Source organism: Nocardia tengchongensis (assembly GCF_054781395.1).
On record NZ_BAAGUM010000016.1, the window covers coordinates 1 to 112,950 of the forward strand.

106 protein-coding genes, 1 tRNA gene, 1 other RNA gene and 3 pseudogenes (1 of these 111 only partly in view) are annotated in these 112,950 nt (G+C 67.3%); 43 read left to right on the forward strand and 68 right to left on the reverse strand.

From position 1 onward, the window contains the following. Positions 1-108: 108 nt before the first annotated feature. Together ACYVKL_RS30410 and ACYVKL_RS30415 are read right to left on the reverse strand one after the other, a co-directional pair. On the reverse strand, positions 109-450 hold the full coding sequence (locus ACYVKL_RS30410) for a hypothetical protein (RefSeq protein WP_379173182.1): 342 nt from the start codon (positions 448-450) through the stop codon (positions 109-111). Between the two features lie 294 nt (positions 451-744). Continuing rightward, positions 745-966: a hypothetical protein gene (locus ACYVKL_RS30415; protein WP_379173185.1), complete on the reverse strand. Its 222-nt coding sequence runs from the start codon at positions 964-966 to the stop codon at positions 745-747. A 285-nt stretch (positions 967-1,251) separates the two neighbouring features. Here ACYVKL_RS30415 and ACYVKL_RS30420 point away from each other — a divergent pair, with 285 nt between their 5' ends. Beyond that, complete coding sequence (locus ACYVKL_RS30420; RefSeq protein ID WP_460773514.1) at positions 1,252-2,544, forward strand: pentapeptide repeat-containing protein; 1,293 nt, start codon at positions 1,252-1,254, stop codon at positions 2,542-2,544. Between the two features lie 151 nt (positions 2,545-2,695). On the opposite strand, the gene ACYVKL_RS30425 is transcribed toward ACYVKL_RS30420, so the two are convergent. Next, a complete protein-coding gene (locus tag ACYVKL_RS30425; protein WP_379173192.1) occupies positions 2,696-2,914 on the reverse strand; it encodes a hypothetical protein in 219 nt (72 codons plus the stop codon). Positions 2,915-2,922: 8 nt separating this feature from the next. Between ACYVKL_RS30425 and ACYVKL_RS30430 the strand changes: the two genes are divergently transcribed. The 3 genes from ACYVKL_RS30430 (at position 2,923) to ACYVKL_RS30440 (ending at position 4,104) form a co-directional block, all read left to right on the forward strand. Then, positions 2,923-3,330 (forward strand): hypothetical protein, encoded by a 408-nt coding sequence (locus ACYVKL_RS30430; RefSeq protein WP_379173194.1) that lies wholly within the window; start codon positions 2,923-2,925, stop codon positions 3,328-3,330. Positions 3,331-3,336: 6 nt separating this feature from the next. Further along, entirely contained in the window at positions 3,337-3,732 is a 396-nt protein-coding gene (locus ACYVKL_RS30435; protein ID WP_379173196.1) for a hypothetical protein, read from the forward strand. Positions 3,733-3,879: 147 nt separating this feature from the next. Further along, positions 3,880-4,104: a hypothetical protein gene (locus ACYVKL_RS30440; protein WP_379173198.1), complete on the forward strand. Its 225-nt coding sequence runs from the start codon at positions 3,880-3,882 to the stop codon at positions 4,102-4,104. 62 nt (positions 4,105-4,166) lie between these two features. Here ACYVKL_RS30440 and ACYVKL_RS30445 read toward each other — a convergent pair whose 3' ends face one another. The 6 genes and pseudogenes from ACYVKL_RS30445 to ACYVKL_RS30470 all read right to left on the reverse strand — a co-directional run bounded on the left by ACYVKL_RS30445 (position 4,167) and on the right by ACYVKL_RS30470 (position 8,036). Further along, a complete protein-coding gene (locus tag ACYVKL_RS30445) occupies positions 4,167-4,793 on the reverse strand; it encodes a site-specific integrase (protein ID WP_379173200.1) in 627 nt (208 codons plus the stop codon). 348 nt (positions 4,794-5,141) lie between these two features. Further along, positions 5,142-5,600: a hypothetical protein gene (locus tag ACYVKL_RS30450; RefSeq protein WP_379173201.1), complete on the reverse strand. Its 459-nt coding sequence runs from the start codon at positions 5,598-5,600 to the stop codon at positions 5,142-5,144. A gap of 252 nt (positions 5,601-5,852) precedes the next feature. Beyond that, on the reverse strand, positions 5,853-6,413 hold the full coding sequence (locus ACYVKL_RS30455; RefSeq protein WP_379173203.1) for an SMI1/KNR4 family protein: 561 nt from the start codon (positions 6,411-6,413) through the stop codon (positions 5,853-5,855). Between the two features lie 90 nt (positions 6,414-6,503). Then, on the reverse strand, positions 6,504-6,683 hold the full coding sequence (locus tag ACYVKL_RS30460; RefSeq protein WP_379173205.1) for a hypothetical protein: 180 nt from the start codon (positions 6,681-6,683) through the stop codon (positions 6,504-6,506). Between the two features lie 349 nt (positions 6,684-7,032). After that, a pseudogene (locus tag ACYVKL_RS30465) lies at positions 7,033-7,253 on the reverse strand (IS1380 family transposase); the annotation flags it as partial. A gap of 168 nt (positions 7,254-7,421) precedes the next feature. Beyond that, complete coding sequence (locus ACYVKL_RS30470; protein ID WP_379173432.1) at positions 7,422-8,036, reverse strand: MspA family porin; 615 nt, start codon at positions 8,034-8,036, stop codon at positions 7,422-7,424. 651 nt (positions 8,037-8,687) lie between these two features. Here ACYVKL_RS30470 and ACYVKL_RS30475 point away from each other — a divergent pair. Beyond that, positions 8,688-9,926 (forward strand): COG4705 family protein, encoded by a 1,239-nt coding sequence (locus ACYVKL_RS30475; RefSeq protein ID WP_379173207.1) that lies wholly within the window; start codon positions 8,688-8,690, stop codon positions 9,924-9,926. Between the two features lie 257 nt (positions 9,927-10,183). Here ACYVKL_RS30475 and ACYVKL_RS30480 read toward each other — a convergent pair whose 3' ends face one another. Both ACYVKL_RS30480 and ACYVKL_RS30485 read right to left on the reverse strand, forming a co-directional pair. Beyond that, complete coding sequence (locus ACYVKL_RS30480) at positions 10,184-10,405, reverse strand: hypothetical protein (protein WP_379173185.1); 222 nt, start codon at positions 10,403-10,405, stop codon at positions 10,184-10,186. A gap of 606 nt (positions 10,406-11,011) precedes the next feature. Beyond that, the gene (locus ACYVKL_RS30485; RefSeq protein WP_379173209.1) at positions 11,012-12,013 is read right to left on the reverse strand and encodes a hypothetical protein; all 1,002 of its coding nucleotides are present in this window, start codon (positions 12,011-12,013) and stop codon (positions 11,012-11,014) included. A 125-nt stretch (positions 12,014-12,138) separates the two neighbouring features. Here ACYVKL_RS30485 and ACYVKL_RS30490 point away from each other — a divergent pair, with 125 nt between their 5' ends. From ACYVKL_RS30490 to ACYVKL_RS30500, 3 genes are all read left to right on the forward strand, one after another. Next, complete coding sequence (locus tag ACYVKL_RS30490) at positions 12,139-12,438, forward strand: PadR family transcriptional regulator (protein WP_379173211.1); 300 nt, start codon at positions 12,139-12,141, stop codon at positions 12,436-12,438. Further along, positions 12,435-13,208 (forward strand): hypothetical protein, encoded by a 774-nt coding sequence (locus ACYVKL_RS30495; RefSeq protein WP_379173213.1) that lies wholly within the window; start codon positions 12,435-12,437, stop codon positions 13,206-13,208. The genes ACYVKL_RS30490 and ACYVKL_RS30495 overlap by 4 nt, the downstream gene beginning before the upstream one ends. Positions 13,209-13,472: 264 nt before the next feature. Then, positions 13,473-13,631: a hypothetical protein gene (locus tag ACYVKL_RS30500; RefSeq protein ID WP_460773522.1), complete on the forward strand. Its 159-nt coding sequence runs from the start codon at positions 13,473-13,475 to the stop codon at positions 13,629-13,631. Positions 13,632-13,658: 27 nt separating this feature from the next. On the opposite strand, the gene ACYVKL_RS30505 is transcribed toward ACYVKL_RS30500, so the two are convergent. Genes ACYVKL_RS30505 through ACYVKL_RS30535 form a run of 7 tightly spaced genes read right to left on the reverse strand, consistent with a single transcriptional unit; the run spans position 13,659 to position 23,058 of the window. Then, positions 13,659-14,501 (reverse strand): SDR family oxidoreductase, encoded by an 843-nt coding sequence (locus ACYVKL_RS30505; RefSeq protein ID WP_379173216.1) that lies wholly within the window; start codon positions 14,499-14,501, stop codon positions 13,659-13,661. Continuing rightward, a complete protein-coding gene (locus ACYVKL_RS30510; RefSeq protein ID WP_379173218.1) occupies positions 14,498-15,643 on the reverse strand; it encodes an acyl-CoA dehydrogenase family protein in 1,146 nt (381 codons plus the stop codon). Before ACYVKL_RS30510 ends, ACYVKL_RS30505 begins: the two co-directional genes overlap by 4 nt. A gap of 7 nt (positions 15,644-15,650) precedes the next feature. Then, positions 15,651-17,516, reverse strand: a complete 1,866-nt coding sequence (locus ACYVKL_RS30515; RefSeq protein WP_379173220.1) for an acyclic terpene utilization AtuA family protein — start codon at positions 17,514-17,516, stop codon at positions 15,651-15,653. Next, positions 17,513-18,661 (reverse strand): acyl-CoA dehydrogenase family protein, encoded by a 1,149-nt coding sequence (locus ACYVKL_RS30520; protein WP_379173222.1) that lies wholly within the window; start codon positions 18,659-18,661, stop codon positions 17,513-17,515. The genes ACYVKL_RS30515 and ACYVKL_RS30520 overlap by 4 nt, the downstream gene beginning before the upstream one ends. After that, positions 18,658-20,598: an acetyl/propionyl/methylcrotonyl-CoA carboxylase subunit alpha gene (locus ACYVKL_RS30525; protein ID WP_379173224.1), complete on the reverse strand. Its 1,941-nt coding sequence runs from the start codon at positions 20,596-20,598 to the stop codon at positions 18,658-18,660. The genes ACYVKL_RS30520 and ACYVKL_RS30525 overlap by 4 nt, the downstream gene beginning before the upstream one ends. Beyond that, a complete protein-coding gene (locus tag ACYVKL_RS30530) occupies positions 20,595-21,407 on the reverse strand; it encodes an enoyl-CoA hydratase/isomerase family protein (RefSeq protein WP_379173226.1) in 813 nt (270 codons plus the stop codon). Before ACYVKL_RS30530 ends, ACYVKL_RS30525 begins: the two co-directional genes overlap by 4 nt. Before the next feature lies 1 nt (position 21,408). After that, positions 21,409-23,058, reverse strand: a complete 1,650-nt coding sequence (locus tag ACYVKL_RS30535) for an acyl-CoA carboxylase subunit beta (protein WP_379173228.1) — start codon at positions 23,056-23,058, stop codon at positions 21,409-21,411. A gap of 172 nt (positions 23,059-23,230) precedes the next feature. On the opposite strand from ACYVKL_RS30535, the gene ACYVKL_RS30540 reads away from it, so the two are divergent. After that, positions 23,231-23,899: a TetR/AcrR family transcriptional regulator gene (locus ACYVKL_RS30540; RefSeq protein WP_379173231.1), complete on the forward strand. Its 669-nt coding sequence runs from the start codon at positions 23,231-23,233 to the stop codon at positions 23,897-23,899. Between the two features lie 230 nt (positions 23,900-24,129). Here ACYVKL_RS30540 and ACYVKL_RS30545 read toward each other — a convergent pair whose 3' ends face one another. From ACYVKL_RS30545 to ACYVKL_RS30555, 3 genes and pseudogenes are all read right to left on the reverse strand, one after another. Continuing rightward, positions 24,130-24,252 (reverse strand): hypothetical protein, encoded by a 123-nt coding sequence (locus ACYVKL_RS30545; protein ID WP_379173233.1) that lies wholly within the window; start codon positions 24,250-24,252, stop codon positions 24,130-24,132. Between the two features lie 68 nt (positions 24,253-24,320). Then, positions 24,321-24,419 (reverse strand): annotated as a pseudogene (locus ACYVKL_RS30550) (alpha/beta fold hydrolase); the annotation flags it as partial. Between the two features lie 351 nt (positions 24,420-24,770). Beyond that, positions 24,771-25,736, reverse strand: coding sequence for a hypothetical protein (locus ACYVKL_RS30555; protein WP_379173234.1), 966 nt, complete (start codon positions 25,734-25,736; stop codon positions 24,771-24,773). A gap of 1,309 nt (positions 25,737-27,045) precedes the next feature. Here ACYVKL_RS30555 and ACYVKL_RS30560 point away from each other — a divergent pair. The 3 genes from ACYVKL_RS30560 to ACYVKL_RS30570 all read left to right on the forward strand — a co-directional run bounded on the left by ACYVKL_RS30560 (position 27,046) and on the right by ACYVKL_RS30570 (position 28,761). After that, complete coding sequence (locus ACYVKL_RS30560; protein WP_379173236.1) at positions 27,046-27,786, forward strand: hypothetical protein; 741 nt, start codon at positions 27,046-27,048, stop codon at positions 27,784-27,786. A gap of 12 nt (positions 27,787-27,798) precedes the next feature. Then, positions 27,799-27,896 (forward strand) — tRNA-Val (locus tag ACYVKL_RS30565). 259 nt (positions 27,897-28,155) lie between these two features. Beyond that, entirely contained in the window at positions 28,156-28,761 is a 606-nt protein-coding gene (locus tag ACYVKL_RS30570; protein WP_379173238.1) for a TetR/AcrR family transcriptional regulator, read from the forward strand. Between the two features lie 43 nt (positions 28,762-28,804). Here ACYVKL_RS30570 and ACYVKL_RS30575 read toward each other — a convergent pair whose 3' ends face one another. The 6 genes from ACYVKL_RS30575 to ACYVKL_RS30600 all read right to left on the reverse strand — a co-directional run bounded on the left by ACYVKL_RS30575 (position 28,805) and on the right by ACYVKL_RS30600 (position 34,375). Next, complete coding sequence (locus ACYVKL_RS30575) at positions 28,805-29,443, reverse strand: DUF3159 domain-containing protein (RefSeq protein ID WP_379173240.1); 639 nt, start codon at positions 29,441-29,443, stop codon at positions 28,805-28,807. Then, the gene (locus tag ACYVKL_RS30580) at positions 29,440-30,912 is read right to left on the reverse strand and encodes a sulfatase family protein (protein ID WP_379173242.1); all 1,473 of its coding nucleotides are present in this window, start codon (positions 30,910-30,912) and stop codon (positions 29,440-29,442) included. The genes ACYVKL_RS30575 and ACYVKL_RS30580 overlap by 4 nt, the downstream gene beginning before the upstream one ends. After that, a complete protein-coding gene (locus tag ACYVKL_RS30585) occupies positions 30,909-31,874 on the reverse strand; it encodes a formylglycine-generating enzyme family protein (protein WP_460773575.1) in 966 nt (321 codons plus the stop codon). Before ACYVKL_RS30585 ends, ACYVKL_RS30580 begins: the two co-directional genes overlap by 4 nt. A gap of 79 nt (positions 31,875-31,953) precedes the next feature. Next, a complete protein-coding gene (locus ACYVKL_RS30590) occupies positions 31,954-32,265 on the reverse strand; it encodes a DUF202 domain-containing protein (protein WP_379173246.1) in 312 nt (103 codons plus the stop codon). Continuing rightward, positions 32,262-32,579, reverse strand: coding sequence for a YidH family protein (locus ACYVKL_RS30595; RefSeq protein ID WP_460773578.1), 318 nt, complete (start codon positions 32,577-32,579; stop codon positions 32,262-32,264). The genes ACYVKL_RS30590 and ACYVKL_RS30595 overlap by 4 nt, the downstream gene beginning before the upstream one ends. 179 nt (positions 32,580-32,758) lie before the next feature. After that, the gene (locus tag ACYVKL_RS30600; RefSeq protein ID WP_379173249.1) at positions 32,759-34,375 is read right to left on the reverse strand and encodes an MFS transporter; all 1,617 of its coding nucleotides are present in this window, start codon (positions 34,373-34,375) and stop codon (positions 32,759-32,761) included. A 253-nt stretch (positions 34,376-34,628) separates the two neighbouring features. On the opposite strand from ACYVKL_RS30600, the gene ACYVKL_RS30605 reads away from it, so the two are divergent. Together ACYVKL_RS30605 and ACYVKL_RS30610 are read left to right on the forward strand one after the other, a co-directional pair. Further along, a complete protein-coding gene (locus ACYVKL_RS30605) occupies positions 34,629-35,372 on the forward strand; it encodes a DUF8020 domain-containing protein (RefSeq protein WP_379173251.1) in 744 nt (247 codons plus the stop codon). Beyond that, complete coding sequence (locus ACYVKL_RS30610) at positions 35,369-36,151, forward strand: DUF8020 domain-containing protein (RefSeq protein WP_379173253.1); 783 nt, start codon at positions 35,369-35,371, stop codon at positions 36,149-36,151. The genes ACYVKL_RS30605 and ACYVKL_RS30610 overlap by 4 nt, the downstream gene beginning before the upstream one ends. A 5-nt stretch (positions 36,152-36,156) precedes the next feature. Here ACYVKL_RS30610 and ACYVKL_RS30615 read toward each other — a convergent pair whose 3' ends face one another. Both ACYVKL_RS30615 and ACYVKL_RS30620 read right to left on the reverse strand, forming a co-directional pair. Continuing rightward, positions 36,157-36,990, reverse strand: a complete 834-nt coding sequence (locus tag ACYVKL_RS30615) for an IclR family transcriptional regulator (protein ID WP_379173255.1) — start codon at positions 36,988-36,990, stop codon at positions 36,157-36,159. Continuing rightward, complete coding sequence (locus tag ACYVKL_RS30620) at positions 36,987-38,246, reverse strand: acyl-CoA dehydrogenase family protein (RefSeq protein WP_379173257.1); 1,260 nt, start codon at positions 38,244-38,246, stop codon at positions 36,987-36,989. Before ACYVKL_RS30620 ends, ACYVKL_RS30615 begins: the two co-directional genes overlap by 4 nt. Positions 38,247-38,338: 92 nt before the next feature. Between ACYVKL_RS30620 and ACYVKL_RS30625 the strand changes: the two genes are divergently transcribed. Then, entirely contained in the window at positions 38,339-39,628 is a 1,290-nt protein-coding gene (locus ACYVKL_RS30625; RefSeq protein WP_379173259.1) for an MBL fold metallo-hydrolase, read from the forward strand. 83 nt (positions 39,629-39,711) lie between these two features. Here the strand turns inward: ACYVKL_RS30625 and ACYVKL_RS30630 are convergent, their stop codons facing one another. Together ACYVKL_RS30630 and ACYVKL_RS30635 are read right to left on the reverse strand one after the other, a co-directional pair. Beyond that, a complete protein-coding gene (locus ACYVKL_RS30630) occupies positions 39,712-40,395 on the reverse strand; it encodes a DUF3159 domain-containing protein (protein WP_379173261.1) in 684 nt (227 codons plus the stop codon). Beyond that, on the reverse strand, positions 40,392-41,354 hold the full coding sequence (locus tag ACYVKL_RS30635) for a TauD/TfdA dioxygenase family protein (protein WP_379173263.1): 963 nt from the start codon (positions 41,352-41,354) through the stop codon (positions 40,392-40,394). The genes ACYVKL_RS30630 and ACYVKL_RS30635 overlap by 4 nt, the downstream gene beginning before the upstream one ends. An 80-nt stretch (positions 41,355-41,434) precedes the next feature. On the opposite strand from ACYVKL_RS30635, the gene ACYVKL_RS30640 reads away from it, so the two are divergent. Beyond that, positions 41,435-42,010 carry a TetR/AcrR family transcriptional regulator gene (locus ACYVKL_RS30640; protein ID WP_379173265.1) on the forward strand — a complete coding sequence of 192 codons (576 nt, stop codon included), beginning with the start codon at positions 41,435-41,437 and terminating at the stop codon, positions 42,008-42,010. Between the two features lie 409 nt (positions 42,011-42,419). Here ACYVKL_RS30640 and ACYVKL_RS30645 read toward each other — a convergent pair whose 3' ends face one another. Continuing rightward, positions 42,420-43,499, reverse strand: a complete 1,080-nt coding sequence (locus tag ACYVKL_RS30645; RefSeq protein ID WP_379173267.1) for a CaiB/BaiF CoA transferase family protein — start codon at positions 43,497-43,499, stop codon at positions 42,420-42,422. Between the two features lie 816 nt (positions 43,500-44,315). On the opposite strand from ACYVKL_RS30645, the gene ACYVKL_RS30650 reads away from it, so the two are divergent. Both ACYVKL_RS30650 and ACYVKL_RS30655 read left to right on the forward strand, forming a co-directional pair. Further along, complete coding sequence (locus tag ACYVKL_RS30650; RefSeq protein WP_379173269.1) at positions 44,316-44,951, forward strand: HAD family acid phosphatase; 636 nt, start codon at positions 44,316-44,318, stop codon at positions 44,949-44,951. Positions 44,952-45,244: 293 nt separating this feature from the next. Then, positions 45,245-46,840, forward strand: a complete 1,596-nt coding sequence (locus ACYVKL_RS30655; RefSeq protein WP_379173271.1) for an alkaline phosphatase D family protein — start codon at positions 45,245-45,247, stop codon at positions 46,838-46,840. A gap of 585 nt (positions 46,841-47,425) precedes the next feature. On the opposite strand, the pseudogene ACYVKL_RS30660 reads toward ACYVKL_RS30655, so the two are convergent. From ACYVKL_RS30660 to ACYVKL_RS30685, 6 genes and pseudogenes are all read right to left on the reverse strand, one after another. Next, positions 47,426-47,587: pseudogene (locus ACYVKL_RS30660) on the reverse strand (tyrosine-type recombinase/integrase); the annotation flags it as partial. A gap of 1,023 nt (positions 47,588-48,610) precedes the next feature. Beyond that, positions 48,611-50,053, reverse strand: a complete 1,443-nt coding sequence (locus tag ACYVKL_RS30665) for an FGGY family carbohydrate kinase (RefSeq protein WP_379173273.1) — start codon at positions 50,051-50,053, stop codon at positions 48,611-48,613. Between the two features lie 4 nt (positions 50,054-50,057). Continuing rightward, positions 50,058-51,239, reverse strand: coding sequence for a xylose isomerase (gene xylA / locus ACYVKL_RS30670; RefSeq protein WP_379173275.1), 1,182 nt, complete (start codon positions 51,237-51,239; stop codon positions 50,058-50,060). A 49-nt stretch (positions 51,240-51,288) separates the two neighbouring features. Continuing rightward, positions 51,289-52,779: a family 43 glycosylhydrolase gene (locus ACYVKL_RS30675; RefSeq protein ID WP_379173277.1), complete on the reverse strand. Its 1,491-nt coding sequence runs from the start codon at positions 52,777-52,779 to the stop codon at positions 51,289-51,291. A 355-nt stretch (positions 52,780-53,134) separates the two neighbouring features. Further along, on the reverse strand, positions 53,135-54,007 hold the full coding sequence (locus ACYVKL_RS30680; RefSeq protein WP_379173280.1) for an SDR family NAD(P)-dependent oxidoreductase: 873 nt from the start codon (positions 54,005-54,007) through the stop codon (positions 53,135-53,137). 344 nt (positions 54,008-54,351) lie between these two features. Next, positions 54,352-55,653, reverse strand: a complete 1,302-nt coding sequence (locus ACYVKL_RS30685) for a trypsin-like peptidase domain-containing protein (RefSeq protein WP_379173282.1) — start codon at positions 55,651-55,653, stop codon at positions 54,352-54,354. 458 nt (positions 55,654-56,111) lie between these two features. Between ACYVKL_RS30685 and ACYVKL_RS30690 the strand changes: the two genes are divergently transcribed. Continuing rightward, on the forward strand, positions 56,112-56,345 hold the full coding sequence (locus ACYVKL_RS30690; RefSeq protein WP_379173284.1) for a hypothetical protein: 234 nt from the start codon (positions 56,112-56,114) through the stop codon (positions 56,343-56,345). A gap of 460 nt (positions 56,346-56,805) precedes the next feature. On the opposite strand, the gene ACYVKL_RS30695 is transcribed toward ACYVKL_RS30690, so the two are convergent. The 4 genes from ACYVKL_RS30695 to ACYVKL_RS30710 form a co-directional block, all read right to left on the reverse strand. Further along, complete coding sequence (locus ACYVKL_RS30695; RefSeq protein WP_379173287.1) at positions 56,806-57,465, reverse strand: NUDIX domain-containing protein; 660 nt, start codon at positions 57,463-57,465, stop codon at positions 56,806-56,808. After that, positions 57,462-58,346, reverse strand: coding sequence for an SDR family oxidoreductase (locus ACYVKL_RS30700; protein ID WP_379173289.1), 885 nt, complete (start codon positions 58,344-58,346; stop codon positions 57,462-57,464). The genes ACYVKL_RS30695 and ACYVKL_RS30700 overlap by 4 nt, the downstream gene beginning before the upstream one ends. Then, positions 58,343-58,639: a hypothetical protein gene (locus ACYVKL_RS30705; RefSeq protein ID WP_379173291.1), complete on the reverse strand. Its 297-nt coding sequence runs from the start codon at positions 58,637-58,639 to the stop codon at positions 58,343-58,345. Before ACYVKL_RS30705 ends, ACYVKL_RS30700 begins: the two co-directional genes overlap by 4 nt. A 175-nt stretch (positions 58,640-58,814) precedes the next feature. After that, entirely contained in the window at positions 58,815-59,336 is a 522-nt protein-coding gene (locus tag ACYVKL_RS30710) for a MarR family winged helix-turn-helix transcriptional regulator (protein ID WP_379173294.1), read from the reverse strand. 128 nt (positions 59,337-59,464) lie between these two features. Here ACYVKL_RS30710 and ACYVKL_RS30715 point away from each other — a divergent pair, with 128 nt between their 5' ends. Further along, positions 59,465-61,507 (forward strand): M3 family metallopeptidase, encoded by a 2,043-nt coding sequence (locus ACYVKL_RS30715; protein WP_379173296.1) that lies wholly within the window; start codon positions 59,465-59,467, stop codon positions 61,505-61,507. An 81-nt stretch (positions 61,508-61,588) separates the two neighbouring features. Here the strand turns inward: ACYVKL_RS30715 and ACYVKL_RS30720 are convergent, their stop codons facing one another. Together ACYVKL_RS30720 and ACYVKL_RS30725 are read right to left on the reverse strand one after the other, a co-directional pair. Then, positions 61,589-61,996: an alpha/beta hydrolase family protein gene (locus ACYVKL_RS30720; protein WP_379173298.1), complete on the reverse strand. Its 408-nt coding sequence runs from the start codon at positions 61,994-61,996 to the stop codon at positions 61,589-61,591. A gap of 528 nt (positions 61,997-62,524) precedes the next feature. Beyond that, the gene (locus ACYVKL_RS30725) at positions 62,525-63,298 is read right to left on the reverse strand and encodes a GTP-binding protein (RefSeq protein WP_379173300.1); all 774 of its coding nucleotides are present in this window, start codon (positions 63,296-63,298) and stop codon (positions 62,525-62,527) included. Positions 63,299-63,402: 104 nt separating this feature from the next. Between ACYVKL_RS30725 and ACYVKL_RS30730 the strand changes: the two genes are divergently transcribed. The 5 genes from ACYVKL_RS30730 to ACYVKL_RS30750 all read left to right on the forward strand — a co-directional run bounded on the left by ACYVKL_RS30730 (position 63,403) and on the right by ACYVKL_RS30750 (position 69,326). After that, entirely contained in the window at positions 63,403-63,849 is a 447-nt protein-coding gene (locus ACYVKL_RS30730; protein WP_449879534.1) for a Zn-ribbon domain-containing OB-fold protein, read from the forward strand. Next, entirely contained in the window at positions 63,842-65,041 is a 1,200-nt protein-coding gene (locus ACYVKL_RS30735; protein WP_379173302.1) for a lipid-transfer protein, read from the forward strand. The genes ACYVKL_RS30730 and ACYVKL_RS30735 overlap by 8 nt, the downstream gene beginning before the upstream one ends. Before the next feature lie 375 nt (positions 65,042-65,416). After that, positions 65,417-67,096, forward strand: a complete 1,680-nt coding sequence (locus tag ACYVKL_RS30740; RefSeq protein WP_379173304.1) for an alkaline phosphatase family protein — start codon at positions 65,417-65,419, stop codon at positions 67,094-67,096. A 324-nt stretch (positions 67,097-67,420) separates the two neighbouring features. Beyond that, positions 67,421-67,681 carry a hypothetical protein gene (locus tag ACYVKL_RS30745; RefSeq protein WP_213560243.1) on the forward strand — a complete coding sequence of 87 codons (261 nt, stop codon included), beginning with the start codon at positions 67,421-67,423 and terminating at the stop codon, positions 67,679-67,681. Positions 67,682-67,862: 181 nt separating this feature from the next. Continuing rightward, positions 67,863-69,326 carry a glyceraldehyde-3-phosphate dehydrogenase gene (locus ACYVKL_RS30750; RefSeq protein WP_379173306.1) on the forward strand — a complete coding sequence of 488 codons (1,464 nt, stop codon included), beginning with the start codon at positions 67,863-67,865 and terminating at the stop codon, positions 69,324-69,326. Positions 69,327-69,392: 66 nt separating this feature from the next. Here the strand turns inward: ACYVKL_RS30750 and ACYVKL_RS30755 are convergent, their stop codons facing one another. The 3 genes from ACYVKL_RS30755 to ACYVKL_RS30765 form a co-directional block, all read right to left on the reverse strand. Then, positions 69,393-70,139 carry a hypothetical protein gene (locus tag ACYVKL_RS30755; RefSeq protein ID WP_379173308.1) on the reverse strand — a complete coding sequence of 249 codons (747 nt, stop codon included), beginning with the start codon at positions 70,137-70,139 and terminating at the stop codon, positions 69,393-69,395. A 180-nt stretch (positions 70,140-70,319) separates the two neighbouring features. Continuing rightward, positions 70,320-71,060, reverse strand: coding sequence for a hypothetical protein (locus tag ACYVKL_RS30760; protein WP_379173310.1), 741 nt, complete (start codon positions 71,058-71,060; stop codon positions 70,320-70,322). Between the two features lie 184 nt (positions 71,061-71,244). Beyond that, positions 71,245-72,165 carry a cutinase family protein gene (locus ACYVKL_RS30765; RefSeq protein WP_379173312.1) on the reverse strand — a complete coding sequence of 307 codons (921 nt, stop codon included), beginning with the start codon at positions 72,163-72,165 and terminating at the stop codon, positions 71,245-71,247. A gap of 240 nt (positions 72,166-72,405) precedes the next feature. On the opposite strand from ACYVKL_RS30765, the gene ACYVKL_RS30770 reads away from it, so the two are divergent. Continuing rightward, the gene (locus ACYVKL_RS30770) at positions 72,406-73,362 is read left to right on the forward strand and encodes an MmyB family transcriptional regulator (RefSeq protein ID WP_379173314.1); all 957 of its coding nucleotides are present in this window, start codon (positions 72,406-72,408) and stop codon (positions 73,360-73,362) included. Here the strand turns inward: ACYVKL_RS30770 and ACYVKL_RS30775 are convergent. Further along, on the reverse strand, positions 73,355-73,840 hold the full coding sequence (locus ACYVKL_RS30775; protein ID WP_379173316.1) for a nitroreductase family deazaflavin-dependent oxidoreductase: 486 nt from the start codon (positions 73,838-73,840) through the stop codon (positions 73,355-73,357). The genes ACYVKL_RS30770 and ACYVKL_RS30775 overlap by 8 nt on opposite strands. Before the next feature lie 56 nt (positions 73,841-73,896). Between ACYVKL_RS30775 and ACYVKL_RS30780 the strand changes: the two genes are divergently transcribed. Continuing rightward, positions 73,897-74,487, forward strand: a complete 591-nt coding sequence (locus tag ACYVKL_RS30780; protein WP_379173318.1) for a TetR/AcrR family transcriptional regulator — start codon at positions 73,897-73,899, stop codon at positions 74,485-74,487. Positions 74,488-74,874: 387 nt separating this feature from the next. Here the strand turns inward: ACYVKL_RS30780 and ACYVKL_RS30785 are convergent, their stop codons facing one another. Beyond that, a complete protein-coding gene (locus tag ACYVKL_RS30785; RefSeq protein ID WP_379173320.1) occupies positions 74,875-75,606 on the reverse strand; it encodes a DUF7873 family protein in 732 nt (243 codons plus the stop codon). A 408-nt stretch (positions 75,607-76,014) separates the two neighbouring features. On the opposite strand from ACYVKL_RS30785, the gene gndA reads away from it, so the two are divergent. After that, entirely contained in the window at positions 76,015-77,457 is a 1,443-nt protein-coding gene (gndA, locus tag ACYVKL_RS30790; RefSeq protein ID WP_379173322.1) for an NADP-dependent phosphogluconate dehydrogenase, read from the forward strand. 226 nt (positions 77,458-77,683) lie between these two features. On the opposite strand, the gene ACYVKL_RS30795 is transcribed toward gndA, so the two are convergent. The 6 genes from ACYVKL_RS30795 to ACYVKL_RS30820 form a co-directional block, all read right to left on the reverse strand. Continuing rightward, complete coding sequence (locus ACYVKL_RS30795) at positions 77,684-78,466, reverse strand: helix-turn-helix domain-containing protein (protein WP_379173324.1); 783 nt, start codon at positions 78,464-78,466, stop codon at positions 77,684-77,686. A gap of 435 nt (positions 78,467-78,901) precedes the next feature. After that, on the reverse strand, positions 78,902-79,618 hold the full coding sequence (locus tag ACYVKL_RS30800) for a SanA/YdcF family protein (RefSeq protein WP_379173326.1): 717 nt from the start codon (positions 79,616-79,618) through the stop codon (positions 78,902-78,904). A gap of 64 nt (positions 79,619-79,682) precedes the next feature. Then, entirely contained in the window at positions 79,683-80,312 is a 630-nt protein-coding gene (locus ACYVKL_RS30805) for a TetR/AcrR family transcriptional regulator (RefSeq protein WP_379173329.1), read from the reverse strand. A gap of 145 nt (positions 80,313-80,457) precedes the next feature. Next, entirely contained in the window at positions 80,458-80,631 is a 174-nt protein-coding gene (locus ACYVKL_RS30810; RefSeq protein ID WP_213560258.1) for a hypothetical protein, read from the reverse strand. A 140-nt stretch (positions 80,632-80,771) separates the two neighbouring features. Continuing rightward, positions 80,772-81,287 (reverse strand): gamma carbonic anhydrase family protein, encoded by a 516-nt coding sequence (locus ACYVKL_RS30815; protein WP_357096816.1) that lies wholly within the window; start codon positions 81,285-81,287, stop codon positions 80,772-80,774. A gap of 9 nt (positions 81,288-81,296) precedes the next feature. Beyond that, on the reverse strand, positions 81,297-82,277 hold the full coding sequence (locus tag ACYVKL_RS30820) for a GlxA family transcriptional regulator (protein WP_379173331.1): 981 nt from the start codon (positions 82,275-82,277) through the stop codon (positions 81,297-81,299). Between the two features lie 71 nt (positions 82,278-82,348). Between ACYVKL_RS30820 and ACYVKL_RS30825 the strand changes: the two genes are divergently transcribed. Then, the gene (locus ACYVKL_RS30825; RefSeq protein ID WP_379173332.1) at positions 82,349-83,137 is read left to right on the forward strand and encodes an MBL fold metallo-hydrolase; all 789 of its coding nucleotides are present in this window, start codon (positions 82,349-82,351) and stop codon (positions 83,135-83,137) included. Positions 83,138-83,244: 107 nt separating this feature from the next. Then, positions 83,245-84,354: an alanine dehydrogenase gene (gene ald / locus ACYVKL_RS30830; RefSeq protein WP_379173334.1), complete on the forward strand. Its 1,110-nt coding sequence runs from the start codon at positions 83,245-83,247 to the stop codon at positions 84,352-84,354. Positions 84,355-84,411: 57 nt separating this feature from the next. On the opposite strand, the gene sigJ is transcribed toward ald, so the two are convergent. The 4 genes from sigJ to ACYVKL_RS30850 form a co-directional block, all read right to left on the reverse strand. After that, the gene (gene sigJ, locus ACYVKL_RS30835) at positions 84,412-85,368 is read right to left on the reverse strand and encodes an RNA polymerase sigma factor SigJ (protein WP_379173336.1); all 957 of its coding nucleotides are present in this window, start codon (positions 85,366-85,368) and stop codon (positions 84,412-84,414) included. 279 nt (positions 85,369-85,647) lie between these two features. Next, positions 85,648-86,619, reverse strand: a complete 972-nt coding sequence (locus ACYVKL_RS30840; RefSeq protein WP_379173434.1) for a cobalamin biosynthesis protein — start codon at positions 86,617-86,619, stop codon at positions 85,648-85,650. Between the two features lie 43 nt (positions 86,620-86,662). Beyond that, a complete protein-coding gene (locus ACYVKL_RS30845; RefSeq protein ID WP_379173436.1) occupies positions 86,663-87,601 on the reverse strand; it encodes an SURF1 family cytochrome oxidase biogenesis protein in 939 nt (312 codons plus the stop codon). A gap of 17 nt (positions 87,602-87,618) precedes the next feature. Beyond that, on the reverse strand, positions 87,619-88,125 hold the full coding sequence (locus ACYVKL_RS30850; protein ID WP_379173339.1) for a low molecular weight protein-tyrosine-phosphatase: 507 nt from the start codon (positions 88,123-88,125) through the stop codon (positions 87,619-87,621). Between the two features lie 44 nt (positions 88,126-88,169). On the opposite strand from ACYVKL_RS30850, the gene cobC reads away from it, so the two are divergent. From cobC to ACYVKL_RS30870, 4 genes are all read left to right on the forward strand, one after another. Next, positions 88,170-89,219 (forward strand): Rv2231c family histidinol phosphate aminotransferase CobC, encoded by a 1,050-nt coding sequence (gene cobC, locus ACYVKL_RS30855; protein WP_379173341.1) that lies wholly within the window; start codon positions 88,170-88,172, stop codon positions 89,217-89,219. Positions 89,220-89,275: 56 nt separating this feature from the next. After that, positions 89,276-90,406 (forward strand): Nif3-like dinuclear metal center hexameric protein, encoded by a 1,131-nt coding sequence (locus ACYVKL_RS30860; RefSeq protein ID WP_379173343.1) that lies wholly within the window; start codon positions 89,276-89,278, stop codon positions 90,404-90,406. Between the two features lie 169 nt (positions 90,407-90,575). Continuing rightward, entirely contained in the window at positions 90,576-91,313 is a 738-nt protein-coding gene (locus tag ACYVKL_RS30865; RefSeq protein WP_357203549.1) for a zinc ribbon domain-containing protein, read from the forward strand. 274 nt (positions 91,314-91,587) lie between these two features. Then, positions 91,588-92,841 carry a bifunctional RNase H/acid phosphatase gene (locus ACYVKL_RS30870; protein WP_379173438.1) on the forward strand — a complete coding sequence of 418 codons (1,254 nt, stop codon included), beginning with the start codon at positions 91,588-91,590 and terminating at the stop codon, positions 92,839-92,841. A gap of 44 nt (positions 92,842-92,885) precedes the next feature. Here the strand turns inward: ACYVKL_RS30870 and ACYVKL_RS30875 are convergent, their stop codons facing one another. After that, a complete protein-coding gene (locus ACYVKL_RS30875; RefSeq protein ID WP_379173346.1) occupies positions 92,886-93,773 on the reverse strand; it encodes an alpha/beta hydrolase in 888 nt (295 codons plus the stop codon). 30 nt (positions 93,774-93,803) lie between these two features. Here ACYVKL_RS30875 and rnpB point away from each other — a divergent pair. The 5 genes from rnpB (at position 93,804) to ACYVKL_RS30900 (ending at position 98,088) form a co-directional block, all read left to right on the forward strand. After that, positions 93,804-94,235: RNase P RNA component class A (rnpB, locus tag ACYVKL_RS30880), an RNA gene on the forward strand. 259 nt (positions 94,236-94,494) lie between these two features. Then, positions 94,495-95,298 carry an SPFH domain-containing protein gene (locus ACYVKL_RS30885; protein WP_379173348.1) on the forward strand — a complete coding sequence of 268 codons (804 nt, stop codon included), beginning with the start codon at positions 94,495-94,497 and terminating at the stop codon, positions 95,296-95,298. Between the two features lie 382 nt (positions 95,299-95,680). Next, positions 95,681-96,007, forward strand: coding sequence for a hypothetical protein (locus tag ACYVKL_RS30890; RefSeq protein ID WP_213560268.1), 327 nt, complete (start codon positions 95,681-95,683; stop codon positions 96,005-96,007). Between the two features lie 15 nt (positions 96,008-96,022). After that, a complete protein-coding gene (locus tag ACYVKL_RS30895) occupies positions 96,023-97,513 on the forward strand; it encodes an RNB domain-containing ribonuclease (protein WP_379173351.1) in 1,491 nt (496 codons plus the stop codon). Then, the gene (locus tag ACYVKL_RS30900; RefSeq protein WP_379173353.1) at positions 97,510-98,088 is read left to right on the forward strand and encodes a Uma2 family endonuclease; all 579 of its coding nucleotides are present in this window, start codon (positions 97,510-97,512) and stop codon (positions 98,086-98,088) included. The genes ACYVKL_RS30895 and ACYVKL_RS30900 overlap by 4 nt, the downstream gene beginning before the upstream one ends. A 13-nt stretch (positions 98,089-98,101) precedes the next feature. Here ACYVKL_RS30900 and ACYVKL_RS30905 read toward each other — a convergent pair whose 3' ends face one another. The 5 genes from ACYVKL_RS30905 to ACYVKL_RS30925 all read right to left on the reverse strand — a co-directional run bounded on the left by ACYVKL_RS30905 (position 98,102) and on the right by ACYVKL_RS30925 (position 102,692). Next, positions 98,102-98,986, reverse strand: a complete 885-nt coding sequence (locus ACYVKL_RS30905; RefSeq protein ID WP_379173356.1) for a CHAD domain-containing protein — start codon at positions 98,984-98,986, stop codon at positions 98,102-98,104. Continuing rightward, a complete protein-coding gene (pip, locus tag ACYVKL_RS30910) occupies positions 98,987-99,943 on the reverse strand; it encodes a prolyl aminopeptidase (protein WP_379173358.1) in 957 nt (318 codons plus the stop codon). It abuts the gene before it with no gap. Then, positions 99,943-100,362 carry a hypothetical protein gene (locus ACYVKL_RS30915; RefSeq protein ID WP_379173360.1) on the reverse strand — a complete coding sequence of 140 codons (420 nt, stop codon included), beginning with the start codon at positions 100,360-100,362 and terminating at the stop codon, positions 99,943-99,945. Before ACYVKL_RS30915 ends, pip begins: the two co-directional genes overlap by 1 nt. A 246-nt stretch (positions 100,363-100,608) precedes the next feature. Next, a complete protein-coding gene (panB, locus tag ACYVKL_RS30920; protein WP_213560274.1) occupies positions 100,609-101,460 on the reverse strand; it encodes a 3-methyl-2-oxobutanoate hydroxymethyltransferase in 852 nt (283 codons plus the stop codon). Between the two features lie 110 nt (positions 101,461-101,570). Beyond that, positions 101,571-102,692 (reverse strand): S1C family serine protease, encoded by a 1,122-nt coding sequence (locus ACYVKL_RS30925; protein WP_379173362.1) that lies wholly within the window; start codon positions 102,690-102,692, stop codon positions 101,571-101,573. 264 nt (positions 102,693-102,956) lie between these two features. On the opposite strand from ACYVKL_RS30925, the gene ACYVKL_RS30930 reads away from it, so the two are divergent. The 3 genes from ACYVKL_RS30930 to ACYVKL_RS30940 all read left to right on the forward strand — a co-directional run bounded on the left by ACYVKL_RS30930 (position 102,957) and on the right by ACYVKL_RS30940 (position 109,084). Next, positions 102,957-104,483 carry an alpha/beta hydrolase gene (locus tag ACYVKL_RS30930; RefSeq protein ID WP_379173364.1) on the forward strand — a complete coding sequence of 509 codons (1,527 nt, stop codon included), beginning with the start codon at positions 102,957-102,959 and terminating at the stop codon, positions 104,481-104,483. 77 nt (positions 104,484-104,560) lie between these two features. Then, on the forward strand, positions 104,561-105,901 hold the full coding sequence (locus tag ACYVKL_RS30935) for a glutamine synthetase family protein (protein WP_213560277.1): 1,341 nt from the start codon (positions 104,561-104,563) through the stop codon (positions 105,899-105,901). Between the two features lie 168 nt (positions 105,902-106,069). Continuing rightward, positions 106,070-109,084 carry a bifunctional [glutamine synthetase] adenylyltransferase/[glutamine synthetase]-adenylyl-L-tyrosine phosphorylase gene (locus tag ACYVKL_RS30940; protein WP_379173367.1) on the forward strand — a complete coding sequence of 1,005 codons (3,015 nt, stop codon included), beginning with the start codon at positions 106,070-106,072 and terminating at the stop codon, positions 109,082-109,084. A gap of 23 nt (positions 109,085-109,107) precedes the next feature. On the opposite strand, the gene ACYVKL_RS30945 is transcribed toward ACYVKL_RS30940, so the two are convergent. After that, entirely contained in the window at positions 109,108-110,436 is a 1,329-nt protein-coding gene (locus tag ACYVKL_RS30945) for a PPE domain-containing protein (RefSeq protein WP_379173369.1), read from the reverse strand. A gap of 73 nt (positions 110,437-110,509) precedes the next feature. Next, positions 110,510-111,331 carry a class I SAM-dependent methyltransferase gene (locus ACYVKL_RS30950; RefSeq protein ID WP_379173371.1) on the reverse strand — a complete coding sequence of 274 codons (822 nt, stop codon included), beginning with the start codon at positions 111,329-111,331 and terminating at the stop codon, positions 110,510-110,512. Between the two features lie 282 nt (positions 111,332-111,613). Here ACYVKL_RS30950 and ACYVKL_RS30955 point away from each other — a divergent pair, with 282 nt between their 5' ends. Next, positions 111,614-112,942: a neutral zinc metallopeptidase gene (locus tag ACYVKL_RS30955; protein ID WP_379173373.1), complete on the forward strand. Its 1,329-nt coding sequence runs from the start codon at positions 111,614-111,616 to the stop codon at positions 112,940-112,942. A gap of 6 nt (positions 112,943-112,948) precedes the next feature. Here ACYVKL_RS30955 and ACYVKL_RS30960 read toward each other — a convergent pair whose 3' ends face one another. Next, positions 112,949-112,950: a 2-nt sliver of an alpha/beta hydrolase gene (locus ACYVKL_RS30960; RefSeq protein WP_357203588.1), read on the reverse strand. The gene runs 835 nt beyond the window's last position; only 2 of the gene's 837 nt are visible here; its start codon lies off the right edge, out of view; only part of the stop codon is in view: it crosses the right edge, with 2 bases visible at positions 112,949-112,950.

Below are 112,950 nucleotides of genomic sequence, written 5' to 3' on the forward strand. Positions count from 1 at the left end.
ACCTTGGCGGCCGCGCTACCCTGTCGAGTCGAACGATGCACTGACCAGTTGAGACCAAGATGGTTTTTCGAACGCCGGGGTGATCCCACTTCGGCCCTCATGTGCCACTTAACCGGGGTTGAACCCGCCGATATGGCAGTAGGAGTAGTTGTCGCCCTGGATCCAGGTGCCACCCTCCATCTTGCAGAGGATCTGACCGATCCCGCTCATCACAGCCGACCCTGTCATCAGCTTGCTGGAGCCAGCGGTGGTGATCGCCTCTGCCAGATCGAGAGCCGCCGAGCCCGTCGGGATCGGGACCACAAGGTCGGCGATCGGGGCCGAATCGGTGGGCGTCGCCACGGGATCGAGGGTGAGCGGTGCCGCGGTGGCGGTGCCGGTGGCGAGGGTGGCGGTGGCCAGGGTGGTGGCCAGGATTGTCGAGACTCGATGTGTCAGGGTGGATTTCATCGGCCGGGCTCCTTGATGGTTCTACGTCGGCAAATTCTAAAAGGAACGTGTTTCAGAACTGTGCCGTGAATTCTGGGGGCATGGGCCGGGTGAAAGGTGTGTTCAATCGCCGGGTTCGACCCTAACGATCGGCCACCGTCTGTTTGGGGTACACCCCATGCCGACATCTGTTCGGACAACGATCAGTGATCACCCGGGGCATCGTCGGTGACTGCGACTCGGGCCCGCGCAGCGCGCAAGGCAGAGGACAGCAACGCTTCATGTACCAGGTGACAGGATTCTTACTGGAACCCCTTACGGCCAGCCGTGTGTGTTGGCGGTGCAACCGGTAGGCGAGAGCATGCACAGCAGGAGGGCGAGGGCGCCGTTGAGGATCCCGACCGATCCGCTGGAGGAGCCGGTCTCCGCGACCGGGGCGACTGGAGCGTCGGCGACGGCCAGCGGCGCGGCCACCGCCTGTCCGGTTCCGACGGTCAGCGCGGTGGCAATGCCGACTGCCGCAATGAGAGTGCGCATGCGGGAGAACCCTTCGATCGAGCGTGGGGCAGAACCGCTCGGCCCCACCGCCGAAGAGTTAATCATTTCCATTTCAAAATATCTGACGGATTCCGCGCACACGGTGGCCCCGAATTCCATGGGGTTGAGCGACGGCTTGCCGGTGGTCGAGCTGTTCGGAAAACGATGGTCTGACGAAGGCGGACACCCCGATCTGATCGCCCGCGCTTGCCCATGTACCAGTGTTCGGAAGTCCGTTCGTCAACCAGGTCGTCTCAAGGTTGATCGTCGCGCAGAATCTTGTCCATGTCCGGGCGGGTGCGCAAAGCCAGTGTGCAGGCGAAGAGTTCGATGTCGTGGGTGGGGCGGTGGGCAGGCCGGGCTCGGTTGTTCACTGCGGTCATGTGGGCGCTGGTGATCGGTGTCGGCATCGCGGCGCTCGCGTACGCGGTACTGAAGCTGGAGATCAAGACCAACGACAATCTGGCCGCGCCGATCGACATCACGAAGCTGGCGTTGACGGTCGTGGGTGGTGTCGGTGGCGCGGTCGCGCTGGTGGTGGCTTACCGGCGCCAGCGTGATCTCGAGCAGAACCGGTTCGTCGAACGGTTCGGCGCGGCGGCCGCTCAACTGGGTTCGGCCTCGGTCGCGGTCCGGATCGCCGGGGTGTACGCGATGGCCGGCGTGGCCGACGAGTCGACCGGGTCCAATCGTCAGCAGTGCATTGATGTGTTGTGCGGGTACCTGCGGCTGCCCTACGACCCCGCCCACGGCGGGTCTGGACGTACCAAGCGAGTGACCAAGACCGTGGTTCAACGCGATGTGGTCAGCCGCGATGTCGAGGTCGAGCAGGAAGAACACGCCGAGTATCGGCAGGACGACCGGGAGGTGAGACAGACCATCATCCGGGTCATTGCCGACCACCTACGCGCCGACGCTACGCACAGCTGGAGCGAGAACGCATTCGACTTCCGCACCGCTCGTTTGGAATCCGCAGACTTCAGCGGTGCCCGGTTCATGGGGATCGGGCGCTTTGCAGCAGCAGTATTCTCCAGCAACACGGACTTCGCGAAGGTGGTCTTCTCTGGCGACACAGATTTCGCAGGCGCGACCTTCTCCGGCAACACCTCGTTTGAGGGAGCGACCTTCTCCGGCAACACCTCGTTTGAGGGAGCGATCTTCTCTGGCACCGAAGGCTTCATGAGGGCGACTTTCTCCGGCACCACCTCCTTCATCGTCACGGTCTTCGCCGGTGCCACCTATTTCACAGGGGCCAACTTCGCTGGCGATACCCACTTCGCGACGGCGATCTTCGCCGGCGACGCGAACTTCATGGGAGCGACTTTCGCCGGTGCCACCCACTTCGCGGGGGCCGACTTTGCCGGCGACACGGGCTTCACGAATGCGACGTTCTCCGGCATCACGGACTTCACGAATGCGACGTTCTCCGACACCAGCGAGGTGTCGTTCGTGCTACCCGAGCAGTGGGATCCAGCGCCTGTCTTCGATTGGGACGGCGACAGCACACAGAAGCCTGACAATGTGTGGCCGCGGGACTGGCCGCCGACTGTTTGGGCGGCCAGTCCCGCTACAGCTTGAGTGTTGAGAATCGGTCGACTTACAACACCCGCGACGCCTCGGTGCGGTGCGGTTCGCAGTCCCAGGTCGCCCGAATCGGGCATGTGTCTAGAAAACGTGTCGAAAAGTATTGGTGTCCAACAAGTCTTGTCGGCCCTTTAGGGGGTAGGGCTCATCCGCTAGAAATCCGGCGGTAGTGCCGCTGCACCCGGCCCGGGGGCTCTGCGAGGCGGTGCCGGCCACCGGCCGAGGGCGCCACCGCGGCCGGGCGCTCGACGGTGGGTGTGTCCAGCAGGACGTGCAGGCGGGCGATGAAGGCGTCGATGCTGCCGTAGCGCGCGAGGATCTGCGCGAGCAGTTCGTGTGCGGTCAATCCCATCAGAGCGGTCATTTCACCCCGTGAAGGTTCACCGACCGGTTGGGCCGGGTCTGATCGGCATTTTGCACGACAATCTCGATCACTTAGCTAATTCCGAGATATCGGTGACCTTCCGTGCCTGGACACTCTCGATTCGTGCCATCAGCGCGGTATTCGGGCCGCTCCAGCGCCAGATCTCGATACGGTGCGGTGCGGGTGAGCTGATCGTGGAGCGTGGCGGGAATCAGGGTGCGGTTATCGCGCCGCATTCTCACGTCGGATCACCCCGGCCGGGGTCAACCGTGGACGACTCCGGAATCGATGCCCGCTTCACCGACTCCGAGCGGCGCATCGTGCTCGACGGCTGGGTGGATCCTCCCGCAGATCTCTTCGGTCCACCCGGCCTGAGCAGCAATCGGATCGTCACGGTGGAAATGGTCGTGTCATGAGCAGGTATGGATGCGCGCCCCGCGGCAAGGCCGCCGGGCACTGGTGGTGGTGAGGGCATGTACCGTCTCGCCGACCTGCACGTACTGTGTGCCCAGATCCATCGGTGGCAGTCCATGGCCGCCATCGGTGATGAGCTGTACGACCGCTACCCGCAACTGTTGCCGCTGCTGACCGTCCTCGACGGTGCCGCCGATCTCGTCCAGGCCGACATCCAGATCCGCCGCCGACTCCTCGACGCCGACATCTACAGTCGCACCGCCGATTTCACCACCATCCCCGATCGGATCCGTCGGCGCTGGCGCGCCACCGCCGACGACCTGCTCCCGCGCGCCTACCTGCGCTATCAGTGCGCCGCGATCGCCGCGGCCCACACCGGTCACACAGATCGTGTCCAGTGCTGAGCTGCGGCAGCGAGCACTCGGATCGCATGGCCGCTATCGGCGGTGTGGCCGGACTGCTCGGTCGATGATCCGGGTCGAGCAATCCGCGACCGCCCGCGGCGTCGAACTATCGAACGGTGACGAGATCGGTCTAGGGGGAGTGCCCGAGTGCAGATGTTCATCAGCGGCCGGGTCAGCCGCTGCGGTAGCGAGGCCCACGTCGTCATCGGTGCACCGTGCCCGGTCGCCGGGTCCGCCCGCGGTGACCAGGTCTGCCACGTCGAAATCCGCTGGAAGGACACCATTGTCCGGCTGCGCCCCCAGCCGGGATCCACGCGGGCGGCGCTGGACAACGCGCTGGTGAGGTCACCGAGCATCTGGGCATCGACCTGACGGGGTTGCTCGCGCACGTCGCGATTGGGCCCGCGGTGCACGAGCCCCAGGCCTGGTAGGGGTCACCGTAGTATTCGCCGAATTTCGGGCGGATATGGCGTAGCTCCGGGGTGTCTTCGCGGTTCGGCATGCGGCGCAGGATGGTTGGTGATTGGCTTGGCGGCCGATGAGATCAGGACGCCGTCCACGATGAGGTCGGCATCAGCCGAGCAGAGTTGCGAGGCGGCGAACGTCGGCCCCGGTGCCAGCGCCGCCGTTGGGTCGGGCAGGAATTCGGCCAGTTCGGTGAGAGCGAGTAGATACAGCGACCGCATCTCGGTGAGAGCGTCGCCGGGAGCCAGCGCGAGCAAGGCCTCGGTGGTGAACCGGTCGCTGCGAATTGGTTCGGCCAGTGGCGAATTGGGGAGGACCGACGGGTTGCGGTACAGCTCCGTACACAGCGCCAACGCCCAGCTTTCGCGGTGACCAGTTTGCTGCATGATTTCTGCCGGGTCGTCATCTCGGAGTCGTGACTGGACCATGAAGCCGAGTCGTAGCGAGCGTCCGGTGAGTCGATGTTCGCTGAGACCGGCGAGATCGGCTCGTCGTCGGGTTATCAATCTTACTGATTGGGCGGTAAGGGCTTTTCCACTGAGGTAGCCGTGTTTGGAAGCAATCCGCGCCCTCAAACGACGACTCTCGAACGTCATCTACGTTCGGATGCTCACCGATCAACGACACCGCGAATGGGCAGGCCCGGGAGGGCAATCGAGAACGACTCTTGACTCCAGCGCGACCGGTTCCAACCCGCACACCGATCCTTCGGACAAGCCACATCCCAGACCCAACAAACAGGCTAACCCCGCACCCTCACCAACGTCTTGACATAGAGGGGAGCCATAACAGCGCATTCGCGAGGCGCTTGCAGCTGCCCGCAATGCGTTGTGCCGCTACGCGGCATCCGAGAGCAACTGAAAACGCGACACGGGACCAGAGTGCCAGCCAGAACGCTCAACCTTCGCCAGACACGCCCTAGGGATCCGGCCAACGGCTTCGAGTCAGGTCCGTTTGCGGCTCGCGATCTCGTCAGAGAGCTGCTGCATGTGGGCGGGGTCCGCGTCCCGGGCAAGGGCGACGTAGTGGTCCATGACGGCCGGACGGTAGCGCACGGGCAACGTCTGTCCTGGGGCGAGTCGGGTGAGCTCGGTGATCGTGAGGCCTTCGTCTGCGATACCGCGGAACGAGATGCCATCGGCGGTCTCCACGTCGAGCATCAGGACCACGCGTGGATTGCTGTTGACCTCCCGCCAGTCGACGAGAACGCCGAGCGCAAGCGCCCCCGTACGCAGTTCCGCATTGCGCTTGCGTGCATCACTGCTCATGAGCGGGTTCGGGGCGACGCCCGGGAAGTCAGGCCCGACGCCGAGCGATTCCCGACTCAGGTCAGGCCTGAGCTTCGCCATCACCTGGTCGAGCGTCATCTTCGAATCGTTGCGCTTCTTCTTCCAACCGAACATCCTGGCCCCTCCCTCACACCGGTGCCGGAATCTCGGCCTGGCGCTTCGCGCTCACTGCGATGGTACGGCGCGGCCATTCCCGACCTCCGTCGCATCGCCCCGTCCCGATGGGGTCGCCATCTGCGGTCGTGGACGGGCCCGGTCGGTGCACCTGTCCGGGGCATCGGAGAGCAACTGAAACCGCGACACGCCTCAAGCAACCCACCTGAACCCTGCCCAGTTGGGAGACACGCCCTAGGGCGAAGAAGCGTCTCAATCTTCAGGTTCGGGGACGACTTCTGCTTGATCGCGGAACCACTTGAGCGATGCGTCAAGATACGCCTCACCATCGAGTGCCACCAACGAGATCTGGTCGGGGTCATGCACGTAGGAGATCACCTGACCGACCTCGCCCCCCGGGCCCGGGTCGCAGTCGGCGAACAGGACGATCGTGCTCCCTCCAAAGGCTGCGAATGGCACCCACGTGTCGAGGAACCAGCCCGCGCGGATCCGACCATCGCGAGGTACCGACTCCTGCCAGCCCGCGAAGTTCCCCGCAATATCACGCAGGCGATTGCGCAACGCAAGGGACTGCGACACGGACAGGAAGTCCGCACCGGTGAAGAAATCTGGCCGTGTGAACACCGGACTGCAGACTGGCCCGCCGTCGGCGACTCGCCACAGATCGACGAGCCAGTCCACCACCCCGTATCCCAGCGACGCGAGCATCGCGTCACGACTCGTGTCCGCCAGCGGGGCTCGCAAATCCAGAGAAGCATCAAGTTCCGTGTATATCTGCGCAACAGCGCCGAGATAGGCGCGAGGTGTCGTCATGCGCTTAACCTTTCACTCCCAAGGCACGTGGGTGCCGGCGCTAGTAGCACCCCCGGGCCAGCTTCCGGATTCCAGGGCCGCTCGGGGGGCTCACACGCCGTTGCTGGAGAAGTCGTTGCTGCCGGGCGTGGTCTTCGCGGGGTACGTGACACGACCTTCGCGACGCAGCCGCCGCATCCTGCGGCCGAGCAGGAAGAAGACCAGCGTGAACACGACCAGGCCGCCGGCGGGGATCGCGACCGCCAGGAGCAGGCCTGCGTGTGCGCTCATGGGGACCATCCTGCCTGTCGATGCTCGCACCGGCCGCTGAGCGGCGGTGACGTTTCCAGATCGTCTGCCACGGCCCGAATTCGGCAGGCACAGCACGGCACACCGACCCCGTACCGGTAGACGATGCCATCGACGACCCAGTGGTTGTTGCGGAACGGACGTCCACCCTGTTCGCTGACAGACGGCAGCAGGGGCGATAAACGCCCACTGGGCGTCGGACAGGTACTCGGTACGTGACACGCGAGGCCAGTGAGTGACAGGATGCTTATCTTCCTACCTCCGGTCGCCACCCCACCCTGCCGCCAGGTGCACTCCTGCACTCGAAGATGGCCCATGCCGCAAGATATTGACGTAGCTCCAGATCCGGGAGCTGGCCGCGGTGGTGTTGGTGACGAACGCGGTCAACCGGAGCCCGTCGCGGTCGGTGAACCGCAGTTGGGCGCCGGGATACGGTCTCTCCTTTCTGATGACCAGGCGCATGCCGGGCGGCCAGCCCGACAAGTCAGTGAGACCGGTGGCTTCGGCGACCCAGGCTCCGTCGCGGACTTCGCCGTCGGCGTCGTAGGCGGGGTCCAATCGGCAGTGCTCAGGTGAGCGTCGAGGGCCTCGAGATGTCGTCGGTGAGGGTCACGGTGATTTCTCGATGCCGCCAGGTCACTGGTGTTTCCGGCAACACCGACACCACCGTGATACCAACGGTTCTGGGAAACCACGGCGTGACAGGATCCGTCGGGCTTTTCAGAAGGTGAACTGGTCGCCGTAGGCGGTGGTCTGCGTCATCCCTCGGGCGGTGGTCACGGTGGCGGTGACGAAAGGGACCGCCGATACCGGAGAGGCGCATTGGACGACGGTGAGCGAGGTGTCGCTGAACCTGATGTGAAACGGGAAGGTCGTGTGCGCGTCCAGTCTGGCCGTCGCCGTCGTCGCTTTGGTGATCTGGCCGGGTCCCAAGTCTCCGGCCAGGACTTCGGACAAGCCCAGTATTCCGCCGATTGTGGGGTCGAGATCGATGCTCACGCTGGGCGGGCTGGCCGAGGTGGGCACGCCGGAGACGCTCGGCGGGCTGACCGAGGCGCTGGGAGAGCTGATCGAGGGGGACATACTGCCGACCAGCCCTTGATGGGGGTCGATCCCGACGGTGACGCCGCCGTCCACGCTGATCCCGCAGCCCAGGATGAATCCCGCGACGGCCTGACCGGAGGTGATTTGGCCACCATCCACGGTGACAGAGTAATCGCCCGACATCTGCGCGGCATGCGAGAACGTCATGAGGAAATTCGGTGTCCGATCACCGGGCGGGTTCGCCCCGACGCTGTCAACCGACGCCGTCAGATGAACTCCCCCGCCAGAGATATCCCCGCCGGGCGGCTGGGCGCGGCCGAGTTCGGCGCCACTGGCCTTGGCTCAGCATGGCCGGCCTTGTCGCGACCGTAGCGGCGGCCACGGCGACGGTGAACGAACGTCGCATGCCTTGAGCCTTCCGGTCCGCGACGATCACAAGAACAAACCCACACGGGATACCGCTTGGCAAGCGTAAACGGTGGCACCGGCCAGGCGTCGCCACAGCAAGGCGTGTCCAAAAGCGCATCCGCGTCGGCCCCGACGGACATCGACACCGACCCGCGGCGACCGGAGAACAGGCTTCGCGGTTCGGGCCGTCTTCAGGATTGCGGGTTCTCCACGCTGGGCATCAGGCATCCTCACTACGGCAGGTAGGAGCTCGGCGACCTGACCACGAACCCGACAGATCGGGCCAGGGTGAGGTCGGACTGTGCCGGTCCTGGTCTCGTGGGGCAAGCAGTCTCGTGGGGCAAGCATCGGGGCCGGTGCCCATGCCGAAGTCGGTCGCCGTCGACCTCGACCGACGAGAACGGTCGCGGTGGGAGCGACCCAGTCCCACGCCATCACCAGATTCCGCCCGCCGCGGGATCGGTCCGGTTCTGGGCTGCTCGTTCTCAGCGTCGCCACAGCGGGTGCTCGCTACGGTGGTCTGCCGTGACGGATATGACGACATCCCGGGTGGGCGAGACCAGGCGCATGCTGAGCAAGGTGCCCGAGGTCACGGTGTGGTTCTGGGCCATCAAGATCCTGTGCACCACGGTGGGTGAGAGCTTCGCCGACTGGATCAACACCACCCTCGGCGTCGGCCTGAACCTCACCGCTGCGCTGTTCACGGTGGTGCTGGCGGCGGTGCTGGCCTGGCAGGTGCGGCTGGACCGGTATGTGCCGGTCGTCTACTGGCTCACCGTGGTCGTGCTCAGCGTCACCGGCACCCTGTACACCGACATCCTCACCGACAATCTCGGCGTCCCGCTGGCGTTGAGCACTTCTGTGTTCGCCGCGCTGCTGGCGGTCGTGTTCGGAGTCTGGTTCGCTCGCGAGAAGACGCTGTCGATCCACAGCATCGTCACCGTGGGGCGCGAAATGTTCTATTGGCTCGCCGTCCTGGTCACCTTCGCCCTCGGAACCGCCGCCGGTGATTGGACGCTGGACGCCACCGGATGGGGACCGGGGACATCGGTGCTGCTGCCGGCCGGGCTCATCGCCGCGATCGCCGTCGGCTGGCGGCTGGGCGCGAACGCCGTGTTGTCGTTCTGGCTCGCCTACATCCTGACCCGGCCGCTGGGCGCGAACCTGGGCGACTGGTTCGCCTCCCCGCGCGTCGATCACGGCCTCGGCGTCGGCACCGCCGGCACCAGCGTCATCTTCCTGGCCGCCATCCTCGCGACCGTCGTCTTCCTCACCCGGACCCGCGCCGATGTCATCGACGCCGACCAGCGGCCGCGCACGACGGCCCCGACCGGCAATCCCGTGCGGGAACGAATCATGCTCGGCTACTACGCGATCGTCGCGATTCTCGCAGGCGCGCTGTTGGTGTGGGCAGCCGGGCAGCCACATGCCGCGTCCGCCAACGAGGAGGACGGATCGCCCACACCGGCCACCGCCGCCCCGGGCCAGGTGAGCGCGCACTTCCCGCTGGTGGAAGTCGCGAAGTTCCGCACGATCACCCAGGACACGCAGGCCCTGGTGCAGGCCGGCAAGCAGGCCGAGGCCAAGGCCCGGATCACCGACCTCGAAACCGCGTGGGATCGCGACGAGGCGGGCTTGAAGCCCCTCGACGGGTCCGCGTGGAAGCTGCTCGACAGCCAGATCGACGAGGTGCTCCACGCGGTCCGCGCCCCCCACCCCGACCCCGCGACCGAGACCCGGTCCCTGGCCACCCTGCTGGCCACACTCGGCTGACACAACGACAACCGGCTCGCTGGTTCGGTCAGCCGATGGTGCACGGCATCACCAGGCCAGAGTCCTCTGACGAACCTGAACGCGCCGCCGGACCCGGCTGGCGTGGAGTAGCGCCCGGAACACTCGACATACCGCATTACGGTCGAGCGCGGCGGATGCCGTGCTCGGGTGGTGTCGAGATTCACCGATACCGCTGGACGGTCTGCACGGCCGTGGTGGTGTCGAAATTCGCCGATGAGTGATCTCAGAATTCACCCTTACGGCCAGCCGTGTGTGTTGGCGGTGCAACCGGTAGGCGAGAGCATGCACAGCAGGAGGGCGAGGGCGCCGTTGAGGATCCCGACCGATCCGCTGGAGGAGCCGGTCTCCGCGACCGGGGCGACTGGAGCGTCGGCGACGGCCAGCGGCGCGGCCACCGCCTGTCCGGTTCCGACGGTCAGCGCGGTGGCAATGCCGACTGCCGCAATGAGAGTGCGCATGCAGGAGAACCCTTCGATCGAGCGTGGGGCCGAACCTCTCGACCCACCACCGCAGAGTTAATCATTTCCATTTCAAAACATCTGGCGGATTCAGTGCGCCGAGAGCCCCGAATTCCATGGGGTTGGGCGGCGATTTGTGGAGGTACCCGCGCCCCTTCCGATGACGGTCGGGCTGTTCGGAAAACGATAGGGCGATCGGTCAACTGACCAACTGTGCCGTAGGGATGTCACTCCGTGCCGCTTCCTACGGTGGCCGGACTGTTCGGAAAACGATGGTGGGATCTCCAAGCCACAAGTGACGCATACGGTTTGCCCCGCCTGCGACTGCCTCTCGGTAGCCCGACCCTCAGGTTTCAACCACTCGGGCGAGGTGGGGCTGCGGTAGTCATCGGCCTTCTGCGCGTGGGCTCGGCGAGCCGGTGCCGGCCACCGGCCGCGGGGCACCACCGCGACGGGACGCTCGACGGTGGGTGTGTCCAGCAGAGCGTGCAGACGGGCGATGAAGACGTCGATGCTGCCGTAGCGCGCGAGGACCACCATGGCTTACTCCTGTTCTTCGGGCTGATGGTCAGGACGCAAGGCGCTGATCGACCGGCCCGGACGTGGTTACGAGCGGGCGCTCGCCATGCCTACGGCGAATGTCAAGGTGCCCACGATGACCCCGCAGCCGGTCACCAGGAGGAGCAGCCCCGAAGGCGTGTGTCCGATGACACCGCCGAGCAGATAGAAAAGCGTGGCACGCACGGCCACTGCGGCCGGAATTCCCAGGGCGGCGGCGGTCACGGCGGCGCGGACAGCGCGACCTTTCCGGTTCAGCGGCGAGGCTGGGGTGATGAAGACGATGAGGTGGTTGACGAGCATTGCCATCCCGAAGAATCCGCTGGTGGCGACGACTACTGCGAAGAGGACCAGCGTCGGGTCGGTCCACTTCTCGCCGTGAGCTTGCAGGCCGGCGATCGCTGTTCCCGCGGCCATGGCCGCCGCCGCCGGAACGGCGATGTCGTGACGGCGGATGAATGCGGTGATCGACCGGTAGCAGACGGGACCAACAACGGCCCGGCCGCCCCAGAGCCTTGTGGCGAGCGGTTCGATGTCATCGAGCCAGTCGCCGTCGTGCGATCGATCGGGCAGCAGCTGCCGTACCGCTTTTCGCTGGACCATCAGCCCGGCAGCGGTGGCGGCCGTGAGGACCGCGAGTGCGCCGATCAGCACCGGTGTGGTCGGCTTGGTCCAGACCGCATGATTCGCGCCGACCACGACCGCGATCCAGTCGGACGCCACGGTCACCGCCACGAGCCCCGTGGTCGCTGTCGCCGCCCGGACCAGCTGTGCCGCTCGGAAGGCCGGCTGTGACCGGTGGCGGCCGGTACGCCACAACAGCATCCGCAGCGCCATCAGCAACAACATCGCCGGAACCACGAATTCGGTGAACGACACCACCACGTCGTACGGGTCGGTTTGCCACGGGCTCGCCGAACGCACACTCTTGGCCTGCGTCGTGGTCCAGGTCAAGGCGACGAAGCACACCCCCGCCACGAAGGAGCCGGTCAGCGCCGCATTCACCGCCCTGGCGGCCTCGCTCTCGACCGATTCCACCTGTACACCCATATCGCTACCACTCCTTTCGACCAGGCAGGGCTGGTCATCACCCGCATAGTACATTTCGCGTACTACGCGGCGTGTACTACGCAGCGTGTACTAGTCTGCGATGAGGGTCGAACGAGGAGGTTGTGATGCTCGCCAACGACGCACAGATATTGGTCCTGTGCGCACTCGCGGAGGGTCCGTTGCACGGCTACGCGATCAACGCCGCGATCGAGCAATTCGCTGGTGAGCGGCTGGGACCGGGCAGTCTGTACGGGGCTTTGGCACGACTGGAGGCCAAAAGGCTGATCGAGGCGATGGACGGTGTCGGGCGGCAGCGCCCGGTGCGCCTGACTCCTCAGGGCGCCGCGTTGCTGGAACGGGAACTGCGGGCCATGGCCGAGGTGTCGAGGACAGGGCTGCGACGGCTGGGGGTGAGCCCAGCGTGATCACCTGCACGCGCGTTCTCGTGCGGATGTTGTATCCGCGCCCCTACCGTGACCGGTGGGGCGAGGATCTGTGCGAGGCGGCGCAGGCCGAAGGGTGGCGATCCTGGCCGAATCTGGTGGCGAGCGCGGTCACCATCTGGCTGCAGCCGGCGATCTGGCCGTCTGGCCATCGCGGGCAACGGTCCGCTCGTACGGCGGCGATGGTGCTCGCGGTCGCCGGGTGTGGATGGTTCCTCGCGAATCTCATCACCGAAGACGCCGACCCCTCCCTCAGATGCGTGCTGCAAGTCTGCTCGGTGGGCCTGCTGGCGGGATGTGCCCTGGTGACACCGGTGCCACACCCGAACCCGGCCGCGCTGGCGGCGGTGGTGCGACGGTCCATCCGGTACTTCGCCGTTCCGGCGGTGCTGATCGCGGCCGTGGTGTTAATTGTTCACGGCGGAGTGCTGCCCGCAATCCCGCCGCTGCCGATCCGGCCCGCCATCGTGGGATTGTGGTGGGCCGGCTGGCTACTGGCGGTCGGCGCCGGCTCACGAGCCCTGGCCAACCTCGGGCCGGAATCCGCCGTCGCACCGGGTGGCTGCCGAGCGGGCGTGGGTTGCGTGATCCTGGCTGGCGTGGCGGTGGCCGCCGGTGCGGTCATGGTGACCGCCGCGTTCTCCGGCGCCGGAGTAGATCCGTTCGCGGCCGTCTGCGGCACGTTCACGCTGACGTTCGCGTTTGCGGGAGCTGCGGCACTGTGCGAGCTCCCGGCCCTCGCCGACGACTGACCGCCCCCGAGCACCCGAAATCACCCTTCCCACAACAGAACAGGACATACCGGCATGCGAATCACCGACCCGGGGCGTATGTCGAACATCGTTGGATTTTCAGCGAGTTCTACTGGAACCCCGAATAGCCAGCATGGGCGGCGGCAATAGCCGCCGCCCATCGGGGACGAGACTTGTTGTAGTTCAGCACTGCTGTTGTAGACCGATCCTGGCAATCAGTACCCTCGATACTGGCCGGTGGTCGAACCCGGCACAGGGGGAATGATGAGCGCGCGATTGCTCGGGGCCGCGGCGCTGACAACGTTCGTCGGCGCGGCGCTGCTGGACACGGCTTTTGTCTGGTCCCCGGAGCCTTGGCTCGTCTGGCCGGGAGCGGTGCTGTTCGTGGCAGGAATACTGGGGATGTTCGTTCTTGCCCCATGAACTGACTCCACCGCAAACCCGGTCGAGTCAGTAGGTACGGGGTCCGCGCTTTTCCACCATGTCGGCGATCTCGGCGAAACCTGGTGGGGGCCACGGGTGGGCGAGGTTGTCGCGGGCGCCGTCGAGGGTGAGGACGGTGCCGGAGAGGTAGTCGCCGGCTGGGGAGGCGAGATAGGTGATGAGCCAGGCGAATTCCGATTCGGTGCCGTAGCGGCCGAGGGGGATGGTGGTGAGGGCCGCTTCTGCTACGCCGGGCGGATATTTGCCGCGGAGGGCGCTGGTGTCCATGTGGCCGGTGGCCACGGCGCACAGGCGGACTCCGAAGCGGGCCCATTCGACCGACAGGGTGCGGGTCAGGTTCTCGACCGCGGCGCGGGCGGCGGCGGAGTGAGCCAGGCCCGGGAAGCCGTGGTGGGGGGAGAGCGTGACGTTGAGGACCTTGCCGGAGGACTGGGGGATCATGGCTTTCGTGACCGCGGCGTGGGTCATCAGCCAGGTGCCCATGATGTTCAGGTCGAGGACGGTGCGGAAACCCTTGGGGGTGATGCGTTCCGCGGGGCACATGAATTGGCCGCCGGCATTGTTGACCAGAGTGTCGACGCGGCCGTGGCGTTCGACGACCGTGTCGAAGAAGTCGTCCACGGCGTACTCGTCGCGGATATCGAGGGGGTATGCGGCGGCTGTGCCGCCGAGCGCGGCGATGGCGGCGGCGGTGTCGATGATCGGTTCGGGGCGGCGGCCGCACACCACGACGGTGGCGCCGCAGCGCGCCAGTTCGAGCGCTGCGGCGCGGCCCAGTCCGGTGCCCGCGCCGGTCACGACACAGACCTGACCGGCCAGGACCTCTGGAGCGAAGATCCGGGAAGTCACGCGAAGCCGTCCATACTCGACAGCACGCGCATCATCACCTCGTCGGCGCCGCCGCCGATGGACAGCAGCCGGCTGTCGCGGAAGAAGCGGGCGGTCCAGGTTTCCTCGATGTAGCCGATGCCTCCGTGCACCTGGACACACCAGTCGGCGACCTGGCGGGACAGGCGGCCCGCCTCGAGTTTGGCGATGGTCGCCATGCGGGTGACGTTGCCGCCGTCCATGAACTGCTCGGCGATGGCATGGTTGTAGACCCGCAGCATGTCGACCCGGGCCGCGAATTCGGCGTACTGGTAGGCGAGATACTGCTGGGAGCTGAGCGGCTGCCCGAATATCTTGCGCTGCTTGGCGTAGTCGCGAGTGCGTTCGAGGGCGATCGTCATCGTGGTCGGCACCGAGTAGCAGCCCCACATGCGCTCCATGACGAACTGCTCCATCTGCTGCTGGAAGCCGCGGCCGACGGAGCCGATGGTGTTTGCGACCGGGACGCGCACGTCGTCGAAGGACAGCACCCCGGTGTCGGAAGCGCGCATGCCGAGCTTGTCCAGTTTCTTGGCCACCGTGAAGCCGGGGCTGATCGTCGGCACGATGATCTGGCTCATGCCGCGGTAGCCGCCCTCGTCGGAGGTGCGGACCAGCACACACAACCAGTCGGCCTGAACGGCGTTGGTGATGAAGATCTTCGAACCGTTGATGATCCAGTCGTCGCCGTCGCGGCGGGCGTGGGTGCGCAGTCCCGCCACGTCGGAACCGGCGTCCGGCTCGGTGATGGCGACGGCCGCGATCATCTCCCCGCGCATGGCCGGCGCCAGATAAGCCTGCTTGAGTTCGTGGGTGCCGTACTTGTGCAGTGACGGGGTGGCCATCGCGTTGTGCACGCCGAATGCCATGGGGAACGAGCCGTTCTCGACGCGGCCCAGCTCCTCAGCGAGCACCAGTGTGAACAGGTGGTCGGCGCCCTGGCCCCCGTAGACCGGGTCGTAGTCCAGACCGACGAAGCCCAATTTCGCCATCTCGGAGATCAACTCGTGCAGCGGCATGATGCCCGCCGCTTCCCACTCGTCGATGTGCGGGTTGATCCGCTGTTCGACGAATCGGCGGACGGAGTCGCGGAACTGGTCGTGCTCGGGAGTGAAGACAGGCATGGGTCACCTATTCGTTCGAAGTGAGTTCGGCAGAAGCCAATTGGAGAAACTGCGCCGCGGGAATGTGCACCGGCATATCCAGCAGCTGCTGCGCGGCCGCCTTGCCCTGCGGATCCACGCGCAGGGAGAGCGTTCCGCCCGCGCCGAGCCCTTGGCGCAGTAGGAAATTGACGCCGTGGATGCCGGGCAGGGCGTACCGCTCCACCCGGGCAGCGCCGAAATGCGCCAGCCACTGCGCCACGCGGGCGGCGGTGACCTGGCGGTGAATGATCGGCTCGAGTGCCGGATCACGGGCGATGATGCCGATGTTCACGTCGGCGCCCTTGTCGCCGCTGCGCCCGTGGGCGATCGCGATCAGCGGGACTTCGACGGTCTCCCCGTCGAATTCGGAGCCTTCCCAGTCATTCGGGGTGGTTTCCGGTGCATCGGCCCCCCGCGGCCGCTCGATCGCACGACACAGCCCGGCCGGGACGTCGCGCGGATCGATCGACCGGCCATCGACCAGGACCGACGCGGTCACAGTGTCGCGGGGCACGAGGAAGCTGTCGAGGCGCAGCACCGGCGACGGCTTCGGCAGCGCGCCACCACCACCCATGCCCGGAGGCCCGGACAATCCCATACAGGGGAACTCGCGAATGAACGCGCTGAGAGCGGCGGGGTCGTCATGGTGCACCGCGACGCGGATCATGACCTCGCGCGCGGTCGGCCGGGCGGCGTGCGGGCCGTAGGTGTCCTCGGCCCCGATGATATCGATGTGCTCGGCCCGGAAGTCCGCGAAACCGCGCGCGGACAACAACTTCCGGCCCCGGACGAGCAGGTCGGTGGCGACCCGGCGGGCCTTGGGCACGGCATCGCGGCCGCCGAGGAAGATGAGGATCTGGGTGCGCGACCCGTCGGGCACCTGGGCGCAGGCCTTCAGCGTCGGGGTCGGGGGCAGTCCGCGCGCGCCACTCACCCGGACACGATTCGGGCCGGTCTCCTCGACCCGCACCTGCGTCCAGTCGCACACGACATCGGGCAGCAGGTAGGCGGTCGGGTCGCCGATCTCGTACACCAGCTGCTCGGTGACGGTCCGGCGGTCGACGAGTCCGTCGGTGCCCTCCGGCGTGGTGACGGTGAAGGCGCCGTCGGCGGTCACCTCGGCGATCGGGTAGCCGCTGGTGGCCCAGCTGGTCGTGGACTGCCAGTCGGTCAGCAGACCGCCCGTGGACTGCGGGCCGCATTCGAGCAGATGACCGGCCAGGCTGCCCTGCGAAAGCCGGTCGAAATCATCGACAGCCCAGTCGAATTCGTGGATGAGTGGGCCGAGGACCAGTGCACTGTCGGCGCAGCGTCCGGTGATGACGATATCCGCGCCCGCGTCCAGCGCGGCGGCGATGGGCCGCGCGCCCAGATAGGCGTTGAAACTGACCGGATTATCCGGGACTGCTGTGCCCCTACTCATTTCGAGAAGCTTGGACGAGCGGAGGGTATCCAGGGCGGGCATCAGGTCATCGCCGGTGACCGTCGCGATCGAGACATCGACGCCGGCCCGGGCGGCCGCCGCGTACAGCACAGCGGCGGCGGCTTCCGGATTGATGCCGCCGGCATTGGTGATCACCCGGATACCCCGGGACCGGAATTCGGCCAGGTTCGCGGCTATGATCGCGATGATGTCGCGGGCATACCCCTGATCGGGATCCTTCATCCGCGCCTTTGTCAGCACCGCCATAGTGATCTCGGCGAGCCCCTCGTAGATGAGATAGTCGCACCGCCCGTCGGCCAGCAACTGCGGTGTGGCGAGGTAAGAGTCGCCCCACATGCCCGCCGCGCCGCCGATGGTGACGACCTTCCCAGCGGCTACGCCGGTTGTTCGCTCGCTGCGCTCGCTCATGCGGTGTACCCGAACATCTTCGCGGCCCAGTCGGCGAGCGGCTCGCTGGCACCGCCCCCGATGCGGAAGATCCGCGCATCCCGATAGTGACGTTCGACTTCCGTTTCGCGCATGAACCCCATGCTTCCGTGTAGTTGGGAGGCCTGGTCGACGACATACGAGCAGGCATCGGCCGCGGCGATCTTGGCCAGGCAGGTCTCGGCGACGAGCTGCTCGCCGGCGTCGTAGCGGGCCGCGATCGCGCGGGCGTAGGTGCGGGCCAGTTCGATGCGCTGGCGCATCTCGACCAGCTTGTGCTGAACCACCTGCCGGCTGATCAGCGGCCGCTCGAACGTGATCCGCGACTTCGTGTGCGCCACCGTCAGATCCAGACAGCGCTGAGCCACCCCGCACGCCTGGATGGCCAGCGACAGGCGCTCCGACATCAACTGGTGCATGAGCAGCACGAATCCGCCGTTCTCCGGCCCGACGAGGTTCTCGACCGGCACTCGGCAGTCCTGGAAGGCGAGTTCGGCGGTATCCGAACAACGCCAGCCCAGTTTGTCGAGCTTGCGTGAGACCGTGAATCCCGGTGTGCCGGACTCGATGACGAGAATCGACAATCCGCCCGGACCGGTTGCACCGGTGCGGACCAGGGTGGTCACGAAATCCGCGCGAGTGCCGGAGGTGATGAACATCTTGCTGCCGTTGACTACGAAGTCCGAGCCGTCGCGGCGGGCGGTGGTTCGGGTGGCGGCCAGATCGGACCCGATATCGGCCTCCGTGACACCGAGCGAGCCGATCTTCTCACCGCGCAGCGCGGGCTTCACGAATCGTTCGATCTGATCCGGAGTCCCGAGCCTGAGCATGTGCGGCACCGCCACCGAGTGGGTGAACAGCGAGGCCAGCACACCGCTGGACGCCCCGCCCGCCACCATGCCCTCGGCCAGTACCAGGCTGTCGACCAGCGAACCGCCTTCGCCGCCTACGTCCTCCGGGTAACCGACGCCGAGCAGCCCGGCGGCGGCCGCCTTCTTCGCAAGCTCGCGCGGCACCAGGCCGTCTCGCTCCCAGTCGTCGAGGTGGGGGGCGATCTCGCGCGCGGCGAATCCGCGCCCGGATTCCCGCAACGCCTGTCGCTCTTCGGTTTCGAACGGATCGCTCACTGTTCCTCCTCCTTCGCGATGATGCGCACCAGCACCTCGTCCGCGGCGACCTGCTGTCCGGCATCGGTGATCTCGGCGATCACGCCTGAGATGTCCGCGGTGACGGGACGTTCCATCTTCATGGCCTCCAGGACCAGTAGCGCCGACCCGGCGGCGACTTCGTCGCCGACCGCCGCGAAGACGGCCGTCACCGTGCCGTGCATGGGCGCGGCCAACACTCCGCTGCCACCCGACTGCCCGGCATCCGGTGGGGTGAGCAGGGTGTCGCGCAGATCGAGATCCCGATCCGGCAGTGCGAGCAGCACATGGCCCGGTTCCGGCTGCCGCCCGCCGACGCCGACGGCGACACCGTCCAGGACGAGCGGATCGCCCAGCCGAGCATGGTGGGAGTGGCCGTCGACCATGACCTGCAAGCCGTCCTCGGTGCGCTCGAGCCGAATCTGGTTGTCGCCGAACCTGATGACCGACGACCGGACCGCAGCATTGCTCCACCCGGACAGCCCCGGGGAGCGTTCCTCGGCGGCGCGTTCCCGTTCGCGCTGTAGCCAGGCCGCCGCGATCGCGAGGTGACGAGACGAAACGGACTGGGCCGCGGTGAGATCGACCTCGTCGAGGAAAGCGGTTGTGGCCCCGCCGGCGGCGAATTCGGGATGCCGCAGGACGGCGGCGAGGAAACTCCGATTCGTCGTCGGGCCCAGTACGACGGTCTGCTCGAGCGCGGCGATCAGCCTCCGGACAGCTTCGTCGCGATCGGAGCCGTGGGCGATGATCTTGGCCAGCATCGGGTCGTAGTGGCTGCCGACCACGCTGCCGGTGGCGATGCCGGAGTCGACCCGCACTCCGGCGCCGGTGGGTGGCCGCCATGCGACGATCTCCCCGGTGGCGGGCAGATATTCGTTGGCCGGGTCCTCGGCGTAGAGGCGCACCTCGATGGCGTGCCCGGTCGCGCGAACCTCGTCCTGACCGATGGTGAGCCGTTCGCCCTGCGCCACCCGCAGTTGCCAGTCGACCAGGTCGAGCCCGGTCACCAGTTCGGTTACCGGATGCTCGACCTGCAGGCGGGTGTTCATCTCCAGGAACGAGAACTCGCCGTCGGTGCCGAGCAGGAACTCCACCGTGCCCGCGCCGACGTAATCGATGCTGCGGGCCGCCGTGACCGCGGCCGCGTACATGCGTTTCCGCAGTTCGGGATCCACTGCGGGACTGGGTGATTCCTCCACCACCTTCTGATGGCGACGCTGCACCGAGCAATCCCGTTCGCCCAAGGCGATGACGTTGCCGTGCTCGTCGCCGAGCACCTGGATCTCCACATGCCGGGGCCGCAGCAGCGCCCGCTCCAGCAACAGGACATCCGATCCGAAGGCGGACAACGCTTCCCGGCGTGCCGCGGCGATCGCGGCGGGGAGATCCACAAGATCGGTGACCAGCCGCATGCCCTTGCCGCCGCCGCCCGCCGAAGCCTTCACCATGAGCGGGCAGCCGATCCGCGCGCCCTCGGCGACCAGCGTCTCCTCGGACTGGTCCTCGCCCTGATATCCGGGCAGCATCGGCACGCCGGCCGCGGCCATCAGCCGCTTCGACGCGGCCTTGTCACCCATGGCGCGAATCGCGTCCGGGCGTGGGCCGATGAACACGATGCCCGCGTCGGCGCACGCCTGCGCGAATTCGGCGCGCTCGGAGAGGAAGCCGTATCCCGGGTGAACAGCCTGTGCCCCGGTGGTTTTGGCCGCGTCGAGCAGCCGGTCGGCGTCGAGGTAGGACTCCCGGGCCGGACTCGGGCCGATGCGGACCGCAATATCGGCGGCCTGCACATGCGGCGCACCCGCGTCGGCGTCGGAATATACCGCGACGGTGCGATAGCCCTGGGCCCGCGCGGTGCGGATGACACGGACCGCGATCTCACCGCGGTTGGCGACCAGTACCGTATCGAATCTCATTGCGGCACCGCCCAGGACGGATCCCGCTTGGCCAGGAATGCCGCCACGCCCTCGCGCGCCTCGGCGCCGAGCATGGTCGCGGCGAACCGGGCCGCCGCGAGGTCGAGGAGCGCTTCGCGCGGCAGGTCGAACGCCGCGTGCGCGAGTTCCTTGGTGAGAGCGTTCGCGCCCGGCGCGCAGCGCAGCACCTGCCGCACCGCGCGACCGACGGCTTCATCCAATTCCGCACTGTCGGCGACGATTTCGTCGACCAACGTCAGCCGGTGCGCCTCCTGCGCATCGATCACCGCGGAGGTCAGCATGAGCCGCCGTGCATGGTGCGCGCCGATGCGCGCGATGACGAACGGCGAGATCTGTGCCGGGGTGAGCCCGAGCTTGGTCTCGGTGAGGGCGAATCGGGTCCGGGCCGTGGCGATGACGATGTCGGCGATGGACACCAGCCCCATGCCGCCCGCCATGGCAGCCCCCTCGACCGCGGCGATCACCGCGACCGGCAGCCGATCCCACGCCGCGAGCGCGGTGCCGTAGCCGCGGTTGACCGCGGCGATCTGCCCGGGATCGGGGGCATCGCCCTGGAAGGTGTCACGGAACGACTTCAAGTCGCCACCGGCGCAGAAAACGCCGCCCGCGCCGCGCAGCACCACCGCACGCGCGCCGGAGCGGGGTACGTAGTCGGCGATGCGGCTGAGGCCGTCGAGTGCGGCCGCGGTGAGCGGATTGCGCTGCTCCGGACGATTCAACGTGACGTACAGGACGTCGCCGCGGTCGTCGAGCGTGATGTCCTCGAGATCGGGAAGTGCGGTTGTCATCTCACATCCTCGCTACGCCGAAGGTGACCGGCCGGGTGGTGTGCTGTGCGGCCTCGTCGGTGGTGGCCAAGAGGAAGGCCAGGACGCGACGGGTGTCGCGGGGGTCGATCACGCCGTCGTCGATGCCGCGGCCGGAGGCGTAGAACGCGTCGGACTGGGATTCGATCAGGTCGCTCACCTCCCGCTCCCGCGCGGCGAAGGTCTTCTCGGAGACCGTGAGCCCGCGGCGTTGCGCGGCGGCCTCGGCCACGATGCGCATGGTCGTGCCGGCCTGCTCGGGACCCATCAACCCGATGGTGGCATTCGGCCAGCCGAACAGGAACCGGGGGTCGTAGCCGCGGCCGCACATGCCGTAGTTCCCGGCGCCGAAGCTCGCGCCGATCATGAAGGTGAACTGCGGGACGGTCGCATTCGCCACGGCCTGGATCATTTTCGAGCCGTGCTTGATCATGCCGCCGCGCTCGTGGGCAGTGCCGACCATGAAGCCGGTGGTGTTCTGCAGGTAGGTGATCGGCGTGCCCACCTGGCTGCAATGCTGGATGAAATGCGCCGCCTTGGTCGCGCCGTCATTGTCGATCGGCCCGTTGTTGCCGATGAATGCGACCGGGCGGCCATGGATCTCGGCCTCGATACACACCGTCGCGGCGCCGTAGCGGCCCTTGAAGTCGGTCAGGTCGGAGCCGTCCGCGAGCCGTGCGACGACCTCGCGGACATCGTAGGGGCGGCGGTAGTCCAGCGGCACGACCCCGGCTAGCTCATCGGGATCGTAGGCGGGCGCGGCGAAAACCGCCGGGCCGCACCGCGAGGTCCGCGCGGCCCAGCCGGTGCGTGCGACCGCCTCGCGCACCAGCCGGATCGCGTCGTTGTCGTCCTCGGCCAGATACTCGACCAGCCCCGAGACCTCGGCATGCATGCGAGCGCCACCCAGGTCCTCGTCCGTGGCGATCTCACCGGTGGCGGCCTTCAACAGTGGCGGACCGGCGAGAAACGCTCTGCCCCTGCCCTGCACGCCCACCACGACATCCGATAGCCCGGGCATGTATGCACCGCCTGCGGTCGAGGAGCCGTGCAACACCGTGATCACCGGGATGCCCGCGCTGGACAGCCGGGTCAGATTCGCGAACATCTCGCCGCCGCGGATCCAGCCCTCGACCCGGTAGGTCGGAATGCTGGCGCCCGCGCTCTCGACCAGATGCACGAACGGCAGCCGGTTCGCCATCGAAATCTCCTGGCAGCGCATGACCTTCGAGATGCCGGCGGCGGTGTACGCGCCGGCGTTGATGCCGGAGTCGGTGACCAGGACGACGCAGCGCACGCCCGCGACGAAGCCGATGCCCGCCAGCTGGCTGCCGCCCGGCACCGTGGTCGCGCGGTCGGTGTCGGCGTGTCCGTTGTCCGACATCGCGTAGCCGATCATGTTCTGCAGCTCCAGGAACGGTGCGCCCTGATCGAGGACCCGGGCCAGCCGCTCCCGCGGCAGGAGCTGGCCGCGCGCGGCGAACCGGCCCGCCGAGGTCTCCGACGCGGCCCGGGCGCGATCCTCGAGGGCGCGCAGCTGCTCGACCAGCGTGAGCATGCTGGCGCGATTACTGCGGAACTCGTCGCCGGTTGTGGTCACCCGGCTGCGAAACAGCGCCACGGCATCACCCACCTTTCTGAGTGTCACTCATTTTTATGTCTCGACTGTAGGTGGGCGACGCTCAGGTCGTCAACGGTGGATCGATCGGCCGATGTCATCACGTCCGATGGTCCTGTGAGTAATGCTCAGGTGTCGGCGGCTATTCGGCCGAGTCTCCGGATCGCCGCATGGCATACTTCGCGGTATGAGTGAGACTCAGCTGGATGCGCAGACCAAGGGTGAGCGGACCCGCGACGCCATCCGCGCGGCGGCCGACGCATGCTTCCGGGAATTCGGGTTCGCCGCCACCAGCGCCGAGATCGCACGCCGGGCGGGCGTGGTGGAGGGCACCGTGTTCCTGCACTATCGCAACAAGATGGGCCTGCTCACCGCGGTCACCAAAGACTTCTACGATCTGCTGCAGGCCGAGGCCGAGGATACGCTCGCCGTCGCCGGCGACCCCATCACCCGGCTGCGCCGCCTGGTCGATGGCTGGGCGGCCCGCATCGAATCTGATTGGGACCTCATCTCGGTCTTCGTCCAACGCTCCCAGGTCGAGCCGGACTCCGAACTCGCGCGGACCATGACGACGCTCAATCGGCGCTACACCCGGCTCTTCACTCAGTTGATCGACCAGCTCAAGGAGGTGGGCAGCCTTGCTGCCGACACGCCCACCCCGTTGGTGCGGGACATCCTCTTCGGCACGCTCGAGCACACCGCTCGCGGGGAAGTGGTGGCCGGTAAGGAGATCCGGGTCCGGACAGTGGCTCAGCAGACTGTCGATCTGCTGGTCCGTCCGGATGTCCCCGCCCCGGATGACCGCCTGGCCAGGATCGAGGAGAAACTCGACCGGATCCTCGACCGGCGGTCTTGATCGGGTGCACGGTCCGGTTCGCGTCCGCTTCAGCCGCGACCTCGACACCGTCTTCCGGCGTTCACTGTCCGCGCTTCGCCGACCGGGGATGATCACCAGATCGCGACGACCGTCGCGTGCTCGGGGTGTGTAACGACTGCGACTCAGATCGGGGGCTCGTCGCGGATACCGGCGATACGCTGGGCGGTAGACGGAAGGTAAGCGTGTTGTGCACGTCGTTCGTGCACCGCCTAGTGAATCGAGCGTCGCTGATGGTCGACGATGATCCCCAGCAGGCCCGCCGTGACATGCAGATGCCCGTCGTGGCGGAGTTGAGCGCATTCGGTTTCGAGGATGCGGAGGAGATCGGTCACGGCGGCTTCGGTGCGGTGTACACGGCGGCTTCGGTGCGGTGTATCGGTGTCGGCAGGTGGCGCTGGACCGAACAAAGCGGCCAGCCGTGGCTCATTACGATGGGCTGTCCCGACCCGTTGTCGGTGTAGGAGATCTCGGTCCCGTCCGATACGGTCACAATGGGCATTGCGTCCTCCAGAGTATTCGGGGAACGGCGAGGCCAGCGATCCCGGCGACCTGCCGAGAGACATCGCACGAGCATATTCGAGCGAGATCGCGGCCCGGGCGGCTGCCGCCGATCGTGTCACGATCGAGAGCGAAGGTTGCTGAACGTCCCGCGCTGGCATTTGTTCGCCGGTGGTGTGACCGTGCGCTATCGAGGCGAAGCTTCAGCTCTTGGTGCTGCCGCGCTCGGCAAGCTACCACCGCTGGCGTAGACGACAGCCGGCCTGCCGCCTGGTTCGGCGGTCATGAGATTAATGAAGGCCGCCCAAGCCTTCCACTTGCCTCTCAGCGGGTCAGGCTGCCTGGACTGTTCTCAGCTGGGGTTGGGTGTCAGCGGTGGCAACGTTGCGATGGCAGACCGTAGCGAGCTGGCGATCGGGTCATTGGCAATAAATCCGTTGATGTTGTCGATGATGCGGTCGCAGTGTGTGAGTGGATCATCAAGCGGTGGTGGCGCTTCCTGCGCGGGAGTGCTGACTTCGATCAGGGGTGGAGGAGACGCCGGTTCGGGTATGTCCACGGCTGCGCCGAGTGCGCCAACGGCCGCACCGCCGATAACCGCTCCGGCCGTCGCGCCGATCCCGATCCCAGACACTGCGGCCGTTGCCAGTCCGGCCAAGCATCCGGCCCCGGCCCCGACCCCGGCTCCGAATGGCAAGCCGATTCCAGCTGCGGCTCCACCGAGTGCTCCTCCCGCGATCCCGCCCACGACAGACCCGATCCCACAGCCTGCGAATGCTGCTGGTACCGAGACCATTTCGGCGCCTGCTACTCCGCCGACCAGGGCGCCGGTCAACGTTGAGGCGGCGCGGCGATCGGATTCGTCGTGGCTGAATCCGATGGTGTCGTATCCGGCAGCGACCTGCCATTCGATGTAGTCGAGGTATGCCTGGGCTTTTAGGCGGGTCCTGCTGTCGATCTGGTCTGGTATCGGCATTGTGGTGTTACCGACGCGCAGTATGTGCGGGTCTGCGAGCACGATTTCCGGTGAAGTGACGGCGGGCTCTTCCTCGTTGGGTTCCGGTTGCGCAGGCAGGGCGTTGAAAGGTGGGTTGAGTTGCTGCTGCGGGCGGGGCCGCGCGGGCGGGGCCGGCGGGTCAGGAACGTTATCGGCCAGACTTGGTGGTGATGGCGGTGGCGGCGTGGTGCTCAGCCCCGGTTGCCCATCCCCGGGCACCGCCAGACCGGGCTGGCCCGGAGCGGCCGCGGCGATCCCGTGCCCTGCGGCGGTGATGATCGGTAAGACGGCCAGTGTTGCGAGTGTGCGTGTCGTGGTCATGTGCTCATTGCCTCGATCCGACCGGCGAAATCTCGGGCCGGTCCCTCGGAGGCGGAACCGACATCTTCGGTGATCACGCTGTCTGGAACCCTACTCGGAACCGGCTGTGCGACAACCGGGCTGAACAACCTGGCACGCACGGTCGCATGTCTGGCATCGCGATGGAAAACCGAGTATTTGCCGAGAGGAGGGGTGGGGCGCGTCAACAAAGACGGGCAGGCCCCCGCCTGCCCGGCACCTTGCCCGCCTCGGCGTCGCAGAGGCTCCCGGCCGAGGAGGAATTTCCGATTTTCGGACCGCCACGATCGCATCGAACCGCAGCGGGAAATTCGTCCTCGGGCGCGGAGGGGCGACGCCGTTAAAATCGCGCGCCCCACCTCGCCCCGGACGTGACAGGCATTCGCGGCGGAACCAGATACCGATGTCGGCCAATGCGGCTGACTACCGGAATCGTCCTACTGGTCAACATGATTCGGGATGCCATACCCATGCAGTAGTGACGTGAAGTGCGGTCACCTGGGATACGAAAGTCGCGTCCTTCTCGCCATGTCAGGGACAAACGTGCGCTAAATGTGGACAGATCGGTCCCCTAGTTTGACCAGGGTTTTGCACCCCCCGACACGCAGACTGACCTGCGGTGATGGTTGCTCCCCTCGAAAGGATCACCAAGTACCCACATCAATGTGTACTTGGTGATCCTTTCGAGGGGAGCAGGTAAGTGAAGAGAGAAGCGTGTCGGGAGTAATAGTTAAGTAGGTAAAGGGTTTTGGTGGGTAGGTGGTAGTGGTCGTGTTGGTTACCGAGCGTGGCGGTTGGGTAGATGGTGGCGTTCGGTGACGTGGGGTGCGCACGTGACGGTGGCGTAGGCGGTGACGCCCGGAGCGCTGACGCGGGGGTGAAGTCCGGTGCTTGGTGTCGCGTCGAGGTGCCGTGTCCGGCAGGATTAGATGCGTTTGCCAGTCCGGTGCTAGGTGCGGCCGGAAGGTCCAGTGTGGCTGATGGATTCCCTGGGTGCGCGCCGCATGGTAGCCGCGCCGCCCCTCCGCGTCCTAGGACGATTTTCCACCCGGCGGGCCGGTAGGCCGGCGGCGGTGTGGTGATCGGAAATTCGTCCTAGGTCGGGAGCCTCTGCGGCACGGCGGGCAGGCGGTGGGGGCAGGCCGCGGGGCCTGCCCCGTCGAGAGCGCGGCGTGCGCCCAGGGAATCCACGCTCTCGACGGGCTTCCAATCCTGTTGACACGTACGTGTCAAAACCGTTGGGCCGCCGGTTGACACGTACGTGTCAAGCTCTCGGAAGGACCCGCAGATCATGACGGACTCCGACACCATCACCGGCCTGCTCGTCACCGCATTGGAAAGCACCTGGGTGGCGATTCGATCCCACCACCCCGACGTGCCCGAGGTTGTGCTGACCGTCGGGGCCGGCTCGACTGGGGGTAGTGACTTGACGCTTGGTCATTTCGCGCCGAATCGATGGATCCGCGGCGAGTACGAGATCCATGAATTGTTCGTCGGTGGGGAGGGGCTCCGGCGCGGTTCGGTTGATGTCCTGGGTACCTTGCTACACGAGGCTGCCCACGGACTCGCGGTTGTGCGCGGAATCAAGGACACCAGCCGTCAGGGCCGTTGGCACAACGAGCGATACCGCGCTCTGGGCGAAGAACTCGGACTTGTGCTCGCGCAGCATCCGAAGATCGGATGGTCGGTCACCACGGTGCCGGACCAGACCTGCCATCAGTACCGCAACGTCCTGGACGAGCTCGCATTCGCGTTGGTTGCCTACCGCCGGCGCGAGCCCGAACGCCGCGGCGGCCGCAAGTCCAACAACAACGGTTTGACCGGCGAATGCGCTGCGGTCGGAAGATTCGGGTTTCACGTGGTGCCTATGACGCCGGACCGATCATGTGTGGTCTTTGTGATGGCATCTTCTTGGCAGCAGACATGTAGCAGCAGGCGGCTCGGGTGTAGCAAAACATGTTGCAGACAGGTGTCCAAACAAGGGTTCCCGAGTCCATGCCTGTCCGATGCACGAAGTCGTCATACGGCCTGAGCAGCGCTGAATGGATGCTTAGAACTGGCAGATCAGAGCAATGGGCGGGCCAGATCCGTAAGACTGGTTTTACACACCAGCGGTCCGCGGTTCGATCCCGCGTGCGCCCACGTTTGAAAACACAGGTCATGGCCTGTTTTTCGGGGGGCAGATTCAGAACCTGCCCCACGTCATGGGGCAAACATGGGGCAGTTGCCGTTAGCCGAGTACTAGCCGCACGAGCGCCCATTGGTTATCGCCGTGAGGCATCGCCCACGGGATTCGAGTATCTTCCGGCCGATCTAATTCTGGATGCTGTGTCCAAATTCGTTCGCGGTGTCCATTATGTTTACGATTGTGTGCAGGTTGCCAGTGGCGGAAGGGGATGCGGTGGCGGAGGACCGTCGGAAGCGGCGAAGTCGTCAACAGCTCCGCGAGGCGTTTCTGTCGTTGGTGCTCGAACGTGGGTACGCGGCGGTCACGGTGGAGGACATCACCGAACGTGCCGATCTTGGACGTGCGACCTTTTACACGCACTATGCCGACAAGGATGCGCTGCTCGATCACATCGTCAACGAGCTGATCGACGAGATGCAGCGGCGGCTCGACCCTGTATTCGGCGTGACGGAGAAGGGATTCACGGGAAAGGCCGTGCTGGAGTTGTTCCGTCATGCGGCGGAAGAACGGAACGCTTATCGGGTAGTGCTCCGCGGTGAGGGTGATGGCCGGGCCTTGCGCCGGTTCATCGAGAACCGCAGTGCGGCAGCGACGCGTGCCTTCACCGTCCGATCAGCCGCACAAGGAGTCGTGCCTCGGATCGATGTCGGGATCTTGGCGCGGGCGTGGGTCGGGGAGTTGCTCACAACGCTGTCATGGTGGCTGGAATCGGATTTCTCGATGAGCGTGGAAGAGGTTACCGGCCAGCTGTTCGATTTCTCGGCGCGCGGCCGCTACTGGGCCTCTGGATTCGACGGGGAACCTCCCGCTCGCTTTTGACCTGGAGTGCTCGGTGTTGCCGGATTCCGCGGCGGGACAGCGGCTAGGTACGGGTATTGCGGCGCACCCACGCCCAGGTGGCAGCGATCGCCACCACCAGCGCCGGTTTGTTGAGAATCAGCGCGAGGGTGCCGAGCGCGATCACGTTTCCGGTGAGGTACACCGGCCCCATGATCACCACATGGGTCGCGCAGAACAGGGCCCACGCGGCGGTGAGCCTGCGGTGCAATCGGATTCGCGCCGCTGGGTCCGGGAGCCCGGCGGGTTCGAATCGGATGCGGCGGCAGATCGGCAGGGTCAGCGGTGTGCCGGTGAGCAGGCTCGCACCGAATACGACGGCCAGCGCGGTGTACAGGATCAGCGGGAGCAGGAAGAAGTCACGACCCTCACCGGTGACCGCGGCTATGCCGGACAGCGCCACGACCAGCGCTGTCGAGGCCGCCACGACTTGCAGTCGGTCGCCGTGCCGCAGTCGCAGCGCGGCGACCAGCACCGCGGCGAGCAGGGCCGCGCTGATACCCGCGAGGGTGCCGGCGATCGCATAGCCGACGAGGTATCCGAGGATCGGTGCGGCACCGTCGATGAGGTGGCGGGTACCGCCGAGGTCGCGGACCTTCGAGACCACGTCGGCAACCCCGTGCCGGCGACCTGCGCTACCGGGCATGGGCTGCGGATTGTTCACTGATGCAACACCTTTGACATTGCGGCCTGGTTCTCCAGCGGCGGCGGTGGGGTCTCGCCCGGTGTGCCGATGGCCGCGGCGGCGGCAGGGCCGCCGAATCGGTCGACCAGTTCCGCCTGATCGGCCTTGGCCTGTTTGTCGACCGCGACCGGATCGCACAGGGCAGCGAGTTCGGCTTCGAGGTCGGCGAGCACGTTCGCGTACGCGGGGTTTCCTGCGAGGTCGGTCGTCTGGTCCGGATCGGCGGCGAGATCGAACAGTTCGGAGTCGAATCCGACATAGTGGTGCAGCACGTACGGGCCCCTGCGAATCATGAACGCGCCGCTGGTCGCCCCCATGGCGTGGTACTCGGTGAATACCACTCGATCGGAATCGGTTGCGCCCGAAGCGATATCGAGCAGAGAACGGCCGGGACGCGGCATCCCGGTCGGGGTCACTCCGGCTGCGGCCAGGATGGTCGGGTAGAGGTCCACCAGGCTGGCGGGGGTGTGGCACACGCTGTTCGCGGCGATGCCCGGCCCCGCCATGATCAGTGGTACTCCCGCGGATTCGGTGTACAGCAGGGATTTGCCCCACAATCCGCGGCTGCCGACCATGTCACCGTGGTCGCTGGTGTAGACGACGAGGGTGTTGTCTGCCTGTCCGCTCGCGGCCAGTGCGCCGAGGATACGGCCGAGATTGTGGTCGAGGTAGCTCACCAGCCCGTAGTAGGCGGCCGCGGCGCGGCGGCGTTCCTCCTCGGTGTTCGAGCCGTCCAGGCCCGGCAGCACGCCCGCGAATGCCTCGACCCAGGGGTGGCGCGCGTGACCGTGCTCGGGACGCATGGTGGGAGTAGGCATGTCGCTCGGGTCGTACATGTCGAAGTACTCCGGCGGCGCGAGGTAGGGGAAATGCGGCGCGAGCAGGCCTGTGTAGAGAACCCAGGGCTCGCGGTGGTTGTCCTCATCGGTGAGCCAGGCGCAGGTGCTGTCGGTGACCGCGGCATCGTAGCGGGTGTAATCGCTCTCCGCGCTACCGGAAATGGTGACCATGAGCGGTGCGTTGTCACGGCGCGGTAGCGGATCGCGGACCGAACCCCACACCTGTCCGATGCCGTCCTTCAGGTGCATGGGCAGATGCTGAACGTCGAATCCGGTGGGGTCCTCGGCATTTCGGTAGTGCAGTTTGCCGATCGACTCGACTCGCCGCCCAGCGCGCTGCAATTCGTGTCCCCAGCTCTCCGCCGCGCCGTCATAGCCCATGGCGTTGTCCCAATAGCCGGTCTGGTGCGGGTAGAGACCGGTGGCGAAGGAGGCACGGGAGGGCACGCAGATCGGGCTGGCGCAGTAGGCGGACTCGAAACGCGTGCCGCGCGCGGCGAGCGCGTCCATGTTCGGGGTCCGCACCACGGGGTTGCCCGCGGCGCCGAGGATCTTCGGATTGTGCTGATCGGACATGATCACCAGCACGTTCATGGGTTGTTCGCTCACGATGGTGTTCCCTTTCTGTATGGCCTTATCGGCGCGGCGACGCGGAATCCCGTATTGCCGCTGGTGGATTCGGGGGTGTTGTGGGTGCGGGCAGCGACGCGGTAGCGGTTGCAGTAGCTGTCGTGGCACAGGTAAGAGCCGCCTCGCATAACCCTGGCCGCGCCCTCGGCCGGGCCACGCGGATCGACCCGCAGGTTCGGGTTGTGCTGGGTGTGCCATCGGTCCGCGCACCATTCCCACACGTTGCCCGCCATGTTGTGCAGTCCGAAACCGTTGGGCGCGAACGCATGCACGGGAGCGGTGCCGCGATAGCCGTCCTCGGCGGTGTTGTGGGCGGGAAACCGACCCCGCCAGATATTGCAGCGGTGCTCACCGCCTGGAGCGAGCTCGTCGCCCCAGGGGTAGCGGGCGCGCTCGAGACCGCCGCGCGCGGCATACTCCCATTCGGCTTCGCTGGGCAGCCGTGCCCCGGCCCACGCGCAGTACGCCTGCGCGTCATGCCAGGACACGTGCACGACCGGATGGTCCGAGCGTCCGCCGATTTCACTGCCAGGCCCTTCTGGAGCGTTCCAGATCGCGCCAGGGATCACACACCACCAGGGCGTCGCCTCGGGTCGGCGAGCCCCGCGACGCAGGCCGGCAGGGAGGAATCCTGCGAAGACATACGACCAGCCGTAGCGCTCGGCATCGGTGAGATACCCAGTGGTGGAGATGAATTCGGCGAATTCGACATTGGTCACCGCGTACGGTGCGATGGCGAAAGCTCCGACACGGACCGGGCGCACTGGGCCCTCACCATCCCCGGCGACGGCGTCCGGGTCGTCACCGCCCATGAGGAATTCACCGCCCGGCACGTCGACCAACCTCGGGGATACGCCCGGAGCCTGGTGCGGGGTCAGCGACTCCGGGACTGCCGCTGCGCCTGCGCGTCGCGGAGCACAACAACCGCCTGGCGTGATCATCGCAGCGGTTTCCGGGGAGCCGGCGTCAGGCGAGGCAGGGGTACACATCCGCGCTCCTTTCGACGGTGAGATGAACAGGTCAGTGGGCCAATCCGATCGCGATCACGACCCCGGACAGGGCAAGCGCGCCCGACACGGTGGCCTTCACCCGCGCGGTCCGATCCGGGCGTCGAGCCCGCAGGGCGCCGGCGCGCCGATAACACGCCCCGGTGACCACACCCATGGAGACCAGTGCGGCGATCCCGCCGGCCGTGGCCATGACGGTCGCCGTGGTGGTCGCGTAGTGACCGAACAACGCCGAAGTCGACAGCGCCGACAGTGCCGTACGCCGCCAAGCCAGCGCTGTGCGCTCCGCTGCCAGTCCGGAATCGGGTTCCCATCGGTTGCTCACGCGACCAGCACCGCGATCCCCGCGGCCAGCGCGATCGCGCCCACGCCGGTGGCCAGAACCGGCACGAGCATCGAGCTCGGAAGCTCCACTCCCTGATGCATCGCCGTCTCGACACGCTTCCACTGCCGGTATGCGGCCGCGGCGATCACCACGGCCAGCCCGGCGCACACCACCGCGATCGCCCGGCGAAACCCCCACGTGGAGAAGCTTTCCGCGAGTGTCTGCACCGCGACCCCACCGGCGAGCAACCCGAGCGCGGTGCGGATCCACGCCAGAAAGGTGCGCTCGTTGGCGAGGCTGAAGCGGTAATCCAGCGGTTCGGAAACCCGCCGCTCGACGGCCGTCTCGGCTGGTGGATCCGCGATCTTCTCGCTCGACACTGTCGACCTCCTGTCGAGTCGCGATAGCAACCAATAGTGGACATTATGACCAATAATAGACTTGATGTCTATGAACGTACCACTGGGCCGCTGCGGAGCGCGCGCTCCGGCGTCTAGTGGGTGAATGTGCCGCCGGTGGCCGGGGTGCGGCCGTGTTTCATGACCAGTGCGATCGCGAGGGCGCAGGCGGCCGCCGCCGCGCCGAACCAGAAGCTGAGTTCGTATCCCTTATCGGCGAAGACATTGGGCAGTGTGCTGTCCTGCGGGGGTCGTCCGGCGATGCTGACACTGGTGGTGATGGGGTTGGCGCTGACGAACGCGGTGGTAACTGCCGTTCCGATCGCCGCGCTCAGGCTCTGGGTAGCGCCGAGCATGCCGCCGCTGATGCCCTGCTGCTCGGGGGGTACCGCCTCCACCATGAGGATTGGCATACAGGCGTAGTAGAGACCCAGAGCAGCACCGAATCCCAAACTGCAAAGAGCGAAAACCTGCCAGGTGTGGGGCAATACGGCCAACGTGACCGTGGTGATGACGAAGAGCGCCAATGCCGCCAGGAGTGGCAGGCGAGCGCCCACCCGCCGGGCCAGAAGTCCGGCGGCGACTCCGAACAGCATCGCGACCAGCCCTTGGCCCAACCCGATTCGCAGCGCGAACTGCATGAGTGACAGGCCGTCGCCATAGTGGTAGCCCGGTGTGAGGACTACCTGCACCAGTTCCGGCGGGAGGAGCCGTCCAGTCGACTGGGCGACCCGGTCCAGTGTGCGCGACACGATCGTCGTCTCGAGTTCGGATTGCGGAGGAGTCTGCACCATGTAGGCGACCGCGTAGCTGTGCACGCCGACCAGGCAGGCGGCGAACACCGCAGTGAGCAACACCAGGCCGACTCGCGGCGAGAACAACAAGCGCATATCCATCAGCGGTGTGCGCGTCCGTAATTCCACGACCACGAAGAGCGCGAGTGCCGCGATGCCTCCGATCAACCACGTCAGGGTGGTGGGCTTGCTCCAACCCCAATCGTTGCCCTTGGACACGTACAGCAGCGTCATTGCCATGCCTCCGGACAGCAGCACGGCTCCGGTGAGGTCCACGCCGCCGTGCGCCCGCAGCTTCGACTCGGGGACCACGAACGCCACCAGTGGCGTCATGACGGCCACGAATGCAAACAGCACCCAGAACATCGCCCGCCAGCTGTGCTGATCGACCAGATATCCGGCCACGATCGGAGCCACGGCGGCGGAGAACCCCAGACCTGTGGCCGAGATGCCGAGTCCGATCGGAACGTACTTGTGCGGCAACAGATCCCGGATCAACCCGTAGGCGACGATCGTCATTCCGGCGGCCGTGGCCTGCAGGCACCGGCCGGTCAGGAATACTGCCCAATTGTCGGTGGTCGCGGACAGTAGACACCCGGCGGCGAACATCACGCCGGCGATGAGGAGGATCCGCTTCTTGCCCCAGATGTCGCTGAGTTTGCCGATGACGGGTGATGCCGAGGCCCCGATCAAGCCGAACACGATCAGCGACCAGGTGATGTTGGGCCCCGCCTGTGGGAACGACGGTGCGATCTTCTGCAGGGCGGCCGACACCATGGTGAATTGGATGGGCGCGACCTCGGTGTAGAGGACGATGGTCGCCAGCACTGCGACGATCCGCAGCCGCGAGGACTCGTCGAGCCGGCCGGTGTCGGAGCCCGGCTTATCGGCGGAGTCGACGGTGGAAGTTGTTGACATTGCACCTTCTTCGTCAGAGGCGTTAGAGGCTCCGCCAGGGTGCACGCGAATTCCGCTGCTTCAGCTCCGGTTTCGGTGAGTGGAACGGTTATGGGGTGCCGCTGATCTCCGGCTCGGGCCGCGGCGCGGTCGGGTGCCACTCACCGACATCGTGGTGCGAATCCTGCTCACGGCTCGCTAACTTCCGTTCGGTCGAAGTGACCGCTCTCACATCCCATTGGCTGATCGAATGATTCGGCTTCAGAGGAACACCATGAATTCACGCAGGACGACGTCCGCTTTCGCCGCCTTCACCTCCGCCGCCGTCATCGGCGGCGGCCTGGTGACTTCCGTCAGCGCCTCCGCGGCGCCCCCGGCCGCCGCTCCGACACCGGCGGTGTCGTATTTCGCTGAGCCGACCGGGGATTCGGTCACCACCACCCTCGATGGCGGGACCTTCGCGTTGTCGCCGGACAGGACCTCGGTGCTCGTAAGAGACGTCGCTGGGCAGATCCTGGATTCGCTGCCATCGGCGGTGCGGTTGGACGGGCGGCAGATCGGGGTCGATCAGCGGATCTCCGCCGACGGCCGGTCGCTGGTCTCCACGCCGGACTGGGATGCGGTGCGCCAGCAGGACATCAGGCCCGTCGCGGCCCCGCTCGAGAATCAGCTGGCGATGAACGACCTCATCAATTCGGTGAGCATCGGCACCTCGATCGGCAGCATGATCGGTACTGCGATCGGCGCGGTGGTCGGGGTGGGCGTCGGATTCGCGGTCGCCGGCGCCTCCTGCGTGGTCCTGACTCTCGGGTGCGCGTTGGTGGTGCTGCCGGTCGTCACCCTCGTCGGTGGTGTCGGCGGACTGGTCGGGTTGGTGGTCGGTGGCGGCCCCACCGCGGCAGCGGCCCTGTTCGATTACTTCACAGTACTGCGGGCCAATCCGGGCGAGAGCAAATACGCGCCCTACCTGCCCAACCGCTCCCAGCCTGCCCCGAGCGCACCCGAGGAGACCCGATGACCGCCCGGCACAACGGAATCGCGTCGCTCAGCGTGGCGGGACTTGCCGCACTCCTGGGTGCCAGTGGCGTGGTGGCGGCCGGGCCCGGGCGCGCCGACGTCGGCCCGCCGGTCCACTACACGGTCAGCGTCGTCGGCGATTCTGTCCGGACCGTCCTGGACGGCGGAAGCTTTGCCGTGGCAGCCGACAGGCAGTCGATCGAGGTGCACGACAACGCGGGACTGGTGGTCGACGCGATTCCGCTGACCGTGTTCCTCGGCGATGGGCGTGTGCCCGTGACCCAGCGCATCGACGACGGAAACCGGACGCTCACAGTGGCTCCCGACCTCAGCGGTGTTCCGGCTGCGACGTTGCAGCCGATCGGGTCACCGATCGAGAATCAGCTCGCGCTCACCGATCTGGCCAATAGCCTCAGCCGGGGGCCGCTGATCGGCACCGCCATCGGGATGGCAGTAGGCGCGGTGATCGGCGGCGTGCTGGGGTTGAGCACCTGCGTGGTGGTGGGCCCGGCCTGCGTGGCGACGGTACCGGCCGCGGTGCTGGTGTTCTCCGGAGCGGGCGGGCTGGCGGGAACTCTGGTGGGCGGTGGCGCGGGGCTCGTCGACGGGGTGCGCAAGTATCTGATCACCTTGCAATCCGCGCCGGGCGAAAGTCCATACGCGCATAACGGATTGGTCGATCCGGACGGAACCGGCGTCCCCGATGCGATCCTGCGGCTTCCCAGCGGATCGTCCAATGGGCTGCGAAGCGGATCCTCGGGCGGGTCCTCCCACCGCTGACCGGTTCACAGCAGAGCGTCGTCGTCGAGCAGCGCCAGCACCCGCGTGACCAGCGCGTCGGCCGGCATCGATGACGACGCCTCGGTGCCGTCCGGGTCGAGCCGCGACGACACCCGCCGGGCCGCCTCGACGACCAGCGGGGCGAATCGTTCGACGGTGGTTGCGGTGCCGGGAGCGCTCACCCCGAGCGCGCCGCGGATGCCGTCGGTGCCGCGGATAACCATTGCGACGCCGTAGATTCCGGGCAAATGCTCACGACTTTCGAACGCCAGCCCGTTGCGGGCGCGGATGCGGCGCAGCTCGGCGTACAGCACCGGCAGGCTGGTGATGGTGGCGGGCGTGCACGGTCGCAGTCGCCCGGCGAGCGTCGTCTCGGCCTCCTCCGGGTCGATACCCGCGAGCAGCGCCTTGCCCAGCGCGGTCGCATGGGCGGGCGCACGGTGCCCGACACCCACGACCGTGGCCGACGGAAGGCGGGTAACCCGGTCGAGGAATACGACCTCGTCGAAGTCGAGGACGCCGAGATACGCTGTCGCGCCGGTGGATGCGTGCAGGTCCTCGAGTGCGGGCAGCGCCGCGACGCGCAGATCGGCGTTGGTGTCGTGGCCGCCGCCCAGCCGCAGCGCGCGCGGCCCCAGACCATACCCGCCGGGACGCTGGCGCAGCCAGTCCAGCATGGCCAACTGCTCGAGGATGCGGTAGCAGCTCGACCGCGGTAGTCCGGTGTGCGCGACGACTTCGTCGAGCCGCATGCGCATCGACCGATCGTCGAACAGATCCAGGATGAGGGTCATGCGTTCGAGCATCGACTGCGGCGGGCCTTCGGTTCTCGGGTTCATACGATCACCATGTCGTCGCCGACTACGAGTCCGAATGCCCATCGGCCGTAGAGCCTCAAGGCCGGTTCGGGCTGATTGACCAGGTGGGCCGCGGCGGTGCTGACATCTCGCCAGACGCGTTCGATACCCGCGCCCTCGCGTATGGCCTCTGCCCCCGCCACCCGCCGCAAGGATTCGAGCGCGGCCAGTGCGCGCTCGATGGCCCGTACCTGGTCACGCCGCGTGCGCAGCCTCAGTTCCGTGGTGAGCACGTTGCCGGCGGCGACCGCGACGGTCGCTTCACGCGCGTCCCGTTCCAATTGCAGGATCGCCGCGTCGATTTCGGCCAATCCGCGCGCGATGGTCACCTGGACCGCCGGATCGGTGACCGATCGCGCACCCGCCAGGCTGAACGCCGCGCGCTGACCGGCACGGTCCAAGTACTGCTCGAACGCGCCCTGAACCGCTCCGATCACCGGTATGCACGCGGCCAGGCTGTAGATGATCGCGAGTGGGTAATGGCCGGGGGGAGGCTCGGAGCCGATCATGTCAGCACTCGTGGGTTGCGCAGAGGTATGGACCAGATGCGCGGGGACGAACACCCGCTGTGCCATCACCGACCTGCTGCCCGTACCGCGCAGGCCGATGGTGTTCCAATAGTCGCCAAGGGTGAGTTCCGCACGCGGCACGACAGCGGTCGCGAGGCCGACCGGACCTCCGTCGGGCCCGGTTGTCAAACCGGCCAGCGCGGCCCACCCGCAATGCTCGATCGCGGGCACGTTCGGCCACTGACCATCCAGTAGGTACCCGCCCACCGTTGAGGTCAGCCGCCCGGCGGGCGCATGCGACGCGGTCACCAGCGTATTCGGGGCCGATCCCCACACCTCCTGTCGCGCATGCGGTTCCAGCAACGCGACATGGCAGGATGCGGCACCCAGCATCGCGGCCACCCAGCCGGTCGACGGGCAGGCCGCCGCAAGGGTGCGCACGGCGTCGAAAAACCCGACCGGGTCCACGGAACCGTGCTCGGCGGACGAGTACAGCAGTGTGAACAGCCCGGTCTCGACCAGCGCCGCGATCACCACCGGATGCGCGACGCGATCGTGTTCGGCGTGTTCGGCATGCTCGCGCACCATCGGCGTCAGCGCCGCGATGGCGGCCGATACCGCCTCGCGGGTATCACTGACTGCGGCCGCCGCCGAACGCGTCCGAGATCGAGACTCGGTGGCGGCGCCCCGCACGCTGGATGGGTGCGCCACCGGTGTCGTTCCGCTCAACGAAATCGCCTGCCTTCCATCGGTTTCCCGCCCCTACCTTCGGCTGTGTCCCGCGGCGGTGATGCCGCATCCCCCAGAGAGGAGTTCATCGCATGACCCAGGCACAGCCGGTTCCGGAGCACACAACAGCCACCGGTGAGACGGCATTCATCGGATTCGCGGTGGAACAGATGACCCACCTGTTCTCTCGTGGCCACGGTCCCGCCGGTGAAGCGGAGATCATCCAGGCCGCGCCACGGACCTACTACATTCGGCCCGGGGTGGCCAATATCGCGGTGTTCGAGACCGACGAGGGCCTCCTCATGGTCGACACCGGACTCGCGGGCGATGGACCGGAACTGCTCCGGGCAGTGCGGTCGATCTCCGACAAGCCGCTGCACACCATCGTCTACACCCACGGGCACGTTGATCACGCATTCGGCCACTGGGCCTTCCTCGAGGCCGGTGAGACACCGCGGATCATCGCGCACGAGAACCTGATCGGGCACTTCGATCGTTACATGAAGACGCCGGGCCTCAACGCGGTGATCAACAAACAGCAGTCCGGTACCGAGGACAAGGCCTGGCCCGCCGAACGCGCCGATTTCCTCTGGCCCACCGAAACCTATCGCGACACAATGGAACTCGCCCTGGGCGGGGAACGATTCGTGATCCGGCACGGCAAGGGGGAAACCGATGACTGCTCGTGGGTATGGGCACCCGAGCGCGGCGTCATCGCCGCCGGTGATCTCGTCACCGGGTACCTGCCCAACGCGGGCAATCCCCGCAAGGTACAGCGCTATGCCGAGGAATGGGCCGACGCCGCCGCCGAAATGGCGGCCCTGCAACCCGAAGTGATCATTCCCGGCCATGGCACCCTGGTCATCGGCGCCGCCGCCATCCAGGACGAATTGCAGGCCATCACCGCGTATCTGCGCCACATCGTCGACCACGCGCTGGCCGGGCTGAACGCGGGCGTCCTGCACGACGAGATTGTCGAGACGCTGAAGATCCCCGACCACCTGGCCTCCCACCCGCGTCTCCCGGCCATCTACGACAAGCCGGAATTCATCTGCCGCAACGTGATTCGCCGCTACAGCGGCTGGTGGGACGGCCACCTGGCCAACCTGCTGCCGGCACCCGAGCGCGACCAGGCCCTCGAATACGCAGCTCTGGCCGGTGGAGCGGACCGGCTTGCCGCTCGGGCCCGGGAGCTTTCCACGTCCAGTATCCGGATGGCCTGCCATCTGGTCGAGACGGCGTTCCATGCCGATCCCGACGACCCCGCCATCCAGTCCGCCTACGTCGAGATCTTCGCTCGCCGTGCCGAAATCGAGCCGGCACTGATGGCCAAGGTGATCTTCAGCGAGGTGTACCTGCGGGTCGAGGCGCGGAGGCAATAGCCCGCCACCGAGGGCGCGCCCGTGCCGCCGCCACCTCGGCCGGCGGTGGCGGCACGGGCGTGTGTTCGGAATATACTGCGTCGTCATTGGGTGTCACTCGTGTGCTGTGGCCGCGATTGCTGGATCCGCAACCAGGACACTGCCGCCAGTACGACCGCCGCGGGCTTGCCCAGCAACATCGCCGCCAAGCTGAGAGCGGCGACGTTGTTCGCCAGATACAGCGGCACGAGCACCAGCACGTGCACGAGCCAGTTCGCGAACCACATGCCGGTGATACGCCGATGCAGCCGCAGCCGGTTCGCGGTCATCTCACCGGCCGGTTCGAAACCCGCCTTGCGGCAGATCCACCAACTGGTGGGCCGGCGGCCGACCAGACTGATCCCGAAGACGACGGCGAGCGCCACGTAGCGGATCACCGTGGTCAGGAAGAAGTCTCGGCCCTCACCGGTGAGCTGGACGATCAGCGAGTGGATCAATACCGCGATCATCGACGCGGTGACCACCTTGACCGAATCGCCCCGCACCAGGCGTACCAGGGCCAGTACGGCCGCCGCGATGATCGCGGCGGCGATACCGGCGTCCGCACCGGCGAGCTGGTATCCGAGGAGAAACGCCACCGCTGGGGCGAAGGCGTCGAGGCTGCGTTGGAATCCGTTGAGCTGCTTGATTTTCGCGAGAATCTGCGCAGCGGCCGAGCTCGTTCGACCGGCATGGTCGACATCGGGTCTTCCGGTCGATGACGGCTCATCGGTGCGGGCGAGGCTCATCGGTGCGGGCGGGTTCCGGCGATAGACGCACGTTCCATCACCCGGATAGCGGGCCAGTAGTCGCTGGAGGCGTAGTGCTGGACCGCGCGGTTGTCCCAGAACGCCACGGTGTGCGGCTCCCAGTGCAGCCGGACCTGGTGCTCGGGGTAATCGGCCTGGCGGCACAGCCGGTCGAGCAGAGCGGCCCCTTCCTCGCGGTCCATACCGTCGATCTGGTCGACGAAGACCCGGTTGACGTACAGGTGACGCTTGCCGGTCTCGGGGTGTGCCGCCACAATCGGGTGCGCGACCTGCGGATGTGCGGCGCGCATGGCGTCGCGCTTGTCCTCGGGCAGCGAGTGCCCGAACGCCCGGCTGAAGTCGTGAACGGCATCGCGCCCGTCGACGAGGGTGCGCGTCTCCTCGTCGAGCGAGTCGTAGGCGGCGTGCATATCCGAGAACAAGGTGTCGCCACCGAGGGCAGGAACCTCGAGGGCGTGCAGGATGGCGCCCGCCGACGGCTGCTCACGCCAGGTGACGTCGTGGTGCCAGCTGTTTTCGAATCCGCTGACCTGAGCGCTCTTCTGGAAGCGGACCAGTTCGGGGTAATCGGTATTGGACGGGATGAACGGGTGGATCTCGAGCTCGCCGAAACGCTTCGCGAATTGCACGTGTTGGGCGGAAGTCATGGGCTGCTCGCGGAAGAAGAGCACCTTGTAGTCGCGCAGCGCCTGCCGGAGCTCGGCGATCACCTCATCGGAGAGGTCGGTGGTGAGATCGACCCCCGAAATCTCTGCGCCCAGTGTGGATCCCACCTGAACGGCGTCGAAATTCTGCCACCGGAGCCTGGCCAGCCGGTCTCGTTCAGCGGCGAGGTGGGTGAACGGGCCGGCGATCAAGGGCGAGCCCGGCATCCGCACCGGGCGGACGTCGAGCGCGGCAGCGGGTTCCTTGTCGGCGACCACGATGGTTTCGGTCATGAGAGATTCCTCCTGGATGAGCTGCGTGAACCCGTGCTGTAGTCAGTCGACTACGCTGGGGTGTGCGCTAGTGTAGTCACGTGACTACGAAAGCGGCAAGCAAGTCGTTGACCGAGGCGGGCCCGGTCGGACGTGACGAGGTGATAGCGGCGGTGTTGACCAGCGCTGCCGACCTGTTCGCCGAGCGCGGCCCGGCGGCTACGAGCATCCGCGACATCGCCGAGCGCGCGGGGGTCAACCACGGGCTGGTCTTCCGGCACTTCGGTGCCAAGGACAAACTGGTGGCCGCGGTGCTCAACCACCTGGGATCCGAACTGATGTCGCTCGATGCCGACCAGCCGCTGACCGCGGCGGACCCGCGCTGGCAGCGCCACTGGATCGTGTTGGTGCGCTGCATCCTCGACGGCTTCGACGTCGGCTCGCTGCAGGAGCAATTTCCCGTCATGTCGCTACTGCTCGACCAGGCGCGACACCATCATCCCGATGAGCGGTCGGCCGCGCTGGCGGCCGCGAATGTCGCTGCGCTCGAACTCGGTTGGCGATTGTTCGGATCGTTCCTGCGCGCGTCCACCGGCTTGGGCGACGTATCCGAGGCCGAGTTGCAGCCGTTCATCGACAGCGAGGCCATCCGGATGCTGCGCGGCGAGCGCGCATGACGGACCGCAATCGGCAGTTCTCGTCTGTGCTGGGACGACGGGCCTTCCGGGGCGCGGCGGCTGCCGCTGCGACCGCGGCGTTGTCTCCCGGTTTCGCCCGCGCCGAGGACGGGCCACGCCCAAACACCCTGTGCCTGGTCAGTGAGGATTGCGGTGCGCAGCATCTGGGATCCCATGGCGGCATCGCGCGTACGCCGACACTGGACAGGCTTGCGGCAGAAGGCATCCGGTGGAGCAACTGTTTCTCCGCGGCGCCGTGGCCTGGCCAGTTCAGTCAGCGCCGTATGCGGCTAGTAGGGTGCGCTAGGTGCGGCCTTCTCGAGGTGTATCGGGACGCCGGGAATGGTTGGTGATCCGCGGCTTTGGTCGCGCAGCAGGGTTCAGCATGCGGACCGGGATCCTCCACCCCCTACACCCAGATCTCACCGATGGGCGTGAGTTGCGCCGGCGCCGGGGCCGGTGTCGGCGGCCGGGTGCGCGAGAACCGGGGCGCGGGTGCAGGTTGCAGCATGCCGTCGACCTCGATGAGCGAGCCGCGGGCTCGCAGGTGTTCGTCCTGCGCGGCCTCGGTCCAGGTCCGGATGGGGGTGACGCAAGCGTCGACGCCGTCGAAGAGCTCGGTCCATTCCGCCTGGGTCCTGGCGGCGAACTTCTCGGTGAAGACCTTGCGCAGCACATCCTGTCCGGCCGGATCCATTTGGTGCGGAAGTGATTCGGAGTCCAGATCGAGCACGCGCAGCAGTTCGGCGTAGAACTGCGGCTCGTACGCACCGACCGCCACGAACTTGCCATCGGCCGTCTGATACGTGTCGTACCAGGCCATTCCGGTATCGAGCATGTTGGTGCCGCGCTCGTCGGACCAACGGCCGCCCTGGTGCAGGGCCCAGATCGAGTGCGCCAGTGTCAGCACGCCGTCCACCATGGCCGCGTCCACGACCTGCCCCTGCCCCGAGCGTTCCCGCTCGTAGAGCGCGGTAATGATGCCAAGCACCAGGAAGACCGACCCGCCGCCGTAGTCACCGAGCAGATTGATGGGTGGAAGTGGCCGTTCGCCCTTGCGCCCGATGCCGTTGAGCGCGCCGGTGAGCCCGATGTAGTTGATGTCGTGCCCGGCCCGATCGGCGCGTGGCCCGTCCTGACCCCATCCGGTCATGCGGCCGTAGATCAGCCGCGGATTGCGTTCCAGGGCCTGCTCGGGTCCGAGCCCGAGCCGTTCCATCACGCCTGGCCGGTAGCCCTCGATCACCACGTCGGCCCGGTCGATCAGGTCCCGGACCGCGGCAATGTCATCGGGGTCCTTGAAGTTCGCCTGCACGATGGTCCGCCCGCGCAGTTGTGCCCGCATGGGCCCGACCGCGGTCCCGTCGCCGGGCCGCTGCACCCGCACCACGTCCGCGCCCAGATCGGCCAGCATCATGCCCGCGTGCGGTCCGGGCCCGATGCTCGCCAACTCGACGGCACGCACACCCGCCAATGGTCCCTTGGTCACATTTACCCGCAATCCCCTGAGATTCCTACGAATACGAAGAAAGTAGAACACGTTCTACATGGGTGCGTCACCTGCCCTCTCTGGAATTTCTCCTGCAGCACACCGACATTGAAACCGTCGAAAATGCAGCGGACCAGCACGATCCAATGACGCTGCCAGCGCGGATCCCAAGCCGACAGCGGATGGTCGAAATCCTGGGCCGCCGACTCGGTGCCCAGATAGTTCAGCACCGCCGACACCAGCACTGCCGACGGGATGCGTTGACGTGCATCAGTTCGTCGAGGTTAGTGATGGAATCGGCGTAGCGGGCGTCGTCGATGCCGTTGACAGCGACTGTCCGGCGAACTTGTGCCGTCCCGCTCAGCGAGACAGAGTCAGAACCGAAGATCTCTCGGCAACCCCTTCCGAAGCTGAGGAACGACACCGACGACGAACTTTGCCACCGCCCAGGGGATCTCGGCCGCCGCACCGAGGGGTGCCCGACGACATCGCGGCACGGCCGCTGTAATACCGGTCGCCCGTCAACATTGACGACAACGGGGCTGGTGCCTCTGGCGCAAGCCCCGGGCCGCGTCGGGGTGGTGGGACTCGAGGCCAGCCCAATGGGCTGTTCGCAGCTGTGGGAGAAGAACCTTCGGGATCATCCACCAGAAGCCCGACGGTGGAGATCGCCGACGCCCTCAACAGCATAAGCACGCACGGTGACGGCATCACACCGCTGATCCGCGGGAGAACCTGGTCGGTGCGACCACCTAGCTGTCCCGGTGAGCGAAACGGTCACGTGATCTGTACTCGTAGCCGCTAGCGTCCGGCCCCATGAAGCGCTCCATCGCCGTCCTGGCCGCCGGACTCACCGTCGGCCTCGCCGCTCCGCTCCCGCTCGCCCTCGCCGACAGCGGATCCGCCTCCGGATCGGGCACGGGATCCCTGTCGGGCTCCGGCGGCAGCAAGGCCGACCTTCCGCCGTACAGCCAGTGGATCAGTGACGTCACCACCGTCGCCAACGCCGCCCAGGCCTACCTGACCACCGCGCTGCCGGGCGCCACCAAGCCCGCCATCGTCCTCGACATCGACAACACCTCGCTGGAGACCAGCTACCACGCCGCCCCCATCACCCCGGCCATCCCGCCGATGCTGGCGCTGGCCAAATGGGCGAAAAGCCAAGGCGCGTCGATCATCTTCGTGACCGCCCGCCCCTCGGTGATGAACATCTACAGCCAGATCAACCTGACCTCGGTCGGCTACCCGGTCGACGGCCTCTACGGTGGTGGCCTCACCACCGGCTCCGCGGGCGCGGGCGCGCTCGCCGACTACAAGACCGCCACCCGCGCCTCGATCGAGGCCCAGGGCTACACCATCGTCGCCAATATCGGCAACAGCGCCTCGGACCTGTCCGGCGGCCACGCCCTGCAGACCTTCAAGCTGCCCGACTACAACGGCGCGCTGAACTGATCCGACACCCGGACCTCGATCGAGCCTCAGAAGAAACGACGGCCCTTACGCCGGCCCAGCGCGCTTCCCAAATCGCCGAACGGTAAGCGCAGGTCCGAGCTCGCCGCCCCGGGCCAGATCGACCCGCCTGTCCCCTTTTCGACCGCTGGTCACGGGGTCTGGTCTTGTGGACCGACGGCTGCGTTCCCAGATGTGCCTATCTGATGCAGCAATCGTCCGCCCCACCGGTTGACGCCGCACCCATTTCCGCCCCACCAACGGGCATGCCTTCCGAAGGAATCGAGTAGTTGCCCATGACAACACCCAATTTTGATCGTCGAGAGTTCCTCCGCGTAGCGACGATCGCATCAGGTGCTGCCACAATCGCCGCTGTGTCGGTGCCGTCGCAAGCCCGAGCGGACGACTCTGCTTCACCGGACGGTAAAGGCGACCCTCGGGCGGTCTTTCAGCACGGGGTCGCGTCCGGCGACCCGCTGCCCGACGGCATCGTGCTGTGGACCCGCGTCACCCCAAGCGACGATGCACAGCCGGGATCGGGACTCGGTCGCCCTGCGGCCGTGCAATGGGAAATCGACACCAGCGCCGAATTCCGGTCCCCGATCCAAAAGGGGGTAGCCCACACTGGGCCCGAACGGGACCACACGGTTCAGGTCGATGTGCGCGGACTCGAACCTGGCAAGCGATACTTCTACCGCTTCCGCCTGGGCTCAACTTCGTCCCTGGTCGGGAGGACCAAGACTGCACCACACACGTCCGCGGCACTGCCTGGGCTCAGGTTCGGTGTGGTCTCGTGCGCAAACTACGAGTTCGGCTACTTCGGTGCATATCGGCACCTGGCCAAGCGCGACGATCTCGACGCAATCCTTCACCTCGGCGATTACATCTACGAGTTCGCGTCCAAGGTCAACACCTCAGACGCGAAGCTTGTGGTCCGGCCGCATGCCCCCGCCAACGAATGCCACACGCTCGCGGATTACCGAACTCGCTACGGCCAGTACCACTCCGATCCCGACCTGCAGGCTCTGCATGCTTCCGCGCCACTGATCGCTACCTGGGACGATCATGAGATTGCGGGAAATGATTGGTCAGGCGGTTCCGAGGATCACGATCCCGCCACCGACGGACCTTGGGAAACCCGAGTAGCCGCCGCGAAGCAGGCGTACTTCGAGTGGATCCCGATCCGCACGAGTTTCGCCGGTACGACCCGACGTCGGCTGATCTTCGGCCAGCTGGCCGAGCTGAACATGCTCGACCTACGCAGTTTCCGTTCCAAGCAGGTCACCGCAGACCAACTGGATCTCATCAATGACCCCTCGCGCACCATCACCGGCCGGGCCCAGATGGATTGGCTCAAAGCCAATTTGGCCGAGAAGACAGCGACGTGGAACTTCATCGGAAGCTCCGTTATGGCTATGCCTTGGAAGGTCCCGAACGGAAAGCCCACGCCCGGAGTCAACACCGACCAATGGGACGGATACGGTGCCGATCAGCACGAGTTGTTCAGCTACCTGCAGGATCGGGATCGCCGCAACACAGTCTTCCTGAGTGGCGACATCCATTCGTCCTGGGCCGGCACGATCACATCCTCGGGTGACAGTCTCCCCATCGCAACTCAACTCGTAGTCCCTGCGGTCACGTCAAATGCGCTCGGGGCCTTTATTCCTCAATCGCAGGCCTTCCTCAGTGGGATCCTCAAGCTCAACCCGGCGATCAAGTGGGGTGAGATCGTGTCCAACGGATGCGGACTCCTCGACATCACGCCGAGCCGGGTACAAATGGACTGGTATCGCGTCGACAAGACTGTCGCCAATTCGGGTGCCACCTGGATGAACTCGATGACTGTCGACGCCACCACACTGAACCTCGGGAACATAGCTACCCCGATTTAGGCTTCCAGGGAGCGAGACGGTTTGTCGTCAGGCAGCAACGGTGGTAGTTGGCCCATCGTGCCCTCAGGCCGGCTGGTCGGGTGCAGTTCCTGATCGATCGCCTGTGGACCATGGCGGTATTTGCTGGAGGCGAGCGGGGTCCGCGCGCACGGTCACGTTGTCCGCCAGGAAGGGCGAACCACATACCCCACACGCGATGAGTCCGGCCTCGTAGACGCTGCGAGAGAGCCTGATCTTGCGGTGACAGTCACACTCGGCGACCACGCCGTTGTTGTTGGACTTCAGCCCGCCCCGGCGCTCCGGCTCTCGCCGACGATAGGCCACGTGTCCACACGTGGGTTTTCGAGTCCGACCGTGTCCGCCGGGTCCTTTCCGGAAACCCGCTGATCTGCGGCGATGACCTGCCGACTATCGGCAGGTCATCGCCTTGGGCCGGTCTGCTTGGTCAGACTGTTTTTACACACCAGCGGTCGGCGGTTCGACCCCGTCTGCGCCCACGTCTGAACAAACAGGTCATGACCTGTTTTTCATGGGGCAAGTTTTGAGCTTGCCCCACGTCATGGGGCAAACGTGGGGCAGTGGCCGTTAGCCGAGTACTAGCCGGACGAGTGCCCATTGGCTGTCGCCCGAACTTGCGTATCGCTGTGTGGTCCGGATTGATGCATGACCCAGTAGCTTCCGGACTTGTTGAAGTGGGATTCCTGCGCGACCGAGGCGGTCGGCGTAGGTGTGCCGAAGATCGTGGGGGCGAACCTTCCCGAGCCGACGCTTTTCGTCTCCACCCCCGACTCACGCAACCCGGGTGGCTGCGTCGAAGCGCTTCTTGAAGTTGTCTTGGTCGAAAGGGCGGCCGTCGACATGTGCCAGCAGCAGGCCGCTGCGCACCTTTCGGCCGTCGTCGACGAACGGGACGGGGGGAGGCGTCGCCGAGGCCGTCTCGCTTGATTGCAGCGGCAAGTTCGGTCGTCAGCGATTCGCCGATGGGGATCACACGCCGCTCGAAGTCCTTGGGAGGCTTCAGCCGTCGGCCGGCCTTGTCCCACGCCCACTCGACACTGAGCGCTCGGCGCCTGAGATCGATGTGCTCCTTATGCAGTCCCTGAACCTCGCCCAGTTGCATGCCGGTGCCCAGGGGGACGTCGACGATCAGCCTGTCCGAGTCGTCGAGAGGTGCTCGGAGCGCGAGGATTTCATCGTCCTCGAGATGGCGCTCAGGCGATGGTCCAGCCTTCGGCAACACGATTCCCGCGCAGGGGTTTTCCTTGCGGGATCATGCACCAGAACGGTACCGGCGTGCCTGATGCGGTGCTGCGCATGCCGCAGATGGGCTCCGGCAGTTCCAGTGGATCATCCAGCGGCGGCGGCCAATAACCTTCGCCTGAGCCCGTAGTCGAGCCCGGAAGGCACTCCGTACGGAGCCGCCTTCCGGGCTCGTCGAAAGCCGTTATCTTGCACAATATTTGAGTTGGACCCGCTGGACCGCGGTCGGATCGACCGGTGTGGCCAGCGGGGCCAACGTGGTGCCGGCGGGGCGGCTCAAGCCTGGGCCGACACCAGCCTTTGGGTGAATTTGCATGATTCGAAACCGCTTCGGATGCGCCCCTACTCGCATCATTATGGCTACACCCCCACCCGCGAAACTGACCCCCGACCCACTGCTGGTGGGCTGAACGAGCCCGAAATCGGCAGCGATGCCTGGGATTTGACCGCTGGCGCGGGGTCCGGCGCCGGCGCGCCGATCCGACCGACGATGACGCGCCGGCATCACGCTCAAAGACGTGATCGCGCGGCTGCTTCCTGATAGCGGGCGAGCAACTCCGGGGACGGATCCGCAACAAACGTACGGACTTCGGCCCGTGCCCACACGGGCGGCTGCGGAGCCGACGACAGCACCCAGGCGGCTTGGCGGGCAGCCCCGGCGGCCACGTATTCGCCGATCGCCGGAACATCGACGGGAACTCCGAACACCGCCGGTGCTATCGCGCAAACCGCTGCCGAACGGGCACCGCCACCGACCAGAGTGATTCGATCGATCGGCACGGAACCGCGCCGCACATGCTCGGCGGCAGCGGCGGTCAGGCACAACAGTGACTCCACCGCCGCCCGGGCGATATTCTCCCGGGTCATCGACTCGACGGTCATGCCGTACAGGCAGCCGGTCGCGTGGGGAAGATTCGGTGTCCGTTCGCCTTGCAGGTAGGGCACCTGAATCAACCCCGCAGCGCCGGATGGAGCCGCGAGAGCGAGCGCCGACAACTCGTCGAGATCGACTCCGAGGACCGCGGCTGTCGTATCGAGGATCCTGGTGGCGTTGAGGGTGCAGACCAACGGAAGAAATCCACCCGTCGCGTCGGCGAAGCCCGCCACCGCGCCGGATGGGTCGCGGACCGGCGCGGCCGCGGGAGCGGCGATCACGCCCGAGGTGCCCAGCGAGAGCATCACCTCGCCGGTCCGCAGCCCCAGGCCGAGCGCCGCGCCGGCGTTATCGCCACACCCGGGCCCGACCACCATCTCCGGTCGGCCCAGCGCGGGGTCGCAGGTGCCCGTGGGCGCCGCGGGGTCGGAAACCGTCGGCAACACGATCTCGCGTGCGTGAGCTTCGCTGCACCGCAATGCCATTGCCAGCAGGTCGCGCCGGTAGGCGCCCGCCACCGGATCGAAGTAGCCGGTTCCGGACGCTTCGCTCCGATCGGTGACGAGGTCGTCCAGCGACCGGGCACCGCGCAACCGCCAGCTGAGCCAATCGTGCGGCAACGCGATCGCGGCAATGCGGGCGGCCGCCGCGGGCTCGTGGTCTGCGAGCCAACGCAGTTTCGTGATCGTCAGCGACGCCACCGGGGCGGAACCGACCGCGTCGGTCCAGCGTCGAATACCTGTGGCGTGATCGCCGCCACCCATTTCGTCAACCAGGTCGCGTGCGGCTCCGGCGGAGCGGGTGTCGTTCCAGAGCAGCGCCGGACGGATGACCGCGCCGCGGGCGTCCAGGCAGATCAGTCCGTGCTGTTGCCCGCCGACCGAAATCGCGGTTACGTCGTCGAGGCCGCCGGCGTCCCGGATTGCCGATTGCAGTGCCTGCCACCAGTATTCGGGATCGATCTCGGTTCCGGGCGGGTGCGGGGCGGAACCGGAGCGGAGAAGTCTGCCGCTGTCGGCGTCGCAGATGGCGATCTTGCAGGATTGGGTCGAGGAATCGACCCCGGCTACCAATGTCATCGCGTCATCCGATCAAATGCTCGACGGCGAGCTGCTGCAGGCGCACGAAGCCATAGTCGCGCAGGGCGGCCGTATCGGGGTTGAAAGAGGGATCATTCCCTGCCGCGAACGCCATGATGGATTCGCCGTCGCCCAGCGTCGGCTGGGCGAGATCGAAGACGCCGGCACCGGTCATGGCCTCCTGCACGCGCGCATCGGCCCGGAATGCCCGGGCCTTCTCGGCCAGCATCAAGTATGTCGACATGTTCGCGCGCGCGGATTCCCAGACGCCGGGCATGTGTTCCGTTCGCGAAGGTTTGTAGTCGAAGTGCCGGGCCCCGGTGTATCGAGGGCCGTCCGGGTAGCCCGGGAAACCATTCTCGAGCAGGTCGACCGTGAAGAATGCCGACATCAGGTCGCCGTGGCCGAAGACCAGGTCCTGATCGTATTTCGCGCCGCGCTGGCCATTGAGGTCGATATGGAACAACTTGCCGGACCACAACGCCTGCGCGATCGCGTGGGTGTAGTTGAGCCCCGCCATCTGCTCATGACCGGTCTCCGGATTGACGCCCACGATCTCGGCATGGTCGAGCTCCGCGATCAGCGCGAGGGCATGTCCGACGGTTGGCAGCAGAATGTCTCCGCGTGGTTCGTTGGGTTTGGGCTCCAGCGCGATACGCAGGTCGTACTCCTGCGCCTTGATGTACGCGGCGACTGTGTCGATGCCTTCCTTGTACCGTTCGAGCGCGGCGTAGACGTCCTTGGACCCGTCGTATTCACTGCCTTCACGTCCGCCCCACATGACGAAGGTGCCGGCATCGACTTGTCCGGCCAGATCGACCGCATTCAGGATCTTCCGCAAGGCGAAGCGACGGACCGCCCGGTCATTGGCGCACAGCCCACCGTCTTTGAACACCGGGTGGGTGAAGGTGTTGGTGGTGACCATTTCGATTCGCAAGCCCGCACGATCGGCCGCGTCCTTCAGTCGGCCGACCCGCCGCCGCTGAACGTCCTCATCGGCGCCGAACGGGTAGATGTCGTTGTCGTGGAAGCTGATTGCCGAGGCGCCGAGCTGGGCCAGCCCGTCGACGTAGTCCCACGGAGCGAGGGTCGGACGGGTCGCGGCTCCGAACGGGTCGGCACCGTTCCAGCCTACGGTCCACAGGCCGAACGAGAAGTTGTCCTCCGGGGAGGGGTGGCGGGGCATCGCGTTATCCCTTCATTTGATTTGCCGCAGAAACTGGTCTGGTCGACGATTACATTTCGCTCGGTGAATCAGCGATCGCGGTCCGACCCACAGGTGCGAGGGTGAAGGAATGGAAATCGATCGTATCCGTTCCTCGATACCGGAAGTACAGAGCCATCCTGGGATTAAGCGCATCGATGCGGGCCTCTGCACAGCTCACATCGGGGCCAACCGGGACTGTCGCGATGGGAGGACCGGCGAGCGAGTCGCTGACCTCGACCCTGCCTCGGCCCGATCCGCGAGTTTCCAGTGTCAGCGTGGTCGGCTCGGATATGTCGAAGTACTTGAAGCCGGCAACCGCGCCGTCTCTCATATCGGCGATGAATTGATCGCCGTCGCCTTCGCGATCGCAGCCCGTCTGGGTGAGGAACGGCTCGCGCCACAAGCGACTGAACCGACTCCTGCGAAATGGCATCGGCTTCGCGCCGTCACGACCCCGCAGGACACAGGCGATGTGTGACCGATAGGTTCCGGCACCCGGGAGTGGCCCACCGTGTAGACCTCCGCTGGACATTTCCACCTGCGTGAAGCGTCCGTCGGGTCCGAGTTCGATCGGCTCGGCGCAGCCCTGCCTGCTTACCTGGCACCGATTGGTGTGCCGATGGTAGAAGACATACCAGCGCCCATCGATCTGTGCGAGGCCACCGTGGTTGTTCGCGGTGTAGTTCACCGCATCGCGGCGAGTTCGGCCCTCGAAACCGATGTCGCCATTGCTGACCAGCGTGCCCTCGAAACTGAAGCCGCCGTCCGGGGAATCGCTGGTGGCGTAACAGAGTTCGTCACCGCTTATCGACGAGTAGACGAAGTAGTAGCGGTCGTCGATCTTTCGGATCGATGCCGCTTCGTAGAATTCGTGGCCCTCGAACCCTGAACCCGCACTATGTCCCGCTCTCGGGATGATGAGCCGAGGGCCTGTCTTCACAGTGCGCATGTCGGGCTCGAGCTCGAACACATATGCGCCATCCTGAAGCAGGCCGTGCAGCATGGCAGGACGTCGTAGTCTCCTCGCCACAGGTGCGAAACCGATGTAGAGGAAGACCCTGCCATCGTCGTCGACCAGGACCGCGGGATCGAACGGGAAGACGTCGCCGCTCGACGCACCGAGGAGACCACCGGCGGCCGATCGCAGGTGGGTGAAGAACTCGAAAGGCCCTGCGGGACAATCACTCACCGCGATCGACACACGAGGATGATTGCTCAGGCAATAGAATAGATAGTAGCGGCCATCGCCACCCTGTACGACATCGGGTGCCCACAGCTCACGCCGTCCCCGCTTATTGGCGGGATCCTGCGTCTTGCTGTAAACCACACCGTGGCATGTCCATTGCGATAGATTCGCCAGTGGTGTGGACCATCCCACGTAATCATTCTGGCAGTACTCGGTTCCACCAAATCTGTCGTGCGAACCGTACACAAAGAGCCGGTCCCCGAACACCCGGGGCTCAGCGTCCGGAATGTATTCCCAGCTAGGGAGATACGGGTTGAACACCTGGTCGCTCATGACCCATCCCAACGATCGATGATCCAATTTCTGCGTTGCCACTGAGTCCTGCGAGCCCAGGCGCCGTGGCGGCAAATCCGATGCGGAGCGCGCGATTTCGCCGGCCGCTCGTGCTCCACTGCCTGTCAGCGGGGGAGGGACTGCGAAGGGCCGCTTCGGACCAGACGCTGGAAGAACGCGCCCGCTCCTCGGCGGCTGCCCGTGCAGGTCCGATCAGCTGCGGGCCGGGGAAGTCTGGTTGACCAGCGACAGCGTGGTACAGGTCCACTCCTTCTGGACCTTCCACTTCCCGTATTCAGCCACGACCGGAACCACCACCGCGTTCGGCGCTCCGCCGTTGATCGTCCCGTGGGCGTCAGCGTTCGATCGCGTCCGCCGACTCCCCTGTCCGGGGGAGCCGGTCGGCGTGCGTGGCCAGCGCATCGTCGGCAATCCGCCACAGCTGCTCGACCTGGGAGCGGAACTGGTCCTGGCTGTGGCCGGGTAGTGCGAAGACGATCTCGTCCTGGCGCGCGATGCCCGCGATGGCGGCCCGAGCGACCTCCTCCGGCTCGATCGCCATCGGGATGACCCCGGTTCCGAAGGGCTCGGCGGCACGCTTGCCGAAGGAGTCCGGCCGGCTGCGCTGGGAGTCCATGATCCGGGTAGCCGCCTGCCCTGGGCAAAGGGTCGTGACGCCGATGCCATCGACGGCCAACTCGGTGCGGAGTCCCAGGGAAAGGCCGAGAATGGCGTGCTTTGTCGCGCTGTACACGGCCGTGTGGCCCGTATCGGGCAGGAAGGCGTGCGTGGACGACGTGTTCATGATGTGTCGCCACCCCTTTGCGCGGCGCATAGCTGGAAGGAAGGCATGCAGACAGTTCAATGTGCCCTCCACATTCACCGACGACAGCCATCGCCAATCACCGATTGTGGAGTCCGCGACCGCGCCGAACAGGAGTACTCCCGCGTTGTTGCACAACAGCTCCACGGACCCGAACTCCGCGTAGGCGGCCTCCGCCAGCGCCGCGACCGACACCGGATCGGACACGTCCACCCCAACACCGATGGCGCGCGCCCCCTGCGAGCGGAGCTCGGCAGCGGACCACTGTGCGCCGGCCTCGTCGATGTCAGCGAGGACGACCGCCATGCCGCAGGAGGCCAGTCCGGACGCGAGCGCCGCCCCGATTCCGCTTGCGGCACCGGTGACTACCGCAGTACGACCTGCGAAAGGCTCTGATTCGGACATGAAACTCCTGTGCGTTGCTCATTGTCGTGGAAGCCAACAGACTGACTGCTAAGTCAGTGAGCGTAGCGGCGAGTGCCGATCATGTCGAGGGGATGGTGCAAGTCCGGGTCGAGACGTGTCGATAGTGGTCGCCGAGCCCTCGGCCGACCACAGTCGCAACATCGTCGTGCAGCAGGCCCGCGTCGAGTAGTTCCTAATGAGATATGGCACGCCGCCCGCTGCGTGAAATGCGTTGATGTCGGTGGTTGGACAAACTCGGTGTCGAACGCCGCACCCCGGCCGCGGTCCTGGCTGCCGAACTCCACAGCGACCGGACCGGATGAGTAGCTATGGTCGTCGGAGGTTCAGCCGGCGGCGTGTCCGCAGCGAGGGCAGAACTTCTCCCCTGGGTGGTGTTCGAATCCGCAATTGGAGCAGTAGTGCGTCTCGGTATCCGGGTCGTCAGTCCTCGACGGCTCGTGGTCCTGAGCGGGAATCGGTTCGGCCGACCCGACGGTGACCGGCGCCGGATGCGACATCGGCTGTGCGTGAGTTGTCTCCGGTCCGCCAACCGGGTCGTCTCGGAGACCGGCAGCAGAAACCCCACCCGCGGCGGCAGCTTCGCCGGCCGGTGCAGGAGCCGCCACAGCGGTCCTCCGGCGCCGGAACAACAGCGCCGCAGTCGCGCCGGCAATGACGAAAGCGGCCACTACCACTCCAGCGATCACGGGAAGGACCGGGAAGCTGCTCTTCGACGCGGATTGAGCGAGCGGTACGTCGTGTGAATCCAGGAAGGTCCGCAGATCCTTGGTTTCGGTGATGAAGTTCGTGCCGGCCATCTCCGCGCCGGTACTGGGATTCAGGACGCCGAAGCTGTTGATTCCCACGACCTGACCATCACTGTTGACGGTCGGGCCGCCCGACATGCCGCCGGACATGTCGGTACTCACCTCGAGGACCGATACTCCCTGAGGCGAAACCTGCTGGCTCGACACCGTGCCGGACTTGAACGACGCGTGGGGGATCCGGCTGGGATCTGCGAAGTTCAACACGCTACCGGGGAACCCGATCGAGGTCAGCTGGCCGCCCACCTGCGGAGTCACGTCGGCGATCGACAGTGCCGGTGTGTCCTTCGACAAGCCCGACGCCTTCAGCAAGGCCAGATCCCCTTGCTCGAACGACCGGAAGTCGACGATCTGAACGGTGGTGGCGGTCGTGAGCACGGCGTCGTTCACCGCTGACGGCTGAATCGCCTTCACCGTGCGGTCCACCGGCGCCCCTTGCGTGGTCCCCTCCACCTTCCAATTCATGATGGCGGTTTCCAGCAGGTCGGATCTGCCCTTGGATGAGAGAAAATGCTGCAACAGGGCTCTCTTGCCCTCCGCCGGATCGACACAGTGACCAGCCGTCATCATCTGGCCGGACTTGCCGACGAACCAGCCGGTGCAAGTCGAATCCGCTGTCACTTCCTTCGTGAATCCCGCGCCATCCTGATCGTATTTGGGCGGCACGAATATATATCCGTCCCAGCTCGTTTCGAGCAGGACGATCGATCTCTCCAGATCGGGTCCGCTGGGCGCACCCGCCGCACTCGCTGCACAGCCGATCACCAACGTGCCGGACAGTAGAATCACGCCCAGTGGTTTGAGCGATTTATCGACGAACATGATCCGGATCCCTCCAATTGTGAGGTGGTCACTGCGGTCGGCCGAGGGTGGGGCCTTGCATGGTCACCGCCACGTTTACCCGACGTCATGGTGGTTATTTTCTGCAGACTCGCTGGTCCTGTTCCGTAAGGACGTTGGTCGTCGTATACCCATTATGGCGATCGGCGTCTGATGGAATATGTGTATCGGGGTCTCTGAACGGTCTTGGGAGGCTACAAGATTATGAAGAAGAACCAGCCATTTCCACGGATTGCTGCTGAATAGCCACATTTTGGATTCATTTTGAGTGATTTTTGATGAACTCCAGGAGGTCATATCGATCCAGAACTAAACGGTTGAGGCGTAGATGGTGTGTGGACCTTGGAAGTAGTCGCGGACATGACCGGGCAGCTTCTGGGCACGCCGGAAGAACGACCGCATCGCCAGTTCCATCGACGGTGACGCGAGAGTCGGCCCGGATGGTGAGCTATGAGCCGGCCGATCAGGCGATCGGCCGGTCCCGGGGCGGGCTGACCACGAAAGCGCATCTGGCCACCGACGGCAACGGTCGTGGTCTCGCGGTGCTGCTGATCGCGGGCCAAGCCGGTGATTCGCCGATGATGCCCGCAGTGCTCGACGCAATCGCGGTGCCGCGGCTGACCGGTGGCCTCGACGTCGGCGATGCGTCAGAACGGATCCCTATTCACGAATGATGCTGTGTCAGAGTGGCAACTATGAATGGGAGCATCCGCGGGGTGTCGGGTCTGCTGCGTCGGCTGCGGGATGGCGGGCAGGACCTCGCGGCCATACATGCCACGGCTGAAGGCTTCTTGGACTTGCATTATGACGTGCCCTACGAATTGTGCCTGGTCCTAGCGGTATTGGTCGAGTGCTCGGCGGATCTGCTGACTGCGGAGGACATTCGGGATGCGATCACGAGCGATCCTCGGTGGGGCAATGCGGCGGAGCGGAGTCGACTGGTGACACAGCTTCGCGAACTCGCCTCGGATGTGTACTCATCCACGCGGGAGGACGCACTCGCGATCCTGAGTGCTCTCGGAACTCCGGGTTGACCCCCTGACTCTGGACTCTTCGTCGTGACATACGACAACGCAGGCCAGAGTGAGACGCCGCCGGGTGATGGATTGGTTGTTTTGGGCGACTGCGGCGCGGCTAGTGATGGCGGAACGGTCCATCGAGGGCGGCCCATTGCAGGAGCATGATTGTTTTGGCGTCGGCGATTTCGCCGGTGCGGATCATGGCGAGGGCTCGGGTGAAAGGGATTTCCACGGTGCTGATGTCTTCGCCTTCCGCGGCGACTCCGTGGCCGGCCGCGGGTGGGACGGCTCGGTCGTAGGGGGCGGCGAAGAAGTGGAGGCGCTCGGTGACGGAGCCGGGGCTCATATAGACCTGGAAGACCGGTTGGACGGTGCCGATGTGGTGGCCGGTTTCTTCCTGGACTTCGCGGCGGATCGCCGCTTCGGGTGTGTCGCCGTCGAGGAGTCCGGCCGCGGTCTCGAGCAGCATGCCGTCCGGATGCCCGTTGACGTAGGCGGGCAGGCGGAATTGGCATGTGAGCAGGACGGTTCCGTGGGTGGTGTCGTAGAGCAGGATGGTGGCGCCATTGCCCCGGTCGTAGGTTTCGCGTTGTTCCCGGGTCCACTGGCCGTCGCTGTGCTGGTAGTCGAAGGTGGTGTTGCGCAGGATGTACCAGTTGCAGGACAGCACTTCGACATCGTGGATCCGGACCCGCGGGTTTCCGGTCAGGTCGCGGCCGTGCCGGTCCAAGCCGGTGCGCCCGCGAGGATCCGGGGTGTCGACGCCGGCCGTCATCGGAGGGCCTCGGTCGTGGTGTGCCCGAACGCGTTCAGGTTCTCGGACAGGAAGGACTCCAGTGTGCGCGGGGGCCTGCCGAGGATGGTGGAGACGGTGTCGGTCGGGTGCTCCGGTTGGTTGATGGCCATCCGCTGAATCTCGGTGATGTGGTCGGCCAGCCAGTCGGGCATGCCGGATTGCCGGATGAGTTGTTCGCGGAAGTCGGCGGGCGGCAGATCGACGTAGCGGATCGGAACGTCGAGCATTCTGCTCATCATGGCGGCGAGCCGAGGGTAGCTGTAGGTCTGCGATCCGGTGAGAGTGTAGGTGCCGCCCGCGATCTCGGATCGCAGCAGGGCGGCGGCCGCGACGTCGGCGATATCGCGGCAGTCGATGTAGTTGCAGGCAGCCTCGCCCATGGTTCCGACTATCAGGCCGCGCGCCGCGACCTGGGGAGCGAGCTGGAGCAGTTTCTGCATGAACGCGTAGGGGCGCAGAATGGTGTGCGTCATGCCGGTTCCCCGCAGCACTTCCTCGATCGCGTAGTGCCATCGTGCGATTCGCACCGGCGAGTCCGGGCCCGCTGTCGGCGCGGACAGTTTGACAACGTGTCCGATACCGCGGTCGGCGGCGATTCTGATCGCGCGAGTTTCGAGTTCGACCTGGTCCGTTCGGTTGACCATGGTCAGGAACAGTTGACTGGCACCGTCGAAGGCTGCGCGCAGCGTTTCCGGGTCCGTCGCGTCGGCGTACCGGACTTCGACCGCGGCCTGCGCACTCACGCCGGCGCGCAGCCGATCCGGATCTCGGGTCAGCGCCCGGACCGGCACGTCGGCGGCGGCCAGCCGATTCACCAAGGCACATCCGGTCGCGCCGGTGGCTCCCATGACGACGATCATCGTTCTTCCTTCCGTTGGGTCGAGCACCAGCGCAACGTGATGATCACGGCGGCAATCGAGGCTGCGATCGGGACATCGACGCGAATGCGGTCGGGCAACGCGGGTACGGCGGCGAGTAGTTGGGTGAGTGATACGGCGACCACCGCGGTACCGGCGCCGAACGCCGCCGCGAGCAGTGCGGGCGACGAAGATCGCAGTCTGTCGTGGCGGAATCCCCTGTGTTGCAGCCATATTCCGATGATCAATGCGACTGCCGCTGAGGTTCCCGCGATCGATGTAACCGCGGCGAGCATCAGATCCGGCCGGCCGGTCGCGAGCCCACCGACGCCGGCGCAGACAGCCGGTGCCAGATAAGCGAACAGGACCTCTCGCCACAGGATGAATCGGGTGGGCGGGGATGCAATAGCCATCTACTTAGGTTCCTAACTATATGTTCGCCGTAAGGCGCTGGCAGCGGTCATCGTCGGTTCAGTCGGTGAGTGCGTTGATGCCCTCGCTGACGCGTTCGAGTAGTTCGAGGAATACGGTGCGCTCCTCGGGGGTGAGTCCGCCGACCATGGCCTGTAGGCGCCCGAAATGTTCGGGCGCCACATCGCGTAGCTGCTGTGCGCCGCGGGCGGTCAGGACCGCGACCGTCGCGCGCCCATCCTCGGCCGAGGCCCGTCGGCAAACCAGGCCCTGCTTCTCCAGGCCGTCTATCAAGCCGGTCACTGTTGCCCTCGTGACGCCGAGTACGGCCGCCAGATGCGACGGAGAGAGCTCGCCGTCGCTGTCCTCGAGTGCGGCCAGGAGCCGATACCGCCCGGTGGATAGTCCGAATCGAGCGAAATGAGCCTCGGCCGCCTGGCCCAGTCGCGCGCCGGCCGCCAGCAGGCGCACGGCGACGAGCACCGCCTGGGGGTCGACATCCGCTTCCAGTCCGTAGCGCCGGATCTGCTTGCTTGCCTGTGTGAGGCTGGGGGATTCGGTTAGCTGCCGGCCGGTCTCCATGTATTTAATATGGCACCTAACTATCTCGCGGTCAACGAGACTGCGATGAAGATCTCCTGGTCTTACGTATGAGGTGGTGGCTGGTGGAGCGGGCGCGGCGGGGGTGGGTAGTACGTAGGGTGGCGGGTATGTCGAGGAATCCGTTCTTTGAGCGCAGCGTGCTGCCGTATGAGCTTCCGGTGTTCGCGGAGATCGCGGACGAGGACTATCTGCCCGCGTTCGAGCGGGGGATGGCGGAGCAGCTGGCGGAGGTTGCGGGGATTACGGCGGGGGAGGGGGAGGTTACGTTCGCGAATACCGTTGAGGCGCTGGAGCTGTCGGGGCAGCTGTTGGGGCGGGTTTCGCGAGTGTTCTTCAATGTGGCTTCGTCGGATTCGACGGAACGGACCGAGGCGATCGAGGCGGAGATGTCGCCTCGGCTGGCGGCGCATGAGGATTCGATTCTGCTGGACGGGGAGCTCTTTCGGCGGGTCGAGGGGTTGTATGAGCGGCGGGGGGAACTCGGGCTGGACGCGGAGCAGGTGCGGCTGCTGGAGCGGTACCGGCTGCGGTTCGTGCGGGCGGGGGCGCGGCTGGATACGGGGGAGCAGGCTCGGTTGCGGGAACTGAATGCCGAACTTGCCTCGGCGGCAACGTTGTTCAAGAAGAACAATTTGGCGAACACCAATGCTGCGGCGCTGATTCTGGACGGGGAAGAGCAGGTGGCGGGGCTTGCGGACGCCGCGGTGGTGGCGGCGGCCGAGAACGCGGCGGCGCTCGGGCATGCCGGGGCGTGGGCCTTGAGTTTGCAGAACGTCTCCAACCAGCCGGTGCTGGCCGAGTTGACCGATCGCGCGGTGCGGGAGCGCATGATGGCGGTGTCGCTGGGTCGCGGGTTCGCCGATGGCGGGGCCAATGCCGAACTGGCGGTTCGGATGGCGGCCTTGCGGGCCGAGCGGGCGGCGCTACTGGGGTACTCGGATCATGCGGCATACGTGGTCGAGGATCAGACCGCGAAGACCGTGGACGCGGTGGAAGAGATGCTGGCACAGCTGGTTCCGCCGGCGGTGGCCAATGCCGAGCGGGAGGCGGGCGAACTCGCCGCAGCCATGCGTGCCGCCGGCGACCAAGGCGAACTGCGTTCGTGGGATTGGCAGTTCTGGTCGGAAAGGGTTCGCGCGGAACAGTTCTCGGTCGATACCGAGGCGCTGCGCCCCTATTTCGAGCTCGAGCGTGTGCTGTGGGACGGCGTCTTCTTCGCGGCCGGTGAGGTTTACGGCGTCACCTTCCAGGAACGCACGGATCTGCGCGGCTATCACCCAGAGGTCCGGGTCTTCGAGGTGTTCGACGCCGATGGCTCCGGCCTGGGATTGTTCCTCGGCGACTTCTTCGCCCGCCCGTCCAAGCGCGGCGGCGCGTGGATGAACAGCCTGGTCGGCCAGTCGACGCTGCTCGGCACGCGCCCGGTGGTGGTCAACAACCTCAATATCGTGAAGCCGCCGGAAGGTGAACCGGCCCTGCTCACCTGGGACAACGTGCGCACCCTGTTCCACGAGTTCGGCCACGCGCTGCACGGGCTGTTCTCGAATGTGCGGTACCCGTTCTTCTCCGGCACGGCGGTCCCTCGCGACTTCGTCGAGTTCCCGTCCCAGGTGAACGAGATGTGGATGGCCCGCCCGGAGGTCCTGGCCAACTACGCCAAGCATGTCGACACCGGTGAGCCGATGCCCGCCGAGTTGGTCGACCGTATGCTCGAGGCCGGACAGTTCGGCGAAGGCTTCAGGACGGTCGAGTACCTGGCCGCCGCACTACTGGACTGGGCCTGGCATCGCCTGCCCGCCGGTGCCGCGGCAGGCGTCGATGCCGAAGCCTTCGAGGCGGAAGCCCTGAGCAAAGCGGGCGTCGCCCTGGCCGCGATCCCGCCGCGCTACCGAACCGCCTACTTCTCGCACATCTTCGCGGGTGGTTATGCGGCCGGCTACTACTCCTACATCTGGAGTGAGGTGCTGGACGCGGACACCGTCACCTGGTTCGAGGACGATTCCGCGTCCATTCGCGACAAGGGCGAGTCCTTCCGCCGCGAGTTGCTCTCCCGAGGCGGCTCGGTCGACCCCCTCACGGCCTTCGAATCTTTCCGAGGCCGCGCGCCGATCATAGAACCCCTGCTGACCCGGCGCGGCCTGACCGCCTGATCTCATCAGGTGGGTTCGCAAATAGTTCTGCCACAACACGATCCAGTGCAGCTGCGGCCTCAACTGCGAACTCATCACCGGCTACCGGTACCAAACACCGGAATCCCAATTGCCGTAGTCCCAGACATTGAAGTCGTAGCGCTCGTGGGCTCCTGCGGTTACGTAGCCCCACCAACCGGCGGAGATGTCGCAGATCGGGTCGTCGTGGTTGCAGACGGTGAGGACCGGGACGGTGCCGAACCAATCGTCGACACCGGCCAGTGGGTAGCCGACCAGCCGATTGCCCGGAATGGAGGACACCCCGCCGCTGCCGGGGCCGGGGGCGCGTTTGGGGTCCGATAGGAGTATGGCGTTGGTGTTGGCGACGTTCTGGTTGGCGGTGATCCAGGCGTGCAGGATGGCCGCGCCTTCGCTGTGCCCGATCAGCCGGATGTGGTCGAACGGGCATTCGCTGCGGTGCAGCCGGAAGAGCCGGTCGATTTCGTCCAATGCCGATATCGGATCGAGGGGGTTGTATCCGACGGGCTGATCGACAGCGGGCGAGAATATCGACGGCGTGTTATCGCCCGATCCGCCTATTCCGATCGACCAGGTGCCCGAACAGGCGTCGGCTCGGGCTGTTGGGTGCGTCGAGCAGAGGATGGCCAACAGGAAGGCGGCGAAGAGCGTCGTTGCCCTGCGCATGATCGTACTTTCTACCTATGCCGCCGGATGACCAGCACGGCGGGTCCGCTTTCAGCGTACGCGTTTTCGGAAAGGAGCCTCCGCGTCCGATCGATAGGCTGGGGCGATGAAACCGAGCCTGTTCCTGCTGGTCCTGTACGTGGAGGACATCGAAGCGGGCCGGGAATTCTATGCCGCGCTGGGGTTGGATTTGGTGCGATCGAGGCTGTGCGGCAATTGAATTCGGATATTCGAGCGCACGATGATTCATCGGCGATTGTCGTCGATCCGGATGGCAGTTCGATCGAACTGCGCGACTGACTGGCCCCCGTCACCGTCCGGGGCGAGATCCCGTCAGTAGTCGAGTGCGTGTTCGGGTTGGCAGACGTCCATCGGGGACGGGAGGTAGCGGACGATGGCGTCCAGCAGCGGCGCGATGTCGTTGCTGCGGGAGGCTGCGCCGCACAGGATGGGGACGATGTCGCCGATGCGGGTGAGGGCTCGGATGCGGTGGTGCAGGGCGTCGAGGGGGATGTCGCGTAGGGACGGGGCCGAGTCGCCGGAGGTTTGCGGCATCAGGGTTTTCACGAGGAGGTCGAAGCCGCGTTCGGCGGATTGCCAGTGGGGGCCGTAGATTTCGGCGGCCAGTGGTTCCAGGGCCCACATGGGGAGGAGGTCGATGACGCCTTCGAAGGTGGGGCCGGTGCCGAGGGGGAGTTGGAGGGTGAGGGGGGCCGCGCCGCGGATGTCGGCGATGGTGCGCAGGCAGCGGGGGAAGTTGGCGGCGGGGTGGTCGAGGCCCTCGATGAGGCACAGGCGGGCGACCTGGTGGTCGTCGGCTATTTGGAGGATGGTTTCCAGGCGCGGGGCGTTGGCTCCGGCGGCGTCGACGACCGTGATGACGCTGTCGGCGACCCGGATGGCGCGTTGCAGTGCCGGGATGGGGGCGTGGCTGGACAGTTCGGCGACGCGGATCGTGTGATCGGCGCGGTCGGTGGACCAGTGCAGCTGGGGGCCGGGGTGGCCGGTGCCGTGGTGCAGGCGGTGCAGCAGTCGGGTGGTGTCGGCGGGGTCGCCGATCAGGGTGACGTTGCGGATCGACTGCGGGTCAATAGCTTTGGTGGCCATCGCGGTGGGTTACTCCTCAATCCGGGTTCACCGTACCTCCGGGGGTGGATGCCTCGTGGGGAATTCGGCCCCAAAGTAGAACGTGTTCCTATACCGTCGGGTTTGTGCAGAAAGAACAACGCCCCGCCGTGGCCGACTGGTTCACTGCGGATGACGGTGTGGCGCGGCTCAAGGGCAGCCGGTGCAAGGAGTGCGGCACACCGTATTTCCCGAAGAACACCCTCGCCTGCCGTAACCCCCGATGTGCCGGCCCGAAGGACGGCTCCGAGCTGGAGGACTACCTGTTCTCCACCCGCGGCCGGATCTGGTCCTACGCGGACGCGCGGTACAAGCCGCCCGCCCCGTACGTCTCGGGCGACCCGTTCGAGCCGTACGTGATCGCGGCGGTGGAGCTCGAGGTCGAGAAGATGGTGATCCTCGGGCAGGTCGTGCGCGGGTTCACCGTCGACGACCTGGCCGTGGGCATGCCGGTCGAACTGGCCGTGGGCACGCTGTACGAGGACGACGAGGCGGAGCACACGGTGTGGAAGTGGAGGCCGGTCAATGACTGACACGAATCGCGATATCGCCGTCCTCGGCGCGGGCATGCACCCGTGGGGCAAGTGGGGACGCAACTTCGTCGAGTACGGACTGGTCGCCGCGCGCGCCGCGCTGGCCGATGCCGGCGTGAGTCACGAGGACGTCGGCTACATCGCCGGCGCCGACACCATCCGCAACGGCTACCCGGGCTTCGTCGCGGGCGCGACCTTCGCGCAGGCGCTGGGCTGGTCCGGCGCCCGGATCTCGAGCAGCTACGCCGCGTGCGCCTCCGGCGCGCAGGCCATCGCCAACGCGCGCGCCCAGATCCTGGCCGGTCTGACCGACGTGGCCCTGGTGATCGGCGCGGACACCACCCCGAAGGGCTTCTTCCAGCCGGTCGGCGGCGAACGCCGCGACGATCCGGACTGGCTGCGCTTCCATCTGCTCGGCGCGACCAACCCGATCTACTTCGCGCTGTACGCCCGCCGCCGCATGGCGTTGCACGGCGCCACCCTCGACGACTTCGCCGCGGTCAAGGTGAAGAACGCCAAGCACGGCCTGAACAACCCGTACGCGCGCTACCGCAAGGAAGTCTCGGTCGAGGAGATCGCCGCCTCGGCCATCGTCTCGGATCCGCTGCGGCTGCTGGACATCTGCGCGACCAGTGACGGCGGCGCGGCCCTGGTGCTGACGTCGATGGACTACGCGCGCAAGCACGGCATCGCCGACCCGGTCCGGATCAGTGCGCTCTCGACGGTCACCCCGACCTTCCCGAAGACCGTGCTCGATCTCCCGGATTTCGCGACCGATTCCGCGGTGGCCGTCGAGCCGCAGCCGCACACCTTCCGGTCCTCCCTGGCGCTGGCCGCCTACGAGGAAGCCGGTATCGGCCCGGAGGATCTCTCGCTCGCGGAGGTCTACGACCTGTCCACGGCTCTGGAGCTGGACTGGTACGAGGACATCGGCCTCTGTGAGGTCGGTGGCGCGGAAGCGCTGCTGCGCAGCGGCGCAACCACTTTGGGTGGCCGGGTCCCGGTGAACCCCAGTGGCGGCCTGGCCTGTTTCGGTGAGGCGATCCCCGCCCAGGCCATCGCTCAGATCTGCGAGCTCACCTGGCAGCTGCGCGGTCAGGCCGACGGCCGTCAGGTCGAGAACGCCCGCGCCGGTATCGCGGTGAATCAGGGTCTGTTCGGCCATGGTTCGGCGACCATCGTGACGCGCTGAATCTGATCGACCGAGTCGAATCCAACCGAGAACCCGGGCTTGTGCCCGGGTTCTCGGCGTTTGGTGCACGGGTTGCGCTCGGCAATGTTCGTCCGATATCAATAGCGCGGTAGAAAAAGACAATTCGGACATGGGCAATTGTCCAGTACGCTTGTTTCTGTCGGGAAATATTCTGTGCAGAATGAAATTCCCGGACCGACTGTCTGCTGTTATGTGGATCCTCTGTCGCGATTCCGATCGAATCAACATCCGCCATTCACCGCGCAACCTCCGCTATTCGCCGGGATTTCCGAAATCGGCTCGCCGGCCGCCACCCGGGGGCGTTAGCAATGACGCCGCGGCGCAAGAGGTTTGCGCTGCTGATGAGGAGGACCCGTGTCCCGCAAGAGTATTCGGCTTGCCGCGGCGGTCGGCGCAGTCGCGCTGGCCTGCACCGCGACCGGAATTGCCATGGCCACCCCCGGCGACAACGGCCAGGGCCAGAACGACAACGGCCAGGGCCACAACGGCAAGGACGGCAAGCATGTGCTGCTGATCTCGGTCGACGGCCTGCACCAGGCGGACCTGGCCTGGTACGTCGAGCAGCACCCGAATTCGGCGCTGGCGAACCTGGCCGGCAACGGCGAGCAGTACACGAACGCGCAGACCACGAACCCGTCGGATTCGTTCCCGGGCATGGTCGCTCAGCTCACCGGCGCGACGGCCGGCCAGTCGGGCGTCTACTACGACGACACCTTCAACCACGACCTGCTGCCCGCCGGCACCACCGACTGCGCGCACACCCCCAAGGGCGCGGAGGTCTCGATGACCGAGGCCATGGACCGCAACCAGAGCGCCCTCGACGCCGGTCAGGGCCTGGCGGGCCTGCCCGACAGCATCCTGGGCATGACGGGAAACCCGGCCACCCTGCTGAATCCGGCCGCCATGCCGGTCGACCCGGCCACCTGCAAGCCCGTGTACCCGAACCAGTATCTGCAGGTCAACTCGGTCTTCGACGTGCTGCACGCGGCCGGCAAGGTGACCGCCTGGTCGGACAAGCACCCGGCGTACTCGATCCTCGAGGGCAAGTCCGGCAACGCCATCGACGACCTGTTCACCCCGGAGATCAACTCCGATTCCCCGGTCGCGGGCAAGGACTGGACCAAGGACAACAAGGCCACCCAGCAGTACGACGGCTACAAGGTGCAAGCCGTGATCAACGAGATCGACGGCTACGACCACGGTCGCACCAAGAAGGTCGGTGAGCCGGCCATCTTCGGCATGAACTTCCAGGCCGTCTCCACCGCGCAGAAGCTGCCGACCTCCAACGGCATGACCGGCGGCTACCAGGCCGACGGCGTGACCCCCGGCCCGCTGCTGTCGGGCGCGCTGGATTACGTCGACGGACAGCTCGGGCGCCTGCTCGGCGAGTTGAAGTCCACCGGCGCGGACAAGGACACCACGGTCATCGTCTCCGCCAAGCACGGTCAGTCGCCGACCAAGCCGGGCGATCTGACCCGCATCGACGACGCTCCGATCCTGACGGCCCTCAATGCCGCGTGGAAGGCCAAGCACCCCGAGGCCACCCAGGATCTGGTCGCGTTCAGCGTGGACGACGACGCCATGCTGCTGTGGCTGAGCGACCGTTCGCAGGCCGCCGCCGATTTCGCCAAGCAGTTCCTGCTGGCGAACAACGGCACCGGTAACGACATCGGCGGAAACCCGAAGGCCTACACCAAGTCCGGTCTGACCGAGGTGCACGCCGGCGCCGACGCGGCCGCGTACCTGGGCGCCCCGGCCAACGATCCGCGCCACCCCGACCTGGTCGGTGTCGCGCAGGTCGGCACGGTGTACACCGGCGGCAAGAGCAAGATCGCCGAGCATGGTGGCGCGAACCCGGCGGACCGCCATGTGCCGCTGGTGGTCTTCGGTCCGGGCGCGAAGAAGGCGGTCGTGCACGAGGCCGTGCTGACCACCCAGATCGCGCCGACCATCCTGAAGCTGACGGGCGAGAACCCGCAGAAGCTGGATGCCGCGAAGGGCAATGGCGTGAACGTGCTGCCGAACCTGGGCTGATGTCCCAATGAGGCCGAAACGGCCCGCCGGTTCTCCGGCGGGCCGTTTTCCGTGTGCCCGGCCCGAATTGGACGGCAGGGCAAAGACTCCGCTTCCGGGTTGCGGGGTTCGAAGCATGTGCTTCGCGGATTGGATGGTGGCCGCGTGCTTCTCGGCGATTTATTCGCTAATCGGGCGGGTTCACGGCCGGTGTGCGGGACCGGCGGTGGCATCGAAACCAAACGGTCCAAAACGGTCGTGTGAATTAGCGATATTTCATATGCTCTGGCCCGCGGAGTGGATCGACCGCGCCCGCTCCGACAACCTGGATAAGAGGGACAGTTTATGAAACGAACGATTCTTGTGGGTATCGCGTCCTGCGCTCTGCTCGGGGCCGGCATCGGAACCGCTGCGGCGGACGGGATTCCGCTCACCACCCCCGTGGATCTGCCCGTCAGCTCCGGTTCGGCCTCGGAACTGGGCAACGCGATCGGCACGGGGTCGGTGGATCTCACCGCTCTGGGCGCGGGGCTCGGCAGCGCGTTCGGCGGCGGGTACGCCAACGGCGTCCTCAGCACCCTCTCGGCCGGAATTTCCTCGCACTAGCGGCGGAACCCATGACGGCGGTCGCCGGGCGGACCCCCGCCCGGAGGCCGCCGTCGCATGTCGTTCGTTGCTCTCGAGAACGCGACGTGGATCTCACATGCGGGTAGCCGAGGATTGTGCGACTTCGGGGCTGGATAGCATCGAGGGCACGTGCAGATCGAGGAAACCCCGAGGACTTGTGTTGACTACCGACCATCTTGACCGCTGGAACGCTCACGAGGCTGCGGCGGAGGCGATGATTCCGATCATCGGCAGCTTGTATCGGGACAAGGGGGTGACGATTCTGCTGCACAGCCGGTCGCTGGTGAACAAGTCGGTGATCAGCATCCTGCGGACCCACCGGTTCGCGCGGCAGATCGAGGGCGAGGAACTGTCGATCGACGAGACGCTGCCCTTCCTGGAGGCGCTGCGCTCGCTCGACCTGGGCCCCAGCAAGATCGACCTGGGCCGCCTGGTGATGGCCTACCGCGCCGACGAGCGTGGCCTGTCGGTCCCCGAGTTCACCGCCGACGTGCTCGCCGACGTGATCGCCGGCAACAAGGCCGCGGCGCAGGGCCCGCGCGATGTCGTGCTGTACGGCTTCGGCCGCATCGGCCGGCTGGTGTCGCGACTGCTCATCGAGAAGGTCGGCTCCGGCAACGGACTCGTGCTGCGGGCCGTCGTGGTCCGCAAGGGCGGCGAGGACGACCTGGTCAAGCGGGCGGCGCTGCTGCGCCGCGACTCGGTGCACGGCCAGTTCAACGGCACCATCAAGGTCGATGCCGAGAACAGCACGATCATCGCCAACGGCAATGCCATCAAGTTCATCTACAGCAATGACCCGACCTCGATCGACTACACCGAGTACGGGATCGACAACGCGATTCTGATCGACAACACCGGTAAGTGGCGTGACCGTGCGGGTCTCGAGCAGCACCTGCGCCCGGGCATCTCGAAGGTCGTGCTGACCGCGCCCGGCAAGGGCGACGTCCCGAACATCGTGCACGGCGTCAACCACCGCGAACTGGACCTGTCGCAGACGATCTACTCCTGCGCGTCCTGCACCACCAACGCGATCGTCCCGCCGCTGAAGGCGATGGAGGACGAGTTCGGCATCGTGCGTGGGCATGTGGAGACGGTGCACTCGTTCACCAATGACCAGAACCTGCTGGACAACTACCACAGTGCCGATCGCCGTGGCCGTTCCGCGCCGTTCAACCTGGTGCTGACCGAGACCGGCGCGCAGTCCGCGGTCAAGAAGGCCATGCCGGACTTCCAGGCCAAGATCACCGGCAGCTCGATTCGCGTTCCCACCCCGGATGTTTCGGTCGCGATCCTGAACCTGCAGCTCAAGCGCGCGACCTCCAAGGACGAGGTGCTCGAGTACCTGCGCGAGATGTCGCTGTCGGGTCCGTTGAGCCGCAACCTCGATTTCACTGCGGCCACCGACGTGGTCTCGAGTGACTTCATCGGTTCGCGGGCCGCGTCGATCGTGGACGCCAACGCCACCATCGTCGACGGCGACACCGCGATCCTCTACCTGTGGTACGACAACGAGTTCGGTTACTCGTGCCAGGTCGTGCGGACCGTGCAGTACATCTCGGGTATCGAGTACCCGACCTACCCGCGCCTGGGTGCGGAGAGCCCCGCGGTGGCGGCGGTTTAGTCCTCCCGATGTGAACGAAGGGCCCCGGCAGTGTGACTGCCGGGGCCCTTCGCTGTCAGTTGGATGCTAGCCGGCGGGTGCGGCGACCGGCTGCCAGCACACCACGCGGGGAGGCTGCGGCGTGACGACCGCGCCGTCGGGCATCGCGCACTGGTTGGCGTCGGTGCTGCCCTCGAAGCGGGCGGCGATCTGAGCGACGACGGCCGTGGCGGTGCTCTTGGTGGCACAGTCGGCGGGCGCGATCTGATTGACGCCGGGCTGCATGGCGTAGCAGTTGCCGACCTTGACGTTGGGGGCGAAGCACAGCGAGGAGTTGCCGTTGGTCAACACGAAGTAGTTGGCGTCGCGCAGCTTCCCGTCGGGGCAGGTGGCGCCGTTCTTCGGCGCGGCGGCCAGTTCGTAGACCGCGGCGGTGTCATCGCAGGCGGTCGGCTTGATCTTGCCGACCTGAGCGCCACGGTAGTCGGTGGCACTGACGCAATTGCCCACGGCCAGTTCGGGATCCTTGGTGGTGATCGTCCCGGACTTGGTGAGGCCCGCGACCAGTCCGAGCGCCAGGACCAGCACGCCGGCGACGGCGACGATGGTGCCCGTGTGCTTGGGCAGCCCGGAGGTGGGAGCCTCGGTGGCGATCTTGTCCGAGTCCGCGGTCGCGGCGGGGGCCGTCTTCGACCGATTGCGCAGGACGAGCCCCACGATCAGCAGCACGACGCCGGCCGCCGGGATCAGGAGACTGCCGGCGGAGAAGCCGGAGGAGTCGGCCGAGTCTCCGGCCGCAAGGATCGCGGTCGACCCGATTTGCCCAATGAACACTGTGTTTCAATCCTTCCGGTCCGGTGACGGACTCGGCAGGAAAGTACCTCGAGTGGGGTACCGGCCGGGCTGTTTTTAAACGAAGTTGTTTCCGATTTTTTCGGAGTGCGCTCACTCCGGAGTCGATGTGTCCGAAGCGCCGGTGCGGGACCGCCCGGTGGCGGCCCCGCGTCCACGTCGTCAGTGGCAGTCGTGCTTGAACGGCAGCCGCTCCGACCAGCGCTGCGAGTTCGGGTCGTAGGCCTGGATGTAGGAGTCGTCGCCCCCGGTGCAGGCCTCGTGGAAGCCGGACTTCGGATCCCACATATTGGTCTGGTAGCCGAAGGAGGCACCCGCGTAGCCGTTGTGCGGTCCGGCCTTCACCGAGTAGGTCGCCAGCCGGGTCCCGTTGTTGCGATTCACGATCAACGTGACGGTGCCATTGTTGAAATGATCGCCATTGATCTTGAACTGGGCGCCCGCGTCGGACACCGCTGTGCACACGTCCCCGGTGCACTTGTTGCCCGCGGTGTAGGTGGTCAGCCAGATGTCGAGCGAGGCCTTGCGCGCGGCCGCCGCGGCATTGTCGTCCTTGGCCTGCTGCCGCACCGCGGTGGTCACGCACGCGACGTCCCCGGTGTAGGCCTCACGCCAAACGAAGCCGTTGACACAGGTATTGGGTCCGTACGCGCCGCCACCCGCGCGCCGGGAAGCAGCGGCGGCATTGTCGGCGCGCGCCTGATCCCGGGTGCCCGGGCTGACGCAGACGTGGTCGGCGGCGTTGGCCTCACGCCATACGTAACCTTCCTGGCAGGTGTCGGGCCCGTAGTCGCCGCCCGCATTGGCGACGGTCAGGCTGCCGAACAGTCCGAAACTGGCGGTACCGACGACGGCCGCCGCGAGCGCGGCGCGTGCGGCGATACGGGCGTGGGTGGCGATCATCGGTGCGAATTCCTTCGAATCAGGGGGATCGGGTGCACCGAGCATGAGGTTCGCCACTAATCAACGACCAACGAGAAACTCACCGCCGAAAAGAGCGGCGCCGCACAGCGATTGCTGTGCGGCGCCGCTCGCGCGATCGATATCCGCGGTCCGGGTCGGGGCTATCCGCCGGAACCGCTGTGTATCAGGGGGTTTCGCCCGCCGTGTCCGCGAGCCAGTTCCGCAGCCAGACGGTGGCGGTGGTCCCGTTGCTGTCGACGACGTAGCGCGGATAGGACTGGTGGACGCCCGAGGCCAGAAAGTCCTGCACCTGCTTCATCCACTGCTTGCTCGCCGGATTGTCGCCGGGTGCGGACAGGATGGCGGTGCCGCCCTGGACCAGGGCCTCGTTGAGGATCGACTGGAAGGTCAGCGCGTAGCTGGGGATCTGCACCGGATCCTGCGCGGTGAGCTGGGTCAGCAGTCCGGCCGAGCGGCCCGCCAGGTCGTCCATCGGGACCGAGCAGTAGAGGTCGCCGGCCGCGCAGAAGGTGCGGACCCTGGGGCTGAGCCAGCCGAAGCCGCCCGCGCGCGCTCCGCCCGCGCCGGTGCCGGCGACGTGCGGACCGACCAGGGCGTCGGTGGGGGAGCGGCGCGGGTCGGAGACCAGGCCGACGGCGGCCATGCGGTCGGGCGGGATCACGCCGAGCCCGGTGCCGATCTCCGAGGCCAGATCGCCCGCGGCGTCGGCGCCCTGGCTGTAGCCGATCAGGGCGAAACGTGTTGCGCCGCAGCGGGCGGCCATGCCGGAGATCAGACCCCGGGCGGCGGTGACCGCTTCGTGCTTGGAGCGTCCGTAGACCTCGCCGTCCCAGGGGAAGGCGGTGGCCGGGTAGCTCACGTAGTCAGTGCGCACGTTGCCGGGCAGGCCGCGGGTGACCTGCGCGAGCATGCCCTGTTTCGGGTCGTCGACGGAGGTTTCCCAGGTGCCGGGTACGGCGATGATATTGAGGTTCGGGCAGTCCGCGGGCGCTGCCTGTGCGCCGGGTAGGCCGGTGGCCGTGAGGATTCCGGCCGCGGCCGCAACCACCGCGAGCGCGCTGCTCGCCGTTCGGAAGGTTCGCATTGTTCGAAAAGACAAGGTCCAACCCCTTGTTCGGATCGTTCGGACGACTTCACCACCGCAGGGCCGTGCCGGGGGCCGGCACGTCGAGCAGAACATACCAAAGGGAGGGGCTCGTTTTGATACGGATTGTGCTTGAAACGCCGAGAATCGGACGTATCGGATATTCGGCCCAGTTCTCGTCGTCGAGTGATAGGCGCGAGTGAAAGATGTGAATTCCATTGCGCCGCGCGGACTCCGATCATGACAATTCGCGGTGCGGTAGCTGATTCGCCATTGCTATCAATCGACGCGCCGTCCCGCCAACGGGACTCGGGCCATATTATGTGGGAGTATCCCTACTCGGGAGTAGTACTGGCGGCGATCGCGGATGCAGAGCCGACGATTCGCTGCCGGGTCAGAAGGGAACCGGCGGATATGAGTATCCGGGTGACGAATATCGGGGAACATCACGACATCGCGCTGCCCGCATTCGGTGATGTGTTGCGGCGGCTGCGCGAGGAACGAAGACTATCCCGGGAACGGCTCGCGTTCTCGGCCGGCGTCAGCGCCAGTTATGTGACGCAGTTGGAGAAGGGCGGGAAAGGCAAACCCACCCAGGCGGTCGTCGACGCCCTCATGCGGTGCATGAACCAGCGGGATCCGTTGTCGGACACCGAGCGCAGATATCTCTACGATTTGGCCGGTCTGACGGGCAGTGGATATCCGACGGTCGACGAGCTGAAGAAGTCGATCAGCGCCGATGTGCTGCGCATGCTCGTCATGTATCGGCCGCGGATGGCGGCGCTGTATGACACCCGCGGCAATGTGCTGGCCGGGAACGTCGAATGGGCGCAGGCGTTTCCGGGGTTGTCCGAGAGTGGGAATCTGTATCGGTGGATGTTCGCCGATCCCGTCGCCCGGCAAGTGATGCCGGATTGGGAAATCGATGTCCGGCAGTCGGTTTCGTGGTTGCGCGGAGTCGTGGGATCGCTCGCGGATCCCACCGTGTTCGGCGCGCTGATGCGGGAGCTCGGCGAATTCGAGGAATTCCGGCGGCTCTGGGCGACCGGCGACGTCGGGTACGCGCCGCCCGTGCGCACCATGCGGCTGCGGGATCGGGACACGGGCGAGCTGAAGACGTACCGGATTCAGGTGGGCATGCTGGATTCGGCCAGCTACCCGGGCCACATCGTGGCGACGGTCGGGCTGCCTAGCTGACCGGGCTCAGGACGACGACCGGGATCTCCCGCTCGGTCCAGGCCTGATAGGTGTCGAAGTCGGCGTAGGCCTCGACCAGTCGCGGCCACAGCCGGGCCCGCTGCTGCGCGTCGGCGGTGACGGCGTGCACCGGGAACCGGTCCCGGCCGATCTGGATGTGGGTGTCGGGGCCCGCGCACAGATTGCGGTACCACTGCGGGTGTTTGGGCAGCCCGCCCTGCGACGCCACCACGATGGTGTCGGCTCCGTCGCTGATGTACAGCAGCGGGACGGTGTAGACCGTCCCGCTCTTGCGGCCGCGGTGTTCGAGCAGCAGCGTCGGCACCGGCTTGCGGAAGCCCGCGCCGATGCGCCACTTGCCGCCGATCCGGCCGCCGGTGCGCCGGTAGACCCAGACCTGGGCGCGGCCGGTGTATTTGAAGATCTTGGGCAGGACGGGGGAGTCGAGTTGCGGGGGCCGCGGCGGGATCGTGGTCATGGGGTTCCTTTCAGATGGCTCGACCATACAGTCATGACCAGGTGTATGGTCAAGGTGTGCGCACGCATGGATGGTCCGGGTCCGCTCCCGGCGATGACGCGGAAGCCGTCGAACGCATCGTGGCCGCCGCCCGGCGCGCCATCGATCGCTCCGGCGACGAGTTCAGCATCGCCGAGGTGGCCCGCGACCTCGGCGTCACCCGTCAGACGGTGTACCGCTATTTCCCCAGCGCCGAAACACTTCTGACGGCGACGGCCATCGCGCAGACGGGGCATTTCCTGGATGTGCTGGCCGAGCGGCTCGGTGATATCAAGGATCCGGCGACCGCGGTGGTGGAGGGCATCGCGTACACGCTGGAACAACTGCCGGAGGAGAAATACCTCGGCCTGTTGTTGCGACCGGGACGAGCCAGCGCCTTCTCGGCGGGCGTAACGTCCGACACGGCAAAGTCTTTCGGCCGTTCACTGCTGGAACGCTTCTCGGTGGATTGGGCTGCGGCCGGGATCTCCGATTCCGCCCTGGACGAACTCGTCGAGCACATGCTGCGCATCGTGCAGTCGTTCGTCATCGATCCGGGCCGGCCGCCGCGGCGGGGCGCGGAACTTCGTGACTATCTCTCGACGTGGGTCGCGCCCGCACTGACATAGGGAAACCCCGGGGCCTAGCCTGCCCCGGGGTTTCGGTGTCCGCCCAATTGCGGCACGCCGACACGTTTAAGAACGGGTTCAGTCTCGATTAACGTGACGCTCTGCGATTGAGCTACAGCCCATTGGTGGCTGGGCCGGCAGGAGTTGAACCCGCAACCTTCACGCTGACAATCCGTTCCTTCGATTCGGCGTTCGGCGGAGAATACTGAAACTGGAGCGATAGTGTGAGTTTGAAGGCGCGGTGCCTCTGCCGGTTGGGCTATCCCGCCAGGTATGGCGGGAGGAGGATTCGAACCTCCACTGGGCCGCTGTGTGCCTGTCACAGTTGAACTTCTGTTTCAGCTTGCGCTCTTTGCGCACTGCCGACTCTAGCCGCTGACGCGGGCCTCAGCCAAACAAATATCCGAATACGTTCTCGCCCAGCTTGCGCTGGGTGACTTCGGCGTTGTTGGCCTCCTCGCGCGCGAATTTCACTGCCTGCTGCAGCTTTTCGACGCGCTCGGTGAGCTCGTTGACGCGCTTGGCGGGCAGCGCGCCGGAGAAACGGATGGTCCGCCAGTATCCGACCACCACGTCCTCGTGATACACCTCGACCTGCGCCGGATGCTTGTCCGTCGCTTCGGCTTTCACGTGGTTGCGCGGAATCTTCTTGGTGCGCACCGTCTGTACCGGCTCGGTGGCGTAGCAGTCCGCGGCCGCGTCGTATTCCCACGACTCGGCGGCATCCAGCACCGGCAGTTTGCGCACGAAGGTGTGCAGGTCGGTGAGCTGCTTCTCCAGGAACAGCAGGTAGGTGATGGGCGCGTTCTCGACCAGGGTGCGGCCGTCGACCACCACGCTCGCGGTGGCGGTGCAGTTCGCCCAGTCCTTGGTGGCGACCACGTCGAACAGTTTGGTCAGGATTTCCGCCGTGGTGTGCAGGACTTCCTCGGATCTCACCTGGACGCGCGTCGACTCGGGCGGCAGCTGCTCGCCCTCCTCGTCCTTGGGACGGTAGGTGCGCGAAATACCGCGCAGCAGCGGGTTTTTGGCCAGTTTGTGATGGGCCTCGGTGAGCTCGGAGAAGGTGCGGGACTTGATCCCTTTCTCGACGGCGACAATCTGATTCAAACGTGTCATTGCGGCACTGTATCGGGGGAGCGGTGTTGGCGGCCAGGTGTTTTCGGCGCTTGCGTCGATGGTGGTGGCTGGTGCTCGCGGTTGTTGTGAACCCGGTGCGCGTTGCCGCGCTGTTGTGACGTCGCCTTCGGTCCTGATCCTGCGAGCCGCTACCCGATCCGGGTCCGGCTGCCGAGCCCGACCGCACTCGTGACGTTGCGGTGGCGCGTGAGCGGCGGAGGGCGTGATCGGGTTGCCGCGGTGCGGGCGGGTCGGCCGCGCGGCTCGGCCGGGTCGCATGCCGCGCAGCCGCGGTCAGCTCACAATCGGGCGTGCGGTAGAAAAGGTATGGCGTCGTGGACGCATCCGCTGATGCCGCCGCCGAGGGACTTCGTGCGGTCATCGACATCTGAACGGAGAGGCTGTTTCATGGCGACCTCGGAAGCGCGCGCCCAGATCGGCGTGACCGGCCTGGCGGTCATGGGTAGCAACATCGCCCGCAACTTCGCACGGCACGGCTACACCGTGGCCCTGCACAACCGCAGCATCGGCAAGACCGACGCCCTGCTCGCCGAGCACGGCGGCGACGGCGACTTCGTGCGCACCGAGACCGTCGAGGAGTTCGTGGCCGCGCTGGAGAAGCCGCGCCGCGTGCTGATCATGGTGAAGGCCGGCGACGCCACCGACGCCGTCATCGAGGAGCTGGCCGCGGCCATGGAGCCCGGCGACATCATCATCGACGGCGGCAACGCCCTCTACACCGACACCATCCGCCGCGAGGCGGCGATGAAGGCGCGCGGCCTGAACTTCGTCGGCGCCGGCATCTCCGGTGGCGAGGAGGGCGCCCTGAACGGCCCCGCCATCATGCCGGGCGGCCCGAAGGAGTCCTACGAGTCGCTGGGCCCTCTGCTGGAATCGATTGCCGCCCAGGTCGACGGCACCCCTTGCTGCACCCACATCGGCCCCGACGGTTCCGGCCACTTCGTGAAGATGGTGCACAACGGCATCGAGTACGCCGACATGCAGCTCATCGGCGAGGCCTACAACCTGTTCCGGGACGCGCTGGGCTTCGACGCCAAGCAGATCGCCGACGTCTTCACCCAGTGGAACTCCGGCGACCTGGAGAGCTACCTGGTCGAGATCACCGCCGAGGTGCTCAACCAGGTCGACGCCAAGACCGGCCAGCCCCTGGTCGACGTGATCGTCGACGCCGCCGAGCAGAAGGGCACCGGCCGCTGGACCGTCAAGTCCGCCCTCGACCTCGGCATCCCCGTGACCGGAATCGCCGAGGCCGTCTTCGCCCGCGCCCTGTCCGGCTCCCGCACCCAGCGCGCCGCCGCCAAGGGCCTCGCCTCCGGCGTCCTCGGCGACAAGCCCACCGACGTAGCCGAATTCACCGAGGCGATCCGCCAGGCCCTCTACGCCTCCAAGATCGTCGCCTACGCCCAGGGCTTCGACCAGATCGCCGCCGGCTCCGCCGAATACAACTGGGACCTGCACCCCGGCGACCTGGCCACCATCTGGCGCGGCGGCTGCATCATCCGCGCCCGCTTCCTCAACCGCATCAAGGAAGCCTACGAAGCCGACCCCGCCCTGCCGTCCCTGATCCTGGCCCCGTACTTCCGCGAGGCCATCGAGACGGCCATCGACAGCTGGCGCCGCGTGGTTGTCGTAGCCACTCAGCTCGGCATCCCGGTCCCGGCCTTCGCGTCGTCGCTGTCCTACTACGACGGCCTCCGCGCCGAGCGCCTCCCGGCCGCCCTCACCCAGGGCCAGCGCGACTTCTTCGGCGCCCACACCTACGAGCGCATCGACGCCGAAGGCAAGTACCACACGCTGTGGAGCGGCGACCGCAGCGAAGTCCAGGCGTAACCTACTGCCGGACAGTATTTCCCCCGAGAGGGCGGAGGCCCGCGCACCCCGCGGAACTCCGCCCTCTCGCTATTTCCGGATGGCGTTCAACGGCACAGTGATTCAGGGATGTCTGCTCCCAGAAGGCGATATCTGTTCAATGCCTTGGCATTTCGAGAGTGCAAGGGCCACCGCGGTTATGAGTTGCGCGGCAATGAATTTGGGTAACCGCGCCGGTGGTTGCGAGTCAGAGGGGCAGGCAGAGGAGGAGGATTATTCGTTCGGGGTAGGTTTCGCTTTGGATGGGGCCGGCTTGGACGTTGTATTCGTGGGTGGCGCCGGAGTTGGGGTTGCGGAGGCGGAGGTTGCGGACGGGTGGGGTGAATTCGACGGTGTTGTCGGTCCAGTAATGGCGGAAGTGGGGGTAGCAGGCGAGGTCGGATACCAGGGCGTTGAGGGCGGGGTCTTCGGGGGTGCGGCCGAGGGTCATGCGGAGCCAGAGGACGTAGAGGCGGGCCTCGGATTGCCAGTCGGCTTCTACGAGTTTCGCGACCGGGTTGCCGAACAGCCAGTGGAAGACGTTGCGTTCCTCGCGGAGGCCGGGGAGGGCTGCGTACCAAGCGTCGTTGGCGTCCAGGACGTTGCCGCAGACGTCGAGGTAGGCGGCGAGGGTGGGGTGGAACAGGTGCAGGGCGTCGCGTTCGTCGGGGGTGAGGGAGGCGAGGAGATCGTCGGGGGTCGGGCTGTCCTCGAAGCGGAGACCGGCCAGGTCGAACAGGTGCCTGCGGTCGGTGGCGGTCAACGGGGTCATGGTGTCCAGGCAACGCAGCAGAGCTTCGACCACCGATCTGGTGGGATTGCCGCGTTCGCCCTTCTCCAGGAGCGTGACGTAGCTGGCGCTGACGCCGGCCGAGTATGCCAAATGTTCGCGGGAGAAGCCGCGTTCGTCGCGCAGCCGGCGCAGGGCCTGGCCGAAGGTCGGAACAGCGATTTCATCCGCAACTGTGCGGCTTTCGCCGTCTCCGGTCACCGGGACCTGCCTTCCCAACGTGTGCTTGTCGCTGAATCCCGCTCGTAGTCACCGACGAGCAACCTATGACGGATGGTGCCATATTTGTTCGGTACGCGGCGATGATGCGTTAGATCCTCTTTGTGTTGCTTCCAGTCCTTGTGGCGGGCAGTGCAGTCGTGTTACTCGCGCGGAAAACCCGCTTACCACAGCGCCGTTGGATCGGGAACTGGGAGTGTGCTGGGTATCGCCATGGAGTCGGCGCAGAATCGGCTTCCGGGTCTCGTCGGGAGCTACTGAGCCGCACTACTTTTCGAGGCGTTGTGGAAATTCGCTCTCGAAAGGTTCGGAATATGATGGCACTGGTTCTCGCCGCGGTCGGTCTGATGACGGGAAGCGCGGTCGCCGCCGGCGTCGCGGGTCTGGCGGGCTCACTGGCCGGGAACGTCTGACCGGTTATTGCTGCGGGTCCGCGGCGATCGCGTCGCGGACCGTACTCTCCTGCGGGCCACGGAAAGTCGGCTCCGGGCGGAACAGGATCGAATAGACGGCCTTGGTGTCGGCCAATTGCTCGCGCAGCCAGTTCTCGCGGTAGACGGTGTTGTGCGGCATGGTGTCGTCGCCGACCGCGACGGTGTCGATGCCCGCCGCCCGGCACAGGGCGATGGTGCGGGGGAGCGAGAAATCCTGGGTGACCGCGATGGCGGAGCGGACGCCGAAGATATCGTGGGCGCGCACACAGGACTCATAGGTGCTGAAGCCCGCGTAATCCAGTGCGATCTTGGCCGCCGGGACGCCGTGCCCGACCAGGTAGTCGCGCATGCGGGTGGGCTCGTCGTAGGAGGCGCGGCCGTTGTCGCCGGTGAGCAGCAGCGCCTTCACCTTCCCGGCCTCGAGCAGTTGCCGGCCCAGATCCAGGCGGGCCTTCAGATAGTCCGACGGCCTCCCGTCCGGCTTCACCTCCGCGCCCAGCACGATCGCGACATCGGCGGACGGCGCACTCTCGACGCTGTACTCGTACTTTCGATGCGCCATCCGGATCCACAGATCCGACCCGATCAGCACAGCGAGACCCACCACCGCGAGCGCCACGCAGATCTTCACCACGCGCCGCCTCGGGAACCACGCGGCGACCCGGGTGCGGGTGGAACGAACGGCGGCGCGCAACTTCATGCCTGCCAGTCTGCCGCAAGCCGGAAAATTGTCCGAGCCGGTTTCGGCCGTGCCGGATCCCCGCTCAGACCGTCCGCACGCCGATCATCGGCAGCACCGTGCGCCGCGCGAATTCCCGCGCGGCCGCCTCGTCGGTGAGCGGAATCAGCCCGTCGGGCGTCAACACCAGCGACTGCCCCAGCCGCGCGAACACCTCCGCCACCAGATCCGCGTCGAACTCGGGCAGGTCACCGGAAGCCTGTAGCGCGCGCAGCTTCTCGGCCAGATAGGTGCGTCCGACCGCGAGGACCGGCCCGGCCTCGGTGGTCAGGCGCGGCAGGATGGTGTCCGGTTCGGTGCGCAGCAGCCGGCGCAGCAGCTTGTTGTTGGCCAGCTGGATGATGAACGCCGCGAACACCTCGACCAGCTGCGCGTCCCCGGACTTGCCGACGGCTGCGGCCTGCACTCGCTCGTCGATCGAGGCGATGAACAGCTGCGCCTCGCGCACTCCGACCGCGGCGACCAGATCGTTCTTGGATTCGAACCGACGGTAGAGGGTGGCCGGGCTGATGCCGGCGCGGCGCGCGATCTCCCCCATGCTGGTTCGCTTGATCCCGAAGTCCAGGAACGCCGACAGCGCGCTTTCCAATAGCTGTTCGCCTTCGGCCCGCGGCTTCTCGAGAATGCGTTGCAGGATGGTGGGAACGGACGGCATCGAGTCTCCAAGTCGATCGGGTGGACGACCCCGCGACAACGCGGTGAACGGCCGAGGCGCGGTAGCGCACAGGCCGATCCGAAAGTATCGCATCGCCTCGGGGCGCCGACTCGTGCCCCGTCCGATCAGTGAACGCCCGGTCCGATCAGCGGACGTCGAGGGCAGCCATTTCGCTCTCTATCGCATTGGCCGCGAAATCGATTCCGCTGGAACGCAGTTCGTGGACGCGGCGCTGGAGCGCTTCGAATCCCCCTGGCTGCGCGGCGATGTCGGCCACGCTGATGCGCTGTCGGTGCATACCGTCGTGCTTGTACGACACCGTGAAACCTCCTGCTAGCCCCGAGCGCGCACCCGGCTAGCGGCTGCACAGCGCGGGCCGCCGGGAACGCATCCGCCGATGCTAGCAGCGGACTGACTGGTCACTTGATCAGTGTGGGGATTCTCACACGCCCCTTTCAGTCACACCTCTTGACCCTGGCGATGTAGCGCCGAGTTGTGCAGGTATGCGGCCGCATTCAGGCGAATGTGATCGCGCTCGGCCTCGCTCAGCTCCCGGCGCACCTTGCCCGGGACGCCCGCCACCAGCGACCCCGGCGGAATCTGCGCGCCCTCCGGCACCAGCGCGTTGGCCGCGATCAGACTGCCCTCGCCGATCACCGCGCCGTTGAGCACCGTCGCGCCCATCCCGATCAGCACGTCATCGCCGACGGTGCAGCCGTGCAGAATCGCGTTGTGCCCGACCGAGACACCCTCGCCGACGGTGCACGGGAAGCCGGGATCGGCGTGCAGCACGCAGCCGTCCTGGATATTGCTGCGCGCGCCCACGGTGATCTGGTCCATGTCCCCGCGCAGCACCGCCGAATACCAGACGCTCACTTCGCCTTCCAGCCGCACCCGGCCGGCCACGGTGGCGTTGGGCGCGATCCACGCGGTCTCGTCGATCTGCGGCGCATGCTCACCCAGCTGAATCCTCATGGGCCGAACTTAGCGGCGGAACAGGGCGCGATGGGCCGCGGGGGTGGTACCCAGCAGGCGGTGGAAGTGGTGGCGCAGATTGACCCCGGTGCCCAGCCCGGAATCGGCGGCGATGCGATCCATGGTGTCCTCGGTCGATTCCAGCAGCAGGCGAGCGTGATCCACACGCTGCTGCAGCAGCCACTGCTGCGGGCTCGCGCCGGTGCGGTCGCGGAAACGACGGGTGAAGGTGCGCCGCGACATGAGCGCCGTGCGGGCCCAGCCGTCCAGGTCCACCGGCTCGTCGAGATGCGTTCTGGCCCAGACCATGGCGTGCTCGATCGGATCCTGATCGGTCGACTCCGGCACCGCGATCGGGATGTACTGCGCCTGCGAGCCACTGCGGTGCGGGGCCAGCACCAGCACGCGAGCCAGCGCGGCGGCCACCCGGCTGCCGTGGTCGGCGCGCACCAGATGCAGGCAGCAGTCCAGGGCGGCCGCGGTGCCCGCGGAGGTGATCAGATCGCCGTCATCGGACCACAACCGGTCGGCGCGCACCCGCACCGCCGGAAAGGCGCGGGCCAGCTCCGCGGCCGCCGACCAGTGTGTGGTGATCTCGCGGCCGTCGGCCAGACCGCTCGCCGCCACCGCCCACGAGCCCAGGCACAGGCCGACGATTCGCGCGCCGCGCGCGTGCGCCCGATGCAGGGCGTCCCGAACCGGCTCGGGCAGTGGGCGATCGAGCTCCCAGCTGGGGATTACGACGGTATCGGCGGTCTTGGTCGCCTCCAGGCCGTGACCGACCACGATGTCGAAACCCGCGGCGGTGGCGATGGTTCCGGGCTGCTCGGCACACACCACCACCCGGTACGGACTGCCGTCCGGGCCGCCCGCGCCGATCCGGCCGAACACCAGCGTCGGGACGGACAGGTGGAACGGGCTGACCCCGTCGTAGATCAGCACGGCGACGGTGTGCTGCGGTTCGGGCCGGGTGAGCGGGGCGATACTCATGGCCCGATTTTATCGATACAGGGCCTGCGGGCCACTGTCGGCGCGGATCGTTCGCCACGAAACTCGAAGGCATGACGAACACGATCAACACCGCGACCGGCGCCACCACCGTCGAACTGCTCCACATCGGCGGCCCCACAGTGCGATTCGCCTACGGCGACCTGGTTTGGCTGACCGACCCCACCTTCGACGGCCCGAGCGAGCACCAGGGCCGGGTCACCCTTATCAAGCTGACCGGTCCCGCCGTGCCCGCCGCCGAGATCGGGCCGGTGGACGTCGTGCTGCTCTCGCACGACCAGCACGCCGACAACCTCGACGTGTCCGGGCGGGAATTCCTGGCGAGCGTGGAGACAGTGCTGTCCACTCCGGACGCGGCCGGACGCATCGAAGGTGTTCGCGGGCTGGCGAACTGGGAATCGGTGCAGATCGGCGCGGTGACGGTGACCGGGGTGCCCGCGCTGCACGGGCCGGAAGGGTGCGAGCCGATCACGGGCGTGGTCACCGGATTCGTGCTGCAGGCCGACGGGCTGCCGACGGTGTACGTCTCGGGCGACAACGCCTCGGTCGAGTACGTGGAGCGGATCGCCGAACGCTTCGGACGCATCGATCTCGCGATCCTGAATGTCGGTGGCGCGAATGTCGGCGCGTTCGGCGACCACGATCTGACCCTCAACGGCCGCACCGCCGCCCAGGCGTCGATCGCGCTCGGCGACGCGCTGATCGTCCCCGTGCACGCGGAGGGCTGGGCGCACTTCTCCGAGCACCTCGACTACCTGGCGCACCGGTTCGCGCTCGCCGACCGCGGCCACCTGCTGCGCATTCCGACGCCCGGCGAGGTGCTCGCGCTCGCGGCAGCGTGAACGGGCGACCGACACCCGCGATAGGCGATAACCGGCCGATTGCCCCGAACTGAAATCGGGCCGTGGCGCTGATGGCGGCGCGGCCCCGGCCGGGGAACTATGACGGTATGAGAATCGGGGTTCCACGCGAGGTCAAGGAACAGGAATACCGCGTCGCCCTCACCCCGGCCGGCGCCGGGGAACTGGTGCGGCACGGACACGAGGTGCTGATCGAGGCCGGAGCGGGCATCGGTTCCGGATTCCCCGACGCCGCCTACCTCGAGGCGGGAGCCCGCACCGCGCCACACGCCGACGACGTGTGGGGCGCCGCCGAACTGGTGCTGAAGGTGAAAGAGCCCATCGCCGAGGAGTATCCGCGCATGCGGGAGGGGCAGGTGCTGTTCACCTTCCTGCACCTGGCCGCCTCGCGGGACTGCACCGACGCCATCCTGCGCTCCGGCATCACCGCCATCGCCTACGAGACCGTGCGCGCCGCCGACGGCAGCCTGCCGCTGCTCGCCCCCATGAGCGAGGTGGCGGGCAAGCTCGGCAGCATGGTCGGGGCGTATCACCTGATGTCACCGCAAGGCGGGTCCGGTGTGCTGCTCGGCGGGGTGCCGGGCGTGCCGCCTGCGGACGCGGTGGTGCTGGGCGGGGGAGTGGCGGGCAGCAACGCGGCCAACGTTGCGGTCGGGATGGGGGCGCGAGTCACGGTGCTGGACACCAATATCGCGCGGTTGCGGGAACTCGACGCCCGGTTCGGAGGGCGCGTCATCACCATCGGATCCAATGCGGCCGAGGTCGAGAAGGCCGTGCTCGCAGCGGATCTGGTGATCGGGTCGGTGCTGGTGCCGGGTGCGCGCGCTCCGAAACTGGTGCCCGACAGTCTGGTTGCCCGCATGCGGCCGGGCGCGGTGCTGGTCGACATCGCCATCGATCAGGGCGGGTGCTTCGAGAGCTCGCATCCCACCACCCATGCGAAACCGACATTCCAGGTAGCGGACACGCTGTTCTACTGCGTGGCCAACATGCCGGGTGCGGTGCCGCACACGTCCACCGTGGCGCTCACCAATGTGACGCTGCCGTATGCCCGCGCCATCGCGGAGCTGGGCTGGTCCGGTGCGTGCGCCGCGGATCCCGGCCTGGCTCAGGGTTTGACGGCCGACGCCGGGCGGCTCTACACGCCGGAGGTCGCTGCGGCGCACGGGCTGCGGCCCGCGGTCCGCGTCGGCTCCTGAACCGGCAGCGGGCCCGCAACCGGGTGAATCCGGTTGCGGGCCCGCCGTTTCCGTCGGTCAGTTGTCGGTCGAGCCGAGCGCCCAGTCCGGGCCCGCGCCGTCGGCCGGGATGTCGTGCAGCTTGTCCGGGTTGCGCACCACGTCGATCTTGGTGATCCGGCCCTCGTCGATGGTGAACGAGAAGACGCCGGTGTTCTTGCCGTCGAACACCACCAGTCCGGGACGCCCGTTGACCAGCACCGGACGGCCCCACGCGCCACCCACCTCGGACGCGAACTTCAGGAACCCGAGCAGCGTCTTGGCCACCTTGTCCGCACCGTGCATCGGATGCAGGAACGCCTGCACCTTGCCGCCGCCGTCGGAGGTGAAGGTGACATTGGAATCCAGCACGCCCAGCAGTGCGCTCAGGTCACCGGACCGCCACGCCACCGCGAACGCCGACACCACCTTCTCGTGCTCGTCGGCGCTGGCCGGGAAGCGGGGCGTGCCCTCCTCCACGTGTTTGCGGGCCCGAGAAGCCAACTGGCGCACCGCCGCCGGGGTGCGGCCCACCACTTCCGCTACCTCGGGACCGGTCATGCCGAAGACGTCCTGGAGCACGAACGCGGTCCGTTCGGCGGGCGAGAGTGATTCCAGCACCACCAGCAGCGCCGTGGTGACCCGCTCGTCCTGCGAGATGCGGTCGGCCGGGTCGTCCCAGGTGGTGATCTCCGGCTCCGGAAGCCATTCGCCCACATACTGTTCGCGCCGGGCGCGCGCCGATCCGAGGTAGTCCAGGGCCAGGCGGCCGGTGACCGTGGTCAGCCAGGCGCGCAGATTCTCGATATCCGCACCCTCCGGACTGGTCTCGTAGTACCGGACCAGCCGCAGCCACGCCTCCTGCACCACATCGTCGGCGTCGCTGAGACTGCCGAGCGTGCTGTACGCGACCCGCCGCAAATATCCGCGATGCTCCTCGAACCGCCGCGCCAGCTCGGCCTGATCGGGCCCGTTCCGCCGTTCGTCACCACTCATCGCACACCCTCGCCTTCGCTCACGCCCGCCCGCCGGGCGAACCGTCTACAGCACCGACGAAACAGTTCGGCGGACTGTGACATTCACCTGACGAACATAGTCAATCCGACCGGCCGGTTCAGGAATGACGAACCCGAAACCACCGGGACCACTGCGCTGCCGCGAGGATCCACACTGCCGTGGGAGCGAAGTCGTCACCGCCCGCGCGACCCGCGCCGCGCCGCAAGATTTACCGCGTACTCACGGGGTCGCCGAGGGCTGATCGCCGGCGTCGGTGAGTCAGCGCCGCCGGAGGTAGGCGGCGGTCGCGGCCGCCAGCGCGGTGGCGACCTGCACCGCCTCCGAGAGTCGCACCGCGCGGCGGAGGTCGTGGACGCGGGGGACCGGTCCATCGCCCAGGGTCGGGCGCATCTCGATGCCGTGCCGGTATTCGGTGCGGCCGCCCAGGGTCACGCCCAGCGCGCCAGCCATGGAGGCCTCGGCCACACCGGCATTCGGGCTCGGATGCTTGCCGGCATCACGCCGCCAAGCTCGCCACGCAGTGGCCGGGCGGCCGCCGATCACCGGTGCGAGGGCGGTGGTGAGCAGGCCGCTGACGCGGGCGGGCGCGAGATTGGCGACATCGTCGGTGCGCGCGGCTGCCCAGCCGAACCGCTCGTAGCGCTCGTTGCGGTAGCCGACCATCGCGTCGAGGGTGTTGATCGCCCGATACGCCAGCAGGCCCGGAACTCCCGCCACCGCGCCCCAGAACAGCGGCGCCACAGTCGCATCCGACGTGTTCTCGGCAATCGATTCCAGCGCGGCCCGCGCCAGCCCGTCCGCGTCGAGCGACTCGGGATCGCGGCCGCACAACGACGGCAGCAAAGCCCGCGCGCCCTCGATATCGCCGGACTCGAGCCGGTCCGCCATCTCCCGCCCGGTCTTCGCCAGGGTGGTCCCGCCGAGCACGGTCCAGGTTGCGGCGGCGGTCACGGCAACCTCCCCGAGCGCCCGCGCCACGGTGACATCGCCACGCCGCCGCCCGTTCCGCCCGGATACCGCTCGCCGCACCGCGACACCCAACCCCGTGACAGCTCCGACCAGCACAACTTCGTGCACCACCCCGGCCGCCCGGCTGTCGCGATAGGTGACCCGCTCGACCCGCATTGCCGCCGAACCGAACCCGGCCACCGGATGCCCGCGCCGAGGATCGCCCAGCACCCGATCCAGTCCGAACCCGAGCAGCAGCCCGGCCGCAGTAGCAGTCCCCATACGCACCCGGCGAGGTTAGCGGAGGCCGGTACTCCGACCGGAGTCAGCGGCGGGTGCCGCCGTAGCGGTCGGCGAGACGGGCCTCGTTGGTGGCGGGTTTCGGCTTCGGTGCCGGGTCGTTCGGCTTCGCCGTCTTCGTCGGAGCGGGCGTTTCCGCCGCGAGGTTCTCGGTCGTCGCGGTGTTCGTCGCCTGAGTTGCGGTGGCCGGTTGGGCGGCCGCTTCGGACTTCTCGCGGCGGCGGGCACGGATCTCGGACCAGACGAAGTAGCCGAGGCCCAAGGGGGCCATGACGCCGAAGGCCAGCCATTGCAGGCCGTAGGAGAGGTACGGGCCTGCGTCGAGTTGGGGGAGGGCGTCGGGGGTGAAGGCGCCCGGCTGGCCCGCGTCGAGCTGGAGGTAGCCGCCGAGGCCGTTGGTGGGGATCGGGGTGAGGGGGAGGCCCAGGACCGCGGCTTCCTGCTGGGTGTCGGTCGAATAGACCTGGCGGTAGCCGTCTTCCGTGGTCGGGGGCTTCTTCTCGATGATGCCCTCGGAGGCGCGGACGCGGGCTTCGAGGTGTTGCGGACCGGTCGGCGGGGCGGCGATCACCGGGGGACGGGTGCCGCCCTGGGCCGCCGCGATCTGGCCGCGATCGACCAGCAGGGTGCGGCCGTCGTCGAGGCGGAAGGCGGCCAGGACGGTGTAGGCGGGCTGGCCGTCGAGGTGACGCAGCCGGACCAGCACCGTCGAATCCTGGACGTAGCTGCCGGTGGCGGTGGCGCGCCGCCATTCGGTGTTCTTGCCGTCGCCGGACAGCATGGTCGTGACATCCACCGGGTCGGCGTGCACCGAACTGGCGATCCGGTCATTGCGTTCGGAGGTGCGGGTGTTCTTGCCCAGCTGCCAGGGGGCGAGCACGGTGAAACACAGGTAGGCGAATCCGGCCACCACGACCGCGAGGATCAGCCAGCTGGGACGCAGCAGGAAGGTGAGACGGCGCAGCAGCGCGGTTATCGAACTCATGCGTCCCTCCGGGTATCCCCGGCGGTCTCGCCGAGCTGTTCGCGCACCCAGTCCAGCATGCCCGGCACGGCCGCCTCGATCTGCTCGCGCACCAACGCGAAATCGGACTGGTCGCCGTAGTAGGGGTCGGGCACCGAGCGGCCGTTCGCGTGCGGGTCGAAGCTGCGCAGCAGTCGCCGCCGATCCGACGGCACCCCCATCCGGGCCAGGTCCCGCTCGTGCCCGGTATCCAGGGCCACCACCAGGTCGGCGTCGCGATGGTCGGCCCCGATCACGGCCGCGCTGTGCCCGGTCGGATACCCGTGCGCGATCAGCTCCCGGTTGGTCCGGTGATCGGCCTCGTCACCGACATGCCAGCTCCCGGTCCCGGCGCTGCTCACCCGCACCCGATCCGCCAGCCCGGCCCGCTCCAGATGCGCCGCGAAGATCTTCTCGGCCATCGGGGAACGGCAGATGTTGCCGGTGCAGATAAACGTCACATGCAGGTCGCCCACGACAGCCATTCTGGCCGGTAGGCGCGGAAGGCGGCCACGTAGGGTGGACGGCTGTGCCGGACGACACCGACTTCCACGATTTCGACCATGCCAGGCTGCGGCACCACGGAGACGTGGACGCGCGCCCGGGCATGGTGGATTTCGCGGTGAACGTCCAGGGCAGTGCGCCGCCGCGGTGGCTGCGGGAACGGCTGGCCGGACGGCTCGGTGAGCTGGGGCGGTACCCGGGCGACGGGGACGAGCGGGCGGCCCGGGAGGCGGTCGCCGCGCGGCACGGGCGGTCCGTCCACGAGGTGCTGTTGCTGGCGGGAGTGGCCGAGGGATTCGCCATGCTGCCGCGACTGGGGTCGCGGCTCGCCGCGGTGATCCACCCGTCTTTCACCGAACCGGAGCTGGCGCTGCGCGAAGCGGGGGTGCCGGTGGAGCGGGTACTGCTCGAACCGCCGTACCGGCTCGACGGCGCGGTCGTTCCAGAGGACGCGGACCTGGTGGTGGTCGGCAATCCCACCAACCCCACCTCGATGCTCCACACGGCCGACAGCATTCGGGCGCTACGCCGGCCGGGCCGGATCGTGGTCGTGGACGAGGCCTTCGCGGACGCGGTGCCGGGGGAGCTGGAATCGCTTGCCGGAGAGCGCTATCCGGATGTGCTGGTGTTCCGCAGCCTCACCAAGACCTGGGCGCTGGCGGGGCTGCGCTGCGGATACGTGCTCGGCGCACCCGAGGTGCTGGCCCGCTTGAATCACGGCCGCCCGCACTGGCCGCTGGGCACCCTGCAGCTGGAAGCCATTGCGGCGGTGAGCGAACCGTCCGCCGTCGCCGAAGCGCAGCGCAAGGCCGAGGCCATCGCCGCCGACCGCGCCGCCATGATCCCGCGGCTGCGGGAACTGGGCATCGAGGTGCACGAGCCCGCGTCCGGGCCGTTCCTGCTGCTGCGGGTGCCGGACGCGGAACTGCTGCGAAAGCGGCTCGCGGACAAGGGGATCGCGGTGCGCCGCGGTGATACTTTCCCCGGACTGGAAACGGGTTACCTGCGGGTGGCGGTGCGGCCGGCGGAGGCCGTGGACCGGCTCGTCGCGGCCATCCGGGACGTGGGTCTGTGAACGCGGTTATGAGCGGGGACTTGTGGGCCGGTGATCGACAAGGAGGTTCGGTTGTGGTGACGACGGTGCGATTGGCGGATCTCATCGCTGCATTGGATGCGGCGTACCCGCCCCAGCTCGCCGAATCCTGGGATTCGGTGGGTCTGGTGTGCGGTGATCCCGGCGACCAGGTGACGCGGGTGTTGTTCGCCGTCGACGCCACCGCCGCGGTCGTCGACGAAGCCCTCGACTGGGGCGCGCAGGCGCTGGTGGTCCACCACCCGCTGCTGCTGCGCGGCGTCGACACCGTCGCCGCCGATACCCCCAAAGGCGCGCTGCTGCACCGGCTCATCCGCTCCGGCTGCGCGCTGTTCACCGCCCACACCAACGCCGACTCCGCCGATCCCGGCGTCTCGGACGCGCTCGCGCACGCCATCGGACTCACGATCACCGGTCCGCTCGACGCGAAACCGCTGACCGCACTGGACAAGTGGGTGGTGCAGGTGCCGATCACGCACCGCGACGCCGTGCTGGACGCCCTGTTCGCCGCGGGCGCGGGCAGCGTCGGGAACTACTCCGACGCCGCCTGGACGGTCTCGGGCACCGGCCAGTTCCGTCCCCTCGAAGGCTCCAACCCGGCCCTCGGCGTGGCCGGTGAACTGCACGAGGTGTCCGAGGACCGGCTCGAGCTGGTCGCCCCGCCGTCACGCCGAGCCGCCGTGCTGGCCGCGTTGCGCGCCGCTCACCCCTACGAGGAACCCGCCTATCACGTCACCGAACGCGCCGCCCTGCCCTCCGGCCTGGGCATCGGCCGCATCGGCGAACTCCCGGCCCCGGAAACCTTGCGCGAGTTCACCGCCCGTGTCCGCGCCGCCCTGCCCGACACCACCTGGGGCGTGCGCGCCGCGGGCGACCCGGACCGCGTTATCCGCACCGTCGCGGTCTGCGGCGGCGCGGGAGATTCCTTCCTGGGCAAGGTCTCCCGCCTCGGCGTCGACGCCTACGTCACCTCCGACCTGCGCCACCACCCCGCCGACGAACACCTGCGCGCCGGCGGCCCCGCCCTCGTCGACGCCGCCCACTGGGCCACCGAGTACCCGTGGTGCGCCCAGGCCGAAAGTGTGGTGCGCCACGCCCTGCCCGCCCTCGAGACCCGCGTCTCGACCCTGCGCACCGACCCCTGGACGATCGGCGCCTCGGACTGCTGACGCGTGACCGGCGCGACCTCCTCGACCCCGCCCGGCCCGGTGAATTTCCGGCCCGGCCCGGTCGGCGGGAGCGTTTGTCCTGCTAGAGGCGGGCTTGGCGTTTCAGGCCCGGCCGGGGCGGTACGGTGGGTGTCTTGAAATCGTCCTTAGCGTCCAGGAGACCTTCGCGTTGAATGCCGAATCTTCGATCCAGGCCAAGCTGCTCGACCTCGCCGCCGTCGACGCCGAGCTGACGCGGATCGAGCACCGCCGCAAGGTGCTGCCCGAGCAGCAGGCGGTGGACCGGCTGGCGGCCGAGCGCACCACACGCAAGGACGAGGCGGTGAAGGCCGAGATCCTCATCGACGACCTGGACCGCGACATCCGCAAACTGGAAGGCGAGATCGAGGCCGTCCGCAAGCGCGAGGAACGCGACCGCGGCATGCTCACCGCCGGTTCGGTCGGGGCCAAGCAGCTCTCCGAACTGCAGCACGAGCTGGGCAGCCTGGAACGCCGCCGCAAGGTGCTCGAGGACGACGAGATCGAGGTGATGGAGCGCCGCGAGGCCGCCGCCGCCGCGCACGCGCACGCCGGCGCCAACCTGGATCAGGCCGAAGCCGAACTGGTCGACGCCGAGCGCCTGCGCGACAGCGCCCTCGCCGACCTGGCCGTCGCCCAGCAGCGCTGCGACTCCGACCGCATCGCCCTCACCAACTCCTTCCCCGCCGACCTGCTCGCCGCCTACGACAAGCAGCGCACCACCTACGGGGTCGGCGCCGCCCTGCTCCAGGCCCGCCGCTGCGGCGCCTGCCGCATCGAACTCGACCGCGGCGAAATCTCCCGCATCACCCAGACCGCCTCCGACGTGGTCGTCCGCTGCCCCGAATGCGGCGCGATCCTGGTGCGCACCAAGCACTCCGGACTCTGATCGACCGGCGCGCGGCAGGCCCCGGCCGTCCGACGCGGAACCGGAGGCGGCTCGAATGCCGCGAGCCGGTGTGGCGAAGCGCGAGAATATCGACGCCGTCACGCACCGGGCCCGCGGCGAGATGGCCCGGCCGCTCGGCTGAGACGCCGGCACGGCGTCTCGGATGATGCGGGCGCACCGAAGCACAGCGCGCCGACGGCCTCGGTGGTGGCACGGCGGTGCGGCACGCGGGCGCAGTTTTCGACGGCACGGAAGGTGAACAGCGTTGGTGGACATGGTGATCGTGGAGGCGGACGGCGGCTCGCGCGGCAATCCTGGGCCCGCCGGGTACGGCGCGGTGGTGTGGGACGCCGAGCGGGCGCGGGTGCTGGCCGAGCGTAAGGAATTCCTGGGGGTCGCCACCAACAATGTCGCCGAATATCGCGGGCTCATCGCGGGTTTGGAGGCTTCGGCCGAGCTCGGGGCGCGAGAAGTGGCCGTGCGCATGGACTCCAAGCTGGTCGTCGAGCAGATGTCGGGCCGTTGGAAGGTCAAGCACGAGGCCATGATTCCGCTCGCCGACCGGGCGCGACGACTGGTCGCCGGATTCGATCGGGTGAGCTTCACGTGGATTCCGCGCAAGGAGAACTCGCACGCCGACCGGCTGGCCAACGAGGCCATGGACGACGCGGACACCGTCGCCGAAGTCCGTTCGGCGCTGACCGAGTCCGGTCAGGCGCTCGGGCGCACGGCCGACCTCTCGTCCGGCTCAGCGAATTCCGCTGCCGGTGACAACGCTCCGGGTGGACAGCAGGCGCTGACCGCCGTGGTGGGGGAGATCAGCGCCGCAGTGGCGGGTGGCGTGGTGGAAGTCCCCGAGGCCGTAGCGGCGACCACGCCGGTGACCGGTTACGCGCCCGGGTGGACCGGCGCCGTCGGGCGGCCGACGCGGCTGCTGCTGTTGCGGCACGGGCAGACGGAATTGTCGGTGCAGCGGCGGTATTCGGGTCGCGGCAATCCGCCGCTCACCGAGCTCGGGCGGGAGCAGGCGGCCAAGGCGGCGGCCATGCTCGCGAGCAAAGGCGGGATCGAAGCCATCGTGTGCTCGCCGCTGAGCCGGGCGCGCGAGACCGCGGCGGCGGCCGGGCAGGCGCTGGGATTGCCCGTCCGGGAACTGCCCGGGCTCACCGAGACCGATTTCGGTGCGTGGGAAGGCATGACCTTCCAGGAAGCCCGCGACCACGATCCGGAACTGCACGCGCGGTGGCTGGGCGATCCGTCGCTGCCCGCGCCCGGCGGCGAGAGTTTCGACCAGGTCCGGGAACGCGTCGAGGCGGTCCGCCGGGATCTGGTGGCGATGTATCCGGGCGCGAATGTGCTTGTGGTCAGCCACGTCACGCCGATCAAGACGCTGCTGCAGCTGGCGCTCGGGGTGGGTCCCTCGCTGCTGTACCGGCTGCACCTGGATCTGGCGTCGCTGTCGGTCGCGGAATTCTATTCCGACGGCGGCTCTTCGGTGCGGCTCGTCAACGACACGTCGTATCTCTGACCCCGAACCCCCCTGAAACCCCCTGGGCTTCAGGGGGGTTCGATTCACGGCCGCAGCGTCGCCATCAGGAACTCGGTCTGGTCGTAGACGGCCTTCTCGAACCAGTCGTCGAAGTAGATGTCGAAATGGCCGATCGGGTAGCGCTTCACCGTGGCGTGCTTGGTGCGCTCGGCGGCCTTCACCGTCGGCCCGGCCGGGGCCACCGAATCGTTGTCGCAGATCGCGTACAGCACAGGCGCTTTGATGTCCTTCACATGCCGGGTCGGATTGTCGAACAACGTCGACAGCCCGATCCGCGCCGCCACCTTCGGCCGGTACTGCGCACTCTCCTCGGCGAGCCGTCCGAACCCGGCGGGCACGTCGGCGGCGCTCATCAACGCCGCCGAATGCTTCTTCCCCGCCAGCCGCGCGGTGATCGGACGCCGAATGATCGGTCCCACCACCTGATCCGCGACCGCCAGCGTGCCCGTCTTGAACAAGCTGAACGGGCCCTTCGCCAACGCCGAGGACCAACCGCTGGTGAACGGGCACTGCGCGACGACCGCCGCGATGTAATGGTCGTCCGGCGCCACCGCGAGCACGTGCCCGCCACCGAAAGAACTGCCCCATAACGCGATTCGAGTCGCGTCGATGCCGCGAATCGTGCGCGCGTACGCGATCGCCGCATGCCAGTCCTCGCGCTGCCGCGCGATATTGATCAGCTGCCGCGGCTCACCACCGCTGGCCCCGAAATGCCGATAATCGAAGGCCAGAGCCGCGATTCCGACCGACGCGAACCGCCGGGCATAGCGATCCAACCCCATTTCCCGGTCCGCCCCCAGCCCGTGCCCCATGACCACCAGCGGGCGCGGACGCGGCGGTCCATCGGGGAGATACAGCCATCCTGCGCACTGTTCGACACCCGAAGGGAACCCCACCTCGACACGCTCCATGACGCCCTACCGTACCCTGGTGGCCGCGGACGAGTCGGTCGGGCGGCCGCGGCGAGAGGAACGGGCAACACGTGTGCCGCAGCCTCTTGCCGAGGAAAGTCCGGACTCCGGAGAGCAGGGCGGTTGTTAACGGCAACCCGGGGCAACCCGCGGGACAGTGCCACAGAAAACAAACCGCCGGCGGGCCGCACTTCGCGAGAAGTGCACCGCCGGTAAGGGTGAAACGGTGCGGTAAGAGCGCACCAGCGTGCCGGGTGACCGGTGCGGCTAGGTAAACCCCGCCCGGAGCAAGGTCGAAGGTCGGACTCGCGAGAGTGCGACTGCGCAGGTGTTCGAGGGCTGCTCGCCCGAGCCTGCGGGTGGACCGCTCGAGGCACCCGGCAACGGTGTGTCCAGATGGATGGTCGCCACCCGGCGTTTCGACGCCGGGGACAGGATCCGGCTTACAGACCGACTCGTCCGCCCTGAATCTTCTGCCCCTGCAGTTCGCTCCGGGGCGGGTTCGGGGCGCTGGAGGTCTCGTTCTTCCCTCCCTCCGCTCCTCCGCTGCGCTCCCCCGCTCCACTCGGTCCAGAACGAGACGCGCCCCGAACCACTGGGTGAATCCGGTGCTCTATGTTGCGGGGTTGTTATCTCGTCGGCGGCGTGCGTGGCGCGGTGCCATGATGGAGGCACACCATCGGGTATTCGATGGCGCGGAAATCGTTTCGCGGAGCGAACAATGGATGTTCTGTATCTGTTGATCGGGTGGCTCGCCGCCCTCGTCGTGATCGCCGGAATCGGCATGGCGGCCGGGGTACGGGTGGTCGCCCAATACGAGCGGGGGGTCGTATTCCGCCTGGGGCGGGTGCGAGCGGTCCGGGAGCCGGGGTTGCGGCTGCTGATCCCGGGCGTGGACAAGATGTCGAAGATCTCCCTGCAGGTGATCACCATGCCGGTGCCCGCCCAGGAAGGGATCACCCGCGACAATGTGACCGTCCGCGTGGACGCCGTCGTCTATTTCCGGGTCATCGACCCGATGCGCGCCCTCGTCGAGGTACAGGATTACCTGTTCGCCGTCGCGCAGGTGGCGCAGACCTCGCTGCGGTCCATCATCGGCAAGAGCGAGCTCGACGATCTGCTGTCCAATCGCGAGCAGCTCAACAAAGGACTCGAGCTGCTCATCGACTCCCCGGCGCTGAACTGGGGCGTGCACATCGATCGCGTCGAGATCAAGGATGTGGCCTTGCCGGATGCCTTGAAGCGCTCCATGTCTCGCCAGGCCGAGGCCGAACGCGAACGCCGCGCCCGCGTCATCTCCGCCGAAGGCGAATTGCAGGCGTCGCACAAACTCGCCGAGGCCGCCGCCAATATGTCCGCCGCGCCCGCGGCACTGCAGCTGCGATTCCTGGAGACCGTGGTTCAGGTTGCGGCGGAGAAGAATTCGACCCTGGTACTGCCGTTCCCGGTGGAGCTGCTGCGTTTCCTCGAACGCAGCGGGCGCCCGCCGGCCGAGACCGCGCCGGAGGATCCCGGCGCGTCGTGAGAGATGAGGAAGTCAGTCATGGCGGGTTTCGTACAACCGGCGGCCATCGTGGTGCTGTTCGGCATCGCGTATGGATTCAAACTCTTCAGCGCCAAGTTCCCGAGCGGTCTGCGCGGTAAGTAGACCGCGGCGCGAAATTCCGCGGGCGGGCGGCGTGATCGACACCGCTCGCCCGTTTCGCTGCGCGCAGCACTCCGGTGGATGAGAATTGCGGCGCGCGACACGGTGTGTACCGGCGCGGCTCGGCGTGTCGGGCGGGTTATTCGCCTTGAACTGGCACCGAACGTGATCGACGTCATAAAGTGTTGCGCGTTGGAAAGTTCCGTTGCGGTCCGCAACGGACGAAGGGCTCGACAATCGTCGGAAAGCAGGTCTCGTCTCAATGCGAATTGCTCGCAAACTGGCAGTGGGTGCGTTCCTCGCCGCTGCCGCTTCCGCAGTGCTGGGTGCCGGTTCCGCCTCCGCGGTCGCCATCACCCCGCTGCCGGGCGGGGTGCAGGTGGATCTCACCGCGGCGGACACCCAGTGGGTGGCTCAGAATCACTTCGGACAGGTCATCGCGGGCCTGCCGCACCCGTCGGCCGCTTCCTTCGGGGAGGCCCTGGATTCCGCGGCGGCGCTGTCGTCGCAGTACCCGGGCGGTCGTGTGGTGTTCACCGTGTACGGTCCGTTCAACGAGCTGAACGGCACCATGCTGGCCCTGCAGTAGGGTCGGCTTTCCCTCGTGGAACTGCATCAACGGATCAGGTCGGCGCCGGTGGACTTCGGCGCCGTCCGGACCGAGTTCGGACTGGCCTCGGACTACCCGTCCGAGGCCGTCTCGGAAGCCCGCGACGCGGTCGACGCGTTCGCGGGCGCCCGAGCCGACCGGCGGGAGATTCCGCTGGTCACCATCGATCCCCCGGGTGCCATGGATCTGGACCAGGCGGTCTACCTGGAACGCACCCCGGACGGCGGATTCCTCCTCTACTACGCCATCGCCGACGTCGCCGCGATGGTCGTCCCCGGCGGGCCGCTGGCCCGCGAATCCCTGACCCGCGGCCAGACCTTCTACTTCCCCGACGGCACCGTCCCACTGCACCCGACCGCGCTGTCCGAGGGCCGCGCCAGCCTGCTGCCCGACGTGGACCGCCCCGCTGCACTGTGGACCATCGAATGCGACGCGCACGCCGAACCCGTGCACTGGACGGTCACCCGCGCGCTGGTCCGCTCCCGCGCCCGCCTGGATTACCAGAGCGTGCAGGCCGACGCCGACGCCGGCCGCCTGCACCCCTCGATCGCCGCGCTGCCCGAGTTCGGGCGGCTGCGCATCGAGGCCGGTATCGCGCGCGGCGCCATCACCCTGCGGCTGCCCGACCAGACCGTGATCCGCGACGCCGAGCAAACCGGCATCGACCACTGGCAACTGGCCCTCGAACCGCGCACCGCCGCCGACGATTGGAACGAGCAGGTCTCCCTGCTGACCGGCATGTGCGCGGCCCGAATCATGCTCGATGGACATGATTCGAACGGCTCCGGCAACCCCGAACAACCGGGTTTGCTGCGCACCATGCCCCCGCCCGCCCCCGCCGCCATCGCCTCCATGCGCCGCACCGCCGCCGCGGTCGGGGTGCCGTGGCCGCCCGGCGAATCCGCGGGCCGCATGCTGGCCGCCCTGGACTGCAACACCCCCGCCGCCCTGGTGCTCATGTCGGAGGCCACCGGCCTGCTGCGCGGCGCCGCCTACACCATCCTCAACGGCCAGGCCCCGGACACCTTGCAGCACAGCGCGATCGGCGCCCCCTACGCGCACGTCACCGCCCCGCTGCGCCGCCTCGCCGACCGCTACGCCACCGAGATCTGCCTCGCCCATTGCGCGAAAACCGAAGTCCCGCAGTGGGTCCGCGACGAACTCGGCGCCGCCGTCGACACCATGCGCCGCACCGACGCCCTCTCCGCCAAAGTCGAACGCGCCTGCCTGGACCTCACCGAGGCCACCGTCCTGTCCCCGCGCGTCGACACCGACTTCGACGCGGTCGTGCTCCGCGAAGCCAACGGCACCCGCCCCGCCGAAATCTTCATCGCCGACCCACCCGTCCTCGCCAAATGCACCGGCACCCCACCCGAAGGCGACACGGTGCCGGTGCGACTCGCCGTCGCGGACCCCGCAACCCGCACCGTCACGTTCGCCTACCCCGCCGGACCAGCGCCATCGGCGCCATACTCGACCTCATGATCGTCGAACCATTTCCGCAGTGGCTGCGCCCGCCGCCGGGGGGATTCGTCGCCGAAGACCTCGATCGCCTTCCCTGCCTGCCGCCGCACACCGAGTTGATCGACGGGAGTCTCGTCTTCGTGAGCCCGCAATCGAAGTTCGACCGCCTTGCCAACGTGCTGCTGGACGCCGGACTTCGCCGGTTCGTTCCGGCGCATTTGCGGGTGCGGGGAGAAATGACGGTCACGCTGGACCGTGATCAGCGTCCCGAGCCGGACGTCATCGTTGCGTTCGCGGACCGGGACGGTGACTACGATCAGACCGGATACCAGGCCGATGATGTGTTACTCGCTGTGGAGATCGTCTCACCTGAATCCCTGACTCGGGACCGCGAGCGTAAGCCCCAGCTGTATGCGAAGGCCGGAATCGCACATTTCTGGCGCGTAGAGAATGTCGATGGGAGGCCGGTTGTCTACGTCTACGAACTCGATCCGGCCTCCGGCGTCTACGCGCTCACCGGAATTCACCATGACCGGTTGAAGTTGACCGTGCCGTTCGAGATCGACATCGATCTCACCGAGATCGATAGGCTCTGAGCGCGATTCGCGGCTAGTCCAACGGGTGGTGGTGCACGAACTCGACGGCGTCGGGGTATTGCTCGAGTGCTCTGGCGGCCGCCGTCTCCTCGGCGTCGCAGAGGCGCTGGTAGCTGGAATCGGCGTCGGCGACGTGGGTGCGGATGGTGTGCAGGGCCTCCACGGCGTCGCGGTGGTCGCCGAGTACGCCTTGTAGGTGTTTGGCCTGCTTGCCGAGGTTCTCGGCGGGTTTGCCGAGGACGGTGGTGGCGGCCTCGGCGGAGTAGCGCAATCGTTTGGCGGCCTTGCGGATGTCGTGCAGGCACTCGATGCGGTCGGCGTCGGCCAGGCCGTGTTCGGAGTGCACCAGGTGGCGTAGCTCGCGCAGGTCGCGGCGCAGCACTTTGGTGAAGACCGGTTCGGCGGGTTCTGTCGCGCGGGAGTCCTTCTTCAGCGGGGGGTCGGTGATCAAGGCGTGCAGGGTGCCGAGCAGGGCGGTGTAGCGGTCGTTGTCGAACGCGTCGACCACCGCGCGGTGCGCGTCGGCGTAGATCGCTCGCTCCTCGGCGACCAGGCGTTGCCCGAAATCCTCTCGGCGAGTGGATTTCTCCCCGGCGTCGGCGAGCGGCACGCCCGTATCGCCGAGTAGGGCGGTGAAGCGTTCGGCGCGGACTTCGGCGTCGCGAGCCACCCCGAGCAGCCCGGCCAGCCAGCGGAGCTCGTCGGTGATCTCGCCGACCGCCCGGCGCCGCAGCACCCGGCGGTAGGACTTCAGCACGCTGCGCAAGCGGCGGGTGGCGACCCGCATCTTGTGCACCGAATCCGGAAGGTCTTGGCGCACATCGGGTTCGGCGGTGCACAGCCGGTCCACGTCGGCGGCTACTGCGTCGATCAAGGCGGGACCGGCTGTGGCGCTCATCTACGTCCTGTACTTGTCCGTGGCCTCCACCAGGTGGTGGGTGATGCCGGGTTCGAGGGCCGCGTGGCCGGCGTCGGCCACCAGGTGCAGTTCCGAACCGGGCCAGGCCCGGTGCAGGTCCCAGGCGCTGGTGGCCGGGCACACGACGTCGTAGCGGCCCTGCACGATGACGCCGGGAATGTCGGCGATGCGGTCGATGTCGCGCAGCAGCTGGCCCTCGTCGAGGAAGCCGTGGTTGACGAAATAGTGGTTCTCGATGCGGGCGAAGGCCAGCGCGAAGCGCGGATCGGCGGTCTCGGTGACCCGATCCGGTTGGGGCAGTAGGGAACTCGTGGCACCCTCCCAGGTGGACCACGCGACGGCCGCGTCGGTGGCGAGAGCTGAATCGGGGGAGTGCAGCAGGCCGTGGTAGACCTCCACGAGGTCGCGGCCGCGGTCGGCTTCCGGCACCGGCGCCAGGAACTTCTCCCACTCGTCGGGGTACACGTACCCCGCGGAGCCATTGTAGTACCAATCGATTTCTTTGCGCCGCAACAGAAATATGCCGCGCAGCACCAATTCGGTGACCCGCTCCGGGTGGGTCTGGGCGTAGCTCAGAGCCAGCGTCGAACCCCAGGAACCGCCGAACACCAGCCACTGCTCGACGCCGAGATGCGTTCGCAGCCTTTCGATGTCGGCCACCAGATCCCAGGTGGTGTTGTGCTCGAGGCTCGCCCCGTCGGCGATGTGCGGCGTCGAATGCCCGCAGCCGCGCTGATCGAAGAGCACGATCCGGTACGCCGCCGGATCGAAGAACTGCCGGTGATAGGGCGCGGTGCCGCCGCCCGGCCCGCCGTGCAGGAAGACCGCGGGCTTGCCGTCGGGATTGCCGCTCACCTCGTAGTACAGCGACTGGCCGTCACCGACGTCCAGCATGCCCTGCTCGTAGGGCTCGATCGCCGGATACAGAGTGCGCATCAGCCCGCCACCAGGCCCGCTGCCATATTCGGGATCTCCAGCGCCGACAGCGTCTGATCACGCACGTCCGAACAGCTCTTGGTGGTGACCCGGTCCACCACGCCCCGCTCGTTGGGCAGGAACAGGCCGTTCTGCACCGCCCACTGCACCACGGTGGCGTTGAACGCGACCTTGCCCAGCGTCGGCCCCTGCACCCGCCAGTCCGACAGCTGCGGGCGCAGCATGTCGCACAGCTGCTTGGCCTGGTCCTCGGAAACGTTCAAGGGCGCACCGGTGCTGGGCACGGTGGCCGATGCGGTCGTCGGCGAGCCGGAGCTCTGCTGCGACGGCCCGGTGGTGGTGTTCCCGCAGGCCGCGGTCAGCGCGACGGTGGCTACCGCCGCGCCCAGCAGCGAAGTACGGCGGATCCAGCGACTCATTCCACGATCCATGACTTCCCTTTGGTCGTTCCAGCTCGTTGGCTACCGAGTCTGCCACCAAAAGTGGGCCGTGGACCGAGAAGGCAGGGCCCGAAAGCTGCCGGATAGCCGAACGCTATCAATGGTGCCGCATGGGTTGTAGGCGCGGCCAAGGTCGCCTCCCGCGTGTGGCACCGGCCCGGCGCGCACCGAAACGCCCCCGCGATCAGTGCGGGGGCGTTCGTGTTCAGCGTGCGGCTGGACGGCTCAGTAGCTGTGCTCCGGGCCGGGGAACACCCCGCGCCGCACCTCGTCGGCGTAAGTGGCTGCGGCGGTCCGCAATTGACCGCCCACATCGGCGAACTGCTTGACGAACTTGGCGGTCTTGCCGCCGGTGTAGCCCACCATGTCCTGCCAGACCAGCACCTGCGCATCGCATTCCACGCCCGCGCCGATGCCGACGGTCGGAATGGTCAGCTTGCGGGTGACCTGCCCGGCCAGCTCCGCGGGCACCATCTCCATGACGACGGAGAAGGCGCCGGCCTCCTGCACCGCGATGGCGTCGGCGATGAGCTGCTCGGCCCCGTCGCCACGGCCCTGCACCCGGAATCCGCCCAGCGTGTTGACGCTCTGCGGGGTGAACCCGATGTGCGCCATCACCGGAATGCCGGCGGCGGTCAGCTTGTGGATGGTGTCGGCGACGCGCTCACCGCCCTCCAGTTTCACCGCGTGCGCCCCGGCCTCCTTCATGAACCGCACCGCCGTGGCGAGCGCCTGCTCGGGGGAGGACTCGTAGCTGCCGAACGGCAGGTCGGCCACCACGAGCGCGTGCGGAGCGCCCTTCACGACACCGCGCACCAGCGGGATCAGTTCGTCGACGGTGATCGCCACGGTGGTGTCGTAGCCGTACACCACATTGGCGGCCGAGTCGCCGACCAGGAGAACCGGAATCCCGGCCTCTTCGAAGAGCCGAGCGGTGGAGTAGTCGTAGGCGGTGAGCATGGACCAGCGTTCGCCCGCCTGCTTCATCTGCTGCAGGTGCTGCACTCGCGTCTTCCGCTTCGCGGGAGTTGTCGGCGCCGAACCGTACACAGGGGTTTCCGCATCGGATACGGACATCATCGTCCCTTTCGTCGTTTCCTCGAGGCCCGTGCCGGGTCCCCGGGTTGTTCTGACGTCCTCAGTCTGCCATTCCGGCCGCTCACGCCCGAGATGCAATTGCTCACATCTCAGCCGACCGGTCCCCTTCCGAGCTGGACGCGAGCCGACTGGTTCTGACCCGTCGGGTCGACCCACTTCAACGTGACCGTGTCGCCCGGGTGATGCAGGTCCATGGTGGCGGTGAGGTCGGTGGCCGAGGTGATGGCGTGGTCGTCGAGGCCGGTGATGACGTCGCGGGCCGACAAGCCGAGCTGATCGGCGGGACCGCCCTGCACCACGCCCCGGATCAGCGCGCCGCTGCCGGTGGAGCTCACCGAGACGCCGATGAAGGCGGTGTCGCCGATGTGCACGCGGTCCGACCCCTGGCCCGCCTGGATCTGCTTGGCGACCGTCACGGCCTTGTTGATCGGAATCGCGAAGCCCAGCCCGCCGCCGTTGTCGAAGCGGAACCCCTTGGAGGCGGCGGTGTCCATGCCGATGACCTGCCCCGCGGCGTCGACCAGCGGACCGCCCGAGTCGCCGGGTTCGATATTCGCGGCCACCTGGATGAGCCCGGTCAGCTGCTCGGCACTGCCGGTGGCGTCGTCGCTGGCGGTGATCGAACGGTCCAGCGCGGTGACCGCGCCCGAGGCGGGCGTCGGCGTGCCCCGCCCGCCCGCATTGCCGACGCCGACCACCGCGTCCCCGACCGCCACCTTGTCCGAATCGCCGAGCGGCGCGGTCCGCAACCCGGACGCCCCGGTCAGCTTGATGACGGCCATGTCCTCACTGCGATCGAACCCGAGCACGGTGGCGTCATAGCTCTGCCCGTTCCCCAGATCGGTGGCCGAGATCTTGGTCGCGCCCTCCACCACGTGATTGTTGGTGAGCACGATGCCGTCCGAGCCCAGCACGATGCCGGTGCCCGCGCCCTCGCCGTTCTGCATACCCAGCTCGGTCTCGATATCCACGATGCCCGGCACCACATTCCGCGCGGCGGCGTCGAGATCAGCTGGGGGAGTGTGGAAGTCGATGGGCTGGCTCTGCGTCACCCCGCCCGGCGACTGCGCGATCGGCGTGCCCGGCAGCGTCGACGGCCCGCAGGCCACCAGTCCCAGCGTGGCGGCGAGCGCCACCACGGCGGCCGCGCCGGCGCGCAGCGTGCGAGAGCGGGTGGTGGACCGAATCGGCGAAAGCGGTTGCACGGACATGGCATCCCCTCGTACGTAGAGCCCCCCGGTTCTCTCCCCATTAAGCATGCGGTTCCTGAGAGCGGCCTGGGGACTTTCCGTGCGATCGCCCACGTACCGCGTGGACGCGGCTCCGAACCTCTACGGTGGCCGAATCCGTGGCATGCGTGAGGTGCGTGACAGAGACGGAGCGCACACCGGCGGTCGGGCGCGATGTGAACGGAGAGATATATGGATCAGCTGAGGGGCGCGCGGGTGTTTTCGGCGGGATGGCACGATCGTGGGATGGCGTTGATGCGAACCGGCCGGGTCGTGCTCATGGTGACGGCGATGGCGATGACGGCGGCTGCCTGCACCAGCGTGGTGGACGGCAACCCCACCGCGTCGGCACCGGTGGGGATGGATGCGTTCTACAACCAGACCCTGAGCTGGGGTAGTTGCCGCGAGTACAGCGAAGACCAGATGCCGCGCGACGCGGAGTGCACCCGGGTGACCGTGCCGGTCGACTACGCCAATCCCAACGGCGCCACCGCCAAGATCGCGATCTCGCGGGTCAAGGCGAGCGGCGACAAGATCGGCTCGCTGCTGTTCAACCCCGGCGGCCCGGGCGTGACCGGCCTGAGCATGGTCACCCTGGGTGACAACACCAAGCTGGCCGACCGCTTCGATCGGATCGGTTTCGATCCGCGCGGTATCGGCGCGTCGGAGCCGGCCATCAAGTGCAATACCGCCGCCGAGAACGACGCCCAGCGCGCCGAGCCCAACAAGGACAATTCGCCCGCCGGGATCACCGCGCTCGAAGCCGAGAACAAGGACTTCGCCAACAAGTGCCTGCAGCGCACCGGCAAGGACTTCCTCGCCCACGTCGGCACCCGCGAGGTGGTGCAGGACATGGACGTGATCCGCGCGGCCCTGGGCGACGCCAAGCTCACCTACGTCGGCTACTCCTACGGCACCCGCCTGGGCTACGCCTACGCCGAGAAGTTCCCGGACAAGGTGCGTGCCCTGATCCTCGACGGCGCGCTCGACCCCCAGCAGGATCCGGTCAAGGAGTCGGTCGCGCAGGCCGCCAGCTTCCAGAAGGCGTTCGACGCCTACGCCGCGGACTGCGCGGCCAAGGAGAAGACCAACTGCCCGCTCGGTGACGACGCGGGCCAGGCCACCAAGAAGTTCCGCGCCCTGGTCGACCCGCTGTGGGACAAGCCGGTGCCCACCCAGGACTCGCGCGGCCTGCACTACGGCGACGCCATCACCGGCGTGCAGCAGACCCTGTACTCCAACCGCCTGTGGCCGGCGCTCACCAAGGGCCTGCGGGAACTGGCCCAGGGCAGCGGCGACACGCTGCTCGCGCTGGCCGACATGTACGACGGCCGCCACGACGACGGCAGCTACGACAACAGCGCCGACGCCTTCAACGCCATCCGCTGCGTCGACGACCCGGCCATCTCCGATCGCGCGATCGCGGCCCAGCAGGACGCCGACTACCGGCGCGTCGCCCCGTTCCTCGACGACGGCCACGGCAGCAACGCGGCTCCGCTGGAACTGTGCGCCATCTGGCCGGTCCCCAATACCAGCACCCCGCACAAGCTTTCGATCCCGAACCTGCCCAAGGTCGTGGTGATCTCCACGACCGAGGATCCCGCCACGCCGTACCAGGCGGGTGTGAACCTGGCCCAGCAGCTCGGCGCGTCGCTCATCACCTTCAACGGGACCCGGCACACGGTGTCGCTGTCGGGCGTCAAATGCGTCGACGACCCGGTCATCGATTACCTGGTGGATCTGAAGCAACCCGCCGAGGGGCTCACCTGCTGAGCGATTCACCGGCTCGGTCCGACACTTGGTCGACGTATGTAACACGGATTTAACTCCGGGACCCTACGCTCGCGGTCATGGACCGTCAGAAGGAATTCGTGCTCCGGACGCTCGAAGAGCGGGACATCCGTTTCGTGCGCCTCTGGTTCACCGATGTCCTGGGATATCTCAAGTCCGTGGCGATCGCGCCCGCCGAGCTCGAGGGCGCGTTCGAGGAGGGTATCGGCTTCGACGGTTCGGCCATCGAGGGGTTTGCCCGGGTCTCCGAGGCGGACATGGTGGCCAAGCCGGATCCGTCCACCTTCCAGGTGCTGCCGTGGTCCACGTCGAAGGGCCACCAGCACTCCGCGCGCATGTTCTGCGACATCGCCATGCCCGACGGCTCGCCGTCCTGGGCCGATCCCCGGCACGTGCTGCGCCGCCAGCTGAACAAGGCCGCTGATCTGGGCTTCAGCTGCTACGTGCACCCCGAGATCGAGTTCTTCCTGCTCAAGCCGGGCCCGCACGACGGCACCGCGCCGATCCCCGCCGACAACGGTGGCTTCTTCGACCAGGCCGTGCACGACGAGGCCCCCAACTTCCGCCGCCACGCCATCGACTCGCTGGAGTCCATGGGCATCTCGGTGGAGTTCAGCCACCACGAGGGCGCGCCGGGCCAGCAGGAGATCGACCTGCGCTACGCCGACGCGCTGTCCATGGCCGACAACGTCATGACCTTCCGCTACCTGATCAAGGAAGTGGCCATCGACGAGGGCGTGCGCGCGAGCTTCATGCCCAAGCCGTTCGCCGACCACCCGGGTTCGGCCATGCACACCCACATGTCGCTGTTCGAGGGCGAGCAGAACGCCTTCGCCGACCCCGACGACCCGGACAACCTGTCCGAGACCGCGCGCGCCTTCATCGCCGGCATCCTCGAGCACGCGCACGAGATCTCCGCGATCACCAACCAGTGGGTGAACTCCTACAAGCGCCTCATCCACGGCGGCGAGGCCCCGACGGCCGCCTCCTGGGGTCGCTCGAATCGCTCTGCGCTGGTGCGGGTTCCGATGTACACCCCGAACAAGTCGGCCTCGCGCCGCGTCGAGATCCGCAGCCCTGACAGCGCCTGCAACCCGTACCTGGCGTTCGCGGTGCTGCTGGCCGCGGGCCTGCGCGGGATCGAGAAGGGCTACACGCTGCCGCCGGAGGCCGAGGACGACGTGTGGTCGCTGACCTCCGCCGAGCGTCGCGCCATGGGCTTCCGCGAACTGCCCGCGTCCCTGGACGAGGCGCTCAAGGCCATGGAGAAGTCCGAGCTGGTCGCCGAGACCCTGGGCGAGCACGTCTTCGACTTCTTCCTGCGCAACAAGCGCCGCGAATGGGCGGGCTACCGCGCCCAGGTGACGCCGTACGAGCTCAAGGAATACCTGGGGCTCTGAGCTCCGCGAAGTACCACCCGAATCGGGCCGCGATCCCTGCGATCGCGGCCCGATTCGCGTCCGAACCGACTGGCCGGGCGTCGCGGACTGGAGGCGGATTGGACACAGTGTCTGGTTTGGGTGGGATGGGTGACATGTCCGGCGGCTGTGACCTGTAATTTGAAGAGCATGGTTCGGCCACCGACTGCTCGTTCCGCTGTGCCCGGTGTCGGGCGGCTCGGTCTGCTCGAGCCATCGGCAGCCGCCTCTCTGCGAGAGTTGGCGTGGGACAACGTGGACAGCGTTCCCCTGCTGTGGGCGCTGTCGCGTTCCCCCGACGCCGATCTGGCGCTGCTCACCCTCATCCGCCTGCGCGAGCAACTCGGGAGCGATTGGGCGGCGGTGGATTCCGAACTGCGCCGCGACAGCTCGCTGCGCGGACGGCTGTTCGCGCTCATCGGGTCGTCGAGCGCGTTCGCCGACCATCTGGTGGCCGATCCCGCCGCCTGGCGGTTGTTGCGGCGGCGCACGCTGCCCAGCCGCGCGGAAGTGCTCGCGGAACTGCTCGACGCCGTGCAGGCCACCCCCGAGACCGGACCCGAAGCCGGGCCCATGATGTTCCGCGCCGGCATCGCCGGGCCCGAGGCGATCGCCTTGCTGCGCAAGCGGTATCGCGATCAGCTGATGCTGCTGGCCGCCATCGACCTGGCCGCCACCGTCGAGAACGAACCGGTGCTGCCCTACCAGCAGGTGGGTCAGCACCTCACCGATCTGGCCGATGCGGCGCTCACCGCGGCGCTGTCGGTCGCGGTCGCGCGGGTGTGCGTCGACCGTGAGGTGCCGGTCCGGCTGGCAGTCATCGCCATGGGCAAATGCGGTGCGCGGGAACTGAACTACGTCTCCGACGTCGACGTCATCTTCGTCGCCGAACCCGCCGACACCACCGCTACCCGGCTCGCCGCCGAGATGATGAGCGTCGGCAGCGCCGCCTTCTTCGAGATCGACGCGGCCCTGCGTCCCGAGGGCAAGGCGGGCGCGCTGGTCCGCACCCTGGAATCGCACGTCGCCTACTACAAGCGCTGGGCGCGGACCTGGGAATTCCAGGCGCTGCTCAAGATGCGGCCCGCCACCGGCGATCTCGACCTCGGCCGCGCCTACCGCGACGCGCTCATGCCGATGGTGTGGGCCGCCAACGAACGGCCCGACTTCGTCGCCGACGTGCAGGCCATGCGCCGCCGCGTCGAGGATCTGGTGCCCGCCGACCTGCGCGAACGCGAGCTCAAGCTCGGGCACGGCAGCCTGCGCGACGTCGAATTCGCCGTCCAGCTGCTGCAATTGGTGCACGGCAAGGCCGACGAGTCGCTGCACGTGCAGGGCACCGTGGAGGCGCTGGGCGCGCTCGCCGCGGGCGGCTACGTGGGTCGCGACGACGCCGCCAACCTCACCGCCTCCTACGAATTCCTGCGCCTGCTCGAGCACCGTTTGCAGCTGCAGAGACTCAAGCGCACCCACACCCTGCCCGCCCCCGAGGACGAGGAGGGCATGCGCTGGCTGGCGCGGGCCGCGCACATGCGTCCCGACGGGCGTCAGGACGCGGTCGGCGTGCTGACCAGCGAGATCAAACGCAACGCGGTGCGGGTGCGGCGGCTGCACGCCAAGCTGTTCTACCGGCCGCTGCTGGACTCGGTGGCGCGGATGGACGCCGACGCCCTGCGCCTGAGCCCCGAGGCGGCCGTGCGGCAGCTGGCCGCGCTGGGCTACGTCACCCCGGAGAACGCGCTCGGCCACCTCAAGGCGCTGACCGGTGAGGTCGGGCGCAAGGGTCGCATCCAGGCGCTGCTGCTGCCCACGCTGCTCGAATGGCTCGGCGAGACACCGAATCCCGATGCGGGCCTGCTCGCCTACCGGCGGGTCTCAGAGGGCCTCGACAACGAGATCTGGTTCCTGCGCGAACTGCGCGACGAAGGGGCCATCGCGCAACGGCTGATGATCGTGCTCGGCTCCTCGGCGTACCTGCCTGACCTGCTGATCAACGCGCCCGAAACCATCCGCATGTACGCCGACGGCCCGAACGGGCCGCTGCTGCTGGCCACCAAGCCCACCGATGTGGCGCGCGGAATCCTGTCCGGGGCCCGGCGTTACGACGATCCCAAGCGCGCGGTCGCCACGGCGCGGTCGCTGCGCCGGCACGAGCTGGCGCGCGTCGCCTCCGCCGACGTGCTCGGCATGCTCGACGTCCAGCAGGTGTGCGAGGCGCTGTCCTCGGTGTGGATCGCCACCCTCGAAGCCGCGCTGCAGGCCGTGATCCGGGCCAGCGAGGCCGACCTCGGCAGGCCCGCGCCCGCGGACTTCGCCGTCATCGGCATGGGGCGGCTCGGCGGCATGGAACTGGGCTACGGCTCCGACGCCGACGTGCTGTTCGTCTGCGACCCGCGGCCCGGTGAGGACGAGACGGTCGCGGTGAAATGGGCGGTCGGCGTGGCCGAACAGGTGCAGCGACTGCTCGGCGCGCCCAGCACCGACCCGCCCCTGCAGGTCGATGCCGGACTGCGCCCGGAAGGCCGCAACGGCGCGCTGGTCCGCACCCTGGCCGCGTACGCCGCCTACTACCAGCAGTGGGCGCAGCCGTGGGAAGTCCAGGCGCTGCTGCGCGCGCATCAGGTCGCGGGCGACCCGGGACTCGGAATCCGCTTCCTGCGCACCATCGATCCGGTCCGCTACCCCGAAGGCGGCATGTCGCCCGAGGGCGTCCGTGAGATCCGCCGCATCAAGGCCCGCGTCGACTCGGAACGCCTCCCGCGCGGAGCCAACCCCGCTACCCACACCAAACTGGGCCGCGGCGGCCTCGCCGACATCGAATGGACCGTCCAGCTGCTCCAGCTGCTGCATGCCCACGAGGTCCCGGAGCTCCACAACACCTCGACCCTGGCCTCCCTCGACGCCATCGAACGCGCCGAACTCATCGACACCGCCGACGCCGAACTCCTCCGCGACGCCTGGCTCACCGCCACCAAGGCCCGCAACGCCCTGGTCCTCGTCCGCGGCAAACCAGCCGACCAACTCCCCGGCCCGGGCACCCTGCTCTCCGCCGTGGCCCGGGTAGCCGGCTGGCCCAACGACGACGGCAGCGAATTCCTCGACCACTACATGCGCGTCACCCGCCGCGCGAAAACGGTGGTGGAAAGAGTCTTCGGCGGCGAATAGTCCAGCACCGGACCTAGCCGAGGTCAGCCCGATCTGTCGTCGGATTGCTGGACGGGATCGTTTCGGGCGGCAGGGAATTCGGCTCCGAGGGTTGGGGCGACGTGTGGGAGGGCGGCTCCGAGTAGTTCGTCCTGGCGATCTCGGATCAGCCAGGTTGGGCAGTGGTGCGAGGTTTCGGGGGATTGGTTCGCGCGGGTTCCGGGGGCGAACATGCCCGGTGGAGTGGCGGTGGCTGTCGCTGGTTTGTCCGGGGTGGTGAGGGGCCTTGCCGGTGTGGTGGGCACGGGACTGGTTGGGCCGGGGTAGCTGCGGCTCGGGTCGGGGAATGGGTTGGGGGAGAAGGGGTGTGACCGGGGGACGGTCGGGGAGGGGGCAGTGGGAAGGTCGGTGTGTGGGGGGTCGGCGGTCGGTGTTGTGGTGGTGCGGGTGGGGGAGTCGGGGCCTGTTGTAGTGGCGGGCGTGGTTTCGAGGTCGAGGGGGCGCACGTTCGAAGACCGATGACTCGGGGATGATCCGGGGTCTCGGTTTGTCTTGTCGGCTGCCGCCCTCCGGTCGGTCGGGCTGTTCGTGTCATCGGCGTCCAGAGAACCCGGAATAACCTGCGTAACAGGGGCATTCGTTGAGGGTGCTGTCGGATTGGACACCTGCGGCCGAGTTTGCGGGGGACCGGGGAACCCTCCTGGCACCTGTCTGTCCGGTGCGGCGGATTGCGGTGTGAAGGCCGCTCCCTCGGTCGGGGCAGCGGCCGGATCGGTCGCGCCGCCGTTGATTCCAGAGCCGTCACCACCGCTGGGAGTCATGACCGTGAAGTATGCAGGGATTCCCGCGCCTGCGGGCGGGTAGATCGGGGTGTAGTTGGCGTCGAGGGCGGCCAGGGCGAGGTGGTATTGCTCTTCGCGGTCGGCTGCGGGGCCGTCGGTCTTGGGTGGGGGCACGGATTTTCGGAGGGCTTCGGCGGCGTAGGCGGTGGCGATGATGCGGTGGCCGGTGCTGTGGGTGATCTCGGCGGTGTCGGTGGCGTCTTGGACGAAGCGGCGGGCGGCGGTGGCGGCGGCGTCGGCGAGGTGGCCGGACATGCCGTCGGTGAGGGCGGTCTGGACTGTCGCGTGCAGGGTTGTGACGGCTCCGAAGATGCTGTCGGCGATGGAGATCCAGGTGTCGGCGGCGGTGTGCAGGTCGCCGGGGCGCATGGCTTGGACCCGGTCGTGGATCTGCCGGTGGGTGAGGCTGGGGAAATGTTCGAGGTCGCGGATGTAGTCGGGGTCGGTGTCGCGGCCCGACAGCCGGGTCTGATCGTGTTCGGCGCCCGCTTGGCTCAGGCGGGCCCTGCGGCGCAAGGCTTCCGGTTCCATCGGTCTCCCCCCGTCGTCCGGTTTCTGACTGCTTGGACGCGGGGCGGGCGGTGTGAGTTCCGGAAGTCTTCGGTCAGGCTTTGCGGGCTTGCAGGGTGTAGCTCAGGGGCAGGCGTTCCGGATGTTCGGCGAGCCGCCATTCGAATTTCTCGTCGCGCACCAGGCGGCCGGGCAGCGGGTTCGACGGGACGCTGTCGTGTTCGACCAGCTGGGTGAGGGTCAGGTCGGCTTGCAGCAGGGCTTCGACGATCTCGCCGAGGCCGTGATTCCATTCATTGGTGGTGGTGTTGGTGACCGTGGATTCGGTGGCGACGTAGGTGGTGCCGTCGTCGAAGACCATCGGCTCGGCGGTCTCGAAGTAGGGGTAGCCGATGGTGAGGGCGTCGGTGCGGGTTTCGTCGATCGACCACAGCACCGGGTGGTACTCCCGCATGAAGAGGCGGCCGCCGCGGCGCAGCAGCCCGGCCACGGTCTCGGCCCAGCGGTGGATGTCCGGCAGCCAGCACAGGGCGCCGATACCGGTGTAGACGAAGTCGAATCGGGCTCCCCCGAGCACGGATACCGCGTCGTAGACGTCGGCTTCGACGAAGTCGATGGGGGTGGCGGTGGCCTCGGCCAGCTTGCGAGCCTCGGCCAGGGACGCGGGGGAGAAGTCGAGGCCGGTCATGGTCGCGCCCAGGCGGGCCAGCGACAGCGTGTCGGTGCCGATGTGGCATTGCAGGTGCACGCCGTCGACGCCGCGGACATCGCCGAGACGGGGCAGGTCGAAGCGGACCACGTGGCTCAGGAAAGACGGGTCGATGCGGAAGCTGTCGAGGGAATAGTCGCCGGAATCGGCGTGCAGGGGCGCGCGGTCATCCCAGTTGGCCCGGTTGAGTCCGCGATAGTCGCTCATGCTGCTCGACTGTGCCACGGATGCGGTGATCGCCTCAGCTGATTTTCGGGTTGCGTGTCGTAGGCGGCACGCCGGGGCTCGGTACGCGGGCGCGCTGTCGCGTTGCGAGACCGGGGACTTCGCGCGATATCTCGATGGATACTTGTCCCGAGCGGTGTGGGAGGCGAGATGGGGACGTCGCGGATACGGCGGGGAGTGGCCGTCGTCCTGGTGCTGGCGGGGGTGGCGCTCGCGGGCTGTTCCTCGTTGAGAAATGATGCGGCGCACAATGTTTCGGCACCGGTGACCGGCAATCCGTGGGAGGTGGCGGGCCAGACCTCGGCCGCCGGGCCCAGCGGTCCCCGATCCGGGGTGCCGGACGCGAGTCCGACCGCCGAGAACGGTGACGGCGGGGCGGTCGACAAGCTGGCCCTCAACGCCATCTCCGATATCGCTGATTACTGGAACGTCCAGTACGCCAAGACCTTTCCCGGCGTCTTCAAACCGGTCACCCGCTTCATCTCCTGGGACTCGACCGCCCCGCGCGCCCAGGCTGTCGAATTCTGCCGTGGCAGCACCTATCAGGAGGTCAACGCCGCGTACTGCAGCGCCGACAAGACCATCGGCTTCGACCGCGGCACCCTGCTACCGGGCCTGGTGCAGAAGTTCGGCCCGATGTCGGTGGTCATGGTGCTCGCCCACGAGTACGGCCACTCGATCCAGGCCCAGGCCAAACTGAACGGCTTCTTCACCCCGACCGTGGTGCGCGAACAGCAGGCCGACTGCTTCGCCGGCGTGTTCCTGCGCGCGGTGGCGGAAGGCAGTTCCCGCCACTTCACCCTCAACACCACCGACGGCCTCAATGGCGGACTGGCCGCGGTCATCTCGTTCCGCGACCGCGAACCCGGCGCCACCCTCGACGAGCACGGCACCGCGTTCGAACGCGTCACCGCCGTGCAGATCGGCTACACCGACGGCGCGACCGCCTGCAAGGGCATCACCCGCGCGGAACTGAAGCAGCGCCGCGGCACCCTGCCCACCAGCTTCCAGCCCGGCGACAAGGAACGGCAGCTGCCGGTGGATCAACCCGACCTGGCCTTGGTCGCGCAATCGCTGCTGCGCGCGTATCCGATCCAGCCCGTGCCCGCCTTCGACTATCGAGGAGTCGGAAACTGCCCGAAAGTAACGGTCACCCAACCGGTTTCGTATTGCCCGGCCACCAATGTGATCGGCACCGATATCCCGAGCCTGGCCAAGCGTGCGGCCACCGGTGACACCGGTGACCTGTTCTCCGCCACGGTCGGCGGCGACTACAACGCGTTCGTCGTCTTCGTCTCGCGCTACATGATCGCCGTGCAGCAGGCCCGCAAGCTCGCCATCTCCGGAGCCGATTCCGCGGGCCTGCGCGCCGCCTGCTTCTCCGGGGCCTACAGCACCAAGCTGAGTCAGCCCGGCAGCGACTTGCAGTTGTCCGCAACCGATCTCGACGCCGCCATCTCCGGACTGCTGATGGACGGTGTGGCCGCCGCCGACGTGAACGGCGCGGTGGTGGCGAGCGGTTTCGTCCGCCTGGAGGCGTTCCGGACCGGCGTCCTCGACGGCGAGGACGCCTGCCTGAAAACCTACAAGTGACCGCCGCT

Excerpts from the sequence above, each read along its gene's own strand:
- ACYVKL_RS30675 (WP_379173277.1), bottom strand. The coding sequence starts at position 52,779 with ATGAGCGACCAGGTGTTCAACCCGTATCTCCCTAGCTGGGAATACATT.
- ACYVKL_RS30635 (WP_379173263.1), bottom strand. The coding sequence starts at position 41,354 with ATGACCGAAACCATCGTGGTCGCCGACAAGGAACCCGCTGCCGCGCTC.
- ACYVKL_RS30710 (WP_379173294.1), bottom strand. The coding sequence starts at position 59,336 with ATGGAGACCGGCCGGCAGCTAACCGAATCCCCCAGCCTCACACAGGCA.
- ACYVKL_RS30650 (WP_379173269.1), top strand. The coding sequence starts at position 44,316 with ATGAAGCGCTCCATCGCCGTCCTGGCCGCCGGACTCACCGTCGGCCTC.
- ACYVKL_RS30760 (WP_379173310.1), bottom strand. The coding sequence starts at position 71,060 with ATGATCGCCACCCACGCCCGTATCGCCGCACGCGCCGCGCTCGCGGCG.
- ACYVKL_RS30800 (WP_379173326.1), bottom strand. The coding sequence starts at position 79,618 with ATGAAGTTGCGCGCCGCCGTTCGTTCCACCCGCACCCGGGTCGCCGCG.
- ACYVKL_RS30490 (WP_379173211.1), top strand. The coding sequence starts at position 12,139 with ATGCTCGCCAACGACGCACAGATATTGGTCCTGTGCGCACTCGCGGAG.
- ACYVKL_RS30555 (WP_379173234.1), bottom strand. The coding sequence starts at position 25,736 with ATGACCACGACACGCACACTCGCAACACTGGCCGTCTTACCGATCATC.
- ACYVKL_RS30655 (WP_379173271.1), top strand. The coding sequence starts at position 45,245 with ATGACAACACCCAATTTTGATCGTCGAGAGTTCCTCCGCGTAGCGACG.
- panB (WP_213560274.1), bottom strand. The coding sequence starts at position 101,460 with ATGTCCGTATCCGATGCGGAAACCCCTGTGTACGGTTCGGCGCCGACA.
- ACYVKL_RS30885 (WP_379173348.1), top strand. The coding sequence starts at position 94,495 with ATGGATGTTCTGTATCTGTTGATCGGGTGGCTCGCCGCCCTCGTCGTG.
- sigJ (WP_379173336.1), bottom strand. The coding sequence starts at position 85,368 with ATGAGTGGTGACGAACGGCGGAACGGGCCCGATCAGGCCGAGCTGGCG.
- ACYVKL_RS30785 (WP_379173320.1), bottom strand. The coding sequence starts at position 75,606 with ATGACACGTTTGAATCAGATTGTCGCCGTCGAGAAAGGGATCAAGTCC.
- ACYVKL_RS30625 (WP_379173259.1), top strand. The coding sequence starts at position 38,339 with ATGACCCAGGCACAGCCGGTTCCGGAGCACACAACAGCCACCGGTGAG.
- ACYVKL_RS30765 (WP_379173312.1), bottom strand. The coding sequence starts at position 72,165 with ATGCGAACCTTCCGAACGGCGAGCAGCGCGCTCGCGGTGGTTGCGGCC.
- ACYVKL_RS30715 (WP_379173296.1), top strand. The coding sequence starts at position 59,465 with ATGTCGAGGAATCCGTTCTTTGAGCGCAGCGTGCTGCCGTATGAGCTT.
- ACYVKL_RS30940 (WP_379173367.1), top strand. The coding sequence starts at position 106,070 with ATGGTTCGGCCACCGACTGCTCGTTCCGCTGTGCCCGGTGTCGGGCGG.
- ACYVKL_RS30775 (WP_379173316.1), bottom strand. The coding sequence starts at position 73,840 with ATGACCACGATCCCGCCGCGGCCCCCGCAACTCGACTCCCCCGTCCTG.
- ACYVKL_RS30815 (WP_357096816.1), bottom strand. The coding sequence starts at position 81,287 with ATGAGGATTCAGCTGGGTGAGCATGCGCCGCAGATCGACGAGACCGCG.
- ACYVKL_RS30500 (WP_460773522.1), top strand. The coding sequence starts at position 13,473 with ATGAGCGCGCGATTGCTCGGGGCCGCGGCGCTGACAACGTTCGTCGGC.
- ACYVKL_RS30685 (WP_379173282.1), bottom strand. The coding sequence starts at position 55,653 with ATGTTCGTCGATAAATCGCTCAAACCACTGGGCGTGATTCTACTGTCC.
- ACYVKL_RS30680 (WP_379173280.1), bottom strand. The coding sequence starts at position 54,007 with ATGTCCGAATCAGAGCCTTTCGCAGGTCGTACTGCGGTAGTCACCGGT.
- ACYVKL_RS30900 (WP_379173353.1), top strand. The coding sequence starts at position 97,510 with ATGATCGTCGAACCATTTCCGCAGTGGCTGCGCCCGCCGCCGGGGGGA.
- ACYVKL_RS30840 (WP_379173434.1), bottom strand. The coding sequence starts at position 86,619 with ATGGGGACTGCTACTGCGGCCGGGCTGCTGCTCGGGTTCGGACTGGAT.
- ACYVKL_RS30770 (WP_379173314.1), top strand. The coding sequence starts at position 72,406 with ATGACAATTCGCGGTGCGGTAGCTGATTCGCCATTGCTATCAATCGAC.
- pip (WP_379173358.1), bottom strand. The coding sequence starts at position 99,943 with ATGCGCACTCTGTATCCGGCGATCGAGCCCTACGAGCAGGGCATGCTG.
- ACYVKL_RS30510 (WP_379173218.1), bottom strand. The coding sequence starts at position 15,643 with ATGCCTGTCTTCACTCCCGAGCACGACCAGTTCCGCGACTCCGTCCGC.
- ACYVKL_RS30415 (WP_379173185.1), bottom strand. The coding sequence starts at position 966 with ATGCGCACTCTCATTGCGGCAGTCGGCATTGCCACCGCGCTGACCGTC.
- ACYVKL_RS30410 (WP_379173182.1), bottom strand. The coding sequence starts at position 450 with ATGAAATCCACCCTGACACATCGAGTCTCGACAATCCTGGCCACCACC.
- ACYVKL_RS30725 (WP_379173300.1), bottom strand. The coding sequence starts at position 63,298 with ATGGCCACCAAAGCTATTGACCCGCAGTCGATCCGCAACGTCACCCTG.
- ACYVKL_RS30735 (WP_379173302.1), top strand. The coding sequence starts at position 63,842 with ATGACTGACACGAATCGCGATATCGCCGTCCTCGGCGCGGGCATGCAC.
- ACYVKL_RS30950 (WP_379173371.1), bottom strand. The coding sequence starts at position 111,331 with ATGAGCGACTATCGCGGACTCAACCGGGCCAACTGGGATGACCGCGCG.
- ACYVKL_RS30615 (WP_379173255.1), bottom strand. The coding sequence starts at position 36,990 with ATGAACCCGAGAACCGAAGGCCCGCCGCAGTCGATGCTCGAACGCATG.
- ACYVKL_RS30585 (WP_460773575.1), bottom strand. The coding sequence starts at position 31,874 with ATGATCACGCCAGGCGGTTGTTGTGCTCCGCGACGCGCAGGCGCAGCG.
- ACYVKL_RS30425 (WP_379173192.1), bottom strand. The coding sequence starts at position 2,914 with ATGACCGCTCTGATGGGATTGACCGCACACGAACTGCTCGCGCAGATC.
- ACYVKL_RS30945 (WP_379173369.1), bottom strand. The coding sequence starts at position 110,436 with ATGGAACCGGAAGCCTTGCGCCGCAGGGCCCGCCTGAGCCAAGCGGGC.
- ACYVKL_RS30745 (WP_213560243.1), top strand. The coding sequence starts at position 67,421 with ATGAAACGAACGATTCTTGTGGGTATCGCGTCCTGCGCTCTGCTCGGG.
- ACYVKL_RS30420 (WP_460773514.1), top strand. The coding sequence starts at position 1,252 with ATGTCCGGGCGGGTGCGCAAAGCCAGTGTGCAGGCGAAGAGTTCGATG.
- ACYVKL_RS30915 (WP_379173360.1), bottom strand. The coding sequence starts at position 100,362 with ATGAGTCGCTGGATCCGCCGTACTTCGCTGCTGGGCGCGGCGGTAGCC.
- gndA (WP_379173322.1), top strand. The coding sequence starts at position 76,015 with ATGGCGACCTCGGAAGCGCGCGCCCAGATCGGCGTGACCGGCCTGGCG.
- ACYVKL_RS30460 (WP_379173205.1), bottom strand. The coding sequence starts at position 6,683 with ATGAGCGCACACGCAGGCCTGCTCCTGGCGGTCGCGATCCCCGCCGGC.
- ACYVKL_RS30695 (WP_379173287.1), bottom strand. The coding sequence starts at position 57,465 with ATGACGGCCGGCGTCGACACCCCGGATCCTCGCGGGCGCACCGGCTTG.
- ACYVKL_RS30560 (WP_379173236.1), top strand. The coding sequence starts at position 27,046 with ATGACGGACTCCGACACCATCACCGGCCTGCTCGTCACCGCATTGGAA.
- ACYVKL_RS30525 (WP_379173224.1), bottom strand. The coding sequence starts at position 20,598 with ATGAGATTCGATACGGTACTGGTCGCCAACCGCGGTGAGATCGCGGTC.
- ACYVKL_RS30905 (WP_379173356.1), bottom strand. The coding sequence starts at position 98,986 with ATGAGCGCCACAGCCGGTCCCGCCTTGATCGACGCAGTAGCCGCCGAC.
- ACYVKL_RS30700 (WP_379173289.1), bottom strand. The coding sequence starts at position 58,346 with ATGATCGTCGTCATGGGAGCCACCGGCGCGACCGGATGTGCCTTGGTG.
- ACYVKL_RS30450 (WP_379173201.1), bottom strand. The coding sequence starts at position 5,600 with ATGTTCGGTTGGAAGAAGAAGCGCAACGATTCGAAGATGACGCTCGAC.
- ACYVKL_RS30610 (WP_379173253.1), top strand. The coding sequence starts at position 35,369 with ATGACCGCCCGGCACAACGGAATCGCGTCGCTCAGCGTGGCGGGACTT.
- ACYVKL_RS30930 (WP_379173364.1), top strand. The coding sequence starts at position 102,957 with ATGGCGTTGATGCGAACCGGCCGGGTCGTGCTCATGGTGACGGCGATG.
- ACYVKL_RS30605 (WP_379173251.1), top strand. The coding sequence starts at position 34,629 with ATGAATTCACGCAGGACGACGTCCGCTTTCGCCGCCTTCACCTCCGCC.
- ACYVKL_RS30875 (WP_379173346.1), bottom strand. The coding sequence starts at position 93,773 with ATGGAGCGTGTCGAGGTGGGGTTCCCTTCGGGTGTCGAACAGTGCGCA.
- ACYVKL_RS30455 (WP_379173203.1), bottom strand. The coding sequence starts at position 6,413 with ATGACGACACCTCGCGCCTATCTCGGCGCTGTTGCGCAGATATACACG.
- ACYVKL_RS30480 (WP_379173185.1), bottom strand. The coding sequence starts at position 10,405 with ATGCGCACTCTCATTGCGGCAGTCGGCATTGCCACCGCGCTGACCGTC.
- ACYVKL_RS30435 (WP_379173196.1), top strand. The coding sequence starts at position 3,337 with ATGGATGCGCGCCCCGCGGCAAGGCCGCCGGGCACTGGTGGTGGTGAG.
- ACYVKL_RS30475 (WP_379173207.1), top strand. The coding sequence starts at position 8,688 with ATGACGACATCCCGGGTGGGCGAGACCAGGCGCATGCTGAGCAAGGTG.
- ACYVKL_RS30690 (WP_379173284.1), top strand. The coding sequence starts at position 56,112 with ATGGTGAGCTATGAGCCGGCCGATCAGGCGATCGGCCGGTCCCGGGGC.
- ACYVKL_RS30600 (WP_379173249.1), bottom strand. The coding sequence starts at position 34,375 with ATGTCAACAACTTCCACCGTCGACTCCGCCGATAAGCCGGGCTCCGAC.
- ACYVKL_RS30925 (WP_379173362.1), bottom strand. The coding sequence starts at position 102,692 with ATGTCCGTGCAACCGCTTTCGCCGATTCGGTCCACCACCCGCTCTCGC.
- ACYVKL_RS30540 (WP_379173231.1), top strand. The coding sequence starts at position 23,231 with ATGAGTGAGACTCAGCTGGATGCGCAGACCAAGGGTGAGCGGACCCGC.
- ACYVKL_RS30530 (WP_379173226.1), bottom strand. The coding sequence starts at position 21,407 with ATGACAACCGCACTTCCCGATCTCGAGGACATCACGCTCGACGACCGC.
- ACYVKL_RS30665 (WP_379173273.1), bottom strand. The coding sequence starts at position 50,053 with ATGACATTGGTAGCCGGGGTCGATTCCTCGACCCAATCCTGCAAGATC.
- ACYVKL_RS30630 (WP_379173261.1), bottom strand. The coding sequence starts at position 40,395 with ATGAGCCTCGCCCGCACCGATGAGCCGTCATCGACCGGAAGACCCGAT.
- ACYVKL_RS30850 (WP_379173339.1), bottom strand. The coding sequence starts at position 88,125 with ATGGCTGTCGTGGGCGACCTGCATGTGACGTTTATCTGCACCGGCAAC.
- ACYVKL_RS30705 (WP_379173291.1), bottom strand. The coding sequence starts at position 58,639 with ATGCTCGCCGCGGTTACATCGATCGCGGGAACCTCAGCGGCAGTCGCA.
- ACYVKL_RS30445 (WP_379173200.1), bottom strand. The coding sequence starts at position 4,793 with ATGACGTTCGAGAGTCGTCGTTTGAGGGCGCGGATTGCTTCCAAACAC.
- ACYVKL_RS30935 (WP_213560277.1), top strand. The coding sequence starts at position 104,561 with ATGGACCGTCAGAAGGAATTCGTGCTCCGGACGCTCGAAGAGCGGGAC.
- ACYVKL_RS30485 (WP_379173209.1), bottom strand. The coding sequence starts at position 12,013 with ATGGGTGTACAGGTGGAATCGGTCGAGAGCGAGGCCGCCAGGGCGGTG.
- ACYVKL_RS30825 (WP_379173332.1), top strand. The coding sequence starts at position 82,349 with ATGACGAACACGATCAACACCGCGACCGGCGCCACCACCGTCGAACTG.
- ACYVKL_RS30820 (WP_379173331.1), bottom strand. The coding sequence starts at position 82,277 with ATGAGTATCGCCCCGCTCACCCGGCCCGAACCGCAGCACACCGTCGCC.
- ACYVKL_RS30890 (WP_213560268.1), top strand. The coding sequence starts at position 95,681 with ATGCGAATTGCTCGCAAACTGGCAGTGGGTGCGTTCCTCGCCGCTGCC.
- xylA (WP_379173275.1), bottom strand. The coding sequence starts at position 51,239 with ATGCCCCGCCACCCCTCCCCGGAGGACAACTTCTCGTTCGGCCTGTGG.
- ald (WP_379173334.1), top strand. The coding sequence starts at position 83,245 with ATGAGAATCGGGGTTCCACGCGAGGTCAAGGAACAGGAATACCGCGTC.
- ACYVKL_RS30805 (WP_379173329.1), bottom strand. The coding sequence starts at position 80,312 with ATGCCGTCCGTTCCCACCATCCTGCAACGCATTCTCGAGAAGCCGCGG.
- ACYVKL_RS30515 (WP_379173220.1), bottom strand. The coding sequence starts at position 17,516 with ATGAGCGAGCGCAGCGAGCGAACAACCGGCGTAGCCGCTGGGAAGGTC.
- ACYVKL_RS30870 (WP_379173438.1), top strand. The coding sequence starts at position 91,588 with ATGGTGATCGTGGAGGCGGACGGCGGCTCGCGCGGCAATCCTGGGCCC.